Origin of the sequence: Lutimaribacter pacificus, from assembly GCF_900142185.1 — a bacterium.
Lineage (GTDB): Bacteria > Pseudomonadota > Alphaproteobacteria > Rhodobacterales > Rhodobacteraceae > Lutimaribacter > Lutimaribacter pacificus.
Map to the genome: position 1 here is coordinate 168,632 of NZ_FQZZ01000002.1, position 112,775 is coordinate 281,406.

Consider the following 112,775-nt stretch of genomic DNA (forward strand, 5'->3'; position numbering starts at 1 on the left):
GCGATCCGCCAAATCGGTGATCGAGGCGTTTCGCGGCGCGGGCGTGAACATCCTTGTGCAGGAGTTCATCAAAGAGGCCGGCGGCACCGATATCCGCGCCTTCGTCATCGGCGGCAAGGTCGTGGCGGCGATGCAGCGCACCGGGGCCGAGGGCGAGTTCCGGTCGAACCTGCACCGGGGCGGCTCGGCCAAGTCGGTCAAGATCACGCCCGAGGAACGCTCGACCGCGGTGCGCGCGGCCAAGTCGATGGGGCTGAACGTCTGCGGCGTGGACATGCTGCGCTCGAACCACGGGCCGGTGGTGATGGAGGTCAACAGCTCGCCCGGGCTGGAGGGCGTGGAAAAGGCCACCGGCAAGGACATCGCCGGCATGATCATCGACTTCATCGGCAAGAATGCCCGCGACGGCGCCACCCGGACCAAGGGCAAGGGATGACGGCACGGCCCGCCCCCTTCGTTCTGGCCGGGCAGGAGGTGGCCGCCGGCACCCGCCGGGTGATCGAGGTGCCGGTATCGTCGTTTTCCGATCACACCCCGGTCAGCCTGTCGGTGCAGGTGGTGCATGGCCGCCGCCCCGGCCCGGTGATGTTCGTCAGCGCCGCGATTCACGGCGACGAGGTGATCGGCGTGGATATCGTGCGCCGCCTGTTGCGGGCCAAGCCGGTCAATGCGCTGGCCGGCACGCTGATGGCGGTGCCGATCGTCAACACCTTCGGCTTCCTGAACCATTCCCGCTATCTGCCGGACCGGCGCGATCTGAACCGCTGTTTTCCCGGCTCGCCCTCAGGCTCGCTGGGGGCGCGGCTGGCGCATATCTTCCTGACCGAGGTGGTGGCCCGTGCGAATTTCGGGATCGACCTGCATTCGGCCGCGATCCAGCGCAACAACCTGCCGCAGATCCGCCTGACCGCTGGCAACAAGCGCCTGCTGCAGATGGGCGAGGCGTTCGGCGCGCCGGTCATGATGACCTCGAAACTGCGCGACGGATCATTGCGCATGGCGGCCGAGGATATGGGCGTGGACGTGCTGCTATACGAGGCGGGCGAGGGGCTGCGGTTTGACGAACTGGCCGCGCGGACGGGCGTGGCGGGCATCCTGCGGGTGATGCAGCAGCAGGGCATGATCGGCGCGCGCGGTGTGCCGAGGGGGCGTGCGCGGCCGGTGCTGTGCGACCACTCCGGCTGGGTCAGGGCCGGGGCCGGGGGGCTGTTCCGCGCGTGGCGGGGTGTCGGTGACCTGGTGGATCAGGGCGACGTGCTGGGCGCCATCGCCGATCCGTTCGGCGTGGCCGAGGTTGAGGTTCTGGCCGACACGGCGGGGATCGTCGTGGGCCGCACCAACATGCCCGTGGTCAACGAGGGCGACGCGCTGTTCCACATCGCCCAGACTCCGCGCCCGGCCCATGCCGAGGCCGCGCTGGAAGGGATGGAGGCGCATATGGAGGCCCAGCCCCTGTGGGACGAGGACGAGATTATCTGACGCCGGTCAGGCGATCTGGTCCCAGCGCGGGTGCAGCACCACCCTCGCGCCCCTTGCGGCGCGGTCATAAAGGTGGATCACGTGGTCGTTCACCATCCGCGCGCAGCCGTTGGAACTGGCGGTGCCGATCGTCCAGGGCTGGGTGGTGCCGTGGATGCGCAGATAGGTGTCGCGGTCGCCGTCGAACAGGTACAGCGCCCGCGCGCCCAGCGGGTTGTTCGGCCCGCCCGGCATCCCGTTGCGGTATTGCCCGTATTTCGCGGGGTTGCGCCGGATCATCGCGTTGGTCGGGCGCCAGCGCGGCCATTCGGCCTTCCATTTGAGGGTGTATGTGCCCGGCTCCCACAGGTTGGGTTCCGACACGGCCACGGTATAGCGCCACGCCTTGTAATCCGGCAGCATCAGGTAGAGCGCATAGAAATTCGGATCGACATGGATTTCGCCCGCCGCGAAATATTGGTCCATTTCAACGATCTTCGGCTCGTATTCCGGCGGGACGCTGTATCCCCCGCCATGCGCGATGCCCGCGCGCGGAAATGTCAGACCTGCAACCATACCGCCCAGAACGGCGCGACGCGAAACCATCGGCAATATCCCCCATACCTTACGCAGCGGACACTACCCAGTGTAGGGCGCGGCAATCAAGACCCCAGAAGTGGTGTTTTTTCCGCAAGTGACGGGATATCGGCGGATGGGTTGCGCAGATGTACCCCTGCCGGGTCAGTTCAGGTGTTCGGCCTCGGCCTCCGGCGCAAGTGCCGGGCCCGCCCCGATGGAATCGAGAAAGAGGTCGAGCATCTCGGTCCCGGTCGAGGAGGCCGGTGCGTAATCGCCCCCGGCACCGTCCGAAACGCTGAGCGCGATGTCCCACCCCCCGTCTGCGCGGCAGGCGACGATGCGGCTGGGATTGCCGCTGTCGGGCTGCAACGCGATCAGGCGGCACAGGCCGCGCCCGGTTTCGAAACTGCCCAGCACGCGGAGATTGCCCAGCCCGGCCACCTGACGCGCCCCGCCGGTCGGCAGCGCCGATACCGCCTGCGCGGCGTCCTGCAATCCCGGCAGGGGATGCGGCGCGCTGCCGTTCAGAACCCAGCCCAGCCCCAGCCCGATGGCCAGCGAGGCGGCCAGCGCCGCGGGCCAGGCAAATGTGCGCCGCCGGAACGGCACCACCACGGCATCGCCGGACGGGGTACTTTCACCGGCCCGTTCCACCGCGTCGACCAGGTGCGCGGGGATTTCGGGCTGCGCAAAAGCCGCGCGCAGGGCCGCGGCAGTGTCGGTGAACACCGCGTATCGCGCGGCAAGCGAGGGGTCGCTTTCGATCCGGGCGCGCAGGGCCTCGGCCTGCGCCTGCTCCAGCTCGCCATCGGCAAGGGCCATCAGCATGTCGTCACTTACCCCTTCGGTTTCAAAATCGGTCATCGCGCCTCTCCTTTGTTGCGCGCCTGTTGCGGTGCGATTTCAAGCTCTTGCGCCAGTGCGCTGCGTGCGCGTGACAGCCGGCTCATGACAGTGCCCACGGGCAGCTCCAGCGCCTCGGCCACCTCGCGGTAGCGCATCCCCTCGACGCAGACGAGCATCAGGACGCCCCGGTATTCCGCGGGCAGCCGGTCCATCGCGGCGCGGACGCGGGCCAGTTCCAGCCGCGCCTCGGTGACCTGGCGGCCATCCTCGCCGATCAGCGGCTGGGTCAGTTCGACCTCGTCTATCGCCACCACGGGGCGGGCAGCGCGGTGCTGGTCGATCCAGGCGTTCCGCATGATGCGGAACAGCCAGCTGTCCAGCCGCGTGCCCGGCGTGAAACCGGACAGGTTCGCCAACCCCTTTTCCACGGTCTGCTGCACCAGGTCGTCGGCCTGATCCCAACTGGGGGCCAGCGACCGGGCAAAGGCGCGCAGCCGCGGCAGCAATTCGACGATCTGCTGTTTTTCCGGTGCCGTCACCTGTTCCGTCCTCTTGTTCGAATCCGCGATTTCCTGCCTGGTTGCAATCAAAACGCAGGTGAGCGGATTTTATTCCCGACGGCACGCTGAAGAAAACTAATCTTACCGGGGAATAAAACGACGGGTGATTTCGTTTTGATCTGAAACCCCGTCAATCCGCACGATCCGCACCGAGGGAACCCGCACCGATGAGCGACAAAGACGATGCCCCCGACATGAACCGCCGCCGGTTGTTGACACGTATCGGCCTGGCGGGGCTGACAGCCTATAGCGCGCCCGCGCTGACCCATCTTGGCATGGCCCATGCTTCGGGCGGGGGTGGCGGATCGGGGGGTGGATCGGGCGGAGGGTCCGGCGGATATGGCGGCGGCGGGTCGGGCGGATGGCGCAACAGCTCGCAACCTGTCCGGCGGCAGGTGCCGCAGCCGCGTGTCGTCCGGCAGGCCCCGCCCCCGCCGCCCGAGATCGTGCTTTTCGTGCCGGCGGGCACCGATATCGCCCCGGCGGGCGCCCAGGGTTATGTCGTGCGTGGCGAGGCCGCGAATGCGACACTGGGCGGAACGCTCTACCGGCTCGACCTGCCGGCCGGGCGGACCGTTGACGAAGGCGTTGCGGAACTGTCCGGCCTTCTGCCGGGTGCCCGGGTCGATGAAAATCACATCTATACCCCCGACGAATTCCTGTGCGACGGAGAGGGCTGCGATGCCTTCGAGATGATCGGCTGGTCCGGCTGGCCCAGCATCCATGCGCCGCGCATCGGGATGATCGACACCGGCATCAACCGTGACCATCCCGCGTTGCAGGGGCAGAACCTGACCGTCCACCAGGCCGATCTGGGCGGCCGCGCCGAGGCCGGTCGCCAGCACGGGACCGCGATTGCCGCCATGCTGATCGGGCGGCTGGATTACCGCGTTCCCGGCCTGCTGCCCAATGCCGAACTGATCGGCGTCGAGGCGTTTCACCGCGGATATTACGGGGAACAGGCCGACGTGTTTTCGCTGGCCTCGGCGATCGACATCCTGCTTGCGGCCGGGGTCAGCGTCATCAACATGAGCTTCTCCGGCCCCCCGAACGACATTCTTGAGCAACTGGTCCTGCGCGCGCTTGCGCGTGACGTGGCCATCGTGGCTGCGGCAGGCAATGACGGCCCCGGTGCGGACCCCGCCTATCCGGCGGCGTTCGGGCCGGTCGTGGCGGTAACGGCGGTCGATCACGCAGAACGCGCCTATCGCCAGGCCAACCAGGGGACATATATCAATTTCGCCGCACCGGGCGTGCGGCTGTGGGTGGCGGCCTCGGTCTCGGGCGGGCGGTTGAAATCCGGCACATCCTACGCGGCGCCCTTCGTCACCGCCTCGCTTGCCGTTCAACGGCTGCGCGCCCCCGCCATGCCGCTGGCCGAGGTTGTCGCCGCAATGGAAAGCTGCGCCAAGGATCTGGGGCAGGCGGGGCAGGACCAGGTGTTCGGTCACGGGCTGGTGGCGGCGCCGGGGCAGTGTTTTGCCGAAGACGCCGAATTTTTCCCTGCTTCGGGGGAATAAAATCGGGGCGGCCCCCGTTCTTCTTGTATGGCCGCGCGATGCGGCAGGATACTGGAAGAGGAGAGAAACGATGTCCAATGATACCAAGACCGATCTGTCCCGTCGTCGCCTGCTGGGGCGGCTTGGGCTGGCCGCCGGGGTGGCCTATGTCGCCCCCGTGATGATGCATCTCGGCGCGGCGCACGCCTCGGGCGGGTCCGGCGGTGGCGCCGGCGGCTCGGGTGGCGGGGCCGGTGGTTCGGGCGGGTCCGGTGGCGGCTTCGGAGGCGGGTCCGGCGGGTCCGGCGGTGGCTTTGGCGGGTCCGGCGGCTCGGGTGCGTCCGGCGGTGGGCGCGGCGGCTTTGGCGGCGGGCGTGGCGGCTCGGGCGGCGGTCGCGGGTTCGGCGGCTTTGGCGGTTCGGGCGCTTCGGGGCCATCGGGCGGCTTCCGCTGACATGACCCGGACCCACGCAAATACCACTCACGGAGGGGCGCGCGGCCTGCGCGCCCCCGACCCGTGCGTGACGCGGCTTGGGTTTGCCGATCTTTTCCACGCGGTGGAACTGCACGGCGACGACGCGTTGCGGGATACGCTTGCCACCGTGCTGCCGGACTGGGGGTGCGCCCCGTCGCCGGGCAACCTTGCGCCGGGCACGCCTGTCACGCGCGTCCGGCGCGACGACGGCGAATACGGTTTCCAGTCATGGTGGGCCACCGCCCCGCTGACGAAACTGGGCGTCGCCGGGGCCACCTGCGGTGTCGTCGCCGATCTTGTTCAGGCGTATCTCGATGCGCGTCCGGGGGTGTTCGGCCTGCATTGCGGCGCGGTGCGGCTGGGCGGGCAGCTTGTGGCCTTTACCGGCCCCTACCGCGCGGGCAAGACAACGCTGGTCACACGGCTCGGGACCGAACCGGGGGGTGAGTTGTTTTGCGACGATGTGCTGCCGATCGCGCCCGACGGCATGGCGGTCGCGCTTGGCGTGCAGCCGCGATTGCGCCTGCCGCTGCCGGACACCATGCCCGATGGGTTTCGCGCCTTTGTCGGCCGCAATCTTACCGTGCACGATCATCGCTATGGCTATGTCGCCTTGCCGGGGCAGGCGGCGTTCGGAACGCGCGCGCCGCTGGCCGCGCTGATCCTGCTGTCACGCCAGCCGGGCGCGAAGGCCCGCTTTCACCGCCTGGACACCAGCGAGGCCGCCGCGCATCTGATCCGCCAGAACATTGCCGATCCCGGCGAGGTCGAGGCCCATTACGACCGGGTTTCGGCACTGGCAGAGGGCATGGCCTGCCTGACGCTGGTCTATTCCGACCTCGAGGATGCCGTGGCGCTTGTCCGCACCGCCTTCGATGGCACGGCGCAGGCCCCCCGGATCGCCGACCCCGGGCCGCCCCTTGACCGGACCGCCGCGCAGGAGGATGCCGATCCCGCGGATATGGACGTCATGTTCAGGCGATCCGGCGACGTGGTCGAGCGGGTGATCGGGTCCGACACCTTCCTGTGGCAGATGGACGGGCGGCATTTCTTCAGCCTGAACCCGGTGGGCGGCGCGGTCTGGACCTTGCTGGAAACGCCCGCATCGGGGCACGACATCGCCGCCGCGCTGCACGCGGCCTTCCCGGACGTGCCGCGTGCGGTCATCGCAGGCGACACCGCAAGGCTGCTGGGGCAGATGCACAGGCGCGGCCTGCTGACGGCATAGTGCGGCCGCGGCGGGCCTTACTGGTACATCGACAGCACGCTGCTGCGCAGCTCGGTGGTGGAAATACCCTCGGTGCGGGGCAGGTAGACGACCTTGCAGATATCCGCCAGATCGTCGAACTTGCCTTCCCAGTCGGCGCCGATGCCGAAGATATCCGCCTTTTCCCGCAGGATATCGCCGCGCTTCTGATCCCAGCTTTCCTCGGGGATCACCTTTGAGACATAGCGGCAGGATTCCAGGATCTCGACCCGGTGACGGTAGGGCATGACATTGGCCTTGCCCTTGCGCGTGTTGAACTCGTCGGTCGAACAGCCAACGATCAAGGTGTTTCCAAGCTCGGAAAGCCGCCGCAGCAGGCGCACGTGACCGAGATGGAAAAGGTCGAAGGTGCCGTAGGTGATCACGGTTGTCATTGTGGTCTTCGTCCTTCTTTCTGTTGTTTCGCCTTGGCAATTCGTGCGCTTACGGCGTCTCGACGCCGATCAGATTGTAAAACTCGTTCAGGGCCGCATCATTATATGCCTTGGCGTCGAACCTTTTTGGTTTGTACCCTTCGGATATGACCTGCGCCATGCCGTCAGCCAAAGCCTTGTCGTCTTTTTCGGTCAGGACGCCAAGCCCGTCCCCGATAACATACGCCATCGACGGGTGATTGGTTGCGACACAAGGGGTTCCGAGGGCAAGCGACTCCAGCAAGACAAGTGGCTGTCCCTCGTAGTCGGAACTCAGGACGAACGCATCGGCCTCCTTTATCGCGGCGGCCGGTTTGTGCACGAAACCCGCGAAGAAGCAGGAGTCTTCCAGGCCAATATTTTCTGCATAACGTTTGACTTTCTCCAGCTCCGGGCCGTCGCCAAGCACAAACAAGAAAGCGTTGGGGTTCTGATTCTTCAGTATGGAAAAAGCACGCAACAGGCGTCTATGATTCTTTTCCACGGAGATACGCGCAGCATTAATGAATATTTTTGCATTTGGGTTCACCGAGCGAAGCTCGTGCATCTTTGCAACCCATGGGCAGGGTGCAAATTCCGCACCGGGCATAAACTCCTGCCCAATTACATTTCGGCAATATCCGAACTTTTCCCCATCGGAAGGTCCTGCAAAGGCATCCCGATTTATATCCCTTAGTGTCGGTGAAACAGAAATGATTTCATCAAAATCCCTATATGCCGTTGTTATGAGCCAGTTGATATTCCCCCTTGTTTTTATTTCCGAAGCAATATCGTTGTGCTGGTAAATGACTCGCTTCTCGGTATTTGCCGCCAGCGACAACATTGTGCCAGCGACATCATAACCCGAGAAATCTATTGCGACATCAAATGCGCGATCACGTAGATGCCTATGGTACTCCGTTTTGAAAGCGTTTTTAATAGTATTAAATTGCCGCATCCTGCTTTCCTCGCTCGGCGTTATTCCGATTTTACGAAGAATTCTAGTTCTATCCTTGGGTTGTAATTCGTTTCGAAACAGAATTTTCTTAACCTTGTCCGATAGCAGATTGAACTGTTCACGGCGGGATTCATCTCGATCCAGGTACTTGACCTCACAGAACACAGAAATATCAACCAAATCGCCATCCAGAGCGTTAATAAGATTCAAGAAGGAGGTGGTTATACCATTCCTTCGAAAAGTGCTTGGATAAATAAGTACTTTTTTCTTTTCTGTCTTTTGAATGCTGGGTGCATAGTTTAGCAACAAATTAGCGCTATCGAATGATGCTCGTTCGTTTTTATCTCCAAACAGTACATCAATAGTGTTCGTGTAATCAGAAAAACTTGATGGCTTTCGTGGATTCCTTATCATCTCCAGAACTTGCTCGCGTGTCTCCGCGATCTGGCAAGGCAGTTTTGTATAGTCCAGAGAAAAGCCACGTTCACCTCTATAGTCGAGGAGATCATATGCATACAGAACAACCGGACGATCGAGTAATAAGTAATCGAGGATTACGCTCGAATAATCTGATAGAAGAAGGTCGGTTTGCGTAAGAAATTCGTTTATATCAATACCCTTAGGTATTGCCTTGACGCCTGTTTTTTGCCAGTCAATTTTTCTTTCCGCAAAATAGTGCAGACTTACGTATACATCATAACGTTCGCTAAACTCCTTTGCAAGCATTTCACTTACTTCTATTTGCTCGTTCAGCTCCTGATCAATTTCATTCAGTCTTCCGCGCCAAGTCGGTGCATAGAGGAGTTTTGGTTTTCCAGATTGACTCTGCGGTTTGGTATTCTCTGATCTGTACGCGATGTCATTCCGGGGAAATCCAATATGCCGGATATGAGACTTCTCTAAGGGCGCAAGTGTCGCATCGAGGAAAGCTCGATCGAAGAAATTTCCCGATGAGAGTATGATGTCAGAGATGTTTAGGCATCTTTGCGTATTGTAAGATGCGGCAAGCATGGGTTCATGTTGAACACCCATTTTTTTGATTGGTATTCCGTGCCATGTTGAAAGAAGAACTTGCTCTTTCTTTGGGGCGAAGATGAACGGCAGCGTAGAGTTGAAAATAATATACTTTGATTTAGCCAGCGCGACTAGATGCTCCATTCGCTCATAGGTAACGAATCGTACGTCGGGGTTCTTTTTTATATCATCCGGTATGATGGTGTCGGGCCTGGTTACCCAGGTGAACCTGCAGCTCCCTCGGGGAAATCGCTCAACCAGCTCTCTGAAGATAAACAGCGGGTTGCATCCAATTCTTCTTCCGTGAAACGAGTCGAAAATAAAATGATTATCTTCCAATAGAAAAGAATCGGCGTTTTTGGAAAAGGCTCGATTCGTAAAACCCCCACGTGTCAGCCGCAATCCCCGGACAATCTTATCAATGAGAATTGTCGTCTGTATCTTGTTCATCTTGCTTTCTCGCCTCTAGCCTTACAAACTCACCATGCACCGGAACGCTGTGCTCTCGCACAATGCGATACTCGTTTCCTTGCCGTTTTTTCGTGCCGTCACACCCGACTGCAACTCTACATCTTACCCAAAGAGAGAATTTGGCGGACTTTCCGGGTTGTGAGAAACCTCTCATACTCATCGACAAAACGCGCGAAGCGCCGTCTTGCACGGGACCAGGAAAAGCTGAAATCCGGGTCCGGTACGCGCCAGTTCTCCCCGTAATTCACCGCCAGCATCGCCTCGGCGTTACGCGGGGCGGGCAGGGGGATGCCCTGTATGGGTTGCGTGCCCAGCGGAAACACGTCCGCCCGGGACAGATCGCCATAGGTATGCGGCCAGACATAGACCTTGCCGCCCTTTTCCCAAGCGGCGAAAAGATCCACCTGCAACCCGCTTTCGGTGTGGAACTGTAAACTGGGGCTGTTCTTCATGAATCGCAGATCGGTGGCAAAGGGCATGGTATCCGCCACCACGTCATGCAGTCGTGAAAACGCGGCGATCCGTTCCTTCGGGGAAGATCCTTCGACGAAAACGGCCAGGTCCACGTCATCGTCGTGGCCGATGAAATCACCGTCCCGCACCGCCCCCAGAAGCGTGCCGGAATTCAGCACGGCGGTATACCCCTCGGCATTCAGCGCCTCGAAGATCTTTTGGAGATCGAGTGCCAGTTTCCGCCGGTCCATGCTTTTGAACGAGGTCGAATAGCCATGGCCGTTCAGAACCTTGTCGTCCAGAACCCGCTTCAACGCCGCCTCGAACGCCTTGCGCTTGTCGTGATCGCCGTGGCTTTTGTGATAGGCGGCGATCTTTTTCTTCAGCGATGCGCAGCGGCTTGCCTTCATCCGGTGGACGCCATAGAGCAGCACCACGCGCTCGGTCCAGTCGACCCCACGTTCGGCGCGGGGCACCCTGTTCAGTATCGTGCGGACCCTTTTGTAAGGTAGCGAGCGGGCATGGGCGACATCGGCCAGGATCGAGTCGACCTCATGCAGGATCGACCACGAAGTCGGGCTAAGCGCGCGCTTAGGCACCGGTAGTTCCCGGGGCTTGAACAGTTTTGGCATCCGGTTCTCGTGGTTGGCAGCGGGTTCGTGCGAAAATTGTAATCAGCGCGCTGTATACGCAGGGCAAATCGTTAACGCAATGCGTTGGGCCGGAGCTTACCGAATTCGGCGCAACCTGTGCTTGATCGAAGACAGGTAGTTGGCGGTTTGCCGCCGGAACTCTTTCCACAGATAGCCGCGCGCGCGGGTTTTGCGCCTGCTGCGCCCGTCGCGGCGGGCCGGCGCGCTGTTGATGACGCTGTCGCTGCCCGAGGGCGCGATCAGCGCCGGATCAAGCGCAAATCCCGTGCCGCGCCGGCAGAAATGGTGGCGCAGGAAGTGGTCTATGGGCGCGGTGGCGAACGCGGCTTCGCGCAGAAACGCCTCGGCCCCGCGACGGCTCCACAGCAGGCCGGTGGTCGTGATGGGAAAATAGGCAGCGTGATACAGGCGATGCCCGTCGACCTGCCCCAACCCGGTGCGGAACGGGCCGGGCGGACGTCCGAGGTTCACGATCTCCCAGTTGCCGGGCTCGTCGCGGTCGAGCCGGGCGATAAGCGCATCCAGAACCGCCTTTGCCCCCTTGGGAATCGTCATGTCATCCTCGACCACAAGCGCGTAACCGGCATCGCTTTGCAGGAAACGCTGCACCGCCCGGACGTGGCTTTTGAAGCACCCCACCTCGCCGCCGGTCAGCGGGCGGCCGTAAAAGGCGATGGCGCGGGCCTCGTCATACCCCTCCAGCTCATCCAGAGGGATGTTGCGCGCATCGCAGGCGGGCAGGCGTTCGAACGCGATCCCCGCCTCGTCCAGAAGGCGCCCGGCCAGCGCCATCCTGTCGGTGCTGTCGTCGAGGTTGATGACAAGGGTCAGTAAACTGGTCATGCCTGCGTCCTTAGTGCAAGCGTCGAAAATGGAAAAGCCCCGGCATATGAACCGGGGCCTTTCGGATCTTTTGAAAGATGCGCCTTACTCGGCGGCTTCTTCCTTGGTGACCTCTTCGCCGGTCTCCTGGTCGACGACCTTCATCGACAGGCGCACCTTGCCGCGATCATCGAAGCCCAGCAGCTTGACCCACACTTCCTGACCTTCCTTCAGAACGTCGGACGGGTGGTTCAGGCGGCGGTTCTCGATCTGGGACACGTGCACCAGCCCGTCGCGCTTGCCAAAGAAGTTCACGAAGGCACCGAAATCGACGATCTTCACGACCTTGCCCTTGTAGATGCCGCCCTCTTCCGGCTCGGCCACGATCGAGTGGATCATGTCGTAAGCCTTCTGGATGGCTTCGGCGTTCGGCGATGCGATCTTGATGATGCCTTCGTCGTTGATGTCGACCTTGGCGCCCGACACTTCGACGATCTCGCGGATCACCTTGCCGCCCGAGCCGATCACTTCGCGGATCTTGTCGGTCGGGATCTGCATCGTTTCGATGCGCGGTGCATGGACCGAGAAATCGGCGGCGCCCGAAAGTGCCTTGTTCATCTCGCCCAGGATGTGCATCCGGCCGTCCTTGGCTTGCGCCAGGGCTTTTTCCATGATCTCGGGCGTGATGCCTGCGACCTTGATGTCCATCTGCAGCGAGGTGATGCCGTTTTCGGTGCCTGCGACCTTGAAGTCCATGTCGCCCAGGTGATCCTCGTCACCCAGGATGTCGGTCAGGATCGCATAGTCGCCGTCATCCTCAAGGATCAGGCCCATTGCCACACCGGCCACGGCCGATTTCAGCGGCACACCGGCATCCATCATCGACAGCGAACCGCCACAGACCGACGCCATCGAGGACGAGCCGTTCGATTCCGTGATCTCGGACACCAGGCGAAGGGTGTAGGGGAAATCGGTCGGTGCCGGCAGCACGGCCTGAAGCGCGCGCCAGGCCAGTTTGCCGTGGCCGATCTCGCGGCGTCCCGGAGGGCCGACGCGGCCCGCTTCGCCAACCGAATACGGCGGGAAGTTGTAGTGCAGCAGGAAGTTCGATTTGAAGTTCCCGTGCAGCGCGTCGATGAACTGCTCGTCATCACCGGTGCCCAGCGTGGTCACGACAAGCCCCTGGGTTTCCCCGCGGGTGAACAGGGCCGAGCCGTGCGTGCGCGGCAGCAGGCCGGTTTCGCACACGATCTGGCGGACATCGGTGGTCGAACGACCGTCGATACGGGTGCCGCCCTTGACCACGTCACCGCGCAGGATCGACGCTTCGAGCTTTTTCATCGCGGAACCGAGGTTCGCGTCTTCCAGTTGCTCTTCGGTCAGTTTTTCCTTGATCGCCTGACGCGCGGCCGCAACGGCCGCGGTGCGTTCCTGCTTGTCCTTGATGGCAAACGCGGCGCGCATCTGGTCTTCGCCGGCGGCTTTGACCGCAGCGAAAAGATCGCTGTAATCCGGTGCCTGGAAATCGAACGGCTCTTTCGCGGCATCCTCGGCCAGGTCGATGATCAGGTCGATCACCGGCTGGATTTGCTCATGCGCAAAGGTCACGGCGCCCAGCATCTCGGCCTCGGTCAGCTCGTAGGCTTCCGATTCCACCATCATCACGGCTTCTTTCGTGCCGGCGACGACGAGGTCGAGCCGCTGCTCGGGCTTGAGGCGCAGATCCTGCATGTCGTCCACGGCCGGGTTCAGCACGTATTCGCCATCCACGAACCCGACGCGGCAACCCGCGATCGGACCCATGAAGGGCACGCCCGAAATCGTCAGCGCGGCGCTTGCGGCGATCATCGCCACGATGTCGGGATCGTTTTCAAGGTCATGCGACAGCACGGTGCACATCACCAGCACTTCGTGCTTGAAGCCGTCCACGAACAGCGGGCGGATCGGACGGTCGATCAGGCGCGCAGTCAGCGTTTCCTTTTCGGTCGGACGTGCCTCGCGCTTGAAAAAGCCACCGGGCACCTTGCCCGCGGCATAGTATTTCTCCTGGTAATGCACGGTCAGCGGAAAGAAATCCTGACCGGGCTTGGGTTCCTTGGCGAAGGTGACGTTTGCCATCACCGAGGTTTCGCCGAGGGTGGCGATGACCGAGCCATCCGCCTGACGGGCAACCTTGCCCGTTTCCAGTGTGAGCGTCTCATCGCCCCACTGCATCGTTTTCGTCGTAATTTTGAACATCATCGTTTCCTGTCTGGGGCACTCCCGGGCGTATCCCGGGTCCCCGTTTGCATGGCGGCCCCATTGCCGCCGACCCCTTCATCCTTCCATGCGCCGGGATCAGAGCGTCACGTCTCAGATGGGGGCGCCTTACAGTGTTTTACAGGTTTTTGAAAGCAAAGAGTTGCGGCGGCGCATCGGCGCCGGCGCGGGCTGGTGCTATTTACCACGCAGGGTGGTTCACCCCCGGACGGGTTTGTGGCTATATCGATTCCCGGGGCATGTTTGCGCGCGCGGACCGGGTGGCGATCGCGCAAGGACGGAACGTATAGGGGCCAGGATTGCGTTTTCTACTGACTCGCCTGGCGGCCACGCTGGCCGCCACGCTGTATCTTGCCGTGCCGGTTGCCGCGCAGGGCGCGGACCGTATCGTGGCGGAGGACGGCCGCATCCTGTCTATCGGCGACTCGCTGATGGCATGGAACACGATCGCGGGGCGTTCGATCCCGAATGTCGTGTCCGCCATCCTGGAAGAGCCGGTCGAAAGCCGCGCGGTATCCGGTGCGCATGTGATCTATGCGCTGCCGATCACCGGCGCGATGGGTATGCGCATCGGTGCGCAGTTCGGAAAAGACACCCCCGACTGGGTGCTGGTCACCGGCGGCGGCAACGATCTGTGGCTTGGCTGCGGTTGCAGCCGGTGCCAGCGCCGCATGGATCGCATGATCAGCCCCGATGGAAGCGCGGGCGCCGTGCCCGACCTGATACGCCGCATCCGCAAGACCGGCGCGCGCGTGATCTATATCGGTTACCTGCGCAGCCCCGGCTGGAACACGGTGATCGACCATTGCCGTGACGAGGGCGACGCGTTCGAGGCGCGCCTGTCCGTCATGGCCCGTCAGACCGAGGGCGTCTGGTTCCTGTCCAACGCCGACCTGGTGCCCGATGGCGACACCTCGTTCCATGCGCTCGATGGCATCCACCCCTCGGTCAAGGGCAGCACGGCCATCGGCAAACGTGTCGCCGCGCTGATCCGCAAGCTCGACCGGGAACGCTGATCCCCGGAACGGAAAACGCCCGCCCCCTGGCGGGGCGGGCGTCGGAATTCCCGGATCGGGCGGCGCTTAACGGCGGATGCCGAGGCGCTGGATGAGGTCCTGGTAACGGCTCTCTTCCTTGCCTTTCAGATAGTCCAGCAGCTTGCGGCGCTGGGCGACCAGCTTCAGAAGGCCACGGCGGCCGTGGTTGTCCTTCTTGTGGGTCTTGAAATGCTCGGTCAGCGTGTTGATGCGCGAGGTCAGGATCGCAACCTGCACCTCGGGCGAACCGGTGTCGCCGTCCTTGGTGGCGAATTCCTTGATGACGCGTGCCTTGTCTTCTGCAGTGATCGACATCGGGGTCTCCTTGGTTCTGAGGGTTCAGGGCACAAGCCGGGATGTCGTCCAGCAAGGTCCTATGGAGCATCCGACCGGGGGATTCCCGGTGCGGATGCGGGCGTATAGGGGAAATCGGCCCGGATGAAAAGGGGGCGCGTGCTTTACCGTCTGCGCAACAGGTGCAGAACGTTCTGGCTGGGATAGCCATCCGGCGTCACACCGACCGATTGCTGAAACGCCCGGATCGCCGCGATCGTGTTGGGCCCGACGATACCGTCGATCTTTTCAACCCCCAACCCCTTGCGTTTCAACCGGGTCTGCAACTCCTTGCGCTGGTCGAAATTCAGCGGCTTGTATCCGCGCGGCCACTCGGCCTGTATCGGCGGGCCGCCGGCGATGCGGTCGGCCAGGTGCCCCACGCCGATCGCATAGGCATCTGCGTTGTTGTAGCGTTTGATCACGTTGAAATTGTCGAACACCATGAAGGCCGCGCCGCGCGTGCCCGCCGGCAGCAGGATCGCCGCCGCGCCGTAATCGGGCACCGGGCGGCCATTGCTCATCGCCACCACGCCGCGCGCGGCCCAGTCCGACGGCATCCGCCGCGTGTCGCCCGTCGGCGCGAACCCCTGCGGCAGCCGCACCTCGACGCCCCAGGGCTGGCCCTTTTTCCAGCCGAACCGCCTGAGATAGGCCGCGGTCGAGGCCAGCGCATCCGCCGGGTCGTCCGACCAGATGTCGCGCTTGCCGTCGCCGGTGAAATCCACTGCATAAGCCAGGTAGGAGGTGGGAATGAACTGCGTATGCCCCATCGCACCCGCCCAGGAGCCCTGCATGTTGCGCGGGGCCACGTCGCCCGATTGCAGGATCTGCAACGCCGCGAAAAGCTGCTTTTCAAAGAACGCCCCGCGCCGACCGTCAAAGGCCAGCGTCGCCATCGCCTCGATCACATCCAGCGTGCCGCGCTTTTCGCCGTAATAGGTCTCAAGCCCCCAGACCGCGGTCACCACCTCTTTCTCCACGCCATAGGCCTGTTCGATACGCTCCAGCGTCCGGCGGTGGCGGCGCAGCGCGCGCTGGCCCTTGTCCACCCGGTCGGAACTGACCGCGTTATCCAGGTAATCCCAGATCTGTTTCTTGAACTCCGCCTGGTTGCGATCCTTTGCGATCACGTCGGCATTGTAGCGCACGCCACGAAACGCCCCGGTCACCACCGAGGCCCCGATCCCGCGCGACCGGGCCTGCGTCTTGTACTGATCGACCCACCGCTGAAAGGCCGCGTTCTTCGTCGATACCACCGGGTCGGTGTTCAGGTCCGCAGGCCGCAGGGCCGGGCGCAGGCTGTCTTGTGTTGTGGCCGTCGCCCCGGCGCCGAAGGGCCGCAATTGGGGGCGCGGCGATTGGTCCACCGGCCCGGCCACCGCCATTCCAAACCCCATGAAAACGCCCGCCATCGCGGGCAAAAGAAACCGCATACGCATCGCTCGCCTCATTTTTTTCTTGGCCGTGATCGTAGCGCGATTGCCCCGTTTCGCAAAGCAGGCTTTGCCCCACACGGGGATCATCCGGCAAAACCCTGCCGCTTCATCTTGCCTGAAATACTCCGGGGGCTTGGGGGCAGAGCCCCCAATCGTCACCGGCCCTTGCGTTTCAGCTTGCGCTTGACCTTGGCATCCTTGTGTTTGGCCTTTCCGGCCTTGCGCCTGACCGGCCCGCCCTTGCCGCGCCCCCGGCCCGGATGGCCGCCGCGCCCGCCCGGCATCGACTGGCCCTCAAGCTCCAGCAGCTCCAGCGCGATACCGCCGGTCACCGGCGCGGCCTCGACCAGCTTGACCCGCACCCGCTGACCCAGCGAGATCACCGTGCCGGTATCCGACCCCAGAAGCGTCCCGGCATCGCGGTCGAAATGGAAATATTCCTGCCCCAGGTTGCGCATCGGGATCAGCCCGTCGGCGCCGGTCTCGTCCAGCTTGACGAAGACGCCGAACTTGGCGATGCCGCTGATCCGCCCCGTGAACGTCCCGCCCACCTTTTCCGACAGGAAGGCCGCAAGGTAACGGTCGGTCGTGTCCCGCTCGGCCATCATCGAACGTCGTTCGGTTTCGCTGATATGGGTGGCTGTCTGTTCCAGGTCTTCGATGTCCTGCGGGCGCAGCCCGTCCTTGCCCCATTTATGCGCGGTGATCAGCGCGCGGTGCACCACCAGGTCGGAATAGCGCCGGATCGGCGATGTGAAATGCGCATAGGCCTGCAACGCCAGCCCGAAATGCCCGAAATTCGCCGGGCTGTAATAGGCCTGCGTCATCGCCCGCAGGGTGGACATGTTGATCAGCTCGTCATGCTCGGTGCCCTCGGCCTGCGCCAGCAGGCGGTTCAGGTGCTGGGTTTTCAGAACCTGCCCCTTGGCCAGAACCATGCCTGCGCTTTCCGCCGTTTCGCGCAGCGCCTCCAGCTTTTCGGGGCTGGGCTCCTCGTGCACCCGGAACAGCAGCGGCGACTTGCGGGTGATCAGTTCCTCGGCGGCGGCCACGTTGGCCAGCACCATGAACTCCTCGATCAGGCGGTGGGCATCCAGCCGCTCGGCGAAATCGACGGATGTGACCTGCCCTTCCTCGGACAGCACGACCTTGCGTTCGGGCAGGTCCAGGTCCAGCGGCTGCCGGCGCTTGCGGGCCGATACCAGCGCCTCGTAGGCGGCGTAAAGCGGGTCGATCACCTGCTCCATCAGGGGGGCGCATTTCTCGTTCGGGTCGCCGTCGCCGGCGGCCTGAACCTCCTGGTAGTTCAGCGATGCGGCCGACCGCATCAGCCCGCGCACGAAGCGATGCCCGATCTTGGTGCCGTCCGCACTGACCTGCATCCGCACGGCGATACAGGCGCGCGGCACGCCCTCGTGCAGCGAACACAGGTCGCCCGACAGGCGGTCGGGCAGCATCGGCACCACGCGGTCGGGGAAATAGCTGGAATTGCCGCGCTTGCGCGCCTCGCGGTCCAGCGCGGTGCCGGGCGTGACGTAATGGGCCACATCCGCGATGGCGACCCAGATCACGTGCCCGCCCTCGTTGCGCGGGTCGTCGTCCTCATGCGCCCAGCAGGCATCGTCATGGTCGCGCGCATCCCACGGGTCGATGGTGACAAGCGGCATGTCGCGCATATCCTCGCGGCCCGACAGGCCCGCCGGTTTCATGCCGTCGGCCTCGGCGATCACGTCGTCGGGAAAATCGTCGGGGATACCGTGCTGGTGGATCGCGATCAGGCTGACGGCGCGCGGCTCGGACGGATCGCCCAGCCGGGTCACGATCCGGGCGCGCGGCAGGCCCATCCGGCCTTTTGGCCCGGATTGTTCGGCCTCGACCAGTTCGCCGTCCTTCGCCCCGCCGGTGGCACCGGGCGGCACCTGCCATTCCTTGCCGTCGCCCTTGTCGATGGGCAGGATGCGCCCGCCCTCGGCGCCCTTGCGGAATACGCCCAGCACCTTGTGCGGGTTCTGCCCGATGCGCCGGATCAGCCGGGCCTCGTATTGATGATCCTCGGCCTTCACCTCCTGCAGGCGGGCAAGGATACGGTCGCCCGCCCCCAGCGCCGGGTCCGAGGCGCGCGGCACGACCAGCACCACCGGCTCTTTCCCCTCGCCCTGCCATTCCAGCGGCCGCGCGAACAGATCGCCATCACCCGAGGGATCGGTCACCTGCAATACGCTGACGGGCGGCAGCTTGTCGGGATCGCGATAGGTTTTCTTGCGCTTGTTCAGATGCCCCTCGTCCTCAAGCTCCTTGAGGATGCGCTTCAGGTCGATCCGCGCAGCCCCCTTGATGCCAAAGGCCTTGGCGATATCGCGTTTCGAGGTGAGGGTTGGGTGGTCCGAGATCCATTGCAGGATCTCGTCCTTGGTGGGCAGCTGGCTCATGGCCCGTGACGTAGCACAGGCTTGGCGCGGCGTCATGCGGGAAACGCGGGGCGCGTCGGCTAATCCGCCTGCTGCAACGCCCTGACGACCCGAAAACCGGTGCTTTTCAGCCGGCTGTTTTCAGTTCCATAGCCCCGGTTGGCCGGTCGCGCATAGTCTGCGCCTGATCCGAACGACCCGCCCTTGGCTACGCGGCGGCACGTATTGTGCCGTTCGGCTTCGGCAAGATAGGCAGACGACGTCGGCAGCCCCAAATGCCGTTCACTCCAGCACGACATGGTGTGCTCCAGCACGTTTCCCGCCATATGCCGCAATCCCCAGGCATTGGCCGCATCGAGCGCGTCCACGGGAACCGGGACTCTGCGATTGTCTGGATCGGGAACACGCCTGTCGCCCTCCCAATGAAACACGCTGATATTCGCCTGGTCCGGCGTCAGGGTGTCGCCTTGCGCGAACCTCGTTCGGGTTCCTGCCCGGGCCGCGTATTCCCACTCGGCCTCGGTCGGCAGGCGATACACATCCGCGCCGACCTTGCGGTTGAGCCAGGCAACATATTCCAGCATATCCAGATAGGACACGTTCATCACGGGATGGCGCGGGTTGTCGGCGCGGGAATAGACTCCACCGAACCCGAGAACCCTTGGGTCGGGAGTGTGCGCGCACCCGCCTTCCGCCACGCAGGCCAACCATTCCTCACGGGTCACTTCGTTGCGGCCCATGGCAATCGGAACGTCGATTTCCACCTCATGCATTGGCCCTTCATGGGCGTATCCGGGCACGACCCCCGGCTCGGGTTTGTGCCACAACGAATACACGAAGGCGGATTCCTCCAACGGCGCACCCATCACGAAACTGCCCAAGGGAAGAACGATCATTTCCGGGCAGGTATCGCAGTCGCGGAATGCCTCAAGCGGGGCAAGCGTTTCGCCATTCCCATGCAATGCGCCGGTTTCGGCCTGTGCCGGGCCGGTCAGCCAGAACAGCGCGCATAAAAGCGCAAGGCGCAGGATGCGGAATGTTGGAAACACGCGCACTGGACGGTCTTTACTCGTTCTCGTTCCGGGGCACGGTGGCGCAACCAAGACGTGTTTTCAAGCCCTGTCAGATCGTCAGGCGAAATAATCCCGCAGGATGCGGGTATAGATCGCCTTCAGCTCCTGCACCTGCCCCGCGGGCACACGTTCATCGACCTGATGCATGAAATGGCCGACAAGCCCGAATTCCACCACCGGACAGTGGTTTTTGATAAACCTTGCGTCCGACGTGCCCCCCGTGGTGCTGAGTTCCGGCGTGACGCCGGTTTCGGCTGCGACCGCTTTCGACACCAGATCCGACAGCGGCCCCGGCGGCGTCAGGAACGCCTCGCCCGAGATCTTCACCTGCATATCCACGCTCACCCCGAACTCCTCCGCGACGCGGTCCGCCTCCTGCCGCAGCCATCCGGTCAGGCTGGCGCCGGTATGGGTGTCGTTGAAGCGGATGTTCACCGCGCTGCGGCAGCTGGCCGGGATCACGTTGGTCGCGGGATTGCCGGTGTCGATGGTGACGACCGCCAGTGTCGAGGCATCGAAATGCGCGGTCCCCCGGTCAAGCTCGTGACTGGCCAGCCGGTCCATCAGCCGCGCCATCGCCGGCAGCGGGTTCTTCGCGCGGTGCGGATAGGCGGAATGGCCCTGCACGCCCGTTACCGTGAAATGCGCATTCATAGACCCGCGCCGCCCGATCTTGATCATCTCGCCCATGCGGTCGGGGCAGGTGGGTTCGCCGACGATGCAGACGCTCATGCCCTCGCCCTGCGCCGCCATCCAGTCCAGCAGCGCGGCGGTGCCGTCGACGGCATCGCCTTCCTCGTCGCCGGTGATGGCCAGCATGATGGCGCCCTCGGGCGGCGTTTCGCGCACGAAATCCACCGCCGCGGCGGCAAAGGCGGCGACGCCCGATTTCATGTCGGTCGCGCCCCGGCCCCAGATCACGCCATCCTCCAGGTCGCCCGAGAACGGCCCGTGCGTCCAGGCGCCTTCGTCACCCGGCGGCACCACGTCGGTATGGCCGTTGAAACCGAAACTCCGCTGATGGCCCTTGTCGCCCCAGCGCGCGAACAGGTTGGCCACGCCGCCCCTGTCCACCCGCGTGCAGGCGAAACCCGCGCCGCTCAGCAGCTTTTCCAGCAGCACCAGCGCACCGCCCTCGGCCGGCGTGACCGAGTTGCAGCGGATCAGCGCCTGCGTCAGCGCAACCGGATCGGTGGGGGCGGTGGTATCGGGCATGGCTGGTCCTGTGTCTGTCATGGTGCCTGTTATGCTGCGCCAGCAGTAGCGCGCGGCCGCTTCGGGCGCAAATGTGGCAGAAAAGGCGCAGGGTTAGCCGCCCTGTGACAAGCCTGCGTCGCTTGGCCTTAACAGGCGCGCGGGGGGCGTGTTAACTTTTCGCAAAACAAGGACCCGAGGCAGGGCAAGCAGCTACCGGACCGAAGATAAAGCAAAAAACCGGTCCGACATGCAGATTTGACGATGGCGGCATCATGCGGCGCGCGAAAGATCGTGCGCCAGGCGTGACGGTGCCCCCTGCCATGGGCCGTTCGAGGCTGGGGCAGGCATATGGCGACACCTGAGGAACTTCCGATCAACACGAATGCCAGCGCGATGGCGATGGCACGCGAGATATTCGGCGATGGCGTCACCGTCGTCAGGGCCTCCTATACCGGCGACAACCGGTCCTCGGGGATTTACTCGGATGGCGACGATGTCTCGCCCGAAGTCACGCCGGGCGATACCGGCGTGATCCTGTCCACCGGGCATGTCGCCGACTTTACCAACGCGCCGGGCGGGTGGTGGTGGAACCAGACCGAGGCCAACGAAAACCCCGACACCTCGACCGACAGCAGCGGCGTCAACAACAACGCGCAGTTCAACGCAGCCGCCGGGACCAATACCTACGACGCCTCCTGGCTGGATGTGGATTTCATCCCCTCCGGCAACATGATGACGATGCAGTTCGTCTTTTCCTCCGAGGAATACCCGGAATACGCGGTCGGTGCCTATCAGGATTTCGTCGGTGTCTGGGTCAACGGAACCCAGGTGAACCTGACCGTGGGCGATGGCGATATCGACCCCAACAACCTGAACGCCGGGTCGAACGGCAACCTGTTCATCGACAACACCGGCGACCAGTACAACACCGAGATGGACGGCTTTACCGTCACCATGACGCTAAGCATTCCGGTGATCGACGGGCAGGTGAACTCGATCCGCATCGGCATCGCCGACGTCACCGACAGCAGTTACGATTCCAACCTTCTGATCGCCGGTGGCAGCGTGCAGACCGTCCTCGTGGCCGAGACCGACAGCGCCACGCTCTATCCCGACGGCACCACCGATATCGACGTTCTGGACAATGACGTGAACAACACGGGCGGCAGCCTGACCGTCACCCATATCAACGGCCAGCCGGTCGTCACCGGCAGCACCGTGACGCTGAACAGCGGCCAGCAGGTGACGCTCAATGGCGATGGCACGCTGACCGTCATCGGCGACGGCGATACCGAAACCGTCAACTTCACCTACACCGTCGAAAGCAGCACGGGCCAGACCGATACCGGCTTCGTCACCGTCGACTCGATCCCCTGTTTCGTGGCGGGCACGCTGATCCGCACGCCGACCGGCGACGTGCCGGTGGACTGGCTGCAGCCGGGCGATCCGGTGATGACGCGCGACGAGGGTCCGCAACCGCTGCGCTGGATCGGGCGGCGCAAGGTCGCGGCCATCGGCGCCTTCGCCCCGATCTGTATCCGCGCCGGCACTTTCGGTCCGCATCACGAGCTTTGGGTGTCGCCCGAACATCGCATCCTGATCCGCGACAGCCTGGCCGAGCTGCTTTTCGGCGAAGCCGAGGTTCTGGTCGCCGCCAAGCACCTGGTCAACGATGCCACGGTGCGACGGATCGAAACCGGCGAGGTCGAGTATTTCCACCTGATGTTCGACCGTCACCAGGTGGTGTTCTCGGAAGGGCTGGAAACCGAAAGCTTCCTGCCTGGCCCGCAGACGGCGCAAAGCTTTGCCCCCGATACGCTGGCCGAGATATGCGCGCTTTTCCCCGAGCTCGACCCCGAAACCGGCGAAGGTTACAGCCCCGCCGCACGGCGCACCCTGCGGGGCTTCGAGGCGCAGTTGTGGCTGGCCGGGCGGAGGGCCGCCTGATGGCGTGGATTGCACTGGCGGATCACGCCGAGGCACGTTTCGCCAAGGCGGGGCTGGGCTGCGACGCGGGCCGTGCGCCCACCCTGCGGATGGCCGATGACGGGTTGCTGGCGCGCGGGTCGCTGGTGATGGAAACGCTGCTGGCCAGTGACGGCCGGCCGCTGGCTCTGTTCGCCTATCGCGGCGGGTTGCCGTGGCAGTTCAGCCTGTCGCTTCAGGCGCTGCCCGGTGGCGGCGTCGCGCTGGTCACCGGCATGGGCGAGGAATGCCTGCACGCCGCCGCGACGCTGGAGGGTGTCACCGCCGGGGCGTCGCTGCGCATCACCTATTCCTGGGACGCGCCCGCGCGCTGGGGACGCCTTGCGCTGGAACATATCGGCACCGGGCATATCGCCATGTCCGACCTGCACGCGCCCAAGCCCGTGCCGCTGGCGGAACTGCAGCGCATGATCGCCGACCCCTCCGCGCGCAGCATGGACCGGCATGTCAGGTTCCTGGCGGTTTCGACCGGGATCGAACCGATCGGCCCGATGCCGACGATGACGGCGCATCTGCCCATCGCAACCCAATGGGGGCAGACCGGGGTCGCGCAGCTGAAACGCGGCGACATCGTTCTCAGCGGAGCAGGCGTCGGCGTGCCGGTCCTGCAGACCGTCCGCCGCGTGGTGCCGGCGCGCGGCTCGTTCCGGCCGATCCGGTTGCGGGCGCCCTATTTCGGGCTGCGCCGCGATATCCTGGTGGCCCCCGATCAACGGTTGCTGCTGGGCGGGTCCGAGGTGGAATACATGTTCGGGCGCGCGCATGTGCTGGTGCCGGTGCGGCACCTGGTCAACGGCGTGTCGGCCTTTTACGCCAATACCGGCGCGACGATCACCTATCACGACCTGATCCTGCCGGGATGCGAGCCCGTGCAGGCCGCCGGTGCCCCGCTTGAGACCATGTTCATCGGCCGCATCCGCCGCAAGCCGGTGATGCTGAGCGCAAGCCTTCTGGCCGAGTTCGACCGCAACCTGCTGCCCGAACACGCGCTGTCCACCTATCCGGTGCTGCGCCCGTTCGAGGCGATCACGCTGGCCGAAAACCGCGCCGCCTGATCATCAGTCGAAGAACGGCGTCATCTGCGCCACGATCACCGCGTTCTCGGCAAGCGCACGGTCCATCAGCGCGCGTTCCTCGCCGGGGATATCCTCGCCCGCGCCCTCACGCTCGGACAGGGTGCCGTGGCCGGTGACGTCCAGCGGCGCCATATCGGCCTGTTTCAGGATCGCCACGGTTTCGCGCACCGCCTCGGCCTCGTCCACGCCCGAGGCATAGCAGATCAGCGCCGCGCCGGTGGATTTGTCGGGCAGCCCGTCGCCCGCTTTGCGGCCCAGTTCGACCACCAGCGTGTAGACCTGCTGCGGTTTCTTTTCCCTGGCCATATGCGGCCCTCCGGTTCTGTGGAAACCGCGCGGTTTCGTGTCATGACCGCGCGGTTCCGGGCCCTTGGCGGATCAGTCGCGCAGCAGCTCGTTGATGCCGGTCTTGGAGCGGGTCTGCGCATCCACCCGTTTGACGATCACCGCGCAATAGAGGTTGATGCCGTTCTTGGACGGCATCGAGCCCGACACGACCACCGAATAGGGCGGCACCTCGCCATACATGACCTCGCCGGTTTCGCGGTCGACGATCTTGGTCGACTTGCCGATATAGACACCCATCCCGAGGACCGAGCCTTCGCGGATGATACAGCCCTCGACCACCTCGGAGCGCGCGCCGATAAAGCAGTTGTCTTCGATGATCGTCGGGCCGGCCTGCATCGGCTCCAGCACGCCGCCGATGCCGACGCCGCCCGACAGGTGCACGCCCTTGCCGATCTGCGCGCAGCTGCCCACTGTGGCCCAGGTGTCGACCATCGTGCCCTCGTCGACATAGGCGCCGAGGTTGACGAAGGAGGGCATCAGCACCACGCCGGGCGCGATATAGGCCGACTTGCGCACCACGCAGTTGGGCACCGCACGGAAACCGGCGGCGCGCCACTGGTTTTCACCCCAGCCGGCGAACTTGCTGTCCACCTTGTCCCACCAGCCGCCATCCTGCGGGCCGCCGGACTGGATTTCCATGTCCTTGATGCGGAACCCCAGCAGCACCGCCTTCTTGGCCCACTGGTTGACGTGCCAGTCGCCGTTTTCGCGCCGTTCGGCCACGCGCAACTGCCCGCCATCGAGCGCGTTCAGCGTATCCTCGATCGCCTCGCGGCTTTCGCCGGTGGTGGCGGGGGTGATGGTGTCGCGTGCTTCCCACGCGGCTTCGATCGCAGCTTCGAGCTGGGCGTTGGACATGTGGCCTCTCCCTCATGGCGGGTGTTTCGGTTTGACCATGCGCTATAAGGGCAGGCGGGCGGGCGTGCAATGCGCGGGTTTGGCGCGGTCAGCGACGGAACAGGTTGCGGCCGTCTTCGCCTGCGATACGTTGCAGGGTGGTGTGGGGCGTGGGGCGAGTGTCAGGACCACGTCGGGTATGGATGCGGCCTGATGCGCTCGGTGTCGAGAGTCACCGAATTTGTCCGGGGCGGGCAGGGTCCGAGGGGCAACTCTGCGGGACCAAGCTGCCGGTCGCACGCCACACCCCGCCCGGAACAGCCGCGCAGCGGCCCGGGCATCGCACGGCCGCCCCCCGGCCGGGCGATTGGTTGCCGCAGGTGCCACGGTCTGAGGGAGGAAGTGGCTGCGCGATAAAGTGACCGCAACAAAGGTCGCATCGCCCGACCGCGACCGTGCAATGCCCTCTGTTGCGCTCAACTTGAAATGCCGACTCAGGGCTCCACGCTGACCTTGAGGTTTTTCATGAAGCGGCGGACCCGCGCGGCGGGTGCAGATAAGGTGTTTACCCTCTGGCGGCAGGCAAACCGAGGCAGGACGCAGCCTGACGCGTCCAAGGTTAATGTCCGGTTACCCGGCCAATGGATCAGGTGCCACATTCGCCCCGCAGACCAGCACCGCCACCCGCTCGTCCGGTTCCGGCACATAGGCCCCCGATAGCAGCGCCGCCAGCGCCGTGGCGCCTGCCGGTTCCACCAGTTGCCGGGCGGATTTCCAGAGCGTTACCTGCGCGGCGGTGATCGCGTCATCCTTGACCAGCACGCTGCCGATATCCTGATCGCGGGCCAGCCCGAAACAGATATCCCCGATCTGCTTCGCGCCCAGCGCGTTGGCCGCCACGCCCGACACCTCGACCGGCACCGGCGCACCGGCCCTGAGCGCGGCGTTCAGCGTCGGTGCGCGCTCGGGCTCGACCGCGACGACCTTGCGCCGCCCTTGCAGCCATCCGAGGGCGCCGCCGATAAGCCCGCCGCCGCCCACGGCGATCAGCACGGTATCGGCCTGCAATCCCTGCTCCTCCCATTCCGCCATGCAGGTGCCCTGACCCATCACCGTTGCGGGCGCGTCATAGGCGTGGATCTGCATGGCCCCGGTCGAGGCCTGCCATTCGGCAGCGCGTTCCGCCGCCTCCGCATAGGCGCCGGGCACGATCACAAGGTCGGCGCCCAGGTCACGGATCAGCGCGATCTTGGACGGCCCGGCGATTTCGGGCACGTAGATGCGGGCGCTGTGCCCCAGCGCGCGGGCGGCACAGGCCACCGCCGCGCCGTGATTGCCGCCCGAGGCCGCCACCAGCCCGGCCTGCGGCACCGGCCCCGACAGCAGCGTGTTGAACGCCCCGCGCGCCTTGAAGCTGCCGGTATGCTGCATCTGTTCCAGCTTGACCTCGACCGGATATGCCAGCCCCAGCCCGTCCAGCGTGCAGGCCGGCGTGCGGCGCACATGGCCCGCGATACGTTCCGCTGCTTCGGCGATCCCAGACTTCCAGTCCATGCGCACCCCCATTCTGGCAAAGTTCGGCGAAACCCTATAGGGCTGGCGCAGACGCGCAACCCGAGGATTTTATCCAGTGACGACAGACGACCGAACCAGCCCGTTCCGCGATGCGGGTACGGACCGCACGACGGCGGCCCATGTTCCCGATACCCCCCAGACCCGTGCGCCGGCCTATCGCCTGGCCTTTGCCGATGACGAGTTCCTGTGCCGGGACGAGTTGCGCCCCGTGCGGCTGCAGCTGGAGCTGTTGAAGCCGCAGATGCTGCTGGACGAATACGGGGTGGAATCGACCGTGGTCCTGTTCGGCGGCGCGCGTATTCCCCGGCCCGAGGACAAGGCCAATGCGCGCACGCAGACGCTGGCCGATCTGTCCTCGTATTACGACGAGGCCCGCCACTTTGCCCGCCGCATGACCGAGGCGTCGCTGAACCAGGGCGGGCACAAGAACATCATATGCACCGGCGGTGGGCCGGGCGTGATGGAGGCGGGCAACCACGGCGCGGCCGAGGCCGGCGGTATCTCGATCGGGCTGAACATCGTGCTGCCGCACGAGCAGGCGCCCAACGACTACGTGACGCCCGACTTGTGCTTCAACTTTCACTATTTCGCGATCCGCAAGATGCATTTCCTGATGCGCGCCAACGCAGTCTGCATCTTTCCCGGCGGGTTCGGCACGCTGGACGAGATGTTCGAATCCCTCACCCTGATCCAGACCGGGCGGATGCGGCGGGTGCCGTTCCTGCTGTTCGGGCGGGCGTTCTGGGAAAAGATCATCAACTGGGACGCGCTGGCCGACGCAGGCACCATCAGCCCCGAGGATCTGGAACTGTTCCGGTTCGTCGAAACCGCGGACGAGGCGATTTCGATCATCGAAACCTGGGGCGACACCGCGCCGCGCGGGGATATTCCGGGCCGCTGACGGGCGAAATGACGCCGATGGACGGGTATTCCCCGTGAACGGGTGCGGTGCGGTTCCTATCTCCTTGCCAGTTACCGACTGGCAAAGAGGACGCCGATGTTCGTCAGATCCCGTTTCATCGCGGCGGTGCTGTCCGCCGGATTTCTTGCCACCGTGCTGACGGGGGCATCCGCGCAGCACGAGGCCGTGGCCCTGCAGGGCGAATGGCGCGTCACCGCCATCACCGAGGCAGAGGTGCCCGAGGGTGTCGAGGTGTCCATGCGCTTCGATGACGAGGGACAGGTGTCGGGGCGGGGCGGATGCAACCGCTATTCGGGCGAATACGAGCTGGCGGGCGACAGGCTGACGATCGGGCCGGTTGCGATGACGCGCATGGCCTGCCCGGACGAGCAGATGACGACCGAGACGCGGTTCGGCGTGGCGATCGGCGATGTGGCCCGTGCCGGGATCGACGAAACCGGCGCCCTGATCCTGTCGGATGCCGGGGGCGCGCGGCTGATCGTGGCGCTGCCCGCGACCGATTAGGCGGCGGGGCGCTCCAGCGGGAGGGCGCACAGCTCGGTCCCGTGGCCCAGCGTGACAAGCCTGAAGCAGTCGGTTTCCTTGCGCAGGTCATAGCCATACCCGGCCAGCCGGTGCCGCCATTCGCGGTCCGACAGGCATTTTCGGCGTTCGCCGGTGGCAAAGTCCCGAAGTTCGAAGTCGACGATTTGTTCGTTACCAACAACCATGTTCACATACCTTTCCAAACGGTGTCGTCCCGGTCAGGATCGGCGGGCAAGATGGCATTGATTGTTCGCAAATAGGGAAATTTCGGGGCGATTGGGCGCTATTGTTCGCCGAGCGGCGCGGCATCCCTGCGAACGGCGGCAATCTGGCCGGCATGGTCGCGCCGGGCGGCTGCGGCGGTGACGAGGGCGCGGAAAAGCGCGCGCTGGCGGCGGGCATAGAACAGGTGCTCGGGATGCCACTGGACGCCGATGGCGAAAGGATCGCTCAGCCGTTCGATTGCCTGGATCATGCCGCCTTCGTCGCGGGCGGCGATGCGCAGCGCCTCGCCCAGATCCTCGACCGCCTGGGTATGCAGCGCGTTCACCCGCATCGGACCGGTGCCGCTGAGCTGGGCAAGACGAGTATCCGCCTCGACCAGCACGGTCTTTCTGGGCAGGATGGTGCGGATGAAGCGGCTGTCGCGGTAGGTGCCGTAGGCGTCCTGATGCAGCGTGCCGCCCAGCGCGACGTTCAGCATCTGGCTGCCGCGGCATATACCCAGCACCGGCGTGTCACGTTCGAGCGCGGCATCGACCAGCCGCTTTTCCAGCGCATCGCGCGCGGGGTCGAGCCGGGCCGAAGTGACCAGCCGGCCATCGTAGAGATCGGGCGAGATATCGTCGCCGCCGCCGATGACCACGCCATCGACCTGCGCCAGGTCCGCCTCGCGCCCCGTCCCCCAGCGCAGCGCGCGGCCGCCTGCCAGCCATATGTTGAACGCCATCAGCGGAAAGACCCGCCAGCCCGAGCGGTTCGAGGTGGTGACGCCGATCACCGGGCGGGTCATGCCGATATCCCGGCCTGACCGAGAATGCCGCCCGCGCGTTTCGCCCAGTGGCGCCGCGACAGGGTGACCGGCCCGTGATCGTCCTGCCATTCCCGTCCGAGCCGCGCCAGAAGCGCGCTGTCGGCCGCCACGCGCTCGACCGCGACCCAGCGGTTCCATTCGACCGGCAGGCCCCATCCTGCCTCGTCGATCCGGCAATCGGGCAGGCGGAAATGAAAGGCAGGCCGCGCCGAGGTGGCCTCGCCCATCCTGTTCCGCACCGGGTCGGGCGCGAAATGGGCAAGGATGGGCAGCATATCCAGCCCGAAATTGCGCGACGGACAATGGTCGAGATAGAGCGGGACAAGATCGCCCAGGCCGATCCCGGGCCCCGCCGCCACCAGGTCGCGCACGAAAGCGGTGGGGTAGGGATCGGTAAAGGGCAGCATCCGGCGGGTATCGTCGATGGGCATCGCGCTGCGCAGCCAGTCCTCGATCAGCGCATAGGCCAGAAGCGGGCGCAGGGTATCGCTGGCCCGGTCCGAGGCGATCTGGATGTTGAAATGGATGCCGAACCCGAAGAACGGCCCCGCGCCGCTGCCCTGCGCCCCCGCCTTGCGCAGGGCGGTCACCAGATCCTGAAGGCGGGCCATCCGGTCCATGCCGATCGGTTCTGTCACGATCTCGACCGGGATCACCTCGCGCCCCAGCCGCAACAGCTCGTCGCGCAGCGTGCTGCGCCCAAGTTTGCGCAGGGCCGTGTCGAGATAGATGTCGAGCCTGCCCACCGCGCTGCCGGTCACGGTCCAGAACGGCCCGTCGCCCTGTTCGGCCCGCCCGCCGAGCGTGCCGGTCACGATGCGGGCGACGCGATCCTCGGGCAATCCCGCGAATTCGATCTCGACGCCGATCAGGCGCGGGGTGCCGTCGGCGGTGTTCGGTTGCGGCAGGGGGGCGAAGCCGTCCATGCGGATCAGCCGCGCAGCCCTGCCTCGGCCTCGATCTGGGCGCGCGACTTGCGGGCGCGTTCGGTGGCGGATTTGAGCTGCCCGCAGGCGGCCATGATATCTTCGCCCCGCGGCGTGCGGATCGGGCTGGCGTAACCGGCCTTGTAGATGATGTCGGCGAATTTCTCGATCCGGTCCCAGTCGCTGCGTTCATAGGGGGCGCCGGGCCATTCGTTGAACGGGATCAGGTTGATCTTGGCCGGGATGCCACGGATCAGGTTGACCAGGCGGCGGGCATCGGCATCGGTGTCGTTCACGCCCTTCAGCATCACGTATTCGAAAGTGATGCGCTCGCTGTTGGACGCCTTGGGATACTCGCGCAGCGCATCGAGCAGGGTTTCGATGTTCCAGCGTTTGTTGATCGGCACCAGCCGGTCACGCACCTCGTCGGTGGTGGCGTGGAAGCTGACCGCCAGCATGCAGCCGATCTCTTCCGCGCAGCGGGCGATTTCGGGCACAACGCCCGAGGTGGACAGCGTGATCCGGCGGCGGCTGAGGCTGATGCCCTCGCCATCCATCGCGATCTTCATCGCGTCGCGCACGTTGTCGAAATTGTAAAGCGGCTCGCCCATGCCCATCAGCACGATGTTGGACAGCAGGCGCGGGCGCTGGCCCATGCCTTCGCCCTGTTCGGGCCATTCGCCCAGGTCGTCGCGCGCCAGCATGATCTGGCCGACGATTTCGCCGGCGGTCAGGTTGCGCACCAGCTTTTGCGTGCCGGTATGGCAGAACGAACAGGTCAGCGTGCAGCCCACCTGCGAGGAAATGCACAGCGTGCCGCGATCTTCCTCGGGGATATAGACAACCTCGACCTCGTGCCCGCCATTGATGCGCACAAGGTACTTACGCGTGCCGTCGCGGCTGACATTCTTGCTGACGATTTCCGGCACCTCGATCACGAAATTCCGGTTGAGTTTCGCGCGATACTCCTTGGCGAGGTTCGTCATCGCGTCGAAATCGCGCACGCCCCAGTAATAGACCCATTGCCAGATCTGGTTGACCCGCATCTTCGCCTGTTTCTCGGGCGTGCCCATGTCGATCAGCGCGGCGCGCAACTGGTCGCGGGTCAGCCCGACGATATTCGCAGGCCCCTCGGGCAGCTTGCGGGGGAGGGTCATCACGTCCTGGGTGATCGGGGCGGTGGGTTTGTCGGTCATGTCGCGCGGTTTTCCTGGGTCAGGGCGGCGTCCTACAGGAAATCGGCGCGCATGACAAAGGATTCAAGTGGCACGGGCCGGGAACCCGCCGGGCGTTGCGCCGGTGGCGGGGTCGGACGCCTCCGGCGGGAGTATTTGTGCGAACGATGAAGGGCGGCGTGACTTATGCCAATCCTTGCTCGGCCGCTTTGGCCACGCGCAGGATGCGTTCCTCCTGCATCGGGGCGCCCATCAGCATGATGCCGCAGCCGGGTGTGCCGGTGGGCAGCGTTGCGGCGCACAACCCCATCAGGTTGCCCGCGCGGGTGTTGCGCAGGGTCAGCAGGTTTTCGGTGACGAAATACTCGGGTTCGGATTCCAGCCGTTTCACATCGGGGGGCAGGTTCGGAGTTGCGGGGCAGATCACCGCGTCGAAACCGGCCATGCGGGCGGCCCAGGCGGCGCGGTATCGTTCCAGTTTTATCCACGCCTCGACATAATCGGGGCCCGAGAAATTCGCGCCCGACCGGAACCGTTCGCGCACCTGGTCGTGCATCAGTTCGGGCGCGGCCTCGATCCGTTCGCGCCAGCGGCCATAGGCCTCGGCGGTATACAGGACGGGGGCGAGGGTCATGGCATCGGCCAGTTCCGGGGCCTGCACGGGCTCGACCGTGGCGCCCGCCTTGCGCAGGCGGTCCACCGCGTCGTGATAGGCCGCCAGAGGTTCGTCGCGCACATCCTCCATCACGCTGGTTTGCAGCGCGGCAAGGCGCATCCCCTTCAGGCCGGTGTCGCGCAGGTCGGCGGCGCGGCCACCCTCCATCGCGGCCAGCAGCAGGGCGGCGTCCTCGACCGTGCGGCAGAGCGGGCCGACGGTGTCGAATTTCTCGGCCAGCGGCACGACGCCTTGCAGCGACAGCCGCCCGGCGGTGGTTTTCAGGCCCACGAGGTCGTTCCACGCGGCGGGCACCCGGACCGATCCACCGGTATCGCTGCCGATCCCGGCGGCCGCCAGCCCGAAGGCGACCGAGGTGGCCGCGCCCGAGGACGAGCCGCCCGGCGCGAGTGCGGGATCGTTCACGTTTGGCGGCGTCGCGGTGACAGGATTCACGCCCAGCCCGGAAAAGGCCAGTTCGGTCATGTGCGTCTTGCCAAGGCAGACCAGCCCGGCGCCGGTCGCGTTGCGCAACACGCGCGCATCGCGTTGCGGGATACGGCCTTTCAGCAGGGCGCTGCCGGCCTCGGTCGCGGTGCCGGCGGTGTCGAACAGATCCTTCCAGCTGACCGGCACGCCATCCAGCGGCGAGCGGCGCAGGCCCAGTTTCGCACGGTCGCGGGCGGCCTGAGCCTCGGCCAGGGCGCGGCCGGGCATGGTGCGGGCATAGATGCGGTCACGGTATTGATGGCCGTCGATTGCGTCCAGATAGCTCTGGGTCAGGTCCACCGGGTCGATATCGCCCGAATCGATTCCGCGCCCCAGGTCGGCGGCACTCATCCTCAGCCAGTCGGTCATGTCCCGGTCTCCGTTTCGTTGCTTGCGGCGACGGTAGCGGCACCGCGGCGCATGGACAATCCCGCGCGGCAGCGCATATTTGGGTCATGACATATGACAGCGATATCCTGATCGTCGGCGGCGGGCTGAACGGCCCGGCGCTGGCATTGGCCGCGGCGCAGGCGGGGCTTTCGTCGACGGTGATCGACGCGCAACCCGAGGCAGCGATGACAGACGCCGATTTCGACGGGCGGGCCTATGCGCTGGCGCTGGGGTCGGTGCGGATGCTGCGCCGGCTGGGGATCTGGGAGGCGGTGGCCGGGAACGCCCAGCCGATGCTGGAGATCAAGGTCAGCGACGGGCGCGCGGGCGAGGGGCCGCTGTCGCCTTTTTTCCTGCATTTCGATCACGCCGAGATCGAGGAAGGCCCGATGGGGCACATGCTGGAGGACCGTTACCTGCGGCGTGCGCTGATCGATGCGATGGCGGCCAGCCCGCAGATCACCGTGCTGAACGGCGAAACCGTGACCGCGCAGGAGGCGGGGGCGCAGGGCGTCGGCGTGACGCTGGCCTCGGGCCGGACCCTGAATGCGCATCTGCTGGTGGGGGCGGATGGTCGCACATCGGGCACGGCGGCACGGGCGGGCATTCGCCGCACCGGCTGGGATTACGGGCAGACCGCGCTGGTCTGCGCGATCGAACACGAGAAACCGCATGGCGGGGTGGCGCACCAGTTCTTCATGCCGCCGGGGCCGCTGGCGATCCTGCCGCTGCCGGGCAACCGGTCGTCCATCGTGTGGTCGGAAACCCATGACACCGCCGCGCGGTTCATGGCGTTGGACGATGCCGGGTTTCTCGAGATGTTGCGCCCGCGCTTTGGCAATTTCCTGGGCGGGATCGCGCTGGCCGGCAAGCGGTTTTCCTATCCGCTGAACCTGACGGTGGCGAACAGCTTTGCCGGGGATCGGCTGGCGCTGATCGGCGATGCGGCGCACGGGATGCACCCGATTGCGGGGCAGGGGCTGAACGCGGGGTTCCGCGACGTGGCCGCGCTGGCGCAGGTGCTGGCCGAGGCGCGGATGCGTGGCGAGGACATCGGCACCGCGCCGGTGCTGGATCGCTACCAGGCATGGCGGCGGTTCGATACCGCGACGCTGGCGATGACCACCGACCTGACCAACCGGCTGTTTTCCAACGACAACCCGCTGCTGCGCTTTGCCCGCGACCTGGGCATGGGGGCGGTCAACGCCGTGCCGGGGCTGCGCCGCGGCCTGATCCGCGAGGCGGCGGGACTGACCGGCGACCTGCCAGAACTGATGCGCGGATGATCTGACGCTGCGTCACGCCGTGACCTCTGGCATTCGCGCCTGTTCTGCGCTTTGCTGCGCGCGAAGCGAACGGAGGGGAACGCCATGTATCAGGTTGTCGGCGGGGTGCAGAGCCGCGCCTTTCGCGTCATGTGGACGCTGGAGGAGCTGGGCCAGGATTACGATCATATCGAGTGCAAGCCGCATTCGCCCGAGGCGATGGCGGCGAACCCGTCGGGCAAGATCCCGGCGTTGCGGGTAGACGATGACGTTCTGACGGATTCGACCGCGATCCTTACCTATCTGGCAGACAAGCACGGGGCGCTGACCCATCCGGCGGGCACCATCGCGCGGGCACGGCAGGATGGGCTTTTGCACATGATCCTTGACGAGTTCGACGCGGTTTTGTGGACGGCAGCGCGGCACAGTTTCGTGCTGCCCGAGGAACGGCGGGTGCCCGAGGTGAAGGACTCGCTGCGCTGGGAATTCGCGCGCAATGCCAGGCGGCTGGCCGATCGTCTGGAAGGGCCGTTCCTGATGGGCGAGACCATGACCATCGCCGATATCGTGGCGGCACATTGCCTGAACTGGGCCTATTCCGCGAAGTTCCCGATCGAGGAAGAGCGCCTGCTGGCCTATGCCAAGGCGATGCGCGGGCGCGAGGCGTTCCGGCGCGTGGTGGGCCGGTAACGGGGTGTGTCGGGGGCCCCGGCTGGGGGCGCTGCCCCCAGACCCCCGGAGTATTTGCCGGAACGATGAAGATCAGCGGCCGTATCGCGCGGCGTGCTGCCCGGCCCACAGGCCGGTGGCCAGGCAGGCCGTCAGCAGATAGCCGCCGGTCGGGGCCTCCCAGTCGAGCATTTCACCGGCGGCGAAACTGCCGGGGCGGTCGCGCAGCATGAGCTGGTCGTCCAGCGCGTCGAAACGCAGGCCACCGGCGGTCGAGATCGCCTCGTCCATCGGGCGGAGGGTGGCGTTGCGGATGGGCAGGGATTTGAGGCTGCGCACCCAGTCGGATTGCGGCAGCGGTGCAGGCCCTTTCGTCATTTCAAAAAACAGCGCGACCTTGGCGGGGGGCAGGCGCAGCGTGGTCTTCAGCCAATGGGACAGGCCCTTTTTCCGCGATGCAGGCAAGCGCGCGATCAGGTTTTCGGGGCTGAGATCGGGAACCAGATCGACATGCAGGCCCGCGCCGTCGCGTAGGGCCGGGGTGAGGGTGTAAAGCCCGCCGCCTTCCAGCCCCCGGGCGCTGATCACGGCCTCGCCGCGCGAGGACAGGTTGCCCGCGCGCCATTCCACGGATTTCAGCGGGCTGCCGAAATGCGCGGTCATGTGATCCGTCCAGGGCACGGCAATTGCCGCGTTCGAGGGTTGGAAGGGCGCGGTGCCCGGTGTCCATCCGGCCCATGCGCCATCCGAGCCCAGCCGCGCCCAGCTGGCGCCGCCGCAGGCCAGAACGGTCACGACAGGGCGCAGGGTTTGCGGGCCCTCGGGCGTGTCGAAGGTGACGGCCTCGCCCTTCCATCCCGTCCAGCGCCAGCGGCGGTTGAGCGTGACGCCCATCGCGTCGAGCCGGGCCAGCCAGGCACGCAACAGCGGCGAGGCTTTCATCGCGGTGGGAAAGACCCGGCCGGTCGAGCCGGTGAACAGATCCTGCCCCAGCTCGCGCGCCCAATCCTGCACCCCGACCGGGCCGAAGGAGGTAAGCATCGGGCGCAGATGCGGGGCGGCATTGCCATAGGCGGCAAGGAAGGTTTCGAACGGTTCGCTTTTGGTCAGGTTCAGTCCCGATTTGCCCGCCATTAGCAGCTTGCGGGCGGGCGACGGCATCGCCTCGGCCACCGTCACCTGCCGGCCCGCGCGCGCCAGCGCCTCGGCCGCCATCAGCCCGGCGGGGCCTGCACCTATGACCAGCGCATCGGTCATGCCGTTCCGGTCGGTGCGGCGCCCCTGATTTCGACCACGCGGTGCGGATACGGGATTTCGATCCCGTTGTCCCTGAGCGCGTTCCAGATCGCGAACAGCACCTGGCTGGTATACTTGTTGCGCCCGTCGTCGATGCCGTTGACCCAGAATTCGCAACAGAAATCCACGCCCGAGTCGCCGAATCCGCGCAGTTCGCAATCGGGGCCTTCGGGGTCTTGCAGCACGAAGGGCAGGGCCGACACCGCCTGTTCGATGATGCCGGGCACGGTGTTGATGTCGGTATCGTAGGACACGCTGAACGGCGCCTCGTAACGGTTGGCGCTGCCGGCGTCGGAATAGTTCACCACGCGGGTGACGATGAAATCCTCGTTCGGCACCACGATCCAGCGGCCATCGAAGGTTTCCAGGATCGCGGCGCGGGCGGTCATCCTGACGATGGTGCCGGCCTCGCCTCCGTCAAGCTCGACGTAATCGCCCACGGTGGCCTGCCCTTCGAGCAGCAGGATCACGCCCGAAATGAAGTTCGACGCGATCTTTTGCAGGCCGAAGCCGAGGCCGACGCCGATCGCCCCGCCCAGCACCGCCAGCGAGGTGAGCGAGACGCCCATGATGTTCATCAGGATCAGGAAGGCGGCGCCGAAGATCGCGATCTCGGCCGCCTTTTCGGCCAGCTGCCGGGTGGCTGGGCGCATCTCCTGCTGTTTCTTGATGAATTCGCCGGTCTGGTCGTTCGACCAGCGCCCCAGCCAGAAGATCACGCCGCCCGCCACGACGAACTGGATCAGCCACAGCAGATCGAAGGACAGGTCGCCCAGCGGGACCACGGTGCCGCGCAGCCAGGCGGTGACCTCGTCCAGCAGGCCAAGCGCGTAGATCGCGCCGACCGGGATCAGCACGAACTTGCCCAGAAGCCGCAGCATCGGGTCGGTCAGCACATCGCGGGCAAAGGCGCGGATCGCAAGGAACAGGAACACCCGCTTGCCAAAGGCGATGACCGCGCCCGAGCCGAATACCGATGTGATCACGCCTTCGCCGACGGCGGCGATGACATAGGCCAGAAGCGGCAGCAGGAGCGGCAGGACGGTCAGGATCATCCGCCGCGCACGGGCCAGCGCGGTGTTCTGGCCGGGGGCGGGCGTCAGCAGGCGGGCGATGGCCGGCCGCAGCCTGCGCGTCAGGAAAGCCGCCGCCAGCCAGGCCAGGACGATCAGGGCGAATTGTGACCAGGCGGCCGGGCTGACCAGCCAGTCGCGGGCCAGTTCCAGCCCTTGCTGTGCATAGCCGACTGTCTGCTGCACGATTGGCGGCTGCGTCTGCAACCAGTCCTGATCCAGCCAGTTCATTACCCGATACCCCTTGCCAAGCGCGCTGTTGCGGCCATTCTCTTGCCCCGATGGGACGTTCGACACAAGAGGCAGAGGAAACCGCGCCGCCGATTTGCGCCCTGTGCGGGCGTGACATCCCGCCCGGGGTGCCGCAGTCGCTGCATCACCTGATCCCGAGGCTGAAGGGCGGCAAGGGCGGGCCGGTGGTTCTGTTGCATCACATCTGCCACAAGGAAATCCACGCCACCCTGACCGAGGCCGAGCTGGCGCGCGACTACAACACGCCCGAGGCGCTGCGTGCCCATCCGCACTTGTCCCGGTTCATTGCCTGGGTCGTCAGGCGCCCGCCCGGTTTCCTGTCGAAAACCACGGGCGGCCGGCGCAAACGGTAAGATCAGACCGCCCGGCACATGTCCTTGATGCCCCGCGCGATTTCGGGCTTTGCCGCCAGCGTGTCGGCGGCCAGTGCGCGCGCGGTCGGCAGCAGGTCGTCAGGTGCGACGATCCGGTCGATCAGGCCGAAGGCATAGGCCTCGTCGGTGGTGATCTTTTGGCCGCCCATCAGGATCAGTTTCGCCCGCGCGGGCCCCACCAGCGCCGCCAGCCGGCCGGGATCGGAGGGTTGCGGCAGGTAGCCCAGCTTCATCACCGGGTAAAAGACCTTGGCCCCCGGCACCGCGATGCGCAGGTCGCAGGCCAGCGCCATGCCGTTCGACCCGCCCGCCAGCGTGCCGTTGAGCGCGGCGATGGTCAGGCCGGGCAGCGCCGCGATGGCGGTGGACAGTCGTTCCCACAGCGGCGAGGTCGCCAGCCCGGCCCTGGCGGCATCGAGATCCGCACCGGCGCTGAACACCTTGCCCGCGCCGGTCAGGATCAGCGCACGCGCCTCGCCCGCGCTTTCGGCGATGTCGCACAGGTGCTCCAGCATGTCGGGGGTCAGCGAATTGGCCTTGTCGGGCCGGTTCAGCGTAACGATCCACAGATCGCCGTCTTTTTCCAGCCCGATCATTGGCCCAGCCCCAGCCTTGCGCGGATCGTGTCGTCGCGCAGCGAGATTTCCTGCCCCAGCCAGTCATCGGCATCCGGTGTGCACATCCACAGCAGGCATTGCGCGGGCCATTCCGGCGGGATGTGATCGGACCAGTCGAGCTGGCTGACGGGGTTGATGCCGGTCGCCTTGATCTCGCGCTGCATCTGCGTGGCCACGGTGCCCGGCGACAGGCCCATGATGCGCAGCCCCTTGTCGCGGCCTTCCATGTCGGCGCAGCGGGTCAGCATGGCGGCGCCCGCCTTGGAGCTGCAATAGTGGCTCCATCCCTCCAGCGGGTTGTGGGCGGCGCCGGAACTGATGGTGAGGATCGTGCCCCCGCCCGCGGCCTGCATCACCGGCATTGCCGCGCGCATCCCGTGAAAGACGCCTTTCAGGTTGATGTCGATGGCGCGGGACCAGCCATCGGGATCGGCATCGGCCAGATGCGACACCGGTTCGATCACGCCGGCATTGCCGATCAGGATGTCCAGCCCGCCAAAGGTGGACAGCGCGGCCTGCACGGCGGTGTCCACCTGCGCGAAATCCGCCACGTCGCAGGGCACGGCCAGCGCCTGTGGGCCGATCTCGGCGGCGATGCGGCGAATGTCGTCGATGCCGCGTGCGCACAGCACGACATTGGCGCCCTCGGCGGCGAACAGGCGGGCGGTTGCGTCGCCGATGCCGCGGCTGGCGCCGGTGATAAGCGCGGTCTTGCCGGTCAGTATGGCCATGGCGCAGTCTCCTTTTTCGGTTCGTGACCGTGGTAAACCGCGCTTGACCCGTGGTCCAGCCCGCAGGCCCTTGACCGCGCAGGACCGAACGTCGAAGCTGTCGGCGGATTTTCGAAAGGGACCGCAATGACATTTGCAAGAGTTTTGGGTGGCGCGACGATGGCGGCGGGCATGTTGATGGGCACGACGGCCCTGGCCGATGTGACCTCGTCGCAGGTCTGGGGAGATCTGAAAAGCTACCTGGAAGGTTTCGGCTATGTCATCACCGCCGACGAGGCGCAGGGCGCGGACGGGCTGACCGTCTCGAACGCGGTCATGGTCATGGAAATGCCCGAGAACGGGGGCACCGCCCGTGTCACCCTGCCGGATTTCAGTTTTTCCGATGCCGGCGACGGCACGGTCGCGGTGACGATGCCCGATGCCGCGACGACCACCTACGATCTGGATATCGAGGGCGAAGGCGACGCAAGCGGAGAGATCGAGTATACCCACAGCGGATTTGTCATGACCGTGTCGGGATCGCCCGGCGACATGGTCTATGACTATCGCGCCGCGGACATGCAGATGGTGTTCAGGAACCTTGTCGTCGACGGCAAGCCGGTGGATATCGCCGCCGCCCGTGTCGGGATGAGCGACCTCGAGGGGCAAAGCACCTCGCGGATGGCGGACGATCTGCGCACTATCGCCCAGTCGATGCGCGCCGGTTCCATGTCCTATGACCTGGACATGGCCGACCCCGAGAACGGCACCGGCCGGATGGTGGTCAACGGCGCGGTGACGGCGCTGGATTTCACCGGAACGACGACGATCCCTGCCTCGGCGACCCCTACCAACGACATGGGCGCCATGCTGGAGGCCGGGTTCGGGTTCGACGGCACGTTCACCCATAACGGCAGCCAGACCGAGTTCAGCTTCGAGGAAGAGGACGGTTCGGCCATGGCGGGCACCAGCAGTTCGCAATCGGGAACGCTGGGCGTGCGGATGGATGCCGGGCAACTGGGCTATGCCATCGGGGCAAGGGATGTCACGCTGAACCTGACAAGCTCGGACCTGCCCTTCCCGGTCGAGATGGCCATGGCCGAGAACACGGTGCGGTTCCAGATGCCGGTGACACCTGACGACGAACCGCAGGATTTCGCGCTGGGCATCAAGCTGGGCGATTTCGTCATGTCCGACATGATCTGGGCCATGTTCGACCCGGCCGGGCAATTGCCGCGCGATCCGGCCACCCTGGCGGTCGACCTGACGGGCACGGCCACGCTGGACACCCCGCTGATGGACCCCGAAGCGATGGAAAGCCCCGAGGCGCCGGGCGAATTGCGCACGTTGACCATCGCCGACCTTGTGCTGCGCCTGGCCGGGGCCGAACTGACCGGGATGGGCGATTTCGCCTTCGACAACAGCGACACCACCACCTTTGACGGAATCCCGCGGCCCGAGGGGGCGGTGAACCTCAGGCTTGTCGGCGGCAACAGGCTGCTCGACACGCTGATCGCCATGGGCCTTGTCCAGCAGGAGCAGGCCACGGGCGTGCGGATGATGATGGGCCTTTTTGCCGTGCCGGCCGAGGGCGAGGATACCCTGACTTCGCGGATCGAGATCAACGAACAGGGGCACGTTCTGGCGAACGGTCAGCGCCTGCGCTGATCGCCCACGCCGCATCGAAACGGGCCGCCCTGTGCCGGGGCGGCCCGTTTTTCGTTTCCCTGCAGGCTTGTGCATCCGGGCTGCGGGCTCTACCTCATAGCCAGTTCTGAAATGGGGAAATGACGGCATGTCCGACAGTTTGCGCAGCCTGTGCGATGATCTTCTGACGGCGGCGAAGCGTGCCGGGGCCGATGCGGCGGATGCGATCGCGCTGGCCGGCACCTCGGTTTCGATCGACGTGCGTGCGGGCGCGCTGGAACAGGCCGAGCGGTCCGAGGGCACCGATATCGGGTTGCGGGTCTTTGTCGGACAGCGGCAGGCCAATGTCTCGGCCTCGGACACGCGGGCCGAAACGCTGGCCGAAATGGCCGAGCGGGCGGTTGCGATGGCGCGCGAGGCCCCCGACGATCCCTATGCCGGGCTGGCCGACCCCGACCAACTGGCGCGCGATCCCGATATCGCTGCGCTGGAACTGATGGACCCGACGCCGGAACCCGATCCGCAGGCATTGCAACAGGACGCGCTGGCGGCCGAGGCGGCGGCGCTGGATGTGGATGGCGTGACGCAGGTGCAGGCGGCCCATGCCGGGTATGGCCGCACCGATATCTGGCTGGCCGCGACGAACGGGTTTTCCAACGGCTACACCCGCACCCAGCGCAGCCTGTCGGCGGTGGCCATCGCCGGAACCGGCACGGGGATGGAGCGCGACCATGACGGCGACAGCCGCATCTTTCAGGCCGACCTGCGCAGCGCCGGGAACATCGGGCGCGTCGCCGGGGAACGTGCGGTTGCGGCGCTGGGCGCGCGCAAGCCGCCGACCGGGCGCTATCCGGTGGTTTATGACGAACGTATCTCGTCCTCGCTGATCGGGCACCTGCTGGGGGCGGCCAATGGCGCGTCCATCGCGCGCGGTGCGTCGTGGCTGCGCGATGCGCTGGGCCAGCAGGTGCTGCCTGCGCACCTGTCGCTGATCGAAGACCCGCACCGCCCGCGCGCCACCGCCTCGCGCCCGTTCGACGCCGAGGGGCTGCCGACGCAGCGCCGCGCCGTGGTGGAAAACGGCGTGCTGACGGGCTGGACGCTGGATCTGGCGACCGGGCGCAAGCTGGGAATGCCCTCGACCGGCAACGCGGCGCGCGGCACCTCGTCGCCGCCTGGACCGAGCGCTTGGAATATCTCGCTGACGCAGGGCGACCGCACGCGCGACGACCTGCTGCGCGACATGGGCACCGGGTTGCTGATCACCTCGATGATCGGCTCGACCATCAACCCCAATACCGGCGACTATTCGCGCGGGGCCAGCGGTTTCTGGGTCGAGAACGGGCAGATCGCCTATCCGGTCAACGAGTGCACGGTCGCGGGCAACCTGCGCGACATGCTGATGTCGCTGGTGCCCGCCAATGACGCGCGGCCCTGGCTGTCGCGCGTGGTGCCGTCGCTGCTGGTCGAAGGGATGACGCTTGCCGGTGCATGACATGGAACTGCTGGTCGATGCGGCGCGCGCGGCCGGAAGGGTCGCGCGCGGTTTCGTCGGTCAGGATCTGGATGTCGAGCACAAGCCCGGCGGTCTCGGCCCCGTCACCGATGCCGACCATGCGGTGAACGCCACGTTGCATGACATACTGCGTTCCGCGCGCCCGGACTATGGCTGGCTGTCCGAGGAGAGCGAGGACACGCCCGCGCGCATGGCCCGCGACCGAACTTTCGTCATCGACCCGATCGACGGCACGCGCAGCTTTATCGACGGGTCGGGATCATGGGCGCATTCGCTGGCCGTGGTCGAGGGTGGCGAGGCGATTGCTGCCGCGATCTATCTGCCGATGAAGGACAAGCTGTATGCGGCGGCGCGGGGGCAGGGTGCGTTTCTGAACGACAGGCCGATCCACGCCTCGCGGCGGTCCGAGCTGACCGGGGCCAGCATCGTCGCGGCCAAACCCAATTACGATCCGGGCAACTGGCGCGGGCCGGTGCCGGATGTGCGGCGCACCTACCGGCCGTCGCTCGCCTATCGGCTGGCATTGGTGGCCGAGGGGCGGTTCGACGCGATGCTGACCCTGCGCCCCAGCTGGGAATGGGATATCGCCGCCGGTGCGCTGATCCTGTCCGAGGCCGGGGCCAAAGTGACCGACCGCACCGGCCACCGCCTGCGCTTCAACAATGCCCATCCGCAGGTCGACGGTGTGGTCGCGGCCGGCCCGGCCTTGCACCGCCAGTTGCGCGAAAGGCTTGCCAAATGGCCGGGCTGACAGGGCACTGCACCTCCATTGTGCCGATGGGCCCCAGCGCCTAACCTGCCCCCGATCCGGGCGAGGAGTGAGAAAGATGATCCAGAACCTGCAAATGCCGTTTCCGGGCCGGATGGCCGGCGGGGGCGGTATGTGGCCGGGTCAGGGGGGCTGACGGTGTCCCGCTCACTGGGCCTTGCGGCTTATCTGGCACTCAGCGCACGGCGCAATGCCGGACCCTACAGCCCGGCGGCTGCGCGCGGGCAGGGGCGTCTGGTCTGGGGACACGCGGCGGCGGCACCCGACGCGCGGGCGCTGGCGCGCCTGTTCGAACGGCTGCGGCAGGTACGGCCGGACCTGCAGTTCCTGATGACCCATCCGGCGGGCCTGACGCTGCCCGACGAGGTGACCGCCCGGCAGCCGGTCGAGCCGGTACCGGCCGAGACGCGCGATGCCGTTCTGGGGTTTCTCGATCACTGGTGCCCCGATATCTGCATCTGGACCCGCGGGCACCTGCGCCCTGCCCTGATCCACGAGGCCGGCAAGCGCGGCGTTGCGATGTACCTGGCCAATGCGCGCGACGATGCGCTGGAGTTTCGCAGCCTGCGCTGGCTGCCGGACCTTGTGCGCCGGTCCCTTGCGGCCTTCGATACGGTATTCGCCTGCGACGGGACGGTGCGCAGCCGGCTGATGCGCCTCGGGTTGCCACCGGACGACATCACCGTATCGGGGCCCTTGCAGGAGGGCGGCAGCGCATTGCCCTGCGACGATGCCACATGCGAGGAACTGAGCGGTGCACTTGGCGGGCGACCGGTCTGGCTGGCCGCGCGGGTGCAGCCCGACGAGTTGCCTGTCGTCACCGAGGCGCATCGTGCCGCGCTCAGCCTGGCGCATCGGCTTTTGCTGGTGATCGTGCCGGACGATGCGGAGCAGGAAACGGGTTTTGCCGCAACGCTGGACCAGGAAGGCTGGCGCGTCGCCCGCTGGGCGCGGGGCGAGTTGCCGGGCGAGACGACGCAGATCCTGCTGGCCGATAGCGGGGATGAGCTGGGTCTCTGGTATCGCATCGCGCCCGTCAGCTTTGTCGGCAGTTCCATCATCGCCGGCACCGGCGGGCGCGACCCCTATGAGCCTGCGGCCCTCGGTTCGGCCATTCTTTATGGACCCAATGTCAGCCGCTACCTGGGGGCCTATTCGCGGCTGGCCTCGGCCGGGGCGGCGCGGATGGTCAAGGATGCGGGGACGCTGGGCGCCGCCGTCACGCAACTGATCGCACCGGATCGTGCCGCGCAGATGGCCCATGCCGCGTGGGAGGTCATCTCGGACGGGGCCGAGGTGACCGACAGGCTGCTTTCGCTGATCGAGGACAGGCTGGACCTGCTGGAGGGAGGGGCCTGATGCGCGCGCCGGGTTTCTGGTTCACCCCGCCCGACCGGCCGGCATGGCGGGCAAGGCTGCTGTCGCCGCTTGGGGCGCTGTATGCACGCGCCACGGCGCGGCGGCTGGCACAGGGCGCGCGTGCGCGGATGGATGTGCCGGTGATCTGCGTGGGCAATATCAACGCGGGCGGCACCGGCAAGACGCCGACGGTGATCGCCGTGATCGGGATGCTGCGCGACCTGCACCTGGAGCCGCATGTGGTGTCGCGCGGATATGGCGGCACGCTTGAAGGCCCGGTCGAGGTCGACCCTGCACAGCATACCGCCACGCAGGTCGGCGACGAACCCCTGCTGCTGGCCGCCTTCGCCCGCGTCTGGGTGGCGCGCGACCGGGCAGCGGGGGCGCGGGCGGCGCAACAGGCAGGGGCGCAGGTGATCGTGCTGGATGATGGGTTCCAGAACCCCGCGCTGGCGCAGGATCTGAAGATCGTCGTCGTGGATGCCGCCAAGGGGTTCGGAAATGGCCGCTGCCTGCCCGCGGGGCCGCTGCGGGAACCCGTGGCAACCGGGCTTGCCCGCGCCGACCTGCTTTTGTCGATCGGCGGAGAGGCGGCGCAGGCCCAGTTCGACGACGCATGGGGTGGGGCGATTTCCGTGCCGCACCTGCGCGGCGCGCTGGAGCCCTTGCAAACGGGTATGGACTGGAGCGATACGCCGTTCCTGGCCTTCGCCGGCATCGGCCATCCCGAAAAGTTCTTTGCCACCCTGCGCGGGTTGGGCGCAAACCTTGTGCGGGCCGAGGCGCTGGAGGATCACCAGCCGCTGACCCACGCCCTGATGGCCCGGCTGGAAAACGAGGCGAAACTGCGCGGCGCGCAGCTGGTGACCACGGAAAAGGATGCCGTGCGCCTGCCGCCCGAGTTTCGCATGAAGGTGATCACCCTGCCGGTGCGCCTGCGGATCGCCGAGGACGCACCCTTGCGCGTGGCACTGGCGAAACTGGTTTAACGCGCCAGCATCCGCAACCCCTGCGTCACGTCCGAGCGCACCGCCAGCCGCAAACCGGGTTCGTCCCCGGCCTTGAGCGCCGAAAGGATCAGCCGGTGATTGTGCGGCGGTTCCTTCTGGCGCAGCCTGCCGTAAAGCGCGCGCATCGTCGGCCCAAGCTGCAGCCAGACGGTTTCCGCCATCGCCAGCATCGCCGGTGCCTGCGCGCGCAGGTACAGCGCGCGGTGGAACTCCAGATTCGTGCGGATGTATCCGACCGCATCCTGTTTCACGATCATCTCGGACACGGCGGCGTTGATCGCGGTCATCCGCTCGATCAGGGCCATATGCGCGCGCGGCAGGGCGCGGCTGGCCAGCTCCACCTCGATCAGCGACCGCAGGGCGGCCAGTTCCTCGATCCGGTCGTTGCTCAGCTCCGGGGTCGACACCCGGCCCGAGCTGGACAGCGTCAGCGCGCCCTCGGCGACCAGCCGGCGCACCGCTTCGCGCGCCGGCGTCATCGACACGCCGAACTCGGTGCCGATACCCCGCAGCGTCAGCGCCTGCCCGGGTGGGATTTCCCCATGCATGATGCGGGTCCGCAGCCCGCGATAGACACGGTCATGGGCGGCGGGCGCCGGATCTGGACGGGTGTTCATCAGCATGGTCTATCTGTGATCACAAATCCCGCGCCCGTCAATCGGTGAAGCGGTAGCGGTGCAGCCTGTGCCCGTGTTCGCGCAGCCAGCGCCGCTCGGCCCGGTGATCGCCATAAAGCCTGTCGACCACCGCCCAGAAGGCGGGCGAATGGTTCATTTCGGCCAGGTGCGCCACCTCGTGCGCGGCAACATAAGCCAGCACGTCCGGCGGCGCCATGATCAACCGCCAGGAAAACATCAGCCTGCCATCCGCCGTGCACGACCCCCAGCGCGAGCGCGTATCGCGTAGCGTCAACCGGGTATAGGGCCGGCCCAGCGATTCGGCATAACCATCCGCCGCCGTGGCTAGCCGGTCGCGCGCCTGCTGTTTCAGGAACCCCAGCGCCCGGGCGCCCATGCGCTTGGGCGGGCCCGGCACCTCAAGGGTGTCCGGCCCCAGCACCACCGCCCGGCCTGCACCCGGCGCAATGCGCCGCATCTGTCCGAGAACGGGCACTTCGGCACCTTGCGAAACAAGGGTTTGCGCACCTTGACCGGCAAGTGTCTTGCGCAGCCAGTCGCCCTTGGAGCGGGCGAAATCCAGCGCCTCGCGCTCGCTCGCGCCCTGCGGCAAGGTCAGCGTCACCCGCCCGTCGAGCCGCGACACGCGCAGCGAAATCCGCCGCGCCCGCGCGGATTTCCTGAGCGTCAGCGCAACTGGGGGGTTGCCGGGAAGGACGTGCTGTCCCATATCGCCTCCGATATCGGTTGCCGCAGGGCTGCGACATAGCCTTTGACACATCTCTGCCGTTATGGCAGGGGACGCGGATTGCCGACAAGATCAGAGTTGCAAAGAGGGATCTCAATGGCCAAGGAAGAATGGGGCGTCAAGCGCGTGTGCCCGACCACGGGAAAGCGTTTCTATGACCTGAACAAGACGCCGATCGTCAGCCCCTATACGGGTGAAGTGGTCGAGGTCGAAACCGGCAAGCGCAGCATGATCGCCGCGGATGCCGAGGATTCGCAGACCAAGAAGATGAAAGAGGCCGAGGCGTCGTCGGACGACGATCTGCTGGACGATGATGATGTCGACGTGGAACTGGATGACGATATCCTTGACGACGACGATGACGACAATGTCTCGCTCGACGATCTGACCGACGTGGCCGCCGAGGATGGCGACGACAGTTGATGGTGCGCGGGCGGAATTTTCCGCTTGATCCCGCCCGCACCTTTGCCTAGATAGCGGCGAACAGGCCGGACGGCCTGCCCGGATGGGGCCTTAGCTCAGTTGGGAGAGCGCTTGCATGGCATGCAAGAGGTCAGGGGTTCGACTCCCCTAGGCTCCACCAATTCGCATTTGAAAAGCACCAGATAGTTCTGCCTTTTTCGTCAGAAGCATTGCCTCTGACCGCGCAGCATACCCCGAAGCGGCCGTTCGCTGCGACTGGCGCGGGCGTCGGCAGTGCGGGACAAAGTTAGCTTTCGCTGCGTTCAAACCAATGGCAGCTTTTTGGGGATTGAAGCCCGATTTGGTCATGGCTAGGGTTTTGTTTGGGTTTCAAAAGTATCCAGATGCAAAGCGAAGAATTCCAAAATCTATTCGCGACCGAGTTTGTCGAACCTCTTATTGAACAAGGCTTTCGAAAGATTGGGCGCGGCAGCTCTATTCATCACGTCGATGGTACTCGTGAACTCCTGATATTAAGGCAAGGAGGGCGGCTTGCCCGACCTGGGTTTGCGCGTTCAGTGATTTGCTTCCGTCACACTTTCTTGCGACCAATCAACAGTGAAGATCCTCAAAAGACACCAATCTATGTCGAGGATTGTCCCAGAAAGTTGATCTTCGATGATTTCGGCGGCTGGTTTAGTCCTAAGCTCATCTACCGGCCTGAGAACTCGGGAAGTTGGCGAATTCACGACACCAAGTATTCGAATGTCGATGCGCGGATAGTCAGTGGGCGTCTTAGGAAATTGCGTGCACAGGTGATAAAACGCATTCTGCCATGGGTGCGGTCACTAACGGAGGCGGGCGAGCTTTCGCAAATTAAGAGATTTGGCGAAAACGCCTGGTGTGAGCAACGGTGGATTGAGGACTATGAGGCTTTCCTATCAACGCAAACTTGAAAGCTGCCGTTGATATGCGCGGCAGCGTCGGTCAATCTGGGCTCGTTCCTGCCCTTCGCCACGATTTGCCTGAACGGCAGCTTCGAGTGCAGGCGGCCGCGATGTGACACATGAGAGGCAAGCCTTTCTGACGAAAGAGGCAAACTCGACTCCGCGCCGAGATTTTGCCGCTCTGTTTTCAAACGAGATTTTTGCGCCCCGGAGGCAGAACTATGTGACCCCCGCCATCTGCTGAAAAGCACCGGATAGGTATGCCTTGCTCGTCAGAGGATTTGTCTCTGTCGCGCAGACCGGTGCTGTTTTCCCTTCCAAGATTCACTCTGCTTCGATCTGCGCCCTTGGCCCACCCTCTGAGTGAGGATGAGGCGAAAAAGGATAATGAAGACGAGAGCGCAAGGCAGCCAGGCCAATACGACACCGGAGAGGTAGTGGCCTCCGAAGGCGATGCGATTGATTGAGACAGCGAAGGCATAGAAAGCCGACAGTGCAGTGACGGCCGTCCAGATGCGGCGGGGCGCCATCAGTGCCGCTGCCACCAACCAAGCAGCGAAAGACGCCTCGCCATTGACGAAGGAGCAGTTACTATCGCACCAGTCGCTGATGCCCCAGACTTTCTGGAGCGGAGCCTCGCCGCCAAACAGGTCCGTCGCTATCGGTTGCGGCCGGCGCCAAATCCACATTGACAGACCAGTGCGCGCGCGGGAAGAACGTGCTATGCGCATTCTCCTGGCGGAAGACGATCACCCACTTGCCGACGTCCTCGCTCGCCGCCTCGCGGAGGCGGGGCATGCCGTGGATGTCTTTCCCTCGGTTGCCGACGCCGAGGCGGCCTGGAGCGTGGCGGTCTATGACTTGGCCATTATCGACGTGATGCTGGAGGACGGCGACGGTCGCACATTGATCAAGACAATCCGAGCCGCAGGGTTGACGACGCCGACGCTCATATTGTCTGCGCGTGACGAGATCGGAGATCGCGTGACCGGCCTGGATGCGGGGGCCGACGACTACCTGGTCAAGCCCTTCGCGACAGACGAACTCCTGGCGCGGTTACGGGCGCTGGGCCGGCGCACCGGTGAACCGGCCGCCCCCGAGTTCCAGATCGGCAACTTGGTCTACACGCCCCAAACCGCCACCCTCATCGTTGCAGATCGGCCTGTGCAACTGACAGCTCGTGAGCACGCCGCCCTGGATCGGCTGCTGCGCGCCGGGGGCCGGATAACGCCGAAGCGCCGAATGGGCGAGTACCTCTACGCCTTCCATCACGACTGGTCGGACAACGCGGTGGAGGCGGTGATCCATCGACTGCGCAAGAAGCTCTCCGGCGCGGGCGCGACCGTCGAATTGAAGGCGCTGCGCGGCCTCGGCTACGTGCTGATTGAGGCCCCGGAATGAGCCGGCCATATCGCCTCGACGTCAGGCTTGCGGTTATCGTCACGGCGATGTCGGCCTTGACCTTGTTCACGGCTGGGACTGTCCTGACGCTGGAGTTCACGCGCGAACAGTTCGCAATCGAGGAGCGCGGGTTGTCCTCGCAGGTCGAGGAGTGGGTGGCCCTGGTCCGACGAGAGGCCGATGGCTCCGTCGCCTTTGAGCGACCTGATGAGACGACGCAAAATCTGGACCCGCCCTATACCGGTCTCCTGTCGGGTGCGCGGCCCATCTATGGATACGCGGTCGTCGATGCGGGCGGACGCGTTCTTGATAGCTCGACGGCCAAGGCCCCGGCCGGTGGGCCCGGCCCCATAACATCGACGCCCGTATTGTCGAGTGGACCAGCGTTGGACGGTTCCGGTCCACTGCTCATCGGCGAGCTCTACGCCCCGGAGGCCGGCGTCTGGCTGCGGGTGGCGCGCGCGCGGTCGGACGTGGACGCCTTGGCCAACACCTTCTTCGCGCAGCTCCTGAAAGAGATGGGCTGGGCCGCCTTGCTGCTGTTGATTGTGACGATCATTACGGCCGTGGCGATCGTGCGCGTCAGCCTCCGCGGCCTGCTACGGGTGGCCGCTCAAGCGGAACGAATCACGTTTGATAACCTCCACCAGGAGCGCCTCGACGGCGAGGCGGCGCCGGCGGAGGTCCAGCCTTTCATCGCGGCCGTCAACAAGGCACTCGACAGCATCCAGGCGGGGGGCAGCGCCCAACGCGATTTTTCCATCCATGCCGCCCATGAGTTGCGAACACCTTTGGCGGATCTCCGTCTGCGACTGGAGGGGCTGCCCTCAGGTGAGGATCGGACAGCGGCAATACGCGACGCCGATGCGATGGCGCGCCTGTTCGAGCAGCTTTTGCATATTGCCCGTCTCGATGGTGGCGTCGCATTGCACCTTAAGCCACTCGACCTGTCCAAGGTCGTCGCGAAGGTACTGCACGAGGTCGTGCCGCGTCTCGTGTCGGGAGGCTGGCCGGTCGAGGCGGACGGTCTGGACAGGCCCGTCCGCGTCATCGGCGATCCGACCTTGATCGCGCTCGTCATGCGCAACCTGCTTGAGAACGTCCGCAAACACACCCCGACCGGAACGCAGGTGATGGTCCAGGTCAGCGATGACGGTGTCGTCTCCTTTCAGGACACGGGCCACGGACCGCCTCCCCGCTTCCCCGAACGCGACTTTGCCCGATTCGCGCGTGGCTCGGACGACGCAAGAGCCGGCAGCGGTCTTGGCCTGGCGATCTGCGAGACAGCGATGCGTCGCATGGGTGGGACCTTCCGACTGGACCGTTCCCGAGACGGTTGTCAGTTCGTGATGACCTTCCAGAAGGCACCAGCCGATCGAAACGCCTCCTAAAAGCGGCTCATCAGGTCCTATCAGAACGGGTTCTGTGCCAGTCTCCGAGCTGCCCGGTTGCTTATCATTGCTGCCGGCGCCTTCGCGCCACAGCGAATGGCGGTTCCCCTCGCCTCAGATATTGAGGTTATGGATACCTTCTGTCGCAGGTTTTTCGGGAAGAACGGGGTGTGGCGGCGTAATTTTCTGGCTATCCACGATGTTGCAAGAAAAATAACTTTCAAAATCTATAATAACGTATATTATAAGGCCATGGATGACATCGACCTTAAAATAATCGGCCTTCTGGCCCTGGATGCGAAAAGATCGCTGGCCGATATAGGTGGCAGCGTCGGGCTGTCCCCGTCCAGCGTGAATGAACGTATCCGGCGCCTGACGGCCTCGGGTGCCATCCGGCAGTTCACGGTGGATCTCGATCCGGCGGCCATGGGGGTGCAGACGCTGGTGTTCGTCTGGATCGCCCTGCGCGAGGACGCGGATGAAGCCGCTTTTCGGGACTACGCCGCACGCCATCCGCTGATTCTTGAATGCCACCATGTCACCGGGGCCTGGGCCTATCTGGTGAAACTTCGCGTGGGCGCACCGCCCGAGATCGAGGGGTTTCTGGCCGAGTTGAAGGCGCATCGGTATCTCGGGCGCAGCGAAACCGTCATTGCCCTGTCCTCGCCCGTGCCGGGACCGTTCGTCCCCAAGGAGAGCTGACGATGGAGCCTGTGCTTTTCCTGAAGTCCGTTCTTCTCGGGCTGGCCATTGCCGCGCCGCTTGGGCCGATCGGGGCGCTGTGCATCAACCGGACGCTGGAGCGGGGTTTCGTCGCCGGGGCCGCGGGCGGTCTGGGGACGGCGCTGGCCGATGGTGTCTATGCGACGCTGGCCGCTATGGGGTTCGCGGCGTTCTCGGGCGTGCTGGCGCAGATCGACATCCCGCTGCGGCTGGTTGGCGGGGCGTTCATGCTGTGGCTGGGCTGGAAAAGCCTGACGCCGAAACCGCCCCGCGCTGCGGCGAAGGTTTCGGCGCGCGATCTGCTGGGCACGACGGTGGCGACGTTCCTGCTGACGATCACCAATCCGATGACGATCCTGTCCTTCGCTGCCCTCTTCGCCGGGCTGGGGTTGGCCTCGGCCTCGGGGTTTGCGGGTGCCGGGCCGGTGGTGGCAGGGGTCTTTGCCGGGTCGATGCTGTGGTGGTGTATCCTCAGCGGCGGTGTCGCGCTGGTGCATCACCGCCTTCCCGACGGTTTCACGACCTGGGTATCCCGCCTGTCCGGCGCGGTGCTGATCGGCTTTGGCCTGTGGGCCGTGGCGTCGGCTTTTGCGTGATCTGGGATCGCCCGGTCACAAGGACCGTGCGGGCGTTCACAGCCGTGGTACCGACTGGATCAACCTTTGTGTATATGCGTTCTGCGGATGGTCCAGCACCGCCGTCTTTTCCCCGAATTCCACCACCTCGCCATCATATACCACCATCACGCGGTCACAGAGATAATCGACGACCGAAATGTCATGCGTGATGAAGATGATCGACACGCCGATGCGATCCCGCAGATCGAGCAACATGTTGAGGATTTGCATCTGCACCGACACATCCAGTGCCGAGACCGCCTCGTCGGCCAGCAGGAAAGCCGGCTCCATGACCAGCGCGCGGGCGATACAGATGCGCTGGCGTTGCCCGCCCGAGAACTGAAACGGATATTTCCTGGCGTCCTGCGGTGTGAGGCCGACCAGAGAGAGTGTTTCCGCAACCCGTTCTTCCCGTTCCGCGCGCGGGACATTGGCGATGGCGAGGCCCTCGGCCACCGCGTCGCCGACGCACATCCGGGGGTTCAGCGATGCGTAGGGGTCCTGGAACACCATCTGGATGCCCCTGTTCACGGCGGAAACGGTCGGTGCGCCCGGCCCGAACAGGGTTCGTGCCCCCAGGGCAAGGCTGCCTCCGTCCGCCTCCTCGAGCCCGACCAGAATGCGGGCAAGGGTGGATTTTCCGCATCCGCTTTCGCCGACGATGCCGAAAATCTCACCGGGCGTGACCTCGAAACTGACGCCTTTCAGGGCCCGTGTTTCGGATGCCGGGGAAAACAGGCCGTTTGATCGGCGAAAGGTCTTGCGGATATCCGTTGCGACGAGCGTATCGTTTGGTGTCGTACCGGTCATGTGAGGGGCCTCAGGCAGCGTATCGTCCAGTCCCCGTCCCGCTCCTCAATCGGGATGGAACCTGCGGCGCAGTCGGTACCGGCGTATTCGCAGCGGTCCTTGAAGCGGCAGCCGGGGGGCCATTCAAGCGGAGAGGGCACCGCCCCCGCAATCCCGCTGCGGCGCTCATCGCCGATCCGGCGGCGCGGCACGCAGTTCAGAAGTGCCGCGGTATAGGGATGGGCAGAGCGGCCGATGACCTTTTCTTCCGGCCCGGATTCCATAAGGACACCTCCGTAGAGCACGCCGACCGTTTCGGCATATTGATGCACAAGGGACAGATCGTGCGAGATGAACAGGACGGACAGCCGGTGCTTTTCCTTCAGCCGATAGATGATCTCCATCACCTCGCGCTGGATCGTGACGTCGAGCGCGGTTGTCGGTTCGTCGGCAATGAGCAGGGTGGGATTGTTGGCCAGCGCCATTGCGATCATCGCCCGCTGCCGCATTCCGCCCGAAAGCTCGTGAGGATAGAGCATCGCGGTTTTCGCCGGTTCGGCAAAGCGCACCTCGGACAGCAGTTCCTTGATGCGGTCGAGCCGTGCCTTTCGGCCCAGGTCGCTGTGAATTTCCAGCGTCTCCTCGATCTGTCGTCCGATGGGCATGAGCGGATCGAGCGACGTCATCGGCTCCTGAAAGATCATCGAGATGGCGCCGCCCCGCAGCTTGCGCATCTCGGCTTCGGGCAGATCGGCCAGCGGCCTGCCCTGAAAGCTCAGCTCGCCTTCGACCTCAAGCATGTGGCGGGGCAGCAGACGCATGATCGCCCGGGCGATCATCGTCTTGCCGGACCCGCTTTCGCCGACCAGAGCGAAGAATTCGCCGTGGGCGATATCAAAGGAAACGTCCGAGACGATGCGAATCCTCTTCTGGCCGTTGCGCGCAAAGATGGAAAGGTTGCGGGCGGAAAAGACCGGCTTTTCCGCTTCGGCGGGTTCGGTTCCGGGCATCGGTTCAGGGGTTCCAGGTTGCACTGTCATACCAGGTTGAGGTTCTTTTTCGGATCGTATTGGTCCCGCAGCCAGTCGCCCAGAAGGTTGAGCGACAATACGGTGATGAAGATGCCCACCCCGGGCATCACGGCCAGCCACCAGGCCCGCGTGATATAAGACCGCCCCTCGGCCAGCATCCCGCCCCATGTCGCGATCTGGGGCGGTACGCCCAGTCCGAGAAAGCTGAGCGATGCCTCGGCAAGGATCGCGGTAGCCATGGAAAAGGTGCCGACGATGATGGCCGATGCCATGAGGTTGGGCAGAATATGGCGCCGCAGAATCCACGCCAGCCCGCCGCCCATGACGCTCGATGCCTCGACATAGGCGCGCGAGCGCAGGACCATGGCCTGCGCCCGGGCCATCCGCGAATAGGGAATCCAGCGTTGGATGGTCAGGGCAAGGATCACGTTGGTCAGGCTTTGCCCGAAAAAGGCAAGGATGGCGATGGCCAGCAGGATCGGCGGAAAGGCCCAGAAGGATTCGACGATCTTCTGGGTCACCAGATCCCAGGTGCCGCGCAGATAACCGGACAACGCCCCGATCAGAACCCCGACCACACCCGAGATCAGGACGACCGAGCCGGCGATGGCCAGCGAGACCCGCGCGCCCGATATCATCCTTGCCAGGATATCCCGGCCAAGGTGATCCGTGCCGAGGATATGGCCCTCGGACAAGGGCGGCACGAGCGAGTCCATCAGGCTCTGGTGATTGGCCGTGTGGGGCGTGAGGATCGGCCCGAAGATGGCCAGGAAAAGCACGAGACCCAGAAGCAGGCCGCCGAGGATGAACTTGAGATTGAAAAAGTCGAACTTCATCGGTCAGCCCTTGTTCGATCGTAGCCGCGGATCGAACATCGTGTAGACGATGTCGATCATCAGGTTCAGGAGGATGAAGAAGACGGTGTAGGACGCGACGATCCCGGTCGTCAGGGGCATGTCCCGAACGCTGATCGCCTGGAACAGCAGGGTGCCGATCCCCGGCCAGGAAAACACCACTTCGACGATGATCGACCCGCTGATAAGGGCCCCCAGTTCAAGGCCGATGATGGTTATGATCGGAATGGCCGCGTTCGGCATGAGGTGACGGCGCACGATGGCGCGTCGCGTCATGCCCTTGGCAACCGCGGTAAAGACATGCTCCTCCTGTCCCGCGTCGATGACCGAAGACCGGGTAATGCGCGAGATGATCCCGATCATGGCGAAGGCGAGCGTAAGGGCGGGCAGGGCGAGATAACTCAGCCCTTCAACAAACTTGTCGAAGGCCCCGGCAAGCAGCGCGTCCAGGGTCACGAACCCGGTGACCTCGGGCACCGGCCAGCCATAGGGAACCCGCCCGCTGGACGGGAACAGATTCATGTAGCCGGACAGGAAAAGGACCAGAAGGATGCCGATCCAGAAGGATGGCGCGCTGACCCCGGAAATCGAAAAGACCGAGACCAGCGCGTCGATGATCTTTCCCTTGTTGAGCGCCGCTATCATTCCCAAAGGGACGGAGACGAGGATCGCAACAAGAAGCGCGTAGAAGGAAAGCTCCAGAGTGGCGGGAAGGCGGTCAAGGATCAGGTCGAAGACCGGCGCGCGATAGCGGTAGGATTCACCCAAATCGAAGCTGGCCAGGTTGCCCAGAAAGCGCCCGTACTGCTCCCAGACGGGCCGGTCCAGCCCCCAGGCCTCGCGCATTTCCTCAACCTGTTCGTCGGTCGCGTCGTCGGGAAGAAGAAGGTCGGCCGCATCGCCCGGCGCCAGCCTGAGCAGGCCGAAAATGGCCATTGTCACGATGAGCAGGACGGGGATCGCACCGAGCACACGTGAAACGATGAAGTTCAACAATGGCTTGCTCCGGGTCTTCTCGGTCGGTTGGTCTGACGGAATCCGGCCCGCATATGCGGCACGGGCCGGATCGGATTTCGGGTCAGCTCAATGCGTCAGTCGGTTTGCATCGTGACATCGGACAGCCAGATCTCGCCATCGGCGCTGGCCTGCCAACTGATGCCTTTCTGCACGCCATGCACCAGCTTGTGCGCCCACATGAAGAACATCGGCACCTCTTCCGAGATCAGCTCGGCCGCTTCGCGGACGACCTTGCAGCGTTCCTCGGGGTCAAGCGTCTGACGTTCTTTCTGAAGCAATGCATCCAGCGCCGGGTTGTCGTAACCGATGCGGTCGGTCACCCCGGTTTCAAGATATTGCGACAGCGGCTCCGACGGGTCGAGGAAAAGGCCGCGGCCCATGTAATACATCGGCAGGTCGCCCGCCCGCATGGCAGCTGTAAGGTTCGCGTATTCGGGAACCTGAAGGTCTACCTCGAAACCGACCTCGCCCAGCATCTGCGTCACGATCTCGGAAATCTGACGGTCCGAGATATAGCGCCCCGATGCGGTGTAGAACGTGATCGACGGGCCGCCATCGGCATATCCTGCCTCGGCCAGCAATTCGCGCGATCTTTCGGGATCGTAGTTCACGATGTAATCGAGCGGCCCCCGGTAGCAGATCTGCTGTTCGCCCAGCGGCCCGTCCATTCGCGTGGCCAGACCCATCAGGAACCTGTCGATGATAAGATCCTTGTTGATCGCGTGGGCGGCGGCCTGCCGCACCCGGACATCGTTCCATGGTTCGAACTTGGGGTTCAGGGCCAGGAACATCTGTTCGATCGACTCGCTGTCCACCAGATCAATCGCGGGGTTGCCTTCAAGCCGCTGGACAAGCTGCGGCGGAATAAGCCGTGCGATCTGCACCTCGCCGTTCATCAGTGCGGTCACGCGCTGCTCGGGCTCCCGGATCTGGCGGAAGACGGCAACGTCCGGGGCGTTCTCACCTATGCCGGGGAAGTCGGCGTTCTTTTCCAGAACGATCTCCTGATCCAGGGCATAGGATTTCAGCTTGTAAGGCCCCCAGCCAATCGCGGCGGTTTCATCCGGGTTTTCATTCGCTTCGGCCAGTTCCTTGCTGGTGATGATGAAGCGGTCGAAAATATACGACAGCAGAGAGGCCAGCGGCTTCTTGGTGACGATTTCGAAGGTGTGGTCATCCACGGCCCTGATCGTCTCGACCGCGGAAAAGATGTTCTTCTGCACGCTTGCCGGATCGTTCAGAACGCGCTCATAGGAATGGAGCACGTCTTCGGTCGTCGGGCCGGGACCGCCGTCCTGGCGCTTCAGATCCTCGCGCAGGTGAAAGCGCCAGGTGTTGGGATCGACGATTTCCCATTCGTCCACCAGGATACCTTCGTATTGCTTGGTGGCATAGTTGTAGCGGCCCAGGCACCCATAGGTCTGGCACCATACCGAATACATCTGCGCATTGCTTTCCGCATGGGGGTTGGGCGAGGTCATGGGGAACGTGCTTGTCACCATCAGAACCTGCCCGTCCTGCGCGATGGCAGGCGACTGCACCACGGCGACAAGACACGCTGCTGCGGCAGCGGCGAGATACCTCTTTCCAGTTTTCATCGCGATCTCCCTGTTTCTGGCTTCCCTGCGCTTGGTCGAGGTCGTTGGGGGAAGTCGTTTATTTCGCGTTTTGTATGTTTGTCTGTTGTATGACAGAAATTTTCGATTCTCAACCCTCGTCTGATTCCGTTCCTGCCTTGTTGTCGTGGTTGCGGGCTGTGCCGGCCGTTGTGCTGAAAATCCATTCAGTTTCCAGGCCGGCGCACGGCGGCGTCAGGTCCCGGACGCCTCGCCAAAATCCCAGAAGACACCCGCCATCATGGCAAGGCCCTCGTCATAAAGTGGCAGCAGCCCGTGTTCGTCCGGCCCATGCTGTCCGCAGCCGCCATAGCTTTGCGGTATCCACATGATCGGGGTTCCAAGCGTCTCTTTGAAGAACTCGGACGGCCCGGATGCGCCGATGGTCGGGATGATGTTGGGGGCCTTACCCATGGTTTTCTTCATCGAAGCCGCGACCTTGAGCACCCAGGGATTCTCGGGGTCCGTGCGCGAGGGTGGGAACATGTCACGCTCAGCCACGGGCTGCACCTCCACCTCGGGAAAACCCTGTTCGTCGAGATGACGGCGCAGGGCCGGGGCCACCTCTTCGCTTCTGGTATCGACGGTGTGGCGCAGCTGGATGCGAGCCCTGGCGAAACCCGAAACCGCCGCGACCGGGTTTTCCGGCTGACCGGAGATCATCGAAAGCACGATTGCGCTGTTCCATGCATAGATCCGTTCGGTTCGTGACATACCCGGTTCGCCCCAGTCTTCGTCCGGTTCCGGCGTACCGGGCAGCGTCTTGACCTGAACCTTGCGGCTGGCCTCGCGCACGCTTTCCGGCACGTCCCTGGGGCGCCAGCCCTCCACCAATATCCGGCCATCACGCGATATGATGGTCGAGATCGCGTGCGACAGAACCACTGCCGGATCTTTCAGCAATCCGCCCCAGTGGCCGGAATGATGGCTTCCCTCACGCAGGTTCACCACCAGGTCCACGGCGATACCCCCACGCGTTCCAAGGGTGATGTCGGCCACCTCCATGCTCTGCCGCGGTCCATCGAGGGCGATGAACACGTCGGCGGCAAGCAGGTCGCGCTGATCCTGCAGGAACTGCGCAAGCCCCGGCGAACCTGCCTCTTCCCCCATCTCGATCAGCACCTTGGCGTTGAAGCCGAGTTGCCCGCGCTCTTCGATGACGGCGCGCAGGGCCTCGATCGCGATCAGGTGCTGTCCCTTGTTGTCGACCGTGCCCCGGCCAAACACACGGTCGCCCTCGACCTTGAGGGCCCATGGGTCGAGATCGTCGCGCCAGCGTTCGGGCATGGCGCGGACGACGTCACCGTGACCGTAGACAAGAACGGTAGGAAGCGCCGGATTCTCGATCTTTTCCGCGACAAGAAAGGGCCCGTGTTGCGGAAGGGAATTGTCGAAGACACGGGTTTCGAACCCCATCCCCTCAAGATACGGGCCCATGACATCGTGGCAGTAGCGTTCCAGTTCGGGCTTGCGCAGCGGCGGATGGCTTTCGGTCTGAACCGAAACCAGCCTGGCCAGCGTTTCAAGAAACTCTCCTGAATCCAGGTAGCCTTTTGCTCTTTGAATCGTTTTGTCCCGGGCCGTGTCTGTCATGTGGTGTTCTTCCTCAAGATTGGTTTTGGTGGGCCGACCTGCGTGTCCGCATGTCCGGCAATTCAACGGCGTTACCCCTGCAAGCCGAAGACGGGCACGAGCTGAGATACCCTGATTTCCCGCGAGAGAGATGTCGGGAATTGAGGAATAATAGATATCTAACGGATAGCGATTGCAAGGCGGTTATGTCGGTGGGTGCCGCCGATCCCGTGCAAAATCCGCGCAATGCGCAAGAAGCGCACCGAGGGCAGATTTGATAAGCTGCGAAAAAATGGTATGCCGTATGCCGACAGTTGCAGGTATCAGGCTTGAGGCAAGGGGTCGGGGCCGCCAGCCACACCGTCCCGGTCCATATGCGCTTTCACTGTAGGTGCATTTCCGGTAATTGCTGTGGCCGACCCGACAGATTGGATGGACATGAACGATAGACCGTCACTTCGCGTTGTAAACGAGACCGTCAGCCTTCGTGAAAGAACGACGAACGTCCTGCGCAACGCCATACTGAACCAGACATTCAAGCCGGGTGAAAAGCTGGTTGAGCGCCGGCTATGCGAGGAAACCGGGGTCAGCCGGACAAGCATCCGGGAATCCCTGCGCATCCTGGAGGCCGAAGGGCTGGTCTGTCGTGAAAGCGGTCGCGGGCTTTGCGTCAACAGGGTCACGACCCAGGAGGTGCGCGACATGTACGGCGTGCGGCGGATGCTGGAAGGTCCGATGCTGCGCAAGATCTGCGAAGACGGTGACCCCAAGCACATCATGGCCTTGCGCGCGGCGATCAAGAAACTGTCGGCATTCGACGATCCAAAACTGGAAAACGCCCCGGTCGAACATGCAAAGGCACTGGGCGAGGTGTCCCGCTGTATCGCCGAGGGGGCGGGCAACCAGGTGGCCCGCGATATTCTTGTATCGCTGTCCGCCCGCATGACCTATTTCCGCAGCTTCGTCAGCCGCTCGGCGACGGCCGAGGAAAGGAAGGTCACGATGGGGCTGCTGAACCGAATCGCCGACGCGGTGGCGGACAGGAACGCCGATGAGGCCGAGACCGCATTCTACAACTACATAGACCGTGCGACGGACCGCGCGATCGCCTTGTCAAGCCAGGTCGAAGACAGCTGATCGCCCGGGGTCGTTGAGCCGGATGTACCCGCACCGATCGAAATCGGTGCGCTGGGATTTGTCGCGCGTGGTGGATGTGGTGATCGTCATCCGCCAGCCGGGGCAGATGCATTTGTATGATGATATTCCCGTATTCCGGCCGGTGGATGCGACAATCTGCATATCGGGGCGAAAATGCCGGGATAACCTGAAAAATCGGACGCGGGCAGGTGGCATTTACCTGCATCACAATCAGTATCTGGAACTTTCCTCTTTTTGTATACCATAATACAGAATACAAAAGACTCAACCTCCGGCCGTCCCCTGAAAGTGGACCGGCCGCAGAGTGCCCGTTGAACAGAGGATAAGACCGATGGAATTTGCTTGCGATCTGCCTGCGTCCGAAGCCCGGCGTATGATCGGTTCGAAAGAACTGTCGCCTGTTGAGCTTTTGGATTCGTGCCTTGCGCGTATCGACGCCGTGAACAAGCCGGTGAACGGCGTGGTTGCCATCGACCGCGACTCGGCGATGGACGCGGCGCGCCGCGCCGAGGCCGCCGTGATGTCGGGCGAGGTTCTCGGGCCGCTTCACGGTCTGCCGATCGGCATCAAGGATCTGAACGACACCGGCGGTCTGCTGACGACCTACGGGGCCAGGATGTTCGCCGAGAACGTGCCGGAAAAGGACGAGCTGGTCGTGGCCAACCTGCGCGACAAGGGTGCCATCGTCTTTGCCAAGACCAACACGCCGGAATGGGGCGCCGGCGGCAACACCTTCAACCCGGTTTACGGCGTCAGCGGCAACCCCTTTGCGCCGGAACTGACCTGCGGCGGATCGTCGGGCGGTTCGGCCATTGCGCTGGCCACGGGTATGATGCCGCTTGCGCATGGGTCGGACAACGCCGGCAGCCTGCGCATCCCGGCCGCTTATTGCGGGGTGGTGGGGTTCCGGCCCACGGCAGGCATCGTTGCATCCGAAAAGCGCCCCTTCGGCCTGTCTCATTTTCCCGTGCAGGGGCCGATGGCGCGAACCGCCGCGGATGTGGACATGATGTTCCGCGCCATGGCGACGTCTGATGCCGCCGATCCGCTTGCGACGCCGCTTTCGTATCAGCATGACCATCCGGCAGACCTTTCTTCGCTGCGGGTGGCCTTTTCCGAGGATCTGGGATTTGCCGCTGTTGACCGTGGCCTTCGCGCGGTTTTCCGGGAGCGGGTGGCGCGGTTCGACTCCAGCTTCCTGGAGGCAGGCTGGGCGCACCCTGATTTTGGCAATACCCGCGAAACCTACGAGATCATCCGCGCCTTCAACTATATCGGCATGTATGCCGAACGCTCTCGTTCCGAACCCGACAGGTGGGGGCCCCTGGTCGAGGAAAACCTGGAACATGCCGCTCGCTTCTCGGTGGAGGAGATCGCGGTGGCGCATGTGGAACAGGCGCGCATCTACCGGCGTGCGCAGGAGTTCTTTGCGGATGTGGACGTGCTGATCACCCCGACCGTGGGCACCTATCCCTGGCCCAAGCACGAGATATACCCGTCCGAAATCGACGATAAGGATATTGCCAACTATTTCGACTGGGTGGCTCTGACCTATGCGATTACCATTCTGAACCACCCCTGCATCTCGATCCCCTGCGGCCTTGACGATCGGGGCACGCCTTTTGCCATCCAGATCGTCGGGCGGCGCAACTGCGACCTGCAGGTTCTGCGCGTGGCGCGCGCGCTCGAAGCTCTCTTTGCTGCCGACCCGATGCTTGCGCGGCCGGTGCCGGATATCAAAAAACTGTCGGCCATGCCGGGCGGCGATGAAAAATTGCCTGTCCGCTAAGGGGCGCGTTTGCGCGCGTTCCCCTGGTCTTCGTGGCGTGCGTACGGGCCGGCCGGAATACTGATCGCTAGGATTTACCGATCCCGGTGATCGTGCCGCCAAGGCTGTGCGCTGTGTCCAGCGCCCGCGCCGTTGCCATTAGCATCTGGGGCAGCACCATCCATTCCAGCGCCCAGGCGGTGCCGGATCTTTCCTGTTCGTGCACCATGGCGTGGTGCATGGCCGAGACCTGCACCGCGTTGAACCGGGCCAGCGTGACGAGCAGTTCGGCGGAGACCGGGTTTTGCTTGTGCGGCATCGCCGAAGAGCCGCCGCCGCCCGAAAGGGCGATCTCTTCGATCCCCTGCTGCGCCATCAGCGCGACGTCCTGACCGAACTTGCCGAGCGTGCCGGTGATCAGCGAAAGGAACGAGGCGTATTCCGCCAGCCCATCGCGCATCGCGTGCCAGGCCTTGCCGGTCGGTGCAAGGTCCAGCGTTCCGGCGATGTCGGCCACCACCGCATCCCCCCTTTCGCCCAGGGCCTTGCGGTCGCCCGAGGCCCCGCCGATCTGGACGCGCTCGATACGCGGACGAATCTGTCCGAGCCGCGCCAGATGATCCGCCAGGGGCAGGCGCCAGGCCAGAATACGGTCGCGCACCGTTATTTCGGTGGCTGCCTGCATCCGTGTCCGCCCCATGAGCGGGGTATCCCCGAACCGCGCATCGAGAGTGTCGAACAGCGTGCCGAGGTCCGCCAGCCGCGCGGCGATGAGATCGGAGGCTTCCCTGAGCGTCAGCACCATGGCGGTGTCCACCACATCCTGCGAGGTTGCGCCTGTGTGAACCGCACCGGCCGGGGCGATCGCCTTGAGCTGCCCGACCAGACGGGGGACCGGCACGCCGTCCTCGGCCATTCCCGCGGCGATGTCGGCAAGGTCGATCCTTGCGCCCTCGATGGTTTGTGCGGCCTGTTCTGCCTTTTCCGTGTCGAACAATCCTGCCTTGCCGCAGGCGCGCGACCACGCGGCCTCGAACGCCAGCATATGCGCCATCTGACGTTCGGGCGCGAGAATCGCGGCCATCTCCGCATCGCCGAAAAGCCCGCCGAGCCAGGGGTGATCGAAAACGGATACGGTCATTTCAGATGTCCTTTTCACAAGCCGAAAGGGGCGGTCCTGGCCGCCCCTTTCCTTCGCATTCCCACGCCTGTCAAATATCCAGGAACACCGTTTCGCCTTCCCCCTGAAGGCGGATGTCGAATCGGTATTTTCCTTCGTCGGTCTTTTTGGCGATCAGCGTGTTCACGCGCGGGCGCTGTTCGATCCGATTGAGCAGCGGATCGTCGTCGTTCTTCTCGTCCTCGAAGTAGATGCGGGTATTGAGGCCGATATTGATGCCGCGCGCAACCACCCAGAGCGAGATATGCGGCGCGCTTTCCACGCCGCCCCGGCCTTTGTAGCTGCCGGGCTTGACGGTGCGCAGTGTGAACTCGCCCGTTTCGGCGTCGGCCGCAAAGCGGCAATGCCCGGCAAAGCTCGGGTCGGCGCCGTCCTGGCCGGGAAAGATGCCCTTGGCATCGCATTGCCAGCTTTCGATCAGCGCGTCGCGCATCGCCCAGCCGGTACCGTCGAAGACCGAGCCGACGATCTCGATGATCTCGCCCCTGGCCTTGCTTTCGTCGATGAAGGGCGTTGTGCCGATTTCCTCGTCGTAATAGCCGCCGTTCCCCGCGTAGGTCGGCATCAGGCCGATATGGACGTAGGGGCCGGCCGTCTGGGACGGGGTTTCTTGCAGGACGTCGAGTTTCTGGACCATGATCACATACCCTCCAGCTTGTTCTCGAACATGGTCTGGCGGCGGCCGCGCAGGACGATGTCGAATTTATAGGCAAGGAAGTCGAGCGGGCGCGACTTCGAGAAATCGAGGGGCGCGACCAGGCGGTCGAGCTGGCTGCGGTCCTTGATCGTCGCCGCGATCGGGCAATGGGCGATCAGGGGGTCGCCCTCGAAATACATCTGCGTGATCAACCGCTGGCCAAAGCTGTGGCCGTAGACCGAAATGTGGATGTGCATCGGACGCCAGTCATTCGCGCGGTTTGGCCAGGGATAGGCGCCCGGACGGACGGTCAGGAATTCGTAATACCCGTTCTCGTCGGTGATGGTGCGCCCGCAGCCGCCGAAATTCGGGTCGAGCGGTGCGAAATACGTATCCTTCTTGTGGCGGTAACGCCCGCCCGCATTGGCCTGCCAGATCTCGACCAGCGTGTTCGGAACCGGACGGCCCATTTCATCCAGAACCCGCCCATGCATCAGGATGCGCTCGCCCACGGCGGGGGCAGCGCCCTTGGTCCAGTTCAGGATCAGGTTGTTGTCCAGCGCGCCGAGCGTGCCGTGACCGAAGGCCGGGCCGGTTTCTTCCGACGGTGTGCTTTCCATCGACAGAAGCGGCAGGTTGGGTGAGCGTGCGACGCTCGTCTTGTAGCCGGGATCGTAGGGATCGGGGTGGATCGCGCGGTTGCGCGGTATCAGCGGTCCAAGGTCAGTCATTCGTTACTCTCCTCCATTTCCGCATAGGTTTGTTTCGCGAGTTTCAATGCGTGGTTCGCCTTGGGCACGCCTGCATAGATCGCCACATGCTGCAGGGCCTCGGCGACGTCGTCCTTCGATGCACCCGTGTTGGCCGTGGCCCGGATATGCATCGGTATCTCTTCGAAATTGCCCGTAGCCGCCAAAAGCGCGATGGTCAGCATGGAGCGTTCGCGCCGCGTGATACGATCTGATGCCCAGACGGTGCCCCAGGCGCTTTCGGTGATCAGGGACTGGAAGGGCAGGTCGAACTCGGTCTTGCCGGCCTCGGCGCGGTCAACATGGGCGTTTCCCAGAACCTCGCGGCGGATTTTCATCCCGCGGTCGAATGTCTCGCTCACTGGCTGATCCTTTCCACAAAACTGACAAGAGCGGCGGTAAACGCCTCGGGCGCTTCGATGGCCGGCAGGTGGCCCGTTTCCTCGAACATCACCAGATCGGCGCGGGGAAGGGCTCCGGCCAGTGCCTGAACCACCTCGGGCGGGGTCGCCTGATCGTGCTGACCGCCGATCACCAGCGCGGGTTGCGTGATCTCGCCCAGCCGGGTGGAGATGTCCGTTCCGGCGATGGCGGCGCAGGTGGCGATATAGCCCTCGGTATCCGCCCGCGCGAGAAGCGTGCGCCACAGCCGGGCCTCGGGCCGGGCCAGCATCGCCGGGCCGAACCAGCGCGGCAGGATGCCGTCGGCCATTGCGCCCATGCCGTTAAGGCGCACCCCGTCGATGCGGCTGTGCCAGCCATCGGCGGGGCCCAGCATCGGTGCCGTGTTCGACAACACAAGGCCGGTGACACGTTCGGGTGCCATCAGCGCGATATGCTGGGCGATCAGCCCGCCGATCGAACAGCCGACGATCACCGCCCGCTCCACCCCCGCGTGATCCATCGCGGCAAGGACATCGCCCGCCAGATCGGGAATCCCGTATCCTTGCGGGGCGGTCTCGGAAACACCGTGCCCGCGCTTGTCCATGCGCAGGCTCGACCACCCTTCGGGCAGGCGCGGGATGACCGCGTCCCACATCCGAAGATCGGTGCCCAGCGAATTGATAAAGACAAGCTGCGTACCGCCGCTGTTCCGGCGGTCGATATGCATCATGCCCCAATCACGTTGCAGTACTTGCATGAAAAATCTCCTCGCGGCGAATGTCCCATAATTTTTCGCTTTTTAAAAATACAATATTTTGCAATAGATATAACCAAATGAGCATACCCCATGGCATGAAGCTGCGCCATCTCGAGGCGTTCCTGGCCGTCGCGCAGAATGGCACGATCTCGGCCGCCGCGCGGGCGCGCAACGTTTCGCAGCCGGCCTTGTCCAAGACCATCGGCGAACTTGAGGGCCTTCTGGGGGCCACCCTGTTCGAGCGTACCGGGCGGCGTGCGATCCTTACCCCCGCCGGCGAGAGCTTTCGCGCACATGCGCTGGACGCCCTGCAAAGCCTTGAGGCAGGGGTGCGTGACCTGTCGGGCCAAAGCACGGTCGGGCTGGTCAAGGTCGGGGTTCTGCCCACCGTGGCGGGCGGGTTTTTCCCCGCGGTTGCCCTTGAGTTTTCGCAAACGCGGCAGGATGCCCGCGTCGGGGTGATCACCGGACCCAACCGTTATCTTCTGAACAGGCTGCGGTCAGGCGGGATCGACCTGATGGTGGGCCGGATGCCATCGGCGAAAGACATGGTGGGCCTGGCCTTTGAGCATCTTTACGACGAGCCGGTGCTGCTGGTGGCGCGGGCAGGCCATCCCGCCCTTGCGATGCCCGCCTCGCAGGCGCTGACCTCTTACCCGCTGATCGTGCCGAACCCCGGCGCGATCATCCGTCAGAACGTGGATCAGTACCTTGCCGCGCAGGGGCTGAGCGGCCTTGTCCCCGTGTTCGAGACCGTGGCGCTGCCGGTTGCGCTGTCATTGCTGGAACGCTCTGACATGCTGTGGTTCATATCGCGCGGCGTGGTCGAACGCGAATTGCAGCGCGGCACACTGGCCGCGCTGGACATGAAATCGGATTACATGGCCGGTGCCGTGGGCATTACCCGGAAATTCAGCTTTAACGAAAACAGCCCCGCCGATCTGTTGGCGAGGCTGCTGCATCGGCAGGCCGGGAAGGTGACTGCCCGCTAGGCGCGGCTACACCGCCTCAAGAGCGATGGCGATGCCCTGTCCGACCCCGATACACATGGTCGACAGGGATCTTTCACCGGGCTTCAGGTCAAGCATCGCCGTGCCGGTGATGCGCGCGCCCGACATCCCGAGAGGATGGCCAAGCGCGATGGCGCCGCCATTCGGGTTCACGCGGGCATCGTCATCGGCGATCCCGAGATCGCGCAGCGTGGCCAGCCCCTGCGAGGCAAAAGCCTCGTTCAGTTCGATCACCGCAAAGTCCTCTTGCCGGAGGTTCAGCCGCTCCATCAGCTTTTTCGAGGCCGGCGCCGGGCCAAAGCCCATGATGCGCGGTGCGACACCTGCGGTCGCGCCGCCCAGAATCCGGGCAATGGGTTTGAGGCCATGCTTTTCGGCGGCTTCCTTCGTGGCGATGATCAGCGCTGCCGCGCCGTCATTCACGCCCGAGGCGTTGCCCGCCGTGACGGTGCCATCGGCCTTCACGAAAGTCTTGAGCTTTTGCAGCGCCTCAAGCGTGGTCGAGGGGCGCGGGTGCTCGTCCTCGGACACCACGATCGGGTCGCCTTTCCTTTGCGGGAGGATCACCGGGGTAATCTCGCGCGCGAGGCGGCCGTTTTCCATGGCCACGCCCGCCTTCTGCTGAGAGCGCAGGGCAAAGAGGTCCTGATCTTCGCGCAGGATGTCGAAATCTTCGGCGACGTTCTCGGCGGTCTCCGGCATACTGTCGACGCCGTACTGCGCCTTCATCAGCTTGTTGACGAAACGCCAGCCGATCGTCGTGTCGTAGACGGCGTTGCTGCGTGCAAAGGCCGTTTCGGCCTTGGGCATCACGAAGGGCGCGCGCGACATCGATTCGACGCCGCCGGCGACGATCAGTTCGGCCTCGCCCGCTTTGATTGCGCGGGCCGCGGTGATGATTGCATCCATGCCCGAACCGCAAAGCCGGTTCATCGTCGTTCCCGGCACGGTTTCGGGATAGCCCGCCAGCAAAAGACACATGCGCGCCACGTTGCGGTTGTCTTCACCTGCCTGGTTCGCACAGCCAAAGATCACCTCGTCAATGGCTGCAAGGTCCATGCCGGGGTTGCGTTCCGCCAGTGCCTTGAGAGGGATCGCGCCCAGATCATCGGTTCGCACCGAGGCCAGTCCGCCGCCGTAGCGCCCGATCGGTGTGCGGATGTAGTCACAAATGTAAGCTTCGGTCATCAGATATCCTCCAGAACGACAAGATCGCCAACTTCGCCCTCGGTGTGAAGTGTAGCGCCAGTAACGGCCTGCAAAGCGGCCATCGAGATGCCGGGCAGTTTTTCACGCAGCACGAACCGCCCGTCCGCGATGTCTATCACCGCAAGCGAGGTGTAGACACGGGTCACACAGCCCACGCCGGTCAACGGGAAGGTGCAGGTTTCCACCAGCTTCGGCCCGCCGTCCTTCGTCACGTGATCGGTGACGACCGCCACACGCTTCGCACCATGGACCAGGTCCATCGCGCCGCCGACCGCGGGAACGCCCTTGGACCCGACCCGCCAGTTGGCAAGGTCACCGTTCTGCGCAACCTGGTAGGCGCCCAGAACCGCAAGGTCGAGATGCCCGCCGCGCACCATGGAAAAGCTGTCGGCATGGTGAAAGAACGAGGCGCCGGGGTTCAGCGTGATCGCCTTTTTCCCGGCATTGATGAGATCCCAGTCCTCCTCGCCCGGCGCGGGCGCCTTACCGAAGCCAAGCACGCCGTTCTCGGTGTGATAGGTGACTTCGCGGCCTTCTGGCTGGAACTTGGCGATCATCTCGGGAAAGCCGATACCGAGGTTCACATAGGAACCGTCCTCGAGATCCTGCGCGGCACGCCAGGCGATCTGGGCGTTCGTCAGCTTGTCTTCCATCAGATTGAAACCGGACATCAGTAGATCACTCCCTTGCGCACGAGGACTTCTTCCTGTTCTGGGGCGGGCACCTCGACGACCATATCGACGAAAATGCCGGGGGTAACGACATGTTCGGGGTCGATCGTGCCGGGTTCGCCCAGTTCCGCGACCTGTGCGATGGTCGTGTCGGCGGCCATGGCCATGAGCGGGTTGAAGTTGCGCCCGGCCAGGCGGTAGGTCAGGTTGCCCGCGTGGTCGCCCTTCTGCCCCTTGATCAGCGCAAAATCGGCCTTGAGCCAGCGTTCACGCACATACATCTTGCCGTCGAATTCCTCGGTCGGTTTGCCTTCGGCCAGTTCTGTGCCGAAACTTGTGGGCGTGTAAAAGGCCGGGATGCCCGCACCGGCGGCGCGGATGCGCTCGGCCAGCGTGCCCTGCGGCACCAGTTCCAGCTCGATTTCGCCGGCAAGGTATTTCTCGTTGAACGCCTCGGCATTCGACGACCGGGGGAACGAGCAGATGATCTTGCGGACCATGCCTGCCCTGATCATCGCGGCGATCCCGATGCCGCCGTTGCCTGCGTTGTTGTTGATGATCGTGATGGCCTTTGGGCTGCCGGTTGCGCGAAAGCGGTCGATCAGCGCGTGGATCAGCTCGACCGGTGCGCCCGAGCCGCCGAAGCCGCCGATCATGATTTGCGCGCCGTCGGGAATCGCGGCGACCGCGTCAGCCACTGAAGACGAGACTTTGTTCATGGTGGTCCTCCGTTGATTGCCACCGGGATAACGCCACCGTCCGATCGGCGGCGAGTCCGAATGTTCACATGTTGATTTTTGTTCAATCTGGGCACATTTCTGTTCGCATGTTGAACAAACCGACCGATTATGTTGCCTCACTGGCAAAGGGCCTGCGGGTGATCGAGGCATTCGGGCCTCAATCGCCCAGCTTGTCAATCGCCGGGGCCGCGGCTGCCAGCGGGCTTGACCGCGCCACCGCCCGGCGCGTGCTGCTGACGTTGCACCGCGAGGGATATGCCGACTACGACGGCAAGTTCTTTACGCTGACCCCGCGCGTGTTGCGGCTGGGGGTTGCCGCGTTGGCGTCGCTGCCGTTGTCGCAGATCGTTCAGCCCTGGCTCGATCAGTTGTCCGAGCAGCTTTTGCAAAGCTGCTCGGTCGCGCTGCTGGACGAGGGCGATATCGTCTATATCGCGCGCGCGGCGCAAAAGCGGGTGATGTCGATGGGGCTGATGCCGGGATCGCGGCTGCCCGCCCATTGTACGGCGATGGGGCGTGTCCTGTTGGCGGCGTTGCCTTTCGACAGGGCCCGCACCCTTGTCGAGGCATCCGATCTTGCGCCGCGCACCCGGCATTCGGTTTCGGACCTGGACGAGATCCTGAGGCGGATCGAGCAGGCGCGCGAACAGGGTTATGCGCTGGTCGACCAAGAGGTCGAACTGGGGCTGAGATCGCTTGCCGTGCCGATCCTGGATCGGACGCGGACAGTCGTGGCGGCGTTGAATGTCGGTGTCGCCGTGACGGAGGAGCCGGCCGATGCCATCCTGCAAACCTACCTGCCGCAACTGTTGAAGGTGCAATCCGCCCTGATGCGCGCACTGTAGGTGCCGGCTGGCAGGGTTGTCCCCGGTATCGGCGGTTCCCGCCCCCGGCCCTGGGCAGTAACGAGCTTTCTTGACAATTATTAGAGGTCTAAGATACTCCGACCTGAAATACGGGAGGGATGATTTTGACGGACACGCTGAGTTTCGATGCCAAGCAGGTGATGCCGGGGCACGCTGACCTCTACTATGGCGGCGGCTGGCACGCGCCGGTAAGCGGCACATATGACGACACGATGAACCCGGCCATTGGCCAGCCGCTCGGGGCGGTGGCCACGGCGGGCAAGGCCGATGTGGACGCAGCGGTCGCTGCTGCGTGGCAGGGGTTTCTCGAGTGGCGCGATGTGGCGCCGCTGGAACGTGCCCGCATCCTCAAGGAGATCGCGGCACTTTTGCGCAAGCATGGCGACGAGCTGGCGATGATCGACGCGGCGAATTGCGGCAACCCCTATACCGAGATGCGTGGCGATGCGGCGATTGCCGCCGCGCAGATGGAGTTCTTTGCCGGTCTCGTGACCGAGATGAAGGGTGACACGATCCCGATGGGCCCGGATCGCGTGAACATGACACTGCGCCAGCCGCTTGGCGTGGTGGCCCGTATCCTTGCGTTCAACCACCCGTTCATGTTCTGCGGCGGCAAGATGGCCGCACCGCTTGCGGCGGGCAATGCGGTTATTATCAAGCCGCCGGTGCAAGCCCCGCTTTCGGCTCTGCGCCTGGCCGAACTCGTCGATGGCCTGATGCCGAAAGGCACGTTCAGTGTGCTGCCCGGTGGCACCGAGGCCGGTGCGGCCCTGGCAGAACACCCGGATGTGGCCAAGGTCACGCTGATCGGGTCCGTGCCTGCGGGCCGTGCGGTGATGCGTAGCGCCAGCGCGACGGTCAAGCCCGTCCTTCTGGAGCTTGGCGGCAAGAACGCCCTGATCGCCTATCCCGACAGCAACCCCGAAAAAATCGCCGACGCGATCGTGGCGGGCATGAATTTCGGCTGGTGCGGGCAGTCCTGCGGATCGACCAGCCGGGCCTTCCTGCATGAGGATATCCATGACGAGGTGCTGTCCTACCTGTCCGACAAGATCGCGCGGTACAAGCCGGGTATCCCGACCGATCCAGAAACCACGATGGGCGCGATCGTCAGCCGGGATCAGTTCAACCGGGTGATGGAATATATCGACTCCGCCAAGAGCGAGGGCGCGCGCGCCGTTACCGGCGGATACGCCGTCACCGACGGTCCGCTGGCAGATGGCTGTTTCATCGCACCGACGATCTTTGCCGATGTGACCCCCGGGATGCGGATCGCGCGCGAGGAAATCTTTGGGCCGGTTCTGGCGGTCCGCAAATGGGGCGACGAGGACGAGATGCTGCGCGAGGTCAATTCCCTTGAGCTCGGTCTGACCTGCGCCATCTGGACGCGCGATCTGGTCACAGCGCACCGCACCGCGGCGCGGGTCGAGGCGGGGTTCGTCTGGGTCAACGAGGTCGGACGCCATTTCCTGGGGGCACCGTTCGGCGGGGTCAAGCAATCCGGGATCGGCCGTGAGGAAGGTATCGGCGAGCTGATTTCCTTTACCCACGAAAAGAACGTTCACATCAATCTGTCCGGGCAATAAGCGGCACCAATCTTTCGGGTCGCATCGGACCGTCGCCCGAATGGGTGGGGTGCTGGTTTGCGAACGTGCCGATCCACCGGGCGGAAACGGTGGATCGGGCACCGGAGTTTTGCGGCAAGGCACCGTGATGTCATCATACGGTATGTGCCTGATTTTTCGGTAATTTTTCAATCTATTACTGGACACCGGATAGCAAGAAAAAGGAATGGATCGCATGACAGAGAAAAGAGCGTCGGACGTCGAATTGCCGGTTGCCTCGCAAACTGACGAGGTGTGGGGAAGCGACATATTCGCCGAGATGCTTCGCGGTCTTGGCGTGAAATACGTGGCACTCAATCCCGGGTCGAGCTTTCGCGGGCTGCATGACAGCCTGGTGAACAAGCTGGGCAACCGCGACCCACAGATGTTGCTGTGCCTGCACGAGGAACACGCGGCGGCAATCGCGCATGGCTATGCCAAGGTCACGGGCGAGCCGCTGGCGGTGATCCTGCACAGCAATGTCGGCCTCATGCACGGCTCGATGGCGATCTTCAATGCCTGGTGCGACCGGGTTCCGATGCTGGTCTACGGGGCGACGGGACCGGTGGACGCGGCCATGCGCCGCCCGTGGATCGACTGGTTGCATACCTGCCGCGATCAGGGCGCGCTGATCCGAAACTACGTGAAATGGGACGATCAGCCCGCCTCGATGGAGGCCGCGATCGAATCCATGCTGCGGGCCGACGTGATCGCGCGCACCGCGCCGACCGGACCGACCTATGTCAATTTCGATGTGTCGATCCAGGAAAAGTACCACGCCGAGGCGCCCCCGCTGCCCGACTTTGCGCGCTATCAGCCACCGCTTCCGGCCGAACCGTCGGCAGAGGGGGTGGCGCACGCGGCCGATCTATTGAAAAACGCCAAGCGGCCGGTCGTTCTGGCCGGTCGCGTGTCGCGCGACCCGGCGGACTGGGCGCGTCGCGTGGCGCTGGTCGAGGCGCTGGGGGCCGAGGTGCTGACCGATATCCGCATCGGCGCGTCCTTCCCGACCGATCACCCGCAGCATCGCGGCAAGCCCGCCTTTTTCATCGACGATGATGCGGGCGAGGTGTTGCGGCAGGCCGACGTTATCCTGAGTCTCGACTGGCTTGATCCGGCCGGCACGTTGAAACTGGCCGGCAGGGTGGAGGCGAAGGTCATCCAGGCCTCGCTCGACTACCAATTGCACAATGGCTGGGGCATGGAGCATCAGGCGCTGCCCGCGCTCGATATCCATCTGGCCTGCACGCCGGATCGTGCGACCCATGCCATCGCCGATGCGCTTGGCGTGGGTGCGGGCGACGCACCGGCCGACCTGCCGGTCTGTCCCGCGCTTGAAGCGCCCGCGCCGGACACTTCGCTGGATATCATGACACTGGCCGGGGCGCTTGGCGAAGGTCTGGACGGGGTCTGCGCCAGCATGGTGCGCCTGCCGCTCGGCTGGGCGGGCGAGGCCTGGCATTTCCGTCATCCGCTCGATTTCCTGGGCTCGGACGGCGGCGCCGGGATCGGCTCGGGGCCCGGTATGCTGATCGGTGCGGCGCTGGCACTGAAGGACAGCGACCGTTTGCCGGTTGCGGTGCTGGGCGACGGTGATTTCATGATGGCGGCGTCGGCCTTCTGGACCGCGGCGCATTACGGCGTGCCGTTCCTGGCGGTCGTGTCCAACAACCAGTCTTTCTTTAACGACGAGGTTCATCAGGAGCGCGTCGCCGTGGCCCGTAACCGCCCGGTCGAGAACAAGTGGATCGGCCAGCGGATCGGCGACCCGGATATCGACATCGCGGGAATCGCCCGGGCACAGGGTGTCGAGGGGATCGGACCGGTCGCAACGGCGGGTGAACTGGTCGACGCGGTCAAAAAAGGCATCGCCATGGTCAGGCAGGGCAAGAGCGTCGTGATCGACGCGCGGGTCCGGCCCGGTTACAACCCCAACATGGTGGCTGGCCTGACGCGGAGCGACTGACGCCGCTTCGAAGCCCTGCATCGCGCAGGGGGCGAACTCGGTCGCCTCCCGCCCGGATGGAACCATTCGGGCGGGAGGCACACGATTTCAGCGGGCGGTTCACTGTATTCCAGAGTATTGCACTCATGTACTTGGCAAGCGGGTGCGATGTTGCTTTAGTGGCCGAATGAATGAACAAAACAGATGTATAGATGCTTCCGATGTGTGCCGTCCGGGCAATGAACGCATTGCGAGGCTTGTTCGCCTTGCGGCGCGCGGCTTTAACCGGTCGCTTCAAATCCGGTTGAATACCGAGAAGGTTACCTTCGGTCAGTGGATTTTCCTTAGGATTCTTTGGCAAGAAGACGGCCTGTCGCAACGTGAGTTGAGCGAACGCGCACATCTGACCGAGCCGACGGCGCACACCGCGCTGATCCGCATGGAGGAGCTTGGGTATATCGTCCGGCGGAACGTCGAGGGGAACAAGCGCCGCCAGCACGCATTCCTGACGCCGCGCGGCTGGGAACTGCGCGATCAACTCGAACCGCTCGCGGTCGAGGCCAACGAGATCGCGGTTGCCGGTTTGAGTGCGGAAGAGCAGCGAATCCTGAGAAAAGCATTGGCAGTCATGATAAGAAACCTCGAGAATGACGAGGCCGATGCCGCACGGCGGGGTGTGCGTGTTCCCCCGACCAAAGGAAATCCGGCGCAGTAAAGGCGTGGTTCCGGGGCATGTAAATTGCAGTAGAGCGGGCCTCATTCCTGTGGTGCGCGAGGGCTGTTTTTAACGTCACCTGAGCCGTCTTTGACCAATATGGTCGTTGACTGGTTAAAAGGTCATACGTATACTTACTCTTCAAGCATAGATATCTAATATTAGATAGCTAACAATTAATGTCTGTGCTTGTGTGAAATTTGGGAGGAATGAATGAAACTCACAATCAAAACGGTCTTTGCTGCGCTTGGCCTGTGTGTGCTGGGCAGCAGTGTCGCTGCGCAAAGCGTCAACGTCACGCTTTCGGGCGGGAACCCGTCGGGGCTCTGGTCGCTTCTTGGCGCAGGTATCGACCGCGCGGTAAAGGCTGACGACCCGAATGGCGTCGTGACCTACCAGGCGACCGGCGGCGGATTCGCGAATATCGGCCTGCTCGCTGCCAATCGCACCGATCTGGGCCTGGCGCATGATGCCGAACTCAAGATCGCGCTCGCCGGGAGCGAGCCGTTCAGCGCACCGATCACGAACCTGCAGGCCATCGGGTACATGTATAACTGGGCCCCGATGCACTTTTTCCTGAGAAAGTCGGTAGCTGATGAATACGGCATCGACAGCATTGATGACCTGGCAAAATCGGGTGCTGCCATTCGCGTCGCTTCGAACAACACCGGCAATATCACGGCCAATATCACGACATTCATGCTGGATGCGGCCGGATACGATGAGGAAACCATCAAGGCAAATGGCGGCGTCCTTGTGCGCGCGGGTTCCGCCCAGCAGGCCGACCTGCTGACCGACGGACGTACTGACATGGTGATCAACGGAATCTTCGTCGGCCACTCGTCCTTCCTGAGCGTCGACAACAACAATGAGGTCGTGTTGCTGAGCGTCCCCCAGGACATCATCGACAAGACCAACGAAGTGTTCGGCACGGGGAACTACACGATCCCGGGCGGCAGCTATTCCAACCAACCCGGGGACGTTGAAACGGTTGCCTTGGGTGCGCTGGTGATCACCTCGGAGGATCTGGCAGAGGAAACCGGTTACGCGCTTGCCAAGAGCATCGCTGGAAACATCGACGAAATCCGCTCGGTGCATGGCGCGATGAAACAGCTGTCTCCTGAACTTCTGGTGTCGCAAAAGACGCTGCCGTTCCACCCGGGCGCCAAGCGGGCCTATGAGGAAATGGGTCTGCTCGAGTAACGCATGACCTTTCAGGTGTCAGGGCCGGCGAACTGAGAATGTCCGCCGGCCCTTTCGTTTCCAGCGCGGATGGTAATGCCCCGCAAGGCATCACGTGAAAAATAACCGTTTGTTTTCAGGTGTCTGAAGAGGAAACAGAACGATATCGGATGTTGTCGAATTTGGTTTCAAAGCGCCAGGAAAAGTTGACTTGCGGCATGACGACATTAAAAGTAGATATCTAAGAACGATAACGGGCTGGCATAGAAAAACTCGTCGACAGGGGAAATGCGTTCGCGCCTTGGGAGGAGCTGCGTACATCCTCGTTCGTAGCTGCCAGCATAGAAAAAATGGGAGGAAAACCGTGAAATTGCCGAAGACAATTGCGGTACCTGAATGGCCTTCGTCCGGCAGAGCCAGCCGGACGAAATCGCCAGATCATGAGCTAATCGCCATCGGGCGTCGTGTGCTGGACATGCATCCACGCGACCTCGTTTGCCAAACCCCGTCCCGCCACAGCCACGCTCTGCATGGCGACATCTGCGGCTCGGGGAGCCACCCTTCACTTGCTTCGCGCGAAATGGTGTCAGTATGAATATTCCCTCTCTCACGGAAACCGGTCGGCGCAGGAAACTCGAACCTGTCCTGCACAAGGCGGTTATCACCCTTTCAGCCCTGTTTGCGCTATGGGTGATCTACGCGAATCTCTTTGTGATCTCGGACCCCCTGATCCTCGGCATCCTGTTCGTCTCGGGTATCTACACCATTCTCTTTCTTGCGATCGGGGCGACATCCAGGGCGGGGGATAAAATAGCCTCTTATGACTGGGCCCTGTCCGCACTCAGCCTGGCATGTGGCATCTATTTCTTCGTCAATGCCGGTGCCATATCAGAGCGGATCAGCCTGCTCGACCAGTTCACGCCCGACCAGCTTTTCTTTGGCTCGTCCCTGTTGTTCCTGACGCTCGAGGCAACCCGCCGTACCACCGGTCTGGGGCTGACGGGCGTGGTCATCCTGTTCCTGCTTTACAACCTGTTCGGCTACCTGCTGCCGCCGCCTTTCGGCCACCGGGTCAGCGAGTTCACCTACTTGCTCGATATCCTGGTATTCACGCCCGAAGGTCTGTTCGGCGTGCCGATCCAGGTTGTTGCAAGCTATGTGTTCCTGTTCGTCATGTTCGGAACTTTTCTTGCGAAAGCGGGGGGCGGGGATTTCTTCTTTAACCTCGCCTCTCTGGTGACGGGCCGTGCGCGGGGTGGTCCTGCCAAGATCGCAATCATCTCGTCGGGCCTTTATGGCACGATGTCCGGCAGCCCGACTTCGGACGTGGTTGCCACCGGGTCGATCACGATCCCGGTGATGAAACGGCTGGGGTACAGCGCGCGGTTTGCCGGCGCGGTCGAGGTTGCCGCATCCACCGGTGGCAGTGCGATGCCGCCGATCATGGGGTCGGCCGCGTTCATCATGGCCGAGTATTCCGGTATCTCCTATAACGCGATCGTTCTCGCAGCACTGGCGCCCGCGCTCATCTACTATGGCGGTGTCTTTGCCCAAGTGCACCTGCGGGCCGTGAAGCTGAACCTGCGTCCCTCCGAAGACGAGATACCCACGGCGGCGGAAACCTTCAGGACCGGGTGGGTGTTCCTGTTGCCCATCATCGGTATCGTCGTTGCGCTGATACTTGGCTATTCCCCTACCTTCACCGCCGGTGTGGGTGTCGTTGCGACCATCCTCGCCTCGATGATCCTCAAGGAAACGCGCCTGTCACCCTGGCAGATCGTCGAAGGGTTGGGAACCACGACCCTGCAGATCTTGCCGGTTGCCGGTGCCTGCGCGGCCGCAGGTCTGGTCATTGGCGGGCTGTCCATGACCGGCCTCGGGATGAAGTCGGCAAATGTCATCCTGGAACTCAGCAATGCCCAGCCGATCATAACGCTGGTGATCGCCGCCATCGTCACCATCATTCTGGGCTTGGGTATGCCGACCCCGAGCGCGTATATCCTGGCCGCCGTTCTGGTTGGGCCGGCGCTTGCAAAGCTGGGGTTCCCGACGCTGCCCAGCCAGATGTTCCTGCTCTATTACGCGATCCTTTCGGCCCTTACGCCACCGATTGCCGTTGCCGCCATCGCGGCCTCCGCGATCGCGGACGAGGACCCGTTCAAGATCGCGTTCTCGGCTGTCCGGTTGGCTGTGGTCGGCTTCCTGCTTCCCTTCGCGTTCGTCTGGAATCCGGGAATCTTGCTGGAGTTGGATCCCTTGTCCAACGCGCTCGGGATTTTCGGGGCGGTCGTGGCGACGGGCGCTGTGGCGTTTTCCCTGGAAGGGCTGATCAAGAATCAGCTCAGCTCTTGGGAACGGATTGCGCTGACGATCGCGGCGGTTGGGGCGGTAAGCCCATATCCCGTGGTTGCGATTGTAAGCATCCTCGTGATTGCAGGTTTGATTTTCCGTCAGCTGCAACTTCCGCCGCAGGAAGGCGTTGTTGAGAAAATCTAGGTTTCCGACGAATCTCGAAAACCAAAGTGAATCTGGTGACCGCCCGGAAGGGTGGTCGCCAGGCAAGGAAAACCGAATGGATTTGCAGGCTTAGCTTTGCGAAATAATCTCAATCGAATTGTTGACAGCTATAACTTAGATAGCTAAGATAATCGGCAACAGAACCAAGTCTTGGTCCAAGTTGCGTTACCTGGAGGAAAACACATGCTTACACCTGAAGAGAACGAACTGCTGACGCGCGTGACGGGCGATGCGCCTATGGCGCAGTTGATGCGACAGCATTGGACGCCGGTCTGCCTGATCGAAGAAGTGGCCGAAGCTGACGGTAAGCCCCTCAGGGTCGAAGTTCTTGGTGACAGCTTTGTGGCTTTCCGCGATACGAAGGGGCGTCTTGGCCTGCTTGATGAGCTCTGCCCGCACCGCAAGGCGTCGCTCGTCTATGGCCGGAACGAAGAATGCGGCCTGCGCTGCCTCTATCATGGCTGGAAGATGGACGTGGACGGCAATGTCGTGGCCATGTCCTCGGAGCCCGAAGGCAGCCCGCTGATGGACAAGGTCAAGCACCGTGCCTATCCGGTCCGTGAATGGGGCGGTTTCGTCTGGGCCTGGTTTGGCGACAAGGACGCGATGCCCGAGTTCCAGCCGCCGGCCTTCGCCCCGACCGAGGATACGCCGGTTTCGATCCTGAAGATCCGCGTGCCGGCCAACTGGGCGCAGATTCACGAGGGCCAGATCGACAGCGCGCACTCGTCGTCGCTGCACTCGTCGAACATGGTGCCCGCCCGCGTCGAAGGCGCCTCGGCCGACGATAAGTCCTGGTATCGGCCGTCGACCGACAAATCGCCCCGGATGCAGACCGAGACCACCGGCTATGGCTTTCACTACGCGGCCATCCGCAAGCCGATCAAGAACGCTGCGACGCATAACTACCTGCGTATCACCGAATTCGTCGCGCCCTATTACTCGCTGATCCCGCCGAACAACAACTACAAGGTCGCCAGCGTCATCGTGCCGATCAACGACGATGAAACGGCGTTCCACTTCATCGCCTTCGGCGGCCCGAATGTGCCCACGACTGAGGAATGGCGCAAGTTCGCCCATGCCGTGCCGGGCGTGGACGTGGACCACAAATGGCGCCCCGTCCGCACGCTGGAGAATGACTTCCTGCAGGACCGCGAAAGAATGAAAGAGGGCCATTTCACCGGCGTCGACGGCATCCCGAACGAGGATATCGTGATGTGGGTGTCGATGGGCAGCCGCGTTCAGCGCCACACCGATATCCTTGGTGCGTCGGACCTGGCTATTGTGGAGTTCCGCCGCCTGATGGCGGATGCGGCCAAGAAGGTTGCCGAAGGCGGCCGTGCCATCGGTACCGACTCGGATGTCCCGCAGGCCCGGATTGCCTCGCATGAAGGTGTATATCCCAAGGAAACGGATTGGCGCACGCTGGTCGCTCCGTCGAAATCGACCGAAGCTGCCGAGTAAATCCGCATATTACCTTTCTCGCCCCGCCCGGAAGCACACTTCCGGGCGGGGTCTTTTGAACGCACAGGGCCGCCATCGAAACGTGTCTGAACCCGGCCAGGGCAGCGCTGTGCCGCTCTGCCCCCGGCCGCCGCCCGCGGGCATTCCCCTGAAATACCCCCTGTTGGATTGAACCCCGGGACATGAAGAGAGCCGTCAACATCGAAGACCTCCGCCGCCGGGCCAGATCCCGGTTGCCCAGGGTCGTTTTCGACTATCTCGATGGCGCTGCCGAAGACGAAATCACGCTGACGGCGAACCGGCGCGGTTTCCAGAGTATTCAACTGGTGCCCCGGATTCTCGGGGGTGGGACCGCCGATCTTTCGACGCAGATTCTGGGGCACAGATATGCTGCGCCCTTCCTGATCGGTCCAACCGGCCTGAACGGGATCTACTGGCCGCAGGGCGACTTGCATCTCGCCCGCGCCGCGGCTGATGCAGGTGTGGGGTTTGCCCTGTCCACCGCGTCGAACATGTCGATGGAAGCCATTTCCGCGCAAGTCGATGGGCCGAAATGGTTTCAGCTTTACCCGTGGGGCAAGCCGGATTTTTCGAAATCCCTGCTCGATCGCGCCAGGGCGGCGGGATATTCCGCCCTGATCATCACGCTCGACTCCCTTGTCGGCGGAAAGCGCGAGAGGGATTTGCGGCACGGATTCTCGCATGAGATCAGGATGAGCGCGCCAGTCGTGCTGGATGGCCTGATGCATCCCGGATGGCTGGCATCGGTCTGGCTGGGCCGGAGCCGGCCAAGGTTCGAGAACCTGGTCGCGTTCCTTGGCGACGGGGCAAGCGACAAGGAACTGGCCGATTTCACGCGCTCTCAGCGAAACCCGCATTTCTCGTGGGAGGACGTGAGGCGCATCCGGCGGCAATGGGACGGGCCTTTGCTGATAAAGGGTGTCATGTGCGCCGAAGATGCGCTGCGCGCCCGGCAGGAAGGGGCCGATGGCGTCATCATATCGAATCACGGGGGGCGGCAGTTGGATGGGGCGCCTGCGACGATCTCGGTCCTGGAGGAAATCGCCGGGTGTCTCGACGATGGCGCGACCGTTTTGCTGGACGGTGGCATCAGGCGGGGCAGCGATGTCGTGAAGGCGCTGGCGCTCGGCGCGCAAGGCGTTCTTTTGGGGCGTGCAACGCTGTATGGGTTGGCGGCAGGCGGATACGACGGCGTTGCGCGGGCGCTTTCGATGCTCGCGGACGAAATGCAAAGAACGATGATCTTCACCGGCTGCGGATCGACAGATGACCTGGGACCGCACAACATCGCGCGGCCATGCCGGGAAAGAGATCGCGCATCGCCCGAAAGGGAATAACAACATATTGTCCGACAACGCATAAATCATCGCTGCGCCAGCCAGGCGGGCGGTTGACAACATCTACTTAGCTATCTAATTTGATTTGGTGCTGCGAACAAACCGGGAGGACTTCATGGAGCAGATCAGGATGCGCGTCGCAAAGCGACGCGATTTGACTCCGAGCATTTCAGAATTCACGTTGGTGCCGGTCGATCAGGTGGACCTCCCGGAATTTGCGCCCGGTGCGCATGTCACGATCGAGACACCTTCGGGTGCGATGCGGCGCTATTCGCTCGTGAACGACGGTACCGAACCCAAGGAATACGTCATTGCCATCAAACGCGAGCCGGAATCGCGGGGCGGGTCTTCGTCGATGCATGACGAGGCGCACGAAGGCTATGAACTGACCATCGAGCCGCCCGAGAACGATTTTCCGCTGACCGATGTCCAGAAATACCTGTTGATCGCCGGCGGGATCGGCGTCACGCCGATTTACGCGATGGCGCGTTACCTCGACAAGAAGGGCAAGGCGCTCCGCATCATCTATGTCAGCCGGAGTGCTGAAGAATCTGCCTATCTCGCCGAGCTGAACGAGGCGTTCGACGGGCGGATCATTGTTCATCATGACAACGGCAATCCCGATGATGTCTATGATTTCTGGGACGATTTCGTCACGCCCCGGGCAACCCATGTGTTCTGTTGCGGCCCGAAGCCCCTGATGGAAGAGATCAAGGCGGTTTCCGGCCATTGGCCGGAAGGGCGCATTCACTTCGAAGACTTCAAGCCGGTCGATGTGGTCCGTGAGGACGATGTCGCGTTTGAAGTCGAGCTGAAGAAAAGCGGCGAGACGGTTACGGTTCCCGAAGACCGCTCGATCCTCGAGGCGCTGCGCGATGCTGGTCATGCGACAAGCAGTTCCTGCGAAAGCGGCACCTGCGGCACCTGCAAGACCCGTCTGCTCGCGGGCGATGCGGATCACCGCGACATGGTTCTGATGGACGAGGAAAAAGGCGATTTCATCATGATCTGCGTATCGCGGGCCAAGTCGGGGAGGCTGGTTCTTGACCTCTGATCCCGTTCGCCTTGGCGTTGCGGGGCTTGGGCGCGCTTTCATGCTCATGGTGCCCACGTTCGATGCTGATCCGCGCGTAAAACTGGTCGCCGCCGCCGCCCCCCGGCAGGAAAGCCGTGACGCTTTCGAGCGGGAATACGGCGGCACGGGGCACGAAACGATCGAGGCGCTGTGTGCCGACCCCGCGGTCGAGGCGGTTTATATTGCAACCCCGCACCAGATGCATGTGGATCATGTGTTGGCCGCGGCGAAGGCCGGCAAGCATATCCTTGTCGAGAAACCGCTGGCCATTTCCATGGAAGATGCCGACCGGATGGTCAGCGCGGCGCGCGATGCGGGTGTTCACCTGATCGTCGGGCCCAGCCACAGCTTCGACCCGCCCGTGGACCTGGCCGCGCGACTGATCGAAAGCGGTGAGTTCGGCCAGCTGCGGATGATCCAGGCCCTGAACTATACCGATTTCCTGTACCGTCCCCGGCGTCCCGAGGAATTGCGGACGGAAGAAGGCGGTGGCGTTCTGTTCAGCCAGGCGATTCACCAGATCGACGTCGTTCGGCGGCTTGCCGGCGGAATGGCCGAGAACATCTTTGCCATGACCGGCGCCTGGGACCCCAAGCGCCCCACCGAGGGGGCGTTTACCGCCCTCATGACGTTTCAGGGCGGCTGTTTCGCCAACCTGACCTATTCCGGCTATGCGCATTTCGACAGCGACATCTGGATGAACGACGTCGGGGAACTGGGCCAGGTCAAGAAGGCCGGGTCTTATGGCGGTGCGCGCCGCGCGCTGATGGACCTTAACCCCGACGACGAGGCGCGCCTCAAGACGACGCGCACCTTCGGCAGTGGCACGACGGTCGACGCGGCGCATAACGAACATTTCGGGCCGGTGATCGCGCTTTGCGACCGTGCCGATCTGAAGTTGACCCCGGACGGGATCGAGGTTTTCGGCGATACCGAGCGCAGCTTCATCGAAGCGCCCTTTGGCCCTGCGCCGCGCCGAACGGTGATCGACGCGCTGGTCGGTGCCGTCCGTAACGACGAGCCGCCCGCCCAGACGGGTGAATGGGGCCTCGCAAGCCTCGAGGTTTGCCACGCAATCCTGCAGTCCGCCGCATCCGGCCAGCCGGTCGCGCTGCAGCGCCAATGCAGAACAAGTCAACAGGAGCCGACAGAATGACCAATCTCAACCTTTCCCTGGCGATGGGAAACTATGACCGGACGCGCGCAATCGTCGATGGTCGTGTGCAGATCGACGGGGTCGATCCCATCCCGATGCTGCTGTCGCCGGAAGAGATGTTCTTTCGCGCCTTCCGGCATCAGGCCTTCGATATCAGCGAGCTGTCGCTCTCGTCCTATTCGATTTCCGTCGCGCGCGGCGATGCGCATTACGTCGCCATTCCGGTCTTTCTTAGCCGCGCGTTCCGCCACACCTCGGTCTATATCCGCACCGACAAGGGCATCGAAAAACCCGAAGACCTGAAAGGTAAGCGTATCGGCATCGCCGAATACCAGCTTTCCGCAAACGTCTGGGTGCGCGGTATCCTCGAGGAAGATTACGGCGTGAAGCCGTCCGATATCGTCTGGGTTCGCGGTGGCATGGACACGCCCGGCCGGCCCGAGAAGATCAAGGTGCAGCTGCCGGACGATATCACGATGGAGGATGCGCCCGAAGGCAGCACCCTGAACGGGATGCTGGCCGCGGGCGAGATCGACGGCTTCGTCGGTCCGCGCTGGCCGCGCTGCTTCTCGGAAGGTCATCCCAATGTGGGGCGCCTTTTCTCGGACAGCATCGGCGCTGCCGAGGATTATTTCCGCCGCACCAGTATCTTCCCGATCATGCATGTTCTGGGTGTTCGCCGTAGCCTGGCCGAAGAGTATCCGTTCCTGCCCGCCGCCCTGCTCAAGGCGTTCACCCAGTCGAAACGCCTGGCCGAAGATGCGCTGTCGGACACATCGGCCACCAAGGTCACCATGCCCTTTGTCGAGGACAACCTGAACCGCGTGCACGCGCTGATGGGCAACGATCCGTGGAGCTATGGCGTGGCCGCCAATGCCGGCGTTCTGGACAAGTTCCTCGACTATCACGCGGCGCAGGGTCTGTCGCCGCGTCGCGTCAAGATCGAGGAACTGTTCCACCCGTCCACACTGGAAGCGTACAGTCTTTGAGGGGAGTGTCGAAAATGGAAGAATATGCACCCGGCGACATAGTCGAAGTCAAAACGGACAAGGGGCTGGCCTATCTTCAGGTCACCCATACCCATGCCAGCTATCCCCCCGTTGTCAGGTTCCTGACCGGACCGCACAAGAACCGGCCGGAGAACGTGACGGTACTGACCGGCAGCGCAGAGGGCCCCCTGGCGATGGTTCCGCTGTCCGGCGTCCTTCGGAAGTTGAACCTTGCGCATGCGAAAGTGGGCACGGCCGAGATTCCACAGGGCGAGCGAAAGTTCCCCACGTTCCGTATGCCTGTTCGGGACAAGCAGGGCGAGATCATCTATTGGTGGTTCTGGGACGGGCAGGGGCTGACCTATTCCTCCGAACTCACGGAACCCCAGAAAAAGCTGCCCTTGCGCGAGGTGATGTCGTCCGAGAGATTCCTCGAACAATTGCTGGTCGATGCGAAATAGCCCTCTGACCTCTGCAGATCGCCGCCGATGATCGCTGTCTTCGGCGGATTGCTGGCTGCTTTCGGGGCCCTTTGCTACGCATTCAGCTCGGTCGCAATCGCCAAGAGTTCCCAGTCCGCGCGGGGGCGGGGCAACGACGTGCTTTTGTCCGTCGTCATGACCGCCGCGGTTTCAGGGATGCTTTGGCTTTTGATCGGGCCCCCGCTGCCGGATTACGAAAAGGTCGTGCTTGTCGGCGTCGGCTATTTCGTGTTCGCGGGTCTTCTGGGAAATGTCATAGGCCGGCTGACGCTGTTCCGGTCGGTCGAACTGGCGGGCGCGATCGAGACCGGATTCATTCGGCGGCTGATCCCGGTCTTCGCCGCGATCTTTGCCTTCCTGTTCCTTGGTGAGGTCATCACCGCAACCATCGTGATTGCCTTTCTTCTGGTGACTTGCGGTGTCCTGATCATGCTTGCGAACTCCTCGGCGAAAGTTACGGTTGCCAGCGATGTGTCGCCTCGTAACCCGGTGGATAAAACCAAGGGGCGCGCACTGGCGATCGGGTCGGCAGCCGGTTATGGCGGGTCTTTCGTGGCGCGAAAGCTGGGGATGCAGACATTGCCCGATCCGCTGGCCGGTGTGTTCATCGGCGCGCTGACCGGCCTGTTGTGGTTCGCGGTTTCCGCCGTGCTGCGCATTCGCCCCCGGCATCATCCGCGCGAGTTGCTGCAATGGCCGAGCGGGTGGCAGTTCCTGGCGGCCAGTTCGATGACGATTGGTCAGGTGGCGCTGTTCTTTGCGCTGATGCTGACCAATGTGACGGCCGTTGCGATCATTTCTTCGGTCGAGATGTTTTTCGCGGCCTGGCTGGCCGGATACATCTTCAAGACCGAAAGCCGCCCGGGTGGCCAGTTCTACGTGGCGTCCATTCTGGCCGCGACGGGCGTCATCCTGCTGGCCGTGGCACCCGCGTTGTCATAGCGGCCCGTTCACGCATTTCCGGGCGGGTCGTCGGGGGTCACCCCTGACGGTTCATTCGTCCCCGGACAGGTTCTCGATCATCTTGTCCAGCGCCAGGAACAACTGGAAAAGTTCCCCTTCGTCCAGATTCCGCGACGCGCGATCGGCGATGCTCCTGGCCGAGGTCATGGCCTGGTCGATTTTCGCGTGGCCCTCATCCGTCAGGCTGACAATGATCACCCGCCTGTCCTTTGGGTGACGTTCGCGCAGGATCAGGTTTCTTTGGGCAAGCTCGTCCAGAACCCGTGTCGACGATGCCTTTTCGATACCTAGCAGGGCCGAAAGCTCCGACTGGCTGGCATGGCCTTCCTCTCGCAGGGTTCTGAGGTGGATATATTGCGCCATGCTGAGGTCGAACTCGACCAGCAGCTTCTGCAACAGCTTCCCATATAGGTGATAGGCAAGGCGAAGCGACGCGCCAAGGCCGCGCTTGTAAGAAGGGGATTTGGCTATGTCTTTGGTATCCAACAATAGTTTGACCCCTCAACTTCTTGACGGAGACTAACGACTTCCTTATAGTAAGACAATCTTACTAAATTGCAGAGTAAGACGGGATTACCGAAAAAGGAGGAGCTTTCATGGCTGAAAAACTACTGTGCGCTTCGTCGGATATCAGCGACACGACCGCCAGGATCTGCGAGGTCGAGGGGGTCGAGATCGGTGTCATCCGGCACAAAGGCACGATCGTGGCCTATCGGAACGTATGCCCCCATCAGGGAGGTCCGGTCTGCGAAGGGTTGAAAATGCCCCGGGTCTGCGTCGAGTTCGACGAACAGCGACGCCCCCTCAGACAGAACTTTGACACTGCCGAAATGCACTTCGTGTGCCCCTGGCATGGTTGGGAATTCAAGATCGAAACCGGAGAAGCCGTCGGCGACTCCAAGATTCGTCTCAGCCGCTACAAGGTGGTTGAGCGGGATGAGAACGTTTATGTCGAAATTTGAAAAAATGACCGCTGATACGCAAGCTGTGGACGCATCCGTTGATGGCGTTCTTCGCGCTCTTCGCTCGCCCGGGAACGACGGCATGAGCCTTGAGCAACTGCAAGCCCTGTTCGCCGAAGTCGTGCGCGCCTACGCGCATCTTCGTGAAAGCGACAAGGAATTGGCCCCTTTTCCGAGCAATAGCGATGTCTCGGCGACGGAAGTTGCAATTGCCGCCACCGGGATACTCGAAGCCGCCGACATGGCCGCATTCGAGCTGGGTATGTGGCAAACGCTAAAGAACTGAAGGTCAGGGGAGGATACTGAATGACACTGACACCCAATTCACCGAACTACAGCTCCGATACCGATCCGGCGATCAAGGAGTTCAACACCACGAAACTGCTGAAGAACGCGCGCAAACAGGCTGAGGACCGGAACTACAAGGACTTCTTTATTTGTGATGTGGACAGCCACCACTACGAAACCGAAGCCCTGCCAGAAATCCTTCAATACATGGACGACCCGGTGCTGCGCCATCTCGGCATGTCGGCGGGTAATGTCGGTCGTGCGGGCCTGATCCCCCAGGCGATCGGCTCACAGGACATGGCCGGACGCGTGACGCGCTATGCCGGCCGCAACAAAGAGGTCGTGCCCGAAAAGCCGCACCGCGACATCACGCTGACCCGGCGCTGGATGGACGCCATGGGTGTCGACATGGCGTGCCTGTTCCCGACGCCGATGCTGCTGCTGGCGACGCATCCACAGCCCGAGGTCGAGGTGGCGATGGCGCGGGCCTATAACCGTTGGCTTTGCGAGCGGATTCTCGAAGAAGACAAGCGCATCGTCTCGATGGTCTATCTTCCGATGAACGAGCCGCACGAGGCCGAGAAGATGATCGACGAATTCGCCGAACGCAAAGGCGTCGTCGGTTTCCTGTCCACGGGCTACCTGAAGCGTCCGGTGCATGACAACGTCAACATGCGCATCTACGCCAAGCTGGAAGAGCACGGTATGCCGCTGGGCTTCCATGCGGCCTATCACTGGGCGGATTCGTCTCTTGCGCAGCTGAACAAGTTTATCTCGGTTCATGCGCTGGGCTTCAGTTTCTGCAACATCATCCACATGACCAACTGGGTGCTGAACGGTATGCCCGAGCGGTTCCCCAAGCTCAAAACGATGTGGATCGAAAGCGGCCTTGCGTGGATTCCGTTCCTGATGCAGCGGTTGGACAACGAATACATGATGCGCACCTCGGACGCTCCGCTGCTGAAGAAAAAGCCGAGCGATTACATGCGCGAAATGTTCTATTCGTCGCAGCCCATCGAGCTGGTCGACAACAAGGAAGCCCTGGAAGTCACGTTCAAGATGATCAACGCTGAATCGCAGCTTCTGTATTCGTCCGACTATCCGCACTGGGACATGGACCTGCCGAGCACGATCTACGACATCCCTTTCCTGGGCGAAAAGGCCAAGAGGGATATCCTGGGCGGCAACGCGCAAAAGCTGTTCAATCTCGATCCGGTGATGTCGGATTGGAAGCTTGAGGCACGCAAGGCCGGCTGACGCCGGTCGGCGCGGCCCGGTTGCGTACCGGGCCGCGCCATCGTCGCAGGGCGCGACGAACTGGGTAAACCCCGCCAGATTGACAAACATAGACCTCTAAGTTATTGTCGCGCAAAGGCCGCTCACTGGCCGAAAAGCGAGAAAAAACATGAGCATAAAAAACCTCCTGCTTGCCCATACCGGAAGCTCCGGTTTCCCGAGCAGCTTGCGCCATGCAGTGAAGATCGCCGCCCGACATGAGGCGTGGCTGACCGGAGTTTACGGCAACACGTCGTCCTATTTCGATCAGGCCATTGGCCTGACGGAAGACCTGCGTGAAAAGCTCGGGTCAATTCGAAACGAACGGATCGAGGCGTCGCGCCAGTTGTTTCAGGACGAGGTGACAGCGGCGGGGATCGAAAGCCGCTCGCAGTTTCTCGTGCCCGAGATGGTTGGCAAGGTCGCGCTGACGGAAATCGCGCGGAGTTTCGATTTCGTCATAACAGGCTACCAGCCCCGGCTGCCCACGGATGAGTTCCGCGCCGCCAGCCCCGACCTGGTGGCGCTGCAAAGCGGCCGCCCGGTTCTCGTGGTGCCGGATGGGTATGAATCACAGGGCTTGGCAGATCATGCCATCGTTGCCTGGGACGGTAAGCGGTCGGCCGCGAGGGCGCTCAACGATGCCATGATGATCCTGGAAGAAAAGCCCAGGAAAGTCTCGGTCGTCACGGTTGGCGACACGTTGCACGAGCTGCCCCCCGGCACCGGCATCCTGGCGCATCTGGAACGTCACGGCATTCAGGCCGAACATCTCAAACGGCAGAGATCCGGCCGGAAAATTGCCGATGTGATCGAGGATACCGCAACCGAAATCGGCGCGAAGCTGATCGTCATGGGCGCGTATGAGCACAGCAAGTTTTCTCAGGACCTGTTCGGCGGGGTAACGCACCAGGTGCTGCGATCGGCAAAAGTGCCGGTGTTCATGTCCCACTAAGCCGGCTCCGGCATAAGGCGGCGCCTTGGGTTTCGCTGCCCGACAACGCGCGGGCTGTAATCGGCCCAGCATTGTCCGCCGCGACATCCGGGCGTTCTTACTCTGCCCGGGGCCACTGGAATCCAGTCGGCTTCATGTCGGGCGATATGCGTCTGTGGGCTCCCTATATTATTGTTTTCACAAAATCTTCCGACATGCGTTTGGCGCAAGCGGGCCGGCGCCTGTCACCTGATCTCTGTATATTAGGCATTAAAACTGGACAATTGTCCGTATTTTTTGTCATGCTCGCCGGTGAAGGCCGCATGACAGATTCGCCGTGGCGTGGCCCCGGCGAATGGTGACGCGGTTGAGGAGGGTCGGGGAGGGCCATGTATAATTCGTTCGCACGGAATGCCGGAACAGCAACTGCGGCGGTTTGACAGGTTTCGCTGACGCCGTATTGGCCGTGAACTCCGGGACCGATGTCGCCTGTGCAAAGGGCGTTTTCGTTTCACCAATTTTCACACTGGGAGAACTACATGCTTGGCTCAATGATGAAGAAAGAGCTGCTGATCAGCGACCTGATCGTGCACGCCGAAAATTACCACGGCGATACCGAGATCATTTCGCGGGAAACCTCGGGTGAGATGAATGTCACGACCTGGGCCGAAACCGGGGTCGCATCGCGCAGGCTGGCCTCGGCCCTTGCCGGGCTGGGGCTTGCGCAGGGCGACCGTGTCGCCACGCTGGCCTGGAACAATCACCGCCACCTGAAGATCTGGTTCGCGGTGTCCGGCGGCGGATATGTCTGCCATACGCTGAACCCCCGGCTGTTCCCGGAGCAGTTCATTTTCATATGCAATGACGCGACCGACAAGGCGATCTTCTTCGACAAGACATTCATGCCGCTGATCACCGGCACCCGTGATCATCTGACGACCATTGAGCATTTCATCTACATGGGCGCGCGCGACCCCGAGGTGGCCGAGGCTGTTCCCGGCGTTCTTTTCTTCGACGAACTGATCGAAACCGGGGACGCAGGATATACTTGGCCGCAATTCAGCGAGGATACGCCCTGTTCGCTCTGCTACACCTCGGGCACGACCGGCCATCCCAAGGGCGTGCTTTATTATCACCGTTCGACGATGTTGCACACGATGTCGATCGCGCAGCCCGACGGTCTGTCGCTTTCGGCGCGCGAAACGGTGCTGCCGGTGGTTCCGATGTTCCACGCGAACGCCTGGGGCATTCCCTATGCGACGGCGATGACCGGGGCCAAGCTGGTGATGCCTGGGCCGGGGCTGGATGGCGACAGCCTGCTTGATCTGATCGACACGCACAAGGTCACGCTGGCGCTTGGGGTTCCGACGATCTGGCAGATGCTGCTGGCCTCGGCGGCGAAATCCGGGTCCAGGATGGAAAGCCTGAAACGCAACGTGATCGGCGGATCGGCGGCGGCCCCGTCGATGATTGCCACTTTCCGCGAGAAATACGATTGCGAAACGATCCATGCCTGGGGGATGACGGAAACCAGCCCGCTGGGCACGGCGAACCACCTCAAGGCGAAACATGCCGGCCTTGTCCCGGACGAGGCCGCCGCGCTGCGCGTGGGGCAGGGGCGTCCGCCCTTCGGGATCGAGATCCGCATCGTCGACGACGCAGGCACCCCCCTGCCGCATGACGGCAAGACCGAAGGCGCGCTTCAGGTGCGTGGCCATTGGGTTGTCGAAACCTATTTCGGCCAGGCCGAGACCGCCTTGACCGAAGATGGCTGGTTCGATACCGGCGATGTCTCGACCATCGACGCCGACGGGTTCATGGTGATCCGCGACCGCACCAAGGACATCATCAAATCGGGGGGCGAATGGATTTCCTCGGTCGATCTGGAAAACATCGCCGTGGCGCATCCCGGCATCGCCATGGCCGCGGCCATCGGCGTGAAACACCCCAAATGGGACGAGCGCCCGGTGATCGTCGCGGTCAAGGCCGAAGGCGCCGACCCGTCCGAGCAGGAGATACTCGACCTGTTCGAGGGCAAGGTCGCCAGGTGGCAGATCCCCGACAAGGTGATCTTTACCGACGCGATCCCGATCAATGCGACGGGCAAGATGCTCAAGAACAAGCTGCGTGACCAGTTCGGCGGTATCTTCTCGAAAGAGGTGGCCTGACATGGAAGGCGCGCAACTAAGCCTGCAGGATCAGGATACCCTGTACGCGGGGTATGAAACCGCGCTGGCCGAACTGGACGCGGCCAAGGATGCGTGGGCCCAAACCCCCGTGCCTGAACGGATCGCCCTGCTGGCCGCGATGAAAGACGGGATCATGGCCGTGGCGCGGGACTGGGCCGAAACCTCGGCCCTCAAGAAGGGGCTGACCCCCGATATGCCGGTCTCGGGCGAGGAATGGATCGCCGGCCCCTATGCGACGATGGCCGGGGCGAATGCGCTCATGCATACGCTGAGCCAGATGGATGGCAAACGCTTCGTCGATCATCTGCCCACGCGCGAATTGCCCACTGGCCAGACCGCCGTAAAGGTGCTGCCGCATTCGCTCTGGGATCGCCTGCTGCTTTCCGGGATTTCCGCCGAGGTGTGGATGCAACGGGGCGTGACACCCGCCAACCTGAAGAAACACGCGGCCATCGTCTATGACCAGCCGGAAAGCAAACGCAAGGGCAAGGTCGCGCTGATCCTCGGGGCGGGCAACGTGGCGGCGATCACACCGCTGGACGTGTTGCAAAAGCTGTTCCTGGAAAACCAGGTGGTCATCCTCAAGATGAACCCGGTCAACGATTACCTGACCGGGTTTTTCGAAATGGCGATGAAACCCTTTATCGACATGGATGCCCTGCGCATCGTCAAGGGCGACGCGGCGGGCGGGGCCTATCTGTGCGAACATCCCATCGTGGAAGAGCTGCACATCACCGGCTCGGACAAGACCCACGATGCGATCGTCTGGGGTGTGGGCGACGAGGCCGACAAGAACCGGGCCGCGGGTACGCCGAAGAACGCCAAACGCTTTACCTCGGAACTGGGCTCGGTCTCGCCGACGATCGTCGTGCCGGGGCCCTGGTCGGCGGCCGATATCCGCTTTCAGGCCGAAAACATCGCCACGATGAAACTGCACAATTCCGGCCATAACTGCATCGCCACCCAGGCGCTGATCATGCCGAAGGGTTGGGCCAGGGGTGGCGCGCTGCTGGCCGCGCTCAAAAAGGTGGCGGCGCAATCGCATCGCCCGGTCTGGTATCCCGGTGCGGAGCAGCGGCTGGAGCACTACGAGATGTGCGGCGGGCAGGTGCAGAAGGTGCCGCGCGGCGACAAGGCGCCGCCGCTGGTGATCGGGCAGCTTGGCGAAGACGGCTATAACCGCGAACACGAGGTCTTTGGCCCCGCCATGGGTGTGCGTGAACTGGATGCCCCGGATGCCGAGACCTATCTGCGCGCCGCCATCGACTATGCCAATAACGAGCTTTGGGGCACGCTGGGCGCGAATATCCTGATCCATCCGCGCACAATCCGGCAGATCGGGCGCCGGCGGTTCGAAGAAATCCTTGCCGGGCTGCGCTATGGCACGATCGGCGTGAACGGCTGGTGCGGCCTGGGCTTCCTGATCCCCGCATGCCCCTGGGGGGCCTATCCGGGCCATACGATCGAGGATGTGCAATCGGGCATCGGCACCGTGCACAATGCGTTCATGCTCGAAAACACCGAACGCACCATCGTGACGGCGCCATGGCGGCCCTTCCCGCGCGGGCTGCTGTCGCTGCAGTTCACCCTGCTGCCAAAGCCGCCGTTCTTCATCACGAACCGCCGCCAGCACAGGATCGGGCGGCTTCTGACAGGGTTCCAGTACAAACCCGACTGGACGAAACTACCGAGTATCCTGATCAACGCCTTGCGGGGGTGACGCCGATACCGTCCCGTCAGGACGGGTCGGTCACGTTCAGGGGATGGTGCGGTGTCGCGCGAAAGCGGTTGGCATAGTCACGATAGGTCGGCAGCGTCAGCGCCAGCATCTTGCGCTTGCGGTCGTCCATTGCCCCGATGGCACGCGCCGGGCGCCCGGCCCAGACCTGACCGCTGGTCAGCCGCTGGCCGGGTTCGGTCTGTGTTCCGGCCGCAACCAGAACGTCGCTTTCCACCACCGTTCCCGGCGCGATCAGCGAGCCGATGCCGACCAGGCTGCCGCTTTCGATGACGCAATCGGTCAGCGTGACGTTATGGCCGATGGTCACGTCCGGGCCGATCACGACCTCGCCCGCCTCGCAGGTGACAAGGCTGTTGTCCTGAACATTGGTGCCGTCGCCGATGACGATGCGGTGCCCGCCTGCATCGAGGCGACACCCATACCAGATGCCCACGCCTTCGCCGACCTCGACAGTGCCACGCACGCGCGCCGAGGGCGCCACAAAGCAATCGAGGCTGGTTTGCAGGCCGCCATCGTCCTGCGGCTTTGCCCCCTCGTTGCGGATGCGCTGGTGATAGGCGGCAAGCTCGGGCTCCGTCACGCGGGCCACCGGCTTTGCCGGGCTGCCGGAATAGAGCCACCCGCCTTCCAGCTCGCTGCGCGGGAACACGATAGAGCCGGCGGAAATCACCGCTCCCGGCCCGATCCGCGAACCGTCGAGGATCACGGCCTCGCGCTCGATGACGCAGCCGTCGGCCACGGTGCAGGCATGTATTACCGCGCCTTGCCCGGCAGTCACCCGGTTGCCGATATGCGTGGGATAGACGTCATGCGCGATATGCACCGTCGCATGGGCGCCAAGGTGGAAATCGTCGCCGATCTCGACATAGTGCCCGTCCGCGCGGATGACCGACCAGGGGCCAAGCCAGGCACCGCTGCCCAGCGTTGCACGGCCCAGAACGACGGCACCTTCCCCGGCAAATGCCGGATCGCCGCCAAAGGCCGGTGATGTACCGTTATAGGCGGCACTCATGGGTTCGAGATGGTCAGCCAAGGGATGTCTTTCTTTTCCTGTGGTAACGGTCTTGCGTATCACGGCCGCGCCGGACGCCGCTACCGTAACGCCGATCCCCTGCGCGGGAAAGAGGCGCCGCCCGGCCTGTGTTCCGGCGGCGCCCCACCTTGTCAGAAGACCGGGGTTTCGCGGTAAACGCCCCAGATGCCTTTCAGCTTTTCGACGATGTCGCCCATGGTCGCGCCTTCCTTCACCAGTTCGATGGTGACCGGCATGATGTTGGCGCTGTCGTCCTTTGCGACCTCGACCAGCCTGTCGAGCAGCGCCTGCACCCTGGCCTCGTCGCGGTTGGCGCGCACCGATTGCGTCCGGTCGATCTGGCGCTTGGCTGTCGTTTCGTCATAGGGATGCACCTCGATCTTGACGCCGGTTTCATCCACGACATAGCGGTTCACGCCGATCACCGGCTTTTCGCCCGATTGCTTCCGCAGCGCGGTTTCATAGGCGAAATCGGCGATATGCTTCTGGAACCAGCCTTCCTCGATCAGCTTGATGGTGCCGCCGCGCTCCTCGACCTCGTCGAGCACCTCAAAGATCTTCTTCTCGTAATCATTGGTCAGGCTTTCGACGAAATACGATCCCCCCAGCGGGTCCACAACCTGCGTCACGCCGGTTTCGTCCGCGATCACCTGCTGGGTGCGCAGCGCCAGTTGCATGGCGTTTTCGGTCGGGATGGCAAAGGCCTCGTCATAGCCGTTGGTGTGCAGCGATTGCGCCCCGCCCAGAACCGCGGCCAGCGCTTGCGTCGTGGTGCGCATCACGTTGACCATGTATTGCGGCTTGGTCAGCGAGGCGGCAGCTGTCTGACAGTGAAAACGCAGGCGCATCGACTCGGGCTTTTTCGCGCCAAAGCGTTCCTTCATGATCTTGGCATAGACCCGGCGCAGGGCGCGGAACTTGGCGACCTCTTCGAAGAAATCGGCCTGGCAGACGAAGAAAAAGGCCAGCCGCGGCGCGAAATCGTCGATATCGACGCCGGTTTTCAGCACCTCTTCGACATAGACGATCAGGTTCGCCATGGTAAAGGCCGCCTCGTGCAGCGGCGACGAACCGGCCTCGGAGATGTGATAACCCGAGATGTTGATCGGGTTGTAGCGTTTCATCGTCTTCGTGGTGTGACCGATGATGTCGCGCACGATGCGGACCGAGGGCGCGATGGGATAGATGTATTCCTTTTGCGCCATGTATTCCTTGAGGATATCGGCCTGAACCGTGCCCGAGACCTTGTTCAGGTCATAACCGCGCTCTTCGCAAAGCGCGATATACATCGCCAGCAGGATCCACGCGGTCGGGTTGATGGTCAGCGAGACCGAGATGTTTTCCAGGTCGATCCCGTCCAGCAGCGCGCGCATGTCGGCCAGCGTGTCGATGGCCACGCCCTCGCGGCCGACCTCGCCGTCCGACATCGGATGGTCGCTGTCATAGCCCATCAGCGTCGGCATGTCGAAATCGGTCGAGATCCCGGTCTGGCCCTGTTCGATCAGGAACTTGAACCGCTTGTTGGTATCTTCGCCGGTGCCGAAACCGGCGATCTGGCGCATGGTCCAGTTGCGGCCGCGATACATGGTCGGATAGGGGCCGCGGGTAAAGGGATACCGGCCCGGCAGGCCGATATCCTCGGCCGGCGTGTCGGCGATGTCGGCGGCGGTATAGGTGCGCTTGACCGGAAAGTCGCCAAGGGTAAAGAACTGTTCCTTGCGCTCGGGCGCGCGGGCGACAAAGTCGGCGACTTCGGTTTTTTCCCAGTCCTCGACCGCCTTTGCGATATCTTCGGGGCTGGCTTTCGAGATGGATTCAGACATGGGTTTTCTCCGTCGAGAAGTGTTTCACGATGCCGCTTGCGGCGGTGTAGGGGTCGGTCTGGCGCGCCGCGACGCGCTTGCCCTCGGGTTCGAACGAGGGGTCGCTGCGCAGCATTTCCAGCATCAGTGCCTCGGCGGCCTTCTTCAGGCGGAACACCGAGATCTGTTCGCGCCGCGCCTGGCCGGCGGGCCCTTCGAGATGGGCAAGATGCCGGGCAAAACCGTCGACGAGCTCGTCAAAGCCCTCGTCGTCGTAGGAACTGGTGCCGATCACCGGCGGCACCCAGCCGCGGGTCAGCGCCCCGCCCAGCCCGTCCTTGAGCATCATCTTTAGGTCGGTCAGCGTGCGGTTGGCATCTGAACGATCGCATTTCGAAACGACATGCAGGTCGGCGATTTCAAGGATACCGGCCTTGATGGCCTGTATCTCGTCGCCCAGCCCCGGTGCCGAAACCACAACGGTGGTGTGCGACGACTTGGCAATCTCGACTTCGTCCTGACCCACGCCCACCGTTTCGATGATGATCTTGTCGAACCCGGCAAGGTCGAGGATGTCGACCACGTCCAGCGCCGCATGGGCCATGCCGCCCACTGCGCCACGGGTCGCCATGGAGCGGATAAAGACATTGGGATCGAGCACAAGGTCCGACATGCGTATCCGGTCGCCCAGGATCGAGCCGCCGGAATAGGGACTCGACGGGTCGATCGCCACCACCGCCACGCGCTCGCCCGCATCGAGCAGCTTGCGCACCAGCTTGGAAACCAGCGTCGACTTGCCCGATCCGGGCACGCCGGTGATGCCGATCACATGGGCGGCGCCCGCGCGCTTGTAGATCTCTCCGATCGCCTCGCGCACCTCGGGCTGGCCCGCCTCGGCGCGCGAGATCAGCCGCGCCACCGCCCAGATCTCGCCGCGCGCGGCGGGCTCGATCAGGTCGAGCGAGGGAATATAGGGTCTTGCCATCAGCCTGATACCTCTTGCTGGCGGCGCTGCATCTCGGCAAAGGCGGCCCGATCGTCGATCACGCGCTTGGCCTTGAAGTCGGTGCGCGGATGGGTGTTTGGCGCCACGATCTCGATCACCGAGCGCAGCCCCAGCATGTTGTGCAGTTGCGTGGCCACCTTTGCGTGAAAGGCCTTGTGCACCTCCGGCCCGCGTGCCCAGCGATCGCCGTCAAGCTCGACCGAGATCATCATCTTGTCCATCGTGCCCTCGCGGGTGATGAAAATGCGATGCTCCCCGCCATAGCCCTCGATCTGGCACAGTGCCGCCTCGATCTCGGATGGATAGACGTTCTCGCCACGGATCGTGATCATGTCGTCGATCCGCCCGATGATACCCATCGGCAGTTGCGGATAGGTCCGGCCGCAGGGCGTTTCGTCGTTCGTCCAGACCGTCAGGTCGCCCGATTCCAGCCGGATCATCGGCTGCGAGGTCCGTTCCAGGTGGGTATAGACCGGCGTGCCGCGCTGGCCATAGGGAACCCGGTGATGGGTGTCGGGATCGCAGACCTCGGTATAGACGATATCCTGCCAGCACAGCATGCCCGGCGTCTCGCGCGAGCCGCCCACATGCATCCAGGGCGTCATTTCGCCCATCGAGCCGCTGTCGAACACCTTGGCCCCGTAAAGATCCTCGATCCGTTCGCGGATCGACGGGATCGAAGCGCCCGGTTCGCCCGAGAAGAACATGTATTTGAGGCCGAACTTGCGCGGGTCGCGCCCGTCCTTGATGGCCGTTTCGGCCAGGTGGATGGCATAGGTCGGCGTGCCGTAGAAGCCGGCGGGCTTCAGGATATCGAGCCACTGGGCACAGCGCGACGACATGCCCGCCGCCCCCGCGCCGAAGGGGAATGCCTTTGCGCCCAGCCGCTCGGCCCCGGCCAGCGCGCCCCAGCTGCCCATGTACAGGCTGAAGATCGCGGCGACGCAGATCGTGTCGCCCGGCCGCATACCCATGGCCCACATGATGCGCGCATGGGCGTTGGCGATGGCCCGCCAGTCGTTTTGCGAGACGCCGAAGGCCGTCGGCCGGCCCGTGGTGCCACTGGTGCCATGAACGTGAAACACCTCGTTCTCGGGCACGCAAAGATAATCGCCGAAGGGCGGATGCGCCTCCTGTGCGGCGCGCAGGTCGGCCTTCTTGACGACGGGCACGCGGCTTTCGAAATCCTCCAGCGATTTCAGCTGCGACGGGTGAAAACCAGCCTCGTCCCATTTCTGCCGGTAGAAGGGGGCGTTCTCGTATGCGTAGGCGCAGACTTCCTGCAGCCGTTTCAGGATCGCGGCCTCGCGGTCGCCCGCTGGCATGGTTTCACGATGGGGAAACCAGTACCGGCTGCCCGCTTCGGGAAGATAGCCGTCGTCGTAGCGCGGCGGAAAGGACCACTGCTCCATCTGCGTGGACATCACCGGGCCCCCCGGGCTTCCACCAGAGAGGTCAGCGTATTGATGATCTGTTGCGGCGGGGTGTCCTGAAGCAGCACCTCGGCCACGCCCATTTTCTTGAGTTCCTCGACATCCTCGTCCGGCATGACGCCGCCGGCGATCACGATCATGTCGCCGACCTTGTGCTGTTCGAGCAGCGCGAAGATCTTGGGAAACACCGTCATCTGCACGCCCGACAGCAGGCTGACGCCAAGCACGTCGACATCCTCCTGCACGGCGGCGGTGACCACCTCCTCCGGCGTGCGGTGCAGGCCGGTATAGACGACATCCATCCCGGCGTCGCGCAGCGTGCGCGCCACCACTTTCACGCCACGGTCATGACCATCGAGGCCAACCTTGGCGAGCAGAACCCGGATCGGTGCGGACATGTTCTCTCCCTTTCATATCCCGTATTTGAGAATTTCGTATACGAAATACGAATGCTTGCGATCTGTCAATCCGCAACCTAAGATGAAAAGAGGGAGGCACGGTCATAAACTGGCAAAGGGGCCCCGGCATGGAAGCTTTGACGCAAAAGAAAACGCTTGTTGAACAAGCCTACGACGCCCTGCTCGAAGCGATCTGCGTGGGCGACATCAGGCCCGGCGAGCGTCTGAACCAGGACGACCTGGCCGAGCGTCTCAACGTGTCGCGGCAGCCGGTGAACAGCGCGATCGCAATGCTCAAGGCACAGCGATTCGTGCAGGACACGGGCAAGCGGGGTGTCGTCGTCGCCCCCATCGACCAGGCGCTTTTCGACTCGATCTACCAGTTCCGCACGGCGGTCGAGCCAATGGCGGTGCGTCTGGCGACCACGCGCATGACGCCCGAGGCGATCTCGATCGGGCGCGAGATAATCGCCCGCGGCAAAAGCCATGTGCAAAGCGGCGACCACGTGTCGGCGCTCAGGGCGGACATGGATTTTCACAACCTGATCTACACGCTCAGCGGCAACATGATCATTGCCGACACGATGAACCTGAACTGGCGCCACCTTCAGCGCGCCATGAGCGAGGTGCTCAGCGTGCCGGGGGCCACGCTGCGCGTCTGGAAGGAACACGACAGGATATTCACGGCCATGGTCCGGGGTGAGGCGGAATACGCGGCCAGGCTGATGCGCGAACATATGGAACACGCGGCGCCGCGGTCGCTCAAGCTCGCCCCGTCCCGGGATGGATGACGATGCCGCTATGGTCGCCCGGACCCGACGGCAGAAACCGGTAACTGACTGACACGCCTGACCTTATCCGCCGATCCGGCGCTGCCCGTTTATTGGGCACGGCGCCGCATCCCGCACCGGGGGGCGATCCCACGGCTTGCCCCGCAAGGGGGCGTTGCGCAAAACTAGGCACAGGATCGAACGTCAGGCAGCCATGACCCGCACAGTATTCAGCAGCCCATGTCACCCCCGGATCGCGGCACATGCCTGAACTGACGCTTTCCTTCTCGCAACGGCTGGCGGCGCTGGTGCGGCGGATTTATCCCGATCTGGATGCCGATATCCTGGCCAGCCAGATCGTCGATGCCTTCTGGCCCGAGGGCAGCCACCGCCGCAAGCGCGCCCGCCCGCCCGGCAACAACCTGTGGTCCGAACATGACGCGGTGCTGATCACCTATGGCAATTCGATACAGGACGGGGCGCATAAACCGCTGGACCTGCTGCACGATTTCCTTCTGCGCCGGATGAAGGGCGTGGTGAACGGCGTGCATATCCTGCCGTTCTTTCCCTTCACCTCGGACGATGGCTTTGCCGTGACGGACTATCGCGCGGTCAATCCGCAACTGGGCGACTGGTCGGATATCCGTCGCATCGCGGGCGATTTCCACCTTATGTCGGACCTTGTGCTGAACCATGTCAGCAGCCAGGGCCCGTGGTTCAACGCCTACCGGCAGGGCCAGCCGCCCTATGACGGTTTCTTTTTCGAGGCCTCGCCCGATCAGGATCTTGCCGCCGTCGTGCGCCCGCGCACCACGCCGCTGCTGCAGGAGGTCGAAACGTCGAACGGCCCGCGCCATGTCTGGTGCACGTTCAGCCATGATCAGATCGACCTGGATTTCCGCAATCCCGAGGTGCTGCTGGAAATGCTGCGCATCATCCGGTTGCACGTGGATCAGGGCGTGCGTATCCTGCGGCTCGACGCGGTGGCCTTTCTTTGGAAAGAGGCCGGCACCCCCTCGATCCACATGCCGCAGACCCATGCCATCGTGCAACTGATGCGGCTGCTGGCCGACTACGCCACCGAAACGCTGGTCCTGCTGACCGAAACCAACGTGCCCCGTGCCGAGAACCTCAGCTATTTCGGCAACCGGAACGAGGCGCACGCGGTCTATAACTTTCCCCTGCCGCCCCTGATCCTGCACGCGATGATGGCGGGCACCGCGCGCTATCTGCATCGCTGGCAAGCGGGGATGCCCCCGGCGCAGCTTGGCTGTGCCTATCTCAACTTCACCGCCAGCCATGACGGGATCGGGATGCGCCCGGCCGAGGGCGTGCTGCCGCCGCAGGAAAAGGCGCAGGTGATCGACACGGTGCGCGGTATCGGCGGGCTGCTGTCGATGCGCGCCACGCCCGATGGCGGCGAAGAACCCTATGAGCTGAACTGCAGCTGGTTCGACGCGATGCGCGCCACCTTTGCCGGGCAGGACGATCACCACATGCAGCGGTTCCTGTGTTCCCAGACCATCGTCATGTCGCTGGAGGGTATCCCGGCCTTCTACATCCATTCGATGTTGGCCACGTCCAACGATCACGACGCGGTGGAGCGGCGCGGCATGAACCGCGCGATCAACCGCCACCGCTGGGATTACCCGACCCTGCTGGACCGGCTGGCCGATCCGGCGTCCGATCAGTCGCGCGCGCTGCAGGGGCTCAGCCGCCTGCTGCGGCTGCGGGCACGCCAGCCGGCCTTTCACCCGAACGCCACGCAGTTCACCCTGGCGCTGGACGACAGGCTTTTCGGCATCTGGCGGCAAAGCCTCGACCGGCACCAGTCGGTCTTTGCCATTCACAATGTCAGCGCGGATACGGTCACGGTCGATCCTTCGGCCGTCAACCTGATCGAGGGCGACAGCTGGGCCGACCTGATCTCGGGCGAGCATATCGACCCGACCGGGCCGGGCATCCCCTTCGCCCCCTACCAGTGCCGCTGGATCGCCAACCGCGAAGGTCCGCGTCAGGCGAACTCTTCCTGATCGGCGGCCACGGCGGCGCGCAGGTCGGCCAGGAATTGCGGATCGGCCGCGTGCACGCGGTTCCATGTCGGGATGAACGGCGTTTCGTGCGGGTTGTCGAGAAACACCTGCCCGGCGCGGATGATATTCTCGGCAAACAGCTCGATGGATTTCTCTTCCTTGTGGCGGTCGACCGTCAGGCCGTTCATCCGCGCGTCGTTGTAATACCCCTCGAGCAGGTCCAGCGCCGAGCGGTAATAGGTCGCTTTCAGCGTGCGGAACACATTGGGCGTGAACACCGTGCCATCGGCGGCCAGCTTGCGAAAGATCGCCTTGCAGATATCGGTGGACATCCGGCTGAGGCCCTTGCTCGCGTCCTCGGGCGACAGATCCTGGTGCTTGTGGTCATAGGCGTCCGAGATTTCGACCTGGCAGACCGATTTCGGGGCCAGGTTGCGCCATGCCTCGGACAGCACGCCGATTTCCAGCCCCCAGTCCGACGGGATGCGCAGATCCGGGAGGATCGGCGTGCGCATGGCGAATTCGCCCGACAGCGGATAGCGGAAACTGCGCAGGTAATCGAGGTAATCGCGATCCCCGATCACCCGTTTCAGCGCGATCAGCAGCGGGCTGACCAGCAGGCGGGTGACCCGGCCGTTGATCTTGCCCTCGCCAATGCGGGGATAGAACCCCTTGGCCATCTGGTAGGGAAAGGCGGGGTTCGCCACCGGATAGACCAGCCGCGCCAGCATCTCGCGGTCATAGGTCAGGATATCGCAATCGTGGATCGCCATCACCGTGCTGTCCGCGCAGGCGATAAGATAGCCGATGCAGGACCACACGTTCTTGCCCTTGCCCGGCTCTTGCGGGGCAAGCCCGTGCCGTTCCAGCCGATCCCCCAGCGCCGTCATGCGCGGGCTGTCGTTCCAGATCACGGTATGGGTCTGCGGCAGCCGGGCAAAGAACTGCCGGGCGTGGCGGAACTGCGCCTCGTCCGCCTGATCCAGCCCGATGATGATCCGGTGCAGGTAAGGCACCTGCGCCAGCTCGTCCAGGATGTGCGACAGCGCCGGACCTTCCAGCTCGGAATAGAGGCTGGGCAGGATCAGCGCTATCCGCCGTGTTTGCGAGAAAGCCGACAACTCGTATTGCAGGTCGTCCAGCGTTTGCGTGCGCAGGTTGTGCAATGTGGTGATATTGCCGTTCTGGTGAAAATCAGCCATCGGTCGCGGCCTCCCTGTTCAGTCCCAGCCTGCCCAGCAGGTCGAAAATCGCCTCGGTCCAGCCTTGCGGGCCGGGTGCCGTGGTGCGGACGATCCGGCCGCTGTCTTCGCCCGTCAGCGGCGGCAGCGCGGGGGCGTGGGGGTTCCTGACGATCACGCCATAATCCGCCGCCTCCAGCATCTCGGCATCGTTCGGGGCGTCCCCTAAGGCCACGGTCACGGGCGTGCCGTAGCGTTGGCCGATCTCGTCCATCCGGTCGGCCTTGGTGCCGCCCAGCGACAGGGTCAGGAAACGCCCACCCTGCCGCGCCTGCAAGCCGGCGGTTTCGGCCGCGTCCAGAAAGGCAGCAAGCTGGCCGGCATCACCCATCCACAATCCCGGTTCGCTGAACCGGCGCCGTTTCGCGGCGCGTGCGGCCTCGGGCGGCAGGCCGGTCAGTTCGGCCACGTCCTGAACCGTGGCATCGCCAAAACCATGAAACCCCGGCGGCAGTTCCGCCAGCGCGGCGCGTATCGTGCGGTATATGCCGTCGTCGCCATCCGTCCCGGCGCCCGGTTCCAGAATGCCGGCGCCGTTTTCCACGATGGCGGGCCAGGCCTCCAGCCCCATCGACGCGCGCAGCGGCGCGACCTCGGCGGCGGTCTTGCTGGTGGCCAGCACCACACCGGCCCCCAAACGCGCAAGCGCCGCAAGCGCGGGCCGCGCGGGCGCGAAATCATAGCTGTCGTGATCCAGCAGCGTACCGTCGAGATCCGAGAACACCAGCAGCGGCAGAGAGTCGGTCATGCGCTGACATTAGGCCGCACGTGACCGATACTCCATCAAACCGGGCGAAGTTTTGTGCAACAGGTCACAAATCCAGCCGCCCCGCCCGATATTTGGGCAGGGTTGGGTCAGCCCTTTTCGTCGGCTTCGATCTTGTCCTGCGTTCTGGTGTCGAAATCCCTGGCGTCGTGGCGTTCGCGCAACTGGGTGTGCAACTCGCCGAAGGCACGGTTCACCATGCGGCCACGCTGCACCGCGGGCCGCGCGTCGATCGCCTCGGCCCAGCGGACCACGTTCTTGTAGCTTTTGACATCCAGGAACTCGGCCGCGTCATACAGCCGGCCCAGCACCAGTTGCCCGTACCAAGGCCAGATCGCCATGTCGGCGATGGAATATTCCCCCGCCATCCACTCGTTCTCTGCCAAATGCCGGTCAAGCACATCAAGCTGGCGCTTGGCTTCCATGGCGAAACGGTCGATGGGGTATTCCCATTTCTCCGGCGCATAGGCGTAGAAATGGCCGAAACCGCCGCCCAGATAGGGCGCGCTGCCCATCTGCCACATCACCCAGCTCATGCATTCGGTGCGCGCGCGGGTCTCGGTTGGCAGGAACTCTCCGAATTTTTCGGCGAGGTAGAACAAGATCGACGCGCTTTCGAACACGCGCAAGGCAGGGTCCAGCGAATGATCGGCCAATGCCGGGATCTTGGAGTTCGGGTTGATGTCGACAAAGCCGCTGCCGAACTGGTCGCCCTCGCCGATATTGATCAGCCAGGCATCGTATTCGGCACCCTCATGCCCCCTGGCCAGCAACTCCTCCAGCATCACGGTGACCTTCACGCCGTTCGGCGTGGCCAGCGAATAAAGCTGCAGCGGGTGCTTGCCCACCGGAAGCTCCCTGTCATGGGTCGGTCCGGCGATGGGGCGGTTGATGTTGGCGAAACGCCCGCCGCTGTCCTGTTTCCATTCCCAGACCTTCGGAGGGGTGTATGCGTCGCTCATGGCTGTCTCCTGTTTGCGCGTTTGGCGGCAGGAAACAGGAAAACCCGCGGGGCAACAAGGTGGCGTGCCACACAACGCCTGTGCGGGCAAACGGCATGGAAAATCAAAAAAGCCCCGCCAACAAGGGCGGGGCAGGCAGTCGGTGCCGTGCAAGTCAGGACACGGGCACCGGGCGGTGTTCCGGTTTTTCTGAAGGGATCAGGTTTCCATTTCCGACCGGATCTGCTGGCGCAGCAGGTCGATCGGGATGGTCTTTCCGTCGCGGCGGAAATGCCAGTAGGTCCAGCCGTTGCAACTGGGCGCGCCCTCGAAGGCCGCACCGACCTGGTGGATCGAGCCCTTGACGTCCTTGCCCACCAGCGTGCCGTCGGCGCGCACCTTGGCGATGCGTCCGCGTGGCGAAAACAATTCTTCTCCGGGGCGCAGCATTCCGCGTTCGACAAGCTGGCCGAACGGCACCCGCGGTGCGGCACGCTTGCTGGCCGAGACCTGAAGCGCCTCGCGGTCGAAACGGCGGGTATTGTCGATGCGTTTCTGCGCGACCTTGCGATAGGCCGCTTCGCGTTCGATCCCGATGAAATCGCGGCCCAGCATCTTGGCCACCGCGCCGGTGGTGCCGGTGCCGAAGAACGGGTCCAGCACTACGTCGCCCGGATTGGTCGATCCGACCAGAACCCGGTGCAACAGCGATTCCGGCTTTTGCGTCGGATGGGCCTTTTCGCCGTTCTCGTCCTTCAGCCGCTCGTGCCCGGTGCAGATCGGCAGCACCCAGTCGCTGCGCATCTGCACGCCTTCGTTCAGCGATTTCAGCGCCTCGTAGTTGAAGGTGTATTTCGCGCCTTCCTCTTTCGAGGCCCAGATCATCGTTTCATGCGCGTTGGTGAACCGCTTGCCGCGGAAATTCGGCATCGGGTTCGACTTGCGCCATACCACATCGTTCAGAATCCAGAAGCCCGCGTTCTGCAGCGCCGCGCCCACCCGAAAGATGTTGTGATAAGAGCCGATCACCCAAATCGCCCCGTTGGGCTTGAGCAATCGGCGCGCCGCTTTCAGCCAGTCTTGGGTAAACGTGTCGTAGGCGGCAAAGGAACTGAACTGGTCCCACGCATCGTCCACCGCATCCACCTTGGAGTTGTCCGGGCGGTGCAGGTCGCTGCGCAGTTGCAGGTTATAGGGCGGGTCGGCAAAGATCAGGTCGATCGAGCCTTCGGGAAGGCTGTTCATCACCTCGATGCAGTCGCCGTCCAGAATCGTATTGAGAGGGAGCGCATCCGCGCTCTTGTTCTTGGTCATTGTCGTCATTCTCTGCCTCTGTCCCCGGCGCTTGGTCGCGCTCTGTGGTTGAGGTCAAAGATGAGTCAAAGCTGATTCGTGGTCAATTTCTTTTTTGAATCAGTCACTTACAGATTTAGCTTGATACAAGATATTGTGCACTGGCTTGAACGAACGTCTATGGTGTGGGGTTACCCCAAGATTTCGGAGCGCCTCCTTGTGGCTTTTTGACGGGTAGCCCGCGTTGCTCTCCCAGCCGTAGCCGGGGAACTGTTGCGCCAAATCCCACATCACCCGGTCGCGCCATATTTTCGCCACGATCGAGGCCGCCGCGATGCTGACCGAACGCCCGTCGCCCTTGATCACCGCCTCGGCCGGGATGGTCAGCCCGGCGGGGATCATGTTGCCGTCGATCAGCAGGTGATCGGGCGGGGCGGGCAGGGCGGCGACCGCGCGTTCCATCGCCAGGTGGCTGGCGCGCAGGATATTGATGCGGTCGATCTCATCCACGCTGGCCTGGCCGACACCGACCTCGGCCATATCCCATATCGCGGCGCAGATCGCCTCGCGCCGTTTCGCGGTCAGCTTCTTTGAATCGTTCAGCCCCTCGGGCAGGCGGGCCGGGTCCAGCACCACGGCTGCGGCCACCACCGGGCCGGCCAGCGGGCCGCGCCCCACCTCGTCCACGCCGGCGATGCGTGTTGCGCCACAGGCCTGTGCGGTCGCTTCCAGTGTGAAGTCGGGCAGGGTCATGCCTTGGTAAAACCGTGAATCGCGGGCCAAGGCAACAGGAAACCGGGATGCGCAGGAACCGCTTCGCCGCGCATCCCGGCCCGCCCCGCCGGTTCAGCGGCGGGACATGCTGTACCCGTAGGAGCGCAGGCAGCCCGCATCGTAGAAGGTGCGGTTATGCCCGCGGCCACGGGTCGGCATCGCGCAGGCCCGCGGCAGGCGGGTGGCGTGGCGGGAACTCCGCTGCAGGCAGTTCTGGCCAAAGGCGTTCTGCACGCCGTGCCGGGTCTGGACACGGACCATGCAGTGACCGGGCAGTTGCTTGCGCGCGACCCGATGCGGCAGCGGTCGCGGTGCGACATGGCCGCGGTGGCGGTCGGGCCGGACCGAGTGCGCCCGGGCGGGTGCGTGCCTGCGGGCCTTGTCCTTTCTGTCGTCGTCCAGCGCCTTGGCGATGATCGCGACGGCGGCGATGCCGGCCAGCGCCTTGGCGACATCATTGCCATCCGCCCGCGCAGGGGCGGCGGTAAGGCCGGTCACGGCCAGCGCGCCGGCAAGGATGGTTGCGATGAACTTGCGGGACATGGTGAACACTCCTTTTCCCATCTGGTCGGCGCCATGTCTGCGAAAGACGCCGGTTGCGATGGGATCAGGCTGGGCCGGATGCGCATCGACAGGCAATAACACCGCACTGTTATCCGATATCACCCCGCCAACCCCTGCTTGGATATTGAAAATCACCGGCCTCCCGCCCATTGTCGGGGTCATGAAAACCGCATCCTTCATAGGCGCGCTGGCGCTGGGTATCGGGCTGGCCCTGCCTGCCTCGGCCGCGTGCTTTGCCGATTACAAGGCGCGCCGCGACAACCCGCTGGAACTGCATTACGGCGTGGCCCAGATCAGCGGCGCCTGCACCAGGGCCAACGCCCAGGCCGAACTCGCCGCGCGGCTCAAGCGGGATGGCTGGCGGCTGCTGAACGTGCTGCAGGTGTTCGACGATGCGGGCCTAGCCAGCCGAAAACAGGCGGCGGGGCGGTTCTTCCTGCGCTATTGACGTGGCGGTGCCTCACGGCATCCGCAGCGTATCGCCCCGGTCGATCGTCGGTGTCAGGATCACCTGTTTGTCGGCCTCGCGCACCGGGTCCGCGGTGCGCGCCACGATGATCTCGGCCGCGCGGCGCCCGATCTCGGCCCGGCAGGCATCCATCGTCGCCAGCCGCCGGGGTAACCCCTGCAAAAGCTCGACCCCGTTGAACCCCGCCAGCCCGATCCGGCCGGGAATGTCATAGCCCTGTTCGAGCAGCCACAACAGGCCGCCTGCGCCGATCAGGTCGTTCGAGTAATACAGGAAATCCAGGTCCGGCGTGCGCGCCATCATGTCGGCCGTCAGCTCGCGCCCCTTGGACAGTGCCGAGCCGCCGGTATAGAACTCGTGATCCGCGATCTCGACCCCGCCCTTGGCCAGCGCCTGCGTGAACCCCTCGAACCGTTTGCGCGCCCGGTGGTCCAGTGCCATCTTGGTGCCCATGAAACCGATGCGCCGGTATCCCGCCTTCAGGATCGCCTCGGCCATCTCGCGCCCGGCGCGGCGATGGCTGATGCCGACCATCGCGTCGACGGGCGTTCCGTCCGCGTCCATGATCTCGACCACCGGAATGCCGCTGGCGCGCAGCATGGCGCGGCTGGCGTCGGAATGCTCCAGCCCCGCGATGATGATGCCCGACGGCCGCCAGGACAGCATCTCGTAAAGCACCTTTTCCTCTTTTTCCGGCAGGTAGTCGGTGATCCCCACGACCGGTTGCAGCGGCGTGTCCTCAAGCACCCGGTTGATGCCGGTCATCACCTCGGGGAACACCATGTTCGACATCGACGGGATGATCACCGCCACCAGGTTCACCCGCTGGCTGGCCAGCGATCCGGCGATGCGGTTGGGCACGTATCCCAGCGCCTTGGCGGCCCTGAGCACCTTTTCGCGCGTCGCCTCGCTCACGTCGCCGCGGTTGCGCAGCACGCGGCTGACGGTCATTTCCGACACGCCCGACGCCTCGGAGACGTCGCGCAGGGTCAGGGGGCGGTTCAGCGGTCGCGTCAATTCGGGGTGATCCTGTCATTGGGATATCCAAGTGTTAGCGTGAACCTCTCTACTTGTTCAAGCGTCCGGGCGCAGCTAAGAGGGAACGCGTGGCCCCGTGGCTCAACTGGATAGAGCAGCCCCCTCCTAAGGGGCAGGTTGCAGGTTCGAATCCTGCCGGGGTCGCCATTTTTCTACGCTCATTGAGCTTTATCCTTTTTATTCAGTCGGTTACTAACCTGTGTCCCATTGGCTGGGTTCGTGTGTCCCAGACTATGCACCCTGCATGATGAGTCTCACAATCTGCTCACGGTCGGCAGCGCGAGTATAGCGCTCTACCTCAGTCAATGTCACATGACCCGCCATAGCTGCGATTTGGTGCACAGTCTTACCTTGCTCGGCCCAGTAGACACAGAACGCTTTGCGCAATCCATGCAGTCTCGCCGTCATGCCAGCTTCTATTGCAGCTTCACGAAACATGTTCCCGATACTTTCCACAGCATAAGGCTTGCCACGTTTGCTCAGGATAAAAGTTGGGGAGATGTCGGGCGTGCGAGCGATAGCAGCACGCAATTCATGGGTCAGCGGCACATAGCTGGTGACGCCTGTTTTCTGTCGATCAAATTTCAGCATACCGTTTTTGATGTTGTGCCGTCCGATATGTGCCAAATCTACTCGGGCCGCGCCGGTGTATAGAGCAAGATCGAAAATCAGTCGTTGAACTGTGCCGATTTCCCAGTGCTCGATGAATGCTGAGATATCGTCTGCATCAGCCGTTGGAAGTTCTTTGGGGGTTGGCTTATCTATTTCGATGTTCGCCATCGGATTTTGTTTGATGTAGCCGAGCCTCTTGGCGTGTTCAAAAACAGGCTTCAACGCTTTGTATTCATTAACTGCGCCATGACCGCCCTTCGCATAGAGCGCCATCTCAATGGCTTGCGGCGAAATCTGTGTTAGCAACCGCTTGCCTTGATGTTCTTTGTAGCGCTTAAAAATCGCTCGGCGTGACTTCTTCGTGCTCTCTTTATACTCGTTTAGCCATTTCCAATTTCCAGTCTGGTATGCTGCAAGCGCCCAAGCAAACGTGCCTTTCGCAGGCGTAACCGTGTCAGGGGGGCTATCCTCCCACTTTGAATGCTCAATCCAATATGCGGCCTTCACCCTTGGATCGGAGGGCTCGAATCCGTGGACTTCCAGGGAAATCTCTTTGCCGAACCGCCGATACGTATGGAACCAACGCCCCCTTCGCGTCCTGGAACGCAAGTATTTTTCAGACATTTTTCACCTCCGCAGAAAATGGTTCGTCAGCCCATGACTGGAAGGAAAGCTGACCATCATAGATGAACGTAACCCCATCTGGACCAATTCTGTGAATTTTCGCATCGGGGTTCAGCTTGGACATCAGCTCGCTCAAATCGCGAATCTGTTTTTCTGTTGGCATGGACGGGGCGGCGGGGCGGCTCATTCAGTAGTCCTTTCGTAAAAGGCAGTCAGATGCAGCTTTGACATGCAGAACTACTTTGGTTCGATCATGTTGCATTCGACATATTCGCTAAGAGCTGATGCCGGGAGGTAGTAGTTACGCCCGATTTGTACGAAACGAACTTTTCGATCACGAATGAGCCGCCGAATTCTTCCGATAGGCCAACCGGACAGTTGGGACAATTTCTGAGGCGTTACGAAGTCTTGTGACATATGGTCTGTTTGTGGCATGATTGATCCCGACAGAGAATTTGCACCAAGGAATGCGCGATTGCACTACGTTATGCACGAATACAATACAAATGTATTGCGAGTCAACGTCAGATGCCGCTGATCGACAACACCGCTATCGGCACACGTCTAAGTATGCTTCGCCAAAGAGAGGGTCTCTCACAGGGTGAAATGGCCGCTGCGCTTGGTGTCTCTGTCGCGGCATACCGGAACTACGAATGGGGCAACCGCGAGGCCCCGGTTTCTGTTCTAGCCAAGGCGGCCGAAATGGCAGGAACCACGATTGATAGCTTGGTCCTAGGTGAAGTCGGGTTGTCCAGCGAAGCCATAGCAACCCAACTTGCCCGTATCTTCCCGCACCTCGGCTCGGCAGAACTTCAAAATCACATTGGCGCTATCGCGTTTTTGCTCAAGCAGACGCTTTCCAAGCCCGAGTTCAGTGATCGAGACATCGCCGAATACATGGAATCCCGAAAAGGTCAGAACTGATGGATCAACAGAATTTTCTCAAACAATACAACAACAACCTGCTCAACGGTCTGGGAGCGAGATTGGTTTCTGCTGGCTTCGTTTTCTGGGTGCTGATGACTTTGTTCATTCCGGCCAGACTCGTACCTGAACAGTATTCTTCTGTGGGGTTGGCTTTCCTGATCCTGAGCTTCGTCGGCGCAATCGGTGTCATCCTGGTCGCTCTGGCTGTTCGCGAGATTGAAAAACGGCGGGTGCGCGAATGCTGAACGGCCAAATTCGCTCTCAAGTTGACCAGATATGGAATGCCTTCTGGTCGGGTGGTGTCTCCAACCCGCTCTCCGTGATCGAACAGATCACCTACCTGCTCTTTATCAAGCGGCTCGACGAAATCCACACGCGGGAAGAGGCCAAGGCCAACATACTGGGCTCAGAGATGGAGCGGCGCATCTTCCCCGAGGGCACCTTTGTCTACAAGGTCAGCGACGATCCGAAAGATGACGAAACCATCGAACGTCCTTACGACGATATGCGTTGGCAACGGCTGATCAACTTTGAAAACCGCGAGAAGATGAAGCTGATGGATCAGCACGTCTTTCCCTTCATGCGGGCGATGGCGGAGGAAGGAACAGCTTTCGCCACCCACATGAAAGACGCGCGTTTGGGTTTTTCTAGCCCGGCTCTCCTCGACAAAGTCATGCGGTTGCTCGACGGCATCCAGATGGACGACCGCGACACAAAGGGCGACGTCTACGAATACATGCTCGGCAAGATCGCCAGTGCTGGGCAAAACGGCCAGTTCCGCACGCCGCGTCACATCATCGAGCTGATGGTGCGCCTGATGGCCCCCACACCCAAGGACACGATCTGCGATCCTGCGGCGGGCACCTGCGGTTTCCTTGTCACGGCGGGGGAGTATCTGCGCGAAACCCACCCGGAACTGCTGCGCAACAAGGAGGCGCGCGAGCACTTCCATAACAGCATGTTCCACGGGTTCGACTTTGACCCGACCATGCTGCGGATCGGGTCGATGAACATGGTCCTGCACGGGGTTGAGAATGCAGATGTCGCTTACCGTGATAGCTTGGCCGAAGAACATGGGGCCGACACAGGCGCTTACTCCCTGATCCTTGCCAACCCGCCCTTTGCCGGGTCGCTCGACTACGATGCGACGGCCAAGGACCTCCAGAAGGTCGTGAAGACCAAGAAGACCGAACTGCTGTTTCTGGCCCTATTCCTGCGCCTCATGCGCACCGGTGGGCGCGCGGCGGTGGTTGTGCCCGATGGGGTGCTGTTTGGCTCCTCAAAGGCGCACAAAGACATCCGCCGGATCATCGTCGAAGAACAAAAACTCGACGCAATCATCAAGCTGCCTTCGGGCGTGTTCCGCCCCTATGCCGGGGTGTCCACCGCCATCATGATCTTCACCAAGACCGAAAGCGGCGGCACGGATAATGTCTGGTTTTATGACATGGAGGCGGATGGGCTGAGCTTGGATGACAAGCGCACGGAGCTGTTACCGCCCGAAAAGCTAGGGCCAGTGCCCGCTGAGGCGTTGACCGAGGAAGAGCATGAAAAGAACAACCTTCCTGACATCCTCGCCCGTTGGGGCGCGCTGGCGGCGGAGGGGGAGCGCCCACGCACCGCGCAAAGCTTTATGGTGCCGCTGGCGGATATTCAGGCCACGGGCACATG

110 protein-coding genes and 2 tRNA genes (2 of these 112 running past the window's edge) are annotated in these 112,775 nt (G+C 63.5%); 55 read left to right on the forward strand and 57 right to left on the reverse strand.

Features of this window, described 5'->3' with window-relative positions:
* Positions 1-436, forward strand: the 3' portion of a protein-coding gene (rimK, locus tag F3H87_RS06845) for a 30S ribosomal protein S6--L-glutamate ligase (protein WP_149787843.1). It extends 470 nt beyond the left edge of the window; the window shows 436 of its 906 coding nt (coding positions 471-906); the start codon falls outside the window, past its left edge; the stop codon is at positions 434-436.
* Positions 433-1,479 carry a succinylglutamate desuccinylase/aspartoacylase family protein gene (locus tag F3H87_RS06850; protein WP_149787844.1) on the forward strand — a complete coding sequence of 349 codons (1,047 nt, stop codon included), beginning with the start codon at positions 433-435 and terminating at the stop codon, positions 1,477-1,479. Before rimK ends, F3H87_RS06850 begins: the two co-directional genes overlap by 4 nt.
* A 6-nt stretch (positions 1,480-1,485) precedes the next feature.
* Here the strand turns inward: F3H87_RS06850 and F3H87_RS06855 are convergent, their stop codons facing one another.
* The 3 genes from F3H87_RS06855 to F3H87_RS06865 form a co-directional block, all read right to left on the reverse strand.
* Entirely contained in the window at positions 1,486-2,064 is a 579-nt protein-coding gene (locus tag F3H87_RS06855) for a L,D-transpeptidase (protein ID WP_149787845.1), read from the reverse strand.
* 135 nt (positions 2,065-2,199) lie between these two features.
* Positions 2,200-2,901, reverse strand: a complete 702-nt coding sequence (locus F3H87_RS06860) for an anti-sigma factor family protein (RefSeq protein WP_149787846.1) — start codon at positions 2,899-2,901, stop codon at positions 2,200-2,202.
* Positions 2,898-3,422, reverse strand: coding sequence for an RNA polymerase sigma factor (locus F3H87_RS06865; RefSeq protein ID WP_149787847.1), 525 nt, complete (start codon positions 3,420-3,422; stop codon positions 2,898-2,900). Before F3H87_RS06865 ends, F3H87_RS06860 begins: the two co-directional genes overlap by 4 nt.
* A gap of 188 nt (positions 3,423-3,610) precedes the next feature.
* Between F3H87_RS06865 and F3H87_RS06870 the strand changes: the two genes are divergently transcribed.
* From F3H87_RS06870 to F3H87_RS06880, 3 genes are all read left to right on the forward strand, one after another.
* Complete coding sequence (locus F3H87_RS06870; protein ID WP_223227995.1) at positions 3,611-4,963, forward strand: S8 family serine peptidase; 1,353 nt, start codon at positions 3,611-3,613, stop codon at positions 4,961-4,963.
* Between the two features lie 70 nt (positions 4,964-5,033).
* Positions 5,034-5,396: a hypothetical protein gene (locus F3H87_RS06875; RefSeq protein WP_149787848.1), complete on the forward strand. Its 363-nt coding sequence runs from the start codon at positions 5,034-5,036 to the stop codon at positions 5,394-5,396.
* 1 nt (position 5,397) lies between these two features.
* A complete protein-coding gene (locus F3H87_RS06880; protein ID WP_149787849.1) occupies positions 5,398-6,645 on the forward strand; it encodes a PqqD family protein in 1,248 nt (415 codons plus the stop codon).
* 17 nt (positions 6,646-6,662) lie between these two features.
* Here F3H87_RS06880 and F3H87_RS06885 read toward each other — a convergent pair whose 3' ends face one another.
* The 5 genes from F3H87_RS06885 to pnp all read right to left on the reverse strand — a co-directional run bounded on the left by F3H87_RS06885 (position 6,663) and on the right by pnp (position 13,685).
* The gene (locus tag F3H87_RS06885; protein ID WP_149787850.1) at positions 6,663-7,058 is read right to left on the reverse strand and encodes an adenylyltransferase/cytidyltransferase family protein; all 396 of its coding nucleotides are present in this window, start codon (positions 7,056-7,058) and stop codon (positions 6,663-6,665) included.
* Between the two features lie 49 nt (positions 7,059-7,107).
* Positions 7,108-9,498 carry a glycosyltransferase gene (locus tag F3H87_RS06890; protein WP_149787851.1) on the reverse strand — a complete coding sequence of 797 codons (2,391 nt, stop codon included), beginning with the start codon at positions 9,496-9,498 and terminating at the stop codon, positions 7,108-7,110.
* 116 nt (positions 9,499-9,614) lie between these two features.
* Positions 9,615-10,571: a LicD family protein gene (locus tag F3H87_RS06895; protein ID WP_188129182.1), complete on the reverse strand. Its 957-nt coding sequence runs from the start codon at positions 10,569-10,571 to the stop codon at positions 9,615-9,617.
* A 129-nt stretch (positions 10,572-10,700) separates the two neighbouring features.
* Positions 10,701-11,468, reverse strand: coding sequence for a glycosyltransferase family 25 protein (locus F3H87_RS06900; RefSeq protein ID WP_149787853.1), 768 nt, complete (start codon positions 11,466-11,468; stop codon positions 10,701-10,703).
* Between the two features lie 84 nt (positions 11,469-11,552).
* A complete protein-coding gene (gene pnp / locus F3H87_RS06905) occupies positions 11,553-13,685 on the reverse strand; it encodes a polyribonucleotide nucleotidyltransferase (protein ID WP_149787854.1) in 2,133 nt (710 codons plus the stop codon).
* Positions 13,686-14,005: 320 nt separating this feature from the next.
* Here pnp and F3H87_RS06910 point away from each other — a divergent pair, with 320 nt between their 5' ends.
* Positions 14,006-14,722: an SGNH/GDSL hydrolase family protein gene (locus F3H87_RS06910; protein ID WP_223227996.1), complete on the forward strand. Its 717-nt coding sequence runs from the start codon at positions 14,006-14,008 to the stop codon at positions 14,720-14,722.
* A 66-nt stretch (positions 14,723-14,788) separates the two neighbouring features.
* Here the strand turns inward: F3H87_RS06910 and rpsO are convergent, their stop codons facing one another.
* From rpsO to dapE, 5 genes are all read right to left on the reverse strand, one after another.
* Entirely contained in the window at positions 14,789-15,058 is a 270-nt protein-coding gene (rpsO, locus tag F3H87_RS06915; protein WP_090029321.1) for a 30S ribosomal protein S15, read from the reverse strand.
* A 143-nt stretch (positions 15,059-15,201) separates the two neighbouring features.
* Positions 15,202-16,518, reverse strand: a complete 1,317-nt coding sequence (locus F3H87_RS06920; protein ID WP_149787855.1) for a lytic murein transglycosylase — start codon at positions 16,516-16,518, stop codon at positions 15,202-15,204.
* 152 nt (positions 16,519-16,670) lie between these two features.
* Positions 16,671-18,944, reverse strand: coding sequence for a ribonuclease R (gene rnr, locus F3H87_RS06925; protein ID WP_149787856.1), 2,274 nt, complete (start codon positions 18,942-18,944; stop codon positions 16,671-16,673).
* Between the two features lie 59 nt (positions 18,945-19,003).
* Positions 19,004-20,026 (reverse strand): formylglycine-generating enzyme family protein, encoded by a 1,023-nt coding sequence (locus F3H87_RS06930; protein ID WP_149787857.1) that lies wholly within the window; start codon positions 20,024-20,026, stop codon positions 19,004-19,006.
* 27 nt (positions 20,027-20,053) lie between these two features.
* Positions 20,054-21,211 (reverse strand): succinyl-diaminopimelate desuccinylase, encoded by a 1,158-nt coding sequence (gene dapE / locus F3H87_RS06935; protein ID WP_149787858.1) that lies wholly within the window; start codon positions 21,209-21,211, stop codon positions 20,054-20,056.
* Positions 21,212-21,541: 330 nt separating this feature from the next.
* Here dapE and F3H87_RS06940 point away from each other — a divergent pair, with 330 nt between their 5' ends.
* The gene (locus F3H87_RS06940; RefSeq protein WP_149787859.1) at positions 21,542-23,140 is read left to right on the forward strand and encodes a Hint domain-containing protein; all 1,599 of its coding nucleotides are present in this window, start codon (positions 21,542-21,544) and stop codon (positions 23,138-23,140) included.
* Complete coding sequence (locus tag F3H87_RS06945; protein ID WP_149787860.1) at positions 23,140-24,234, forward strand: Hint domain-containing protein; 1,095 nt, start codon at positions 23,140-23,142, stop codon at positions 24,232-24,234. Before F3H87_RS06940 ends, F3H87_RS06945 begins: the two co-directional genes overlap by 1 nt.
* Before the next feature lie 3 nt (positions 24,235-24,237).
* Here F3H87_RS06945 and F3H87_RS06950 read toward each other — a convergent pair whose 3' ends face one another.
* The 3 genes from F3H87_RS06950 to F3H87_RS06960 all read right to left on the reverse strand — a co-directional run bounded on the left by F3H87_RS06950 (position 24,238) and on the right by F3H87_RS06960 (position 26,994).
* Positions 24,238-24,561, reverse strand: a complete 324-nt coding sequence (locus F3H87_RS06950) for a hypothetical protein (RefSeq protein WP_149787861.1) — start codon at positions 24,559-24,561, stop codon at positions 24,238-24,240.
* 72 nt (positions 24,562-24,633) lie between these two features.
* Positions 24,634-25,461, reverse strand: a complete 828-nt coding sequence (dapD, locus tag F3H87_RS06955) for a 2,3,4,5-tetrahydropyridine-2,6-dicarboxylate N-succinyltransferase (protein WP_149787862.1) — start codon at positions 25,459-25,461, stop codon at positions 24,634-24,636.
* Positions 25,462-26,070: 609 nt separating this feature from the next.
* Positions 26,071-26,994, reverse strand: a complete 924-nt coding sequence (locus F3H87_RS06960; protein WP_149787863.1) for a threonine/serine dehydratase — start codon at positions 26,992-26,994, stop codon at positions 26,071-26,073.
* A gap of 76 nt (positions 26,995-27,070) precedes the next feature.
* On the opposite strand from F3H87_RS06960, the gene F3H87_RS06965 reads away from it, so the two are divergent.
* Together F3H87_RS06965 and F3H87_RS06970 are read left to right on the forward strand one after the other, a co-directional pair.
* Complete coding sequence (locus F3H87_RS06965; RefSeq protein ID WP_149787864.1) at positions 27,071-27,916, forward strand: LOG family protein; 846 nt, start codon at positions 27,071-27,073, stop codon at positions 27,914-27,916.
* A gap of 96 nt (positions 27,917-28,012) precedes the next feature.
* Positions 28,013-28,441, forward strand: a complete 429-nt coding sequence (locus F3H87_RS06970; RefSeq protein ID WP_149787865.1) for an META domain-containing protein — start codon at positions 28,013-28,015, stop codon at positions 28,439-28,441.
* Here the strand turns inward: F3H87_RS06970 and F3H87_RS06975 are convergent.
* The 5 genes from F3H87_RS06975 to F3H87_RS06995 form a co-directional block, all read right to left on the reverse strand.
* The gene (locus F3H87_RS06975) at positions 28,438-28,647 is read right to left on the reverse strand and encodes a hypothetical protein (protein WP_149787866.1); all 210 of its coding nucleotides are present in this window, start codon (positions 28,645-28,647) and stop codon (positions 28,438-28,440) included. The genes F3H87_RS06970 and F3H87_RS06975 overlap by 4 nt on opposite strands.
* A gap of 98 nt (positions 28,648-28,745) precedes the next feature.
* Positions 28,746-29,474, reverse strand: a complete 729-nt coding sequence (locus tag F3H87_RS06980) for a gamma-glutamyl-gamma-aminobutyrate hydrolase family protein (RefSeq protein ID WP_149787867.1) — start codon at positions 29,472-29,474, stop codon at positions 28,746-28,748.
* Entirely contained in the window at positions 29,471-30,421 is a 951-nt protein-coding gene (locus F3H87_RS06985) for an amidoligase family protein (protein ID WP_149787868.1), read from the reverse strand. Before F3H87_RS06985 ends, F3H87_RS06980 begins: the two co-directional genes overlap by 4 nt.
* A gap of 5 nt (positions 30,422-30,426) precedes the next feature.
* Positions 30,427-31,617, reverse strand: a complete 1,191-nt coding sequence (rlmN, locus tag F3H87_RS06990) for a 23S rRNA (adenine(2503)-C(2))-methyltransferase RlmN (protein WP_149787869.1) — start codon at positions 31,615-31,617, stop codon at positions 30,427-30,429.
* Between the two features lie 163 nt (positions 31,618-31,780).
* Complete coding sequence (locus F3H87_RS06995; protein WP_149787870.1) at positions 31,781-33,109, reverse strand: amidase; 1,329 nt, start codon at positions 33,107-33,109, stop codon at positions 31,781-31,783.
* An 86-nt stretch (positions 33,110-33,195) separates the two neighbouring features.
* Between F3H87_RS06995 and F3H87_RS07000 the strand changes: the two genes are divergently transcribed.
* Together F3H87_RS07000 and F3H87_RS07005 are read left to right on the forward strand one after the other, a co-directional pair.
* Entirely contained in the window at positions 33,196-34,416 is a 1,221-nt protein-coding gene (locus F3H87_RS07000; protein ID WP_149787871.1) for an FAD-dependent monooxygenase, read from the forward strand.
* An 84-nt stretch (positions 34,417-34,500) separates the two neighbouring features.
* On the forward strand, positions 34,501-35,085 hold the full coding sequence (locus F3H87_RS07005) for a glutathione S-transferase family protein (RefSeq protein WP_149787872.1): 585 nt from the start codon (positions 34,501-34,503) through the stop codon (positions 35,083-35,085).
* Between the two features lie 72 nt (positions 35,086-35,157).
* Here the strand turns inward: F3H87_RS07005 and F3H87_RS07010 are convergent, their stop codons facing one another.
* Together F3H87_RS07010 and F3H87_RS07015 are read right to left on the reverse strand one after the other, a co-directional pair.
* The gene (locus F3H87_RS07010; RefSeq protein WP_149787873.1) at positions 35,158-36,321 is read right to left on the reverse strand and encodes a TIGR03862 family flavoprotein; all 1,164 of its coding nucleotides are present in this window, start codon (positions 36,319-36,321) and stop codon (positions 35,158-35,160) included.
* On the reverse strand, positions 36,318-37,664 hold the full coding sequence (locus tag F3H87_RS07015) for a mechanosensitive ion channel family protein (RefSeq protein ID WP_149787874.1): 1,347 nt from the start codon (positions 37,662-37,664) through the stop codon (positions 36,318-36,320). Before F3H87_RS07015 ends, F3H87_RS07010 begins: the two co-directional genes overlap by 4 nt.
* 50 nt (positions 37,665-37,714) lie before the next feature.
* On the opposite strand from F3H87_RS07015, the gene F3H87_RS07020 reads away from it, so the two are divergent.
* Positions 37,715-38,038 carry an HNH endonuclease gene (locus F3H87_RS07020; RefSeq protein ID WP_149787875.1) on the forward strand — a complete coding sequence of 108 codons (324 nt, stop codon included), beginning with the start codon at positions 37,715-37,717 and terminating at the stop codon, positions 38,036-38,038.
* Between the two features lie 2 nt (positions 38,039-38,040).
* Here the strand turns inward: F3H87_RS07020 and F3H87_RS07025 are convergent, their stop codons facing one another.
* Together F3H87_RS07025 and F3H87_RS07030 are read right to left on the reverse strand one after the other, a co-directional pair.
* Positions 38,041-38,655, reverse strand: a complete 615-nt coding sequence (locus F3H87_RS07025; RefSeq protein ID WP_149787876.1) for an enoyl-CoA hydratase/isomerase family protein — start codon at positions 38,653-38,655, stop codon at positions 38,041-38,043.
* Positions 38,652-39,407 carry an SDR family oxidoreductase gene (locus tag F3H87_RS07030; protein WP_149787877.1) on the reverse strand — a complete coding sequence of 252 codons (756 nt, stop codon included), beginning with the start codon at positions 39,405-39,407 and terminating at the stop codon, positions 38,652-38,654. Before F3H87_RS07030 ends, F3H87_RS07025 begins: the two co-directional genes overlap by 4 nt.
* Positions 39,408-39,533: 126 nt before the next feature.
* Between F3H87_RS07030 and F3H87_RS07035 the strand changes: the two genes are divergently transcribed.
* From F3H87_RS07035 to lpxK, 5 genes are all read left to right on the forward strand, one after another.
* Complete coding sequence (locus F3H87_RS07035; RefSeq protein ID WP_149787878.1) at positions 39,534-41,054, forward strand: DUF2125 domain-containing protein; 1,521 nt, start codon at positions 39,534-39,536, stop codon at positions 41,052-41,054.
* A gap of 127 nt (positions 41,055-41,181) precedes the next feature.
* A complete protein-coding gene (locus F3H87_RS07040) occupies positions 41,182-42,528 on the forward strand; it encodes a TldD/PmbA family protein (protein ID WP_149787879.1) in 1,347 nt (448 codons plus the stop codon).
* Entirely contained in the window at positions 42,515-43,300 is a 786-nt protein-coding gene (locus F3H87_RS07045; RefSeq protein ID WP_149787880.1) for an inositol monophosphatase family protein, read from the forward strand. The genes F3H87_RS07040 and F3H87_RS07045 overlap by 14 nt, the downstream gene beginning before the upstream one ends.
* 156 nt (positions 43,301-43,456) lie before the next feature.
* Positions 43,457-44,677, forward strand: a complete 1,221-nt coding sequence (locus F3H87_RS07050) for a 3-deoxy-D-manno-octulosonic acid transferase (RefSeq protein WP_188129183.1) — start codon at positions 43,457-43,459, stop codon at positions 44,675-44,677.
* The gene (gene lpxK, locus F3H87_RS07055; RefSeq protein ID WP_188129184.1) at positions 44,677-45,666 is read left to right on the forward strand and encodes a tetraacyldisaccharide 4'-kinase; all 990 of its coding nucleotides are present in this window, start codon (positions 44,677-44,679) and stop codon (positions 45,664-45,666) included. Before F3H87_RS07050 ends, lpxK begins: the two co-directional genes overlap by 1 nt.
* On the opposite strand, the gene F3H87_RS07060 is transcribed toward lpxK, so the two are convergent.
* A complete protein-coding gene (locus F3H87_RS07060) occupies positions 45,663-46,310 on the reverse strand; it encodes a GntR family transcriptional regulator (RefSeq protein ID WP_149787882.1) in 648 nt (215 codons plus the stop codon). The two genes, lpxK and F3H87_RS07060, sit on opposite strands and share 4 nt — an antisense overlap.
* A 31-nt stretch (positions 46,311-46,341) precedes the next feature.
* Complete coding sequence (locus F3H87_RS07065; protein ID WP_149787883.1) at positions 46,342-47,034, reverse strand: M48 family metallopeptidase; 693 nt, start codon at positions 47,032-47,034, stop codon at positions 46,342-46,344.
* Between the two features lie 114 nt (positions 47,035-47,148).
* On the opposite strand from F3H87_RS07065, the gene F3H87_RS07070 reads away from it, so the two are divergent.
* The 3 genes from F3H87_RS07070 to F3H87_RS07080 all read left to right on the forward strand — a co-directional run bounded on the left by F3H87_RS07070 (position 47,149) and on the right by F3H87_RS07080 (position 48,410).
* A complete protein-coding gene (locus tag F3H87_RS07070) occupies positions 47,149-47,475 on the forward strand; it encodes a TIGR02300 family protein (protein WP_149787884.1) in 327 nt (108 codons plus the stop codon).
* An 84-nt stretch (positions 47,476-47,559) separates the two neighbouring features.
* A tRNA-Ala gene (locus tag F3H87_RS07075) sits at positions 47,560-47,635 on the forward strand.
* A 223-nt stretch (positions 47,636-47,858) separates the two neighbouring features.
* Positions 47,859-48,410 (forward strand): hypothetical protein, encoded by a 552-nt coding sequence (locus F3H87_RS07080; protein ID WP_149787885.1) that lies wholly within the window; start codon positions 47,859-47,861, stop codon positions 48,408-48,410.
* Positions 48,411-48,673: 263 nt separating this feature from the next.
* Here the strand turns inward: F3H87_RS07080 and F3H87_RS22140 are convergent, their stop codons facing one another.
* The gene (locus tag F3H87_RS22140; protein WP_149787886.1) at positions 48,674-49,132 is read right to left on the reverse strand and encodes a phosphatase PAP2 family protein; all 459 of its coding nucleotides are present in this window, start codon (positions 49,130-49,132) and stop codon (positions 48,674-48,676) included.
* Between F3H87_RS22140 and F3H87_RS07090 the strand changes: the two genes are divergently transcribed.
* The 4 genes from F3H87_RS07090 to F3H87_RS07105 all read left to right on the forward strand — a co-directional run bounded on the left by F3H87_RS07090 (position 49,125) and on the right by F3H87_RS07105 (position 52,512).
* Positions 49,125-49,802, forward strand: coding sequence for a response regulator (locus tag F3H87_RS07090; protein ID WP_188129186.1), 678 nt, complete (start codon positions 49,125-49,127; stop codon positions 49,800-49,802). The two genes, F3H87_RS22140 and F3H87_RS07090, sit on opposite strands and share 8 nt — an antisense overlap.
* Positions 49,799-51,193, forward strand: a complete 1,395-nt coding sequence (locus F3H87_RS07095) for a sensor histidine kinase (RefSeq protein ID WP_149787888.1) — start codon at positions 49,799-49,801, stop codon at positions 51,191-51,193. The genes F3H87_RS07090 and F3H87_RS07095 overlap by 4 nt, the downstream gene beginning before the upstream one ends.
* A gap of 252 nt (positions 51,194-51,445) precedes the next feature.
* Entirely contained in the window at positions 51,446-51,895 is a 450-nt protein-coding gene (locus F3H87_RS07100; protein WP_149787889.1) for an Lrp/AsnC family transcriptional regulator, read from the forward strand.
* A 2-nt stretch (positions 51,896-51,897) separates the two neighbouring features.
* Complete coding sequence (locus F3H87_RS07105) at positions 51,898-52,512, forward strand: LysE family translocator (RefSeq protein WP_149787890.1); 615 nt, start codon at positions 51,898-51,900, stop codon at positions 52,510-52,512.
* A 36-nt stretch (positions 52,513-52,548) separates the two neighbouring features.
* On the opposite strand, the gene F3H87_RS07110 is transcribed toward F3H87_RS07105, so the two are convergent.
* From F3H87_RS07110 to F3H87_RS07135, 6 genes are all read right to left on the reverse strand, one after another.
* Positions 52,549-53,343 (reverse strand): ATP-binding cassette domain-containing protein, encoded by a 795-nt coding sequence (locus F3H87_RS07110; RefSeq protein ID WP_149787891.1) that lies wholly within the window; start codon positions 53,341-53,343, stop codon positions 52,549-52,551.
* The gene (locus F3H87_RS07115; RefSeq protein ID WP_188129187.1) at positions 53,340-54,332 is read right to left on the reverse strand and encodes an ABC transporter ATP-binding protein; all 993 of its coding nucleotides are present in this window, start codon (positions 54,330-54,332) and stop codon (positions 53,340-53,342) included. Before F3H87_RS07115 ends, F3H87_RS07110 begins: the two co-directional genes overlap by 4 nt.
* A gap of 26 nt (positions 54,333-54,358) precedes the next feature.
* Entirely contained in the window at positions 54,359-55,189 is an 831-nt protein-coding gene (locus F3H87_RS07120) for an ABC transporter permease (RefSeq protein ID WP_149787893.1), read from the reverse strand.
* Between the two features lie 3 nt (positions 55,190-55,192).
* On the reverse strand, positions 55,193-56,203 hold the full coding sequence (locus F3H87_RS07125; RefSeq protein ID WP_149787894.1) for an ABC transporter permease: 1,011 nt from the start codon (positions 56,201-56,203) through the stop codon (positions 55,193-55,195).
* Positions 56,204-56,298: 95 nt separating this feature from the next.
* A complete protein-coding gene (locus F3H87_RS07130) occupies positions 56,299-57,822 on the reverse strand; it encodes an ABC transporter substrate-binding protein (RefSeq protein WP_149787895.1) in 1,524 nt (507 codons plus the stop codon).
* Positions 57,823-58,035: 213 nt separating this feature from the next.
* Positions 58,036-59,433 carry a M20/M25/M40 family metallo-hydrolase gene (locus F3H87_RS07135; RefSeq protein ID WP_149787896.1) on the reverse strand — a complete coding sequence of 466 codons (1,398 nt, stop codon included), beginning with the start codon at positions 59,431-59,433 and terminating at the stop codon, positions 58,036-58,038.
* Between the two features lie 417 nt (positions 59,434-59,850).
* Here F3H87_RS07135 and F3H87_RS07140 point away from each other — a divergent pair, with 417 nt between their 5' ends.
* The 3 genes from F3H87_RS07140 (at position 59,851) to F3H87_RS07150 (ending at position 62,359) form a co-directional block, all read left to right on the forward strand.
* Complete coding sequence (locus F3H87_RS07140; RefSeq protein ID WP_188129188.1) at positions 59,851-60,549, forward strand: GntR family transcriptional regulator; 699 nt, start codon at positions 59,851-59,853, stop codon at positions 60,547-60,549.
* A 46-nt stretch (positions 60,550-60,595) separates the two neighbouring features.
* Positions 60,596-60,817, forward strand: a complete 222-nt coding sequence (locus tag F3H87_RS07145; protein WP_149787898.1) for a hypothetical protein — start codon at positions 60,596-60,598, stop codon at positions 60,815-60,817.
* A gap of 126 nt (positions 60,818-60,943) precedes the next feature.
* The gene (locus tag F3H87_RS07150; protein WP_223227997.1) at positions 60,944-62,359 is read left to right on the forward strand and encodes an amidase; all 1,416 of its coding nucleotides are present in this window, start codon (positions 60,944-60,946) and stop codon (positions 62,357-62,359) included.
* 67 nt (positions 62,360-62,426) lie between these two features.
* Here F3H87_RS07150 and F3H87_RS07155 read toward each other — a convergent pair whose 3' ends face one another.
* The 5 genes from F3H87_RS07155 to pcaD all read right to left on the reverse strand — a co-directional run bounded on the left by F3H87_RS07155 (position 62,427) and on the right by pcaD (position 66,045).
* The gene (locus F3H87_RS07155) at positions 62,427-63,479 is read right to left on the reverse strand and encodes a 3-carboxy-cis,cis-muconate cycloisomerase (protein ID WP_149787900.1); all 1,053 of its coding nucleotides are present in this window, start codon (positions 63,477-63,479) and stop codon (positions 62,427-62,429) included.
* A gap of 70 nt (positions 63,480-63,549) precedes the next feature.
* Entirely contained in the window at positions 63,550-64,155 is a 606-nt protein-coding gene (pcaG, locus tag F3H87_RS07160; protein WP_149787901.1) for a protocatechuate 3,4-dioxygenase subunit alpha, read from the reverse strand.
* Between the two features lie 2 nt (positions 64,156-64,157).
* The gene (gene pcaH, locus F3H87_RS07165) at positions 64,158-64,886 is read right to left on the reverse strand and encodes a protocatechuate 3,4-dioxygenase subunit beta (RefSeq protein ID WP_149787902.1); all 729 of its coding nucleotides are present in this window, start codon (positions 64,884-64,886) and stop codon (positions 64,158-64,160) included.
* The gene (gene pcaC / locus F3H87_RS07170) at positions 64,883-65,266 is read right to left on the reverse strand and encodes a 4-carboxymuconolactone decarboxylase (RefSeq protein WP_149787903.1); all 384 of its coding nucleotides are present in this window, start codon (positions 65,264-65,266) and stop codon (positions 64,883-64,885) included. The genes pcaH and pcaC overlap by 4 nt, the downstream gene beginning before the upstream one ends.
* Positions 65,263-66,045, reverse strand: a complete 783-nt coding sequence (gene pcaD, locus F3H87_RS07175; RefSeq protein WP_149787904.1) for a 3-oxoadipate enol-lactonase — start codon at positions 66,043-66,045, stop codon at positions 65,263-65,265. The genes pcaC and pcaD overlap by 4 nt, the downstream gene beginning before the upstream one ends.
* A 77-nt stretch (positions 66,046-66,122) precedes the next feature.
* On the opposite strand from pcaD, the gene F3H87_RS07180 reads away from it, so the two are divergent.
* On the forward strand, positions 66,123-67,037 hold the full coding sequence (locus tag F3H87_RS07180) for a LysR substrate-binding domain-containing protein (protein ID WP_188129189.1): 915 nt from the start codon (positions 66,123-66,125) through the stop codon (positions 67,035-67,037).
* A 6-nt stretch (positions 67,038-67,043) separates the two neighbouring features.
* Here F3H87_RS07180 and pcaF read toward each other — a convergent pair whose 3' ends face one another.
* From pcaF to F3H87_RS07195, 3 genes are read right to left on the reverse strand one after another with little or no spacing between them, the layout of a single operon-like run.
* Positions 67,044-68,243, reverse strand: coding sequence for a 3-oxoadipyl-CoA thiolase (gene pcaF, locus F3H87_RS07185; RefSeq protein WP_149787906.1), 1,200 nt, complete (start codon positions 68,241-68,243; stop codon positions 67,044-67,046).
* On the reverse strand, positions 68,243-68,917 hold the full coding sequence (locus F3H87_RS07190; protein WP_394852161.1) for a 3-oxoacid CoA-transferase subunit B: 675 nt from the start codon (positions 68,915-68,917) through the stop codon (positions 68,243-68,245). The genes pcaF and F3H87_RS07190 overlap by 1 nt, the downstream gene beginning before the upstream one ends.
* 17 nt (positions 68,918-68,934) lie before the next feature.
* Positions 68,935-69,654 carry a 3-oxoacid CoA-transferase subunit A gene (locus F3H87_RS07195; RefSeq protein ID WP_149787908.1) on the reverse strand — a complete coding sequence of 240 codons (720 nt, stop codon included), beginning with the start codon at positions 69,652-69,654 and terminating at the stop codon, positions 68,935-68,937.
* A 107-nt stretch (positions 69,655-69,761) separates the two neighbouring features.
* Here F3H87_RS07195 and F3H87_RS07200 point away from each other — a divergent pair, with 107 nt between their 5' ends.
* The 13 genes from F3H87_RS07200 to F3H87_RS07260 all read left to right on the forward strand — a co-directional run bounded on the left by F3H87_RS07200 (position 69,762) and on the right by F3H87_RS07260 (position 85,970).
* Positions 69,762-70,520: an IclR family transcriptional regulator domain-containing protein gene (locus F3H87_RS07200; protein ID WP_149787909.1), complete on the forward strand. Its 759-nt coding sequence runs from the start codon at positions 69,762-69,764 to the stop codon at positions 70,518-70,520.
* A 125-nt stretch (positions 70,521-70,645) separates the two neighbouring features.
* Positions 70,646-72,127 (forward strand): aldehyde dehydrogenase family protein, encoded by a 1,482-nt coding sequence (locus tag F3H87_RS07205; protein ID WP_223227998.1) that lies wholly within the window; start codon positions 70,646-70,648, stop codon positions 72,125-72,127.
* Between the two features lie 214 nt (positions 72,128-72,341).
* Positions 72,342-74,111: a thiamine pyrophosphate-binding protein gene (locus tag F3H87_RS07210; RefSeq protein WP_223227999.1), complete on the forward strand. Its 1,770-nt coding sequence runs from the start codon at positions 72,342-72,344 to the stop codon at positions 74,109-74,111.
* Between the two features lie 166 nt (positions 74,112-74,277).
* Entirely contained in the window at positions 74,278-74,805 is a 528-nt protein-coding gene (locus F3H87_RS07215; RefSeq protein ID WP_223228000.1) for a MarR family winged helix-turn-helix transcriptional regulator, read from the forward strand.
* A gap of 213 nt (positions 74,806-75,018) precedes the next feature.
* Positions 75,019-76,008, forward strand: a complete 990-nt coding sequence (locus F3H87_RS07220; protein ID WP_149787911.1) for a TAXI family TRAP transporter solute-binding subunit — start codon at positions 75,019-75,021, stop codon at positions 76,006-76,008.
* Between the two features lie 570 nt (positions 76,009-76,578).
* Complete coding sequence (locus F3H87_RS07225) at positions 76,579-78,483, forward strand: TRAP transporter permease (protein ID WP_223228001.1); 1,905 nt, start codon at positions 76,579-76,581, stop codon at positions 78,481-78,483.
* 204 nt (positions 78,484-78,687) lie between these two features.
* Complete coding sequence (locus F3H87_RS07230; protein ID WP_149787912.1) at positions 78,688-79,968, forward strand: Rieske 2Fe-2S domain-containing protein; 1,281 nt, start codon at positions 78,688-78,690, stop codon at positions 79,966-79,968.
* A gap of 182 nt (positions 79,969-80,150) precedes the next feature.
* Complete coding sequence (locus tag F3H87_RS07235) at positions 80,151-81,326, forward strand: alpha-hydroxy acid oxidase (protein WP_149787913.1); 1,176 nt, start codon at positions 80,151-80,153, stop codon at positions 81,324-81,326.
* A gap of 115 nt (positions 81,327-81,441) precedes the next feature.
* A complete protein-coding gene (locus F3H87_RS07240; protein ID WP_149787914.1) occupies positions 81,442-82,380 on the forward strand; it encodes a PDR/VanB family oxidoreductase in 939 nt (312 codons plus the stop codon).
* Positions 82,370-83,557 carry a Gfo/Idh/MocA family protein gene (locus F3H87_RS07245; protein WP_149787915.1) on the forward strand — a complete coding sequence of 396 codons (1,188 nt, stop codon included), beginning with the start codon at positions 82,370-82,372 and terminating at the stop codon, positions 83,555-83,557. The genes F3H87_RS07240 and F3H87_RS07245 overlap by 11 nt, the downstream gene beginning before the upstream one ends.
* Positions 83,554-84,546: an ABC transporter substrate-binding protein gene (locus F3H87_RS07250; RefSeq protein ID WP_188129190.1), complete on the forward strand. Its 993-nt coding sequence runs from the start codon at positions 83,554-83,556 to the stop codon at positions 84,544-84,546. The genes F3H87_RS07245 and F3H87_RS07250 overlap by 4 nt, the downstream gene beginning before the upstream one ends.
* A 14-nt stretch (positions 84,547-84,560) precedes the next feature.
* Positions 84,561-85,007, forward strand: a complete 447-nt coding sequence (locus F3H87_RS07255) for a hypothetical protein (protein WP_149787916.1) — start codon at positions 84,561-84,563, stop codon at positions 85,005-85,007.
* 27 nt (positions 85,008-85,034) lie between these two features.
* Positions 85,035-85,970, forward strand: a complete 936-nt coding sequence (locus tag F3H87_RS07260; protein WP_149787917.1) for a DMT family transporter — start codon at positions 85,035-85,037, stop codon at positions 85,968-85,970.
* A gap of 51 nt (positions 85,971-86,021) precedes the next feature.
* Here the strand turns inward: F3H87_RS07260 and F3H87_RS07265 are convergent, their stop codons facing one another.
* On the reverse strand, positions 86,022-86,480 hold the full coding sequence (locus F3H87_RS07265; protein ID WP_223228002.1) for a MarR family winged helix-turn-helix transcriptional regulator: 459 nt from the start codon (positions 86,478-86,480) through the stop codon (positions 86,022-86,024).
* A gap of 107 nt (positions 86,481-86,587) precedes the next feature.
* Here F3H87_RS07265 and F3H87_RS07270 point away from each other — a divergent pair, with 107 nt between their 5' ends.
* From F3H87_RS07270 to F3H87_RS07295, 6 genes are all read left to right on the forward strand, one after another.
* Positions 86,588-86,953, forward strand: coding sequence for a Rieske (2Fe-2S) protein (locus F3H87_RS07270; protein ID WP_149787918.1), 366 nt, complete (start codon positions 86,588-86,590; stop codon positions 86,951-86,953).
* Positions 86,940-87,239 carry a hypothetical protein gene (locus F3H87_RS07275; protein WP_149787919.1) on the forward strand — a complete coding sequence of 100 codons (300 nt, stop codon included), beginning with the start codon at positions 86,940-86,942 and terminating at the stop codon, positions 87,237-87,239. The genes F3H87_RS07270 and F3H87_RS07275 overlap by 14 nt, the downstream gene beginning before the upstream one ends.
* A gap of 20 nt (positions 87,240-87,259) precedes the next feature.
* Complete coding sequence (locus tag F3H87_RS07280) at positions 87,260-88,498, forward strand: amidohydrolase family protein (RefSeq protein WP_149787920.1); 1,239 nt, start codon at positions 87,260-87,262, stop codon at positions 88,496-88,498.
* 148 nt (positions 88,499-88,646) lie between these two features.
* Positions 88,647-89,471, forward strand: coding sequence for a universal stress protein (locus tag F3H87_RS07285; protein ID WP_223228003.1), 825 nt, complete (start codon positions 88,647-88,649; stop codon positions 89,469-89,471).
* A gap of 518 nt (positions 89,472-89,989) precedes the next feature.
* Positions 89,990-91,618, forward strand: a complete 1,629-nt coding sequence (locus F3H87_RS07290; RefSeq protein WP_149787921.1) for a long-chain-fatty-acid--CoA ligase — start codon at positions 89,990-89,992, stop codon at positions 91,616-91,618.
* Between the two features lies 1 nt (position 91,619).
* On the forward strand, positions 91,620-93,359 hold the full coding sequence (locus F3H87_RS07295; RefSeq protein WP_149787922.1) for an aldehyde dehydrogenase family protein: 1,740 nt from the start codon (positions 91,620-91,622) through the stop codon (positions 93,357-93,359).
* A 16-nt stretch (positions 93,360-93,375) separates the two neighbouring features.
* Here F3H87_RS07295 and F3H87_RS07300 read toward each other — a convergent pair whose 3' ends face one another.
* The 5 genes from F3H87_RS07300 to F3H87_RS07320 all read right to left on the reverse strand — a co-directional run bounded on the left by F3H87_RS07300 (position 93,376) and on the right by F3H87_RS07320 (position 99,052).
* The gene (locus F3H87_RS07300) at positions 93,376-94,413 is read right to left on the reverse strand and encodes a gamma carbonic anhydrase family protein (protein ID WP_223228004.1); all 1,038 of its coding nucleotides are present in this window, start codon (positions 94,411-94,413) and stop codon (positions 93,376-93,378) included.
* Positions 94,414-94,544: 131 nt separating this feature from the next.
* Positions 94,545-96,236, reverse strand: coding sequence for a methylmalonyl-CoA mutase family protein (locus F3H87_RS07305; protein WP_149787923.1), 1,692 nt, complete (start codon positions 96,234-96,236; stop codon positions 94,545-94,547).
* The gene (meaB, locus tag F3H87_RS07310; protein ID WP_149787924.1) at positions 96,229-97,200 is read right to left on the reverse strand and encodes a methylmalonyl Co-A mutase-associated GTPase MeaB; all 972 of its coding nucleotides are present in this window, start codon (positions 97,198-97,200) and stop codon (positions 96,229-96,231) included. The genes F3H87_RS07305 and meaB overlap by 8 nt, the downstream gene beginning before the upstream one ends.
* Positions 97,200-98,645 (reverse strand): phenylacetate--CoA ligase family protein, encoded by a 1,446-nt coding sequence (locus F3H87_RS07315; RefSeq protein ID WP_149787925.1) that lies wholly within the window; start codon positions 98,643-98,645, stop codon positions 97,200-97,202. Before F3H87_RS07315 ends, meaB begins: the two co-directional genes overlap by 1 nt.
* Positions 98,645-99,052, reverse strand: coding sequence for a cobalamin B12-binding domain-containing protein (locus F3H87_RS07320; RefSeq protein ID WP_149787926.1), 408 nt, complete (start codon positions 99,050-99,052; stop codon positions 98,645-98,647). The genes F3H87_RS07315 and F3H87_RS07320 overlap by 1 nt, the downstream gene beginning before the upstream one ends.
* Positions 99,053-99,180: 128 nt before the next feature.
* Between F3H87_RS07320 and F3H87_RS07325 the strand changes: the two genes are divergently transcribed.
* Both F3H87_RS07325 and F3H87_RS07330 read left to right on the forward strand, forming a co-directional pair.
* A complete protein-coding gene (locus F3H87_RS07325; RefSeq protein ID WP_149787927.1) occupies positions 99,181-99,843 on the forward strand; it encodes a GntR family transcriptional regulator in 663 nt (220 codons plus the stop codon).
* 242 nt (positions 99,844-100,085) lie between these two features.
* Positions 100,086-101,855, forward strand: a complete 1,770-nt coding sequence (locus F3H87_RS07330) for a sugar phosphorylase (protein ID WP_188129191.1) — start codon at positions 100,086-100,088, stop codon at positions 101,853-101,855.
* Here the strand turns inward: F3H87_RS07330 and F3H87_RS07335 are convergent.
* The 6 genes from F3H87_RS07335 to F3H87_RS07360 all read right to left on the reverse strand — a co-directional run bounded on the left by F3H87_RS07335 (position 101,837) and on the right by F3H87_RS07360 (position 107,413).
* Entirely contained in the window at positions 101,837-103,057 is a 1,221-nt protein-coding gene (locus F3H87_RS07335; protein WP_149787928.1) for a glycosyltransferase family protein, read from the reverse strand. The genes F3H87_RS07330 and F3H87_RS07335 overlap by 19 nt on opposite strands.
* Complete coding sequence (locus F3H87_RS07340; RefSeq protein WP_149787929.1) at positions 103,050-103,844, reverse strand: HAD-IIB family hydrolase; 795 nt, start codon at positions 103,842-103,844, stop codon at positions 103,050-103,052. The genes F3H87_RS07335 and F3H87_RS07340 overlap by 8 nt, the downstream gene beginning before the upstream one ends.
* Positions 103,845-103,951: 107 nt before the next feature.
* Complete coding sequence (yghU, locus tag F3H87_RS07345; protein ID WP_149787930.1) at positions 103,952-104,824, reverse strand: glutathione-dependent disulfide-bond oxidoreductase; 873 nt, start codon at positions 104,822-104,824, stop codon at positions 103,952-103,954.
* 198 nt (positions 104,825-105,022) lie between these two features.
* Positions 105,023-106,126, reverse strand: a complete 1,104-nt coding sequence (locus tag F3H87_RS07350) for a site-specific DNA-methyltransferase (RefSeq protein WP_149787931.1) — start codon at positions 106,124-106,126, stop codon at positions 105,023-105,025.
* 90 nt (positions 106,127-106,216) lie between these two features.
* Complete coding sequence (locus F3H87_RS07355; RefSeq protein WP_149787932.1) at positions 106,217-106,849, reverse strand: ribonuclease HII; 633 nt, start codon at positions 106,847-106,849, stop codon at positions 106,217-106,219.
* A 93-nt stretch (positions 106,850-106,942) separates the two neighbouring features.
* Complete coding sequence (locus tag F3H87_RS07360; protein ID WP_149787933.1) at positions 106,943-107,413, reverse strand: hypothetical protein; 471 nt, start codon at positions 107,411-107,413, stop codon at positions 106,943-106,945.
* Positions 107,414-107,594: 181 nt separating this feature from the next.
* Here F3H87_RS07360 and F3H87_RS07365 point away from each other — a divergent pair, with 181 nt between their 5' ends.
* Complete coding sequence (locus tag F3H87_RS07365; protein ID WP_149787934.1) at positions 107,595-107,882, forward strand: hypothetical protein; 288 nt, start codon at positions 107,595-107,597, stop codon at positions 107,880-107,882.
* A 12-nt stretch (positions 107,883-107,894) separates the two neighbouring features.
* Here F3H87_RS07365 and F3H87_RS07370 read toward each other — a convergent pair whose 3' ends face one another.
* Positions 107,895-108,920: a LacI family DNA-binding transcriptional regulator gene (locus F3H87_RS07370; RefSeq protein ID WP_149787935.1), complete on the reverse strand. Its 1,026-nt coding sequence runs from the start codon at positions 108,918-108,920 to the stop codon at positions 107,895-107,897.
* 91 nt (positions 108,921-109,011) lie between these two features.
* Here F3H87_RS07370 and F3H87_RS07375 point away from each other — a divergent pair.
* A tRNA-Arg gene (locus tag F3H87_RS07375) sits at positions 109,012-109,088 on the forward strand.
* Between the two features lie 84 nt (positions 109,089-109,172).
* Here the strand turns inward: F3H87_RS07375 and F3H87_RS07380 are convergent.
* Together F3H87_RS07380 and F3H87_RS07385 are read right to left on the reverse strand one after the other, a co-directional pair.
* Entirely contained in the window at positions 109,173-110,177 is a 1,005-nt protein-coding gene (locus F3H87_RS07380; protein WP_149787936.1) for a tyrosine-type recombinase/integrase, read from the reverse strand.
* The gene (locus tag F3H87_RS07385) at positions 110,170-110,364 is read right to left on the reverse strand and encodes a hypothetical protein (RefSeq protein WP_149787937.1); all 195 of its coding nucleotides are present in this window, start codon (positions 110,362-110,364) and stop codon (positions 110,170-110,172) included. The genes F3H87_RS07380 and F3H87_RS07385 overlap by 8 nt, the downstream gene beginning before the upstream one ends.
* Positions 110,365-110,705: 341 nt before the next feature.
* On the opposite strand from F3H87_RS07385, the gene F3H87_RS07390 reads away from it, so the two are divergent.
* The 3 genes in view from F3H87_RS07390 to F3H87_RS07400 are tightly spaced (each overlapping or abutting the next) and all read left to right on the forward strand, a layout consistent with a single transcriptional unit that may run on beyond the window.
* Complete coding sequence (locus tag F3H87_RS07390) at positions 110,706-111,101, forward strand: helix-turn-helix domain-containing protein (protein WP_149787938.1); 396 nt, start codon at positions 110,706-110,708, stop codon at positions 111,099-111,101.
* A complete protein-coding gene (locus F3H87_RS07395) occupies positions 111,101-111,349 on the forward strand; it encodes a hypothetical protein (RefSeq protein WP_149787939.1) in 249 nt (82 codons plus the stop codon). Before F3H87_RS07390 ends, F3H87_RS07395 begins: the two co-directional genes overlap by 1 nt.
* Positions 111,343-112,775: the 5' portion of a type I restriction-modification system subunit M gene (locus F3H87_RS07400; protein WP_149787940.1), read on the forward strand. Its footprint extends 142 nt past the window's final position; the window shows 1,433 of its 1,575 coding nt (coding positions 1-1,433); its start codon is at positions 111,343-111,345; its stop codon lies beyond the right edge, outside the window. The genes F3H87_RS07395 and F3H87_RS07400 overlap by 7 nt, the downstream gene beginning before the upstream one ends.

Bases quoted from the DNA above. Each gene is read 5' to 3' on its own strand.
- F3H87_RS07150 (WP_223227997.1), top strand. From the start codon at position 60,944: ATGATCGGTTCGAAAGAACTGTCGCCTGTTGAGCTTTTGGATTCGTGC.
- F3H87_RS07095 (WP_149787888.1), top strand. From the start codon at position 49,799: ATGAGCCGGCCATATCGCCTCGACGTCAGGCTTGCGGTTATCGTCACG.
- F3H87_RS06985 (WP_149787868.1), bottom strand. From the start codon at position 30,421: ATGGACGGCTTCGCCCCCCTGCCGCAACCGAACACCGCCGACGGCACC.
- pcaG (WP_149787901.1), bottom strand. From the start codon at position 64,155: ATGGTCCAGAAACTCGACGTCCTGCAAGAAACCCCGTCCCAGACGGCC.
- F3H87_RS06900 (WP_149787853.1), bottom strand. From the start codon at position 11,468: ATGACCAGTTTACTGACCCTTGTCATCAACCTCGACGACAGCACCGAC.
- F3H87_RS07100 (WP_149787889.1), top strand. From the start codon at position 51,446: ATGGATGACATCGACCTTAAAATAATCGGCCTTCTGGCCCTGGATGCG.
- F3H87_RS07190 (WP_394852161.1), bottom strand. From the start codon at position 68,917: ATGGAAGACAAGCTGACGAACGCCCAGATCGCCTGGCGTGCCGCGCAG.
- F3H87_RS07060 (WP_149787882.1), bottom strand. From the start codon at position 46,310: ATGCTGATGAACACCCGTCCAGATCCGGCGCCCGCCGCCCATGACCGT.
- pcaF (WP_149787906.1), bottom strand. From the start codon at position 68,243: ATGACCGAAGCTTACATTTGTGACTACATCCGCACACCGATCGGGCGC.
- F3H87_RS07040 (WP_149787879.1), top strand. From the start codon at position 41,182: ATGTCCGACAGTTTGCGCAGCCTGTGCGATGATCTTCTGACGGCGGCG.
- F3H87_RS06885 (WP_149787850.1), bottom strand. From the start codon at position 7,058: ATGACAACCGTGATCACCTACGGCACCTTCGACCTTTTCCATCTCGGT.
- F3H87_RS07285 (WP_223228003.1), top strand. From the start codon at position 88,647: ATGAGCATAAAAAACCTCCTGCTTGCCCATACCGGAAGCTCCGGTTTC.
- F3H87_RS07260 (WP_149787917.1), top strand. From the start codon at position 85,035: ATGATCGCTGTCTTCGGCGGATTGCTGGCTGCTTTCGGGGCCCTTTGC.
- F3H87_RS07230 (WP_149787912.1), top strand. From the start codon at position 78,688: ATGCTTACACCTGAAGAGAACGAACTGCTGACGCGCGTGACGGGCGAT.
- dapE (WP_149787858.1), bottom strand. From the start codon at position 21,211: ATGCCCGATACCACCGCCCCCACCGATCCGGTTGCGCTGACGCAGGCG.
- F3H87_RS07210 (WP_223227999.1), top strand. From the start codon at position 72,342: ATGACAGAGAAAAGAGCGTCGGACGTCGAATTGCCGGTTGCCTCGCAA.
- F3H87_RS06975 (WP_149787866.1), bottom strand. From the start codon at position 28,647: ATGGTTGTTGGTAACGAACAAATCGTCGACTTCGAACTTCGGGACTTT.
- rpsO (WP_090029321.1), bottom strand. From the start codon at position 15,058: ATGTCGATCACTGCAGAAGACAAGGCACGCGTCATCAAGGAATTCGCC.
- F3H87_RS07080 (WP_149787885.1), top strand. From the start codon at position 47,859: ATGCAAAGCGAAGAATTCCAAAATCTATTCGCGACCGAGTTTGTCGAA.
- F3H87_RS06855 (WP_149787845.1), bottom strand. From the start codon at position 2,064: ATGGTTTCGCGTCGCGCCGTTCTGGGCGGTATGGTTGCAGGTCTGACA.
- F3H87_RS06995 (WP_149787870.1), bottom strand. From the start codon at position 33,109: ATGACCGACTGGCTGAGGATGAGTGCCGCCGACCTGGGGCGCGGAATC.
- F3H87_RS06875 (WP_149787848.1), top strand. From the start codon at position 5,034: ATGTCCAATGATACCAAGACCGATCTGTCCCGTCGTCGCCTGCTGGGG.
- F3H87_RS07295 (WP_149787922.1), top strand. From the start codon at position 91,620: ATGGAAGGCGCGCAACTAAGCCTGCAGGATCAGGATACCCTGTACGCG.
- F3H87_RS07035 (WP_149787878.1), top strand. From the start codon at position 39,534: ATGACATTTGCAAGAGTTTTGGGTGGCGCGACGATGGCGGCGGGCATG.
- F3H87_RS07255 (WP_149787916.1), top strand. From the start codon at position 84,561: ATGGAAGAATATGCACCCGGCGACATAGTCGAAGTCAAAACGGACAAG.
- F3H87_RS07305 (WP_149787923.1), bottom strand. From the start codon at position 96,236: ATGTCTGAATCCATCTCGAAAGCCAGCCCCGAAGATATCGCAAAGGCG.
- F3H87_RS07130 (WP_149787895.1), bottom strand. From the start codon at position 57,822: ATGAAAACTGGAAAGAGGTATCTCGCCGCTGCCGCAGCAGCGTGTCTT.
- F3H87_RS07360 (WP_149787933.1), bottom strand. From the start codon at position 107,413: ATGTCCCGCAAGTTCATCGCAACCATCCTTGCCGGCGCGCTGGCCGTG.
- rlmN (WP_149787869.1), bottom strand. From the start codon at position 31,617: ATGACCGACAAACCCACCGCCCCGATCACCCAGGACGTGATGACCCTC.
- F3H87_RS07380 (WP_149787936.1), bottom strand. From the start codon at position 110,177: ATGTCTGAAAAATACTTGCGTTCCAGGACGCGAAGGGGGCGTTGGTTC.
- F3H87_RS07325 (WP_149787927.1), top strand. From the start codon at position 99,181: ATGGAAGCTTTGACGCAAAAGAAAACGCTTGTTGAACAAGCCTACGAC.
- F3H87_RS07335 (WP_149787928.1), bottom strand. From the start codon at position 103,057: ATGGCTGATTTTCACCAGAACGGCAATATCACCACATTGCACAACCTG.
- F3H87_RS07385 (WP_149787937.1), bottom strand. From the start codon at position 110,364: ATGAGCCGCCCCGCCGCCCCGTCCATGCCAACAGAAAAACAGATTCGC.
- F3H87_RS06970 (WP_149787865.1), top strand. From the start codon at position 28,013: ATGTTCGTCAGATCCCGTTTCATCGCGGCGGTGCTGTCCGCCGGATTT.
- F3H87_RS07290 (WP_149787921.1), top strand. From the start codon at position 89,990: ATGCTTGGCTCAATGATGAAGAAAGAGCTGCTGATCAGCGACCTGATC.
- F3H87_RS07105 (WP_149787890.1), top strand. From the start codon at position 51,898: ATGGAGCCTGTGCTTTTCCTGAAGTCCGTTCTTCTCGGGCTGGCCATT.
- F3H87_RS07215 (WP_223228000.1), top strand. From the start codon at position 74,278: ATGAATGAACAAAACAGATGTATAGATGCTTCCGATGTGTGCCGTCCG.
- F3H87_RS07220 (WP_149787911.1), top strand. From the start codon at position 75,019: ATGAAACTCACAATCAAAACGGTCTTTGCTGCGCTTGGCCTGTGTGTG.
- F3H87_RS06940 (WP_149787859.1), top strand. From the start codon at position 21,542: ATGGCGACACCTGAGGAACTTCCGATCAACACGAATGCCAGCGCGATG.
- lpxK (WP_188129184.1), top strand. From the start codon at position 44,677: ATGCGCGCGCCGGGTTTCTGGTTCACCCCGCCCGACCGGCCGGCATGG.
- F3H87_RS07275 (WP_149787919.1), top strand. From the start codon at position 86,940: ATGTCGAAATTTGAAAAAATGACCGCTGATACGCAAGCTGTGGACGCA.
- F3H87_RS07355 (WP_149787932.1), bottom strand. From the start codon at position 106,849: ATGACCCTGCCCGACTTCACACTGGAAGCGACCGCACAGGCCTGTGGC.
- F3H87_RS07395 (WP_149787939.1), top strand. From the start codon at position 111,101: ATGGATCAACAGAATTTTCTCAAACAATACAACAACAACCTGCTCAAC.
- F3H87_RS06980 (WP_149787867.1), bottom strand. From the start codon at position 29,474: ATGACCCGCCCGGTGATCGGCGTCACCACCTCGAACCGCTCGGGCTGG.
- F3H87_RS07120 (WP_149787893.1), bottom strand. From the start codon at position 55,189: ATGAAGTTCGACTTTTTCAATCTCAAGTTCATCCTCGGCGGCCTGCTT.
- F3H87_RS07350 (WP_149787931.1), bottom strand. From the start codon at position 106,126: ATGACGACAATGACCAAGAACAAGAGCGCGGATGCGCTCCCTCTCAAT.
- F3H87_RS07390 (WP_149787938.1), top strand. From the start codon at position 110,706: ATGCCGCTGATCGACAACACCGCTATCGGCACACGTCTAAGTATGCTT.
- F3H87_RS07330 (WP_188129191.1), top strand. From the start codon at position 100,086: ATGCCTGAACTGACGCTTTCCTTCTCGCAACGGCTGGCGGCGCTGGTG.
- F3H87_RS07070 (WP_149787884.1), top strand. From the start codon at position 47,149: ATGGCCAAGGAAGAATGGGGCGTCAAGCGCGTGTGCCCGACCACGGGA.
- F3H87_RS06960 (WP_149787863.1), bottom strand. From the start codon at position 26,994: ATGGACTGGAAGTCTGGGATCGCCGAAGCAGCGGAACGTATCGCGGGC.
- F3H87_RS07115 (WP_188129187.1), bottom strand. From the start codon at position 54,332: ATGCCCGGAACCGAACCCGCCGAAGCGGAAAAGCCGGTCTTTTCCGCC.
- yghU (WP_149787930.1), bottom strand. From the start codon at position 104,824: ATGAGCGACGCATACACCCCTCCGAAGGTCTGGGAATGGAAACAGGAC.
- F3H87_RS07320 (WP_149787926.1), bottom strand. From the start codon at position 99,052: ATGTCCGCACCGATCCGGGTTCTGCTCGCCAAGGTTGGCCTCGATGGT.
- F3H87_RS07135 (WP_149787896.1), bottom strand. From the start codon at position 59,433: ATGACAGACACGGCCCGGGACAAAACGATTCAAAGAGCAAAAGGCTAC.
- F3H87_RS07280 (WP_149787920.1), top strand. From the start codon at position 87,260: ATGACACTGACACCCAATTCACCGAACTACAGCTCCGATACCGATCCG.
- pnp (WP_149787854.1), bottom strand. From the start codon at position 13,685: ATGTTCAAAATTACGACGAAAACGATGCAGTGGGGCGATGAGACGCTC.
- F3H87_RS07010 (WP_149787873.1), bottom strand. From the start codon at position 36,321: ATGACCGATGCGCTGGTCATAGGTGCAGGCCCCGCCGGGCTGATGGCG.
- meaB (WP_149787924.1), bottom strand. From the start codon at position 97,200: ATGGCAAGACCCTATATTCCCTCGCTCGACCTGATCGAGCCCGCCGCG.
- F3H87_RS07235 (WP_149787913.1), top strand. From the start codon at position 80,151: ATGAAGAGAGCCGTCAACATCGAAGACCTCCGCCGCCGGGCCAGATCC.
- F3H87_RS06920 (WP_149787855.1), bottom strand. From the start codon at position 16,518: ATGCGTATGCGGTTTCTTTTGCCCGCGATGGCGGGCGTTTTCATGGGG.
- F3H87_RS07315 (WP_149787925.1), bottom strand. From the start codon at position 98,645: ATGTCCACGCAGATGGAGCAGTGGTCCTTTCCGCCGCGCTACGACGAC.
- F3H87_RS07365 (WP_149787934.1), top strand. From the start codon at position 107,595: ATGAAAACCGCATCCTTCATAGGCGCGCTGGCGCTGGGTATCGGGCTG.
- F3H87_RS06880 (WP_149787849.1), top strand. From the start codon at position 5,398: ATGACCCGGACCCACGCAAATACCACTCACGGAGGGGCGCGCGGCCTG.
- F3H87_RS06950 (WP_149787861.1), bottom strand. From the start codon at position 24,561: ATGGCCAGGGAAAAGAAACCGCAGCAGGTCTACACGCTGGTGGTCGAA.
- F3H87_RS07240 (WP_149787914.1), top strand. From the start codon at position 81,442: ATGGAGCAGATCAGGATGCGCGTCGCAAAGCGACGCGATTTGACTCCG.
- F3H87_RS07015 (WP_149787874.1), bottom strand. From the start codon at position 37,664: ATGAACTGGCTGGATCAGGACTGGTTGCAGACGCAGCCGCCAATCGTG.
- F3H87_RS07195 (WP_149787908.1), bottom strand. From the start codon at position 69,654: ATGAACAAAGTCTCGTCTTCAGTGGCTGACGCGGTCGCCGCGATTCCC.
- F3H87_RS06850 (WP_149787844.1), top strand. From the start codon at position 433: ATGACGGCACGGCCCGCCCCCTTCGTTCTGGCCGGGCAGGAGGTGGCC.
- F3H87_RS07005 (WP_149787872.1), top strand. From the start codon at position 34,501: ATGTATCAGGTTGTCGGCGGGGTGCAGAGCCGCGCCTTTCGCGTCATG.
- F3H87_RS07110 (WP_149787891.1), bottom strand. From the start codon at position 53,343: ATGACCGGTACGACACCAAACGATACGCTCGTCGCAACGGATATCCGC.
- F3H87_RS06870 (WP_223227995.1), top strand. From the start codon at position 3,611: ATGAGCGACAAAGACGATGCCCCCGACATGAACCGCCGCCGGTTGTTG.
- F3H87_RS07270 (WP_149787918.1), top strand. From the start codon at position 86,588: ATGGCTGAAAAACTACTGTGCGCTTCGTCGGATATCAGCGACACGACC.
- F3H87_RS06945 (WP_149787860.1), top strand. From the start codon at position 23,140: ATGGCGTGGATTGCACTGGCGGATCACGCCGAGGCACGTTTCGCCAAG.
- F3H87_RS07250 (WP_188129190.1), top strand. From the start codon at position 83,554: ATGACCAATCTCAACCTTTCCCTGGCGATGGGAAACTATGACCGGACG.
- F3H87_RS07090 (WP_188129186.1), top strand. From the start codon at position 49,125: ATGCGCATTCTCCTGGCGGAAGACGATCACCCACTTGCCGACGTCCTC.
- pcaH (WP_149787902.1), bottom strand. From the start codon at position 64,886: ATGACTGACCTTGGACCGCTGATACCGCGCAACCGCGCGATCCACCCC.
- F3H87_RS07180 (WP_188129189.1), top strand. From the start codon at position 66,123: ATGAGCATACCCCATGGCATGAAGCTGCGCCATCTCGAGGCGTTCCTG.
- dapD (WP_149787862.1), bottom strand. From the start codon at position 25,461: ATGTCCAACGCCCAGCTCGAAGCTGCGATCGAAGCCGCGTGGGAAGCA.
- F3H87_RS06860 (WP_149787846.1), bottom strand. From the start codon at position 2,901: ATGACCGATTTTGAAACCGAAGGGGTAAGTGACGACATGCTGATGGCC.
- F3H87_RS07225 (WP_223228001.1), top strand. From the start codon at position 76,579: ATGAATATTCCCTCTCTCACGGAAACCGGTCGGCGCAGGAAACTCGAA.
- F3H87_RS06890 (WP_149787851.1), bottom strand. From the start codon at position 9,498: ATGAACAAGATACAGACGACAATTCTCATTGATAAGATTGTCCGGGGA.
- F3H87_RS07000 (WP_149787871.1), top strand. From the start codon at position 33,196: ATGACATATGACAGCGATATCCTGATCGTCGGCGGCGGGCTGAACGGC.
- F3H87_RS22140 (WP_149787886.1), bottom strand. From the start codon at position 49,132: ATGCGCATAGCACGTTCTTCCCGCGCGCGCACTGGTCTGTCAATGTGG.
- F3H87_RS07030 (WP_149787877.1), bottom strand. From the start codon at position 39,407: ATGGCCATACTGACCGGCAAGACCGCGCTTATCACCGGCGCCAGCCGC.
- F3H87_RS07020 (WP_149787875.1), top strand. From the start codon at position 37,715: ATGGGACGTTCGACACAAGAGGCAGAGGAAACCGCGCCGCCGATTTGC.
- F3H87_RS07340 (WP_149787929.1), bottom strand. From the start codon at position 103,844: ATGACCGACTCTCTGCCGCTGCTGGTGTTCTCGGATCTCGACGGTACG.
- pcaD (WP_149787904.1), bottom strand. From the start codon at position 66,045: ATGCAAGTACTGCAACGTGATTGGGGCATGATGCATATCGACCGCCGG.
- F3H87_RS07065 (WP_149787883.1), bottom strand. From the start codon at position 47,034: ATGGGACAGCACGTCCTTCCCGGCAACCCCCCAGTTGCGCTGACGCTC.
- F3H87_RS07140 (WP_188129188.1), top strand. From the start codon at position 59,851: ATGAACGATAGACCGTCACTTCGCGTTGTAAACGAGACCGTCAGCCTT.
- F3H87_RS07155 (WP_149787900.1), bottom strand. From the start codon at position 63,479: ATGACCGTATCCGTTTTCGATCACCCCTGGCTCGGCGGGCTTTTCGGC.
- F3H87_RS07200 (WP_149787909.1), top strand. From the start codon at position 69,762: ATGTTGAACAAACCGACCGATTATGTTGCCTCACTGGCAAAGGGCCTG.
- rnr (WP_149787856.1), bottom strand. From the start codon at position 18,944: ATGAGCCAGCTGCCCACCAAGGACGAGATCCTGCAATGGATCTCGGAC.
- F3H87_RS07025 (WP_149787876.1), bottom strand. From the start codon at position 38,655: ATGATCGGGCTGGAAAAAGACGGCGATCTGTGGATCGTTACGCTGAAC.